At 60.9% G+C, this 113,510-nt stretch carries 113 protein-coding genes (1 of these 113 running past the window's edge); 49 read left to right on the forward strand and 64 right to left on the reverse strand.

Features of this window, described 5'->3' with window-relative positions:
• A partial coding sequence (locus tag CCR96_RS10685; RefSeq protein ID WP_201220119.1) for a hypothetical protein occupies positions 1-264 on the reverse strand: 264 nt, incomplete at its 3' end.
• Between the two features lie 79 nt (positions 265-343).
• On the opposite strand from CCR96_RS10685, the gene CCR96_RS25540 reads away from it, so the two are divergent.
• The 8 genes from CCR96_RS25540 (at position 344) to CCR96_RS10725 (ending at position 10,641) form a co-directional block, all read left to right on the forward strand.
• Positions 344-580 (forward strand): diguanylate cyclase, encoded by a 237-nt coding sequence (locus CCR96_RS25540; protein ID WP_201220120.1) that lies wholly within the window; start codon positions 344-346, stop codon positions 578-580.
• 112 nt (positions 581-692) lie between these two features.
• Positions 693-1,562, forward strand: coding sequence for a bifunctional hydroxymethylpyrimidine kinase/phosphomethylpyrimidine kinase (thiD, locus tag CCR96_RS10695; RefSeq protein WP_274601104.1), 870 nt, complete (start codon positions 693-695; stop codon positions 1,560-1,562).
• Between the two features lie 18 nt (positions 1,563-1,580).
• Positions 1,581-2,528 (forward strand): DMT family transporter, encoded by a 948-nt coding sequence (locus CCR96_RS10700; protein ID WP_201220121.1) that lies wholly within the window; start codon positions 1,581-1,583, stop codon positions 2,526-2,528.
• 121 nt (positions 2,529-2,649) lie between these two features.
• Positions 2,650-6,201: a chromosome segregation protein SMC gene (gene smc, locus CCR96_RS10705; RefSeq protein ID WP_201220122.1), complete on the forward strand. Its 3,552-nt coding sequence runs from the start codon at positions 2,650-2,652 to the stop codon at positions 6,199-6,201.
• A gap of 90 nt (positions 6,202-6,291) precedes the next feature.
• Complete coding sequence (locus CCR96_RS10710) at positions 6,292-7,212, forward strand: cell division protein ZipA (protein WP_201220123.1); 921 nt, start codon at positions 6,292-6,294, stop codon at positions 7,210-7,212.
• Positions 7,209-9,287 (forward strand): NAD-dependent DNA ligase LigA, encoded by a 2,079-nt coding sequence (gene ligA, locus CCR96_RS10715; RefSeq protein ID WP_201220124.1) that lies wholly within the window; start codon positions 7,209-7,211, stop codon positions 9,285-9,287. The genes CCR96_RS10710 and ligA overlap by 4 nt, the downstream gene beginning before the upstream one ends.
• A gap of 159 nt (positions 9,288-9,446) precedes the next feature.
• Positions 9,447-9,731, forward strand: a complete 285-nt coding sequence (locus tag CCR96_RS10720) for a segregation and condensation protein A (protein WP_201220125.1) — start codon at positions 9,447-9,449, stop codon at positions 9,729-9,731.
• A 40-nt stretch (positions 9,732-9,771) separates the two neighbouring features.
• Positions 9,772-10,641 (forward strand): carbonic anhydrase, encoded by an 870-nt coding sequence (locus tag CCR96_RS10725; RefSeq protein WP_201220126.1) that lies wholly within the window; start codon positions 9,772-9,774, stop codon positions 10,639-10,641.
• Positions 10,642-10,722: 81 nt separating this feature from the next.
• On the opposite strand, the gene CCR96_RS10730 is transcribed toward CCR96_RS10725, so the two are convergent.
• From CCR96_RS10730 to CCR96_RS10740, 3 genes are all read right to left on the reverse strand, one after another.
• Entirely contained in the window at positions 10,723-11,580 is an 858-nt protein-coding gene (locus CCR96_RS10730) for a peptidylprolyl isomerase (RefSeq protein ID WP_201220127.1), read from the reverse strand.
• A gap of 98 nt (positions 11,581-11,678) precedes the next feature.
• Entirely contained in the window at positions 11,679-11,981 is a 303-nt protein-coding gene (locus CCR96_RS10735) for a YciI family protein (RefSeq protein WP_201220128.1), read from the reverse strand.
• Positions 11,981-12,709 carry a septation protein A gene (locus tag CCR96_RS10740; protein ID WP_201220129.1) on the reverse strand — a complete coding sequence of 243 codons (729 nt, stop codon included), beginning with the start codon at positions 12,707-12,709 and terminating at the stop codon, positions 11,981-11,983. The genes CCR96_RS10735 and CCR96_RS10740 overlap by 1 nt, the downstream gene beginning before the upstream one ends.
• A gap of 259 nt (positions 12,710-12,968) precedes the next feature.
• Here CCR96_RS10740 and CCR96_RS10745 point away from each other — a divergent pair, with 259 nt between their 5' ends.
• The 7 genes from CCR96_RS10745 (at position 12,969) to rluB (ending at position 19,352) form a co-directional block, all read left to right on the forward strand.
• A complete protein-coding gene (locus CCR96_RS10745) occupies positions 12,969-13,868 on the forward strand; it encodes a PHP domain-containing protein (RefSeq protein ID WP_201220130.1) in 900 nt (299 codons plus the stop codon).
• Between the two features lie 83 nt (positions 13,869-13,951).
• Positions 13,952-14,584, forward strand: a complete 633-nt coding sequence (locus CCR96_RS10750; protein ID WP_201220131.1) for an L-threonylcarbamoyladenylate synthase — start codon at positions 13,952-13,954, stop codon at positions 14,582-14,584.
• 81 nt (positions 14,585-14,665) lie between these two features.
• Complete coding sequence (locus tag CCR96_RS10755) at positions 14,666-15,358, forward strand: site-2 protease family protein (RefSeq protein WP_201220132.1); 693 nt, start codon at positions 14,666-14,668, stop codon at positions 15,356-15,358.
• A gap of 62 nt (positions 15,359-15,420) precedes the next feature.
• Complete coding sequence (locus CCR96_RS10760; RefSeq protein WP_201220133.1) at positions 15,421-16,638, forward strand: tryptophan--tRNA ligase; 1,218 nt, start codon at positions 15,421-15,423, stop codon at positions 16,636-16,638.
• Between the two features lie 32 nt (positions 16,639-16,670).
• Positions 16,671-17,546, forward strand: a complete 876-nt coding sequence (locus CCR96_RS10765) for a segregation and condensation protein A (RefSeq protein ID WP_201220134.1) — start codon at positions 16,671-16,673, stop codon at positions 17,544-17,546.
• The gene (scpB, locus tag CCR96_RS25545; RefSeq protein WP_201220135.1) at positions 17,543-18,448 is read left to right on the forward strand and encodes an SMC-Scp complex subunit ScpB; all 906 of its coding nucleotides are present in this window, start codon (positions 17,543-17,545) and stop codon (positions 18,446-18,448) included. The genes CCR96_RS10765 and scpB overlap by 4 nt, the downstream gene beginning before the upstream one ends.
• Positions 18,435-19,352, forward strand: coding sequence for a 23S rRNA pseudouridine(2605) synthase RluB (rluB, locus tag CCR96_RS10775; protein WP_201220136.1), 918 nt, complete (start codon positions 18,435-18,437; stop codon positions 19,350-19,352). Before scpB ends, rluB begins: the two co-directional genes overlap by 14 nt.
• A gap of 15 nt (positions 19,353-19,367) precedes the next feature.
• On the opposite strand, the gene CCR96_RS10780 is transcribed toward rluB, so the two are convergent.
• The 3 genes from CCR96_RS10780 to CCR96_RS10790 form a co-directional block, all read right to left on the reverse strand.
• Positions 19,368-20,669 carry a PQQ-dependent sugar dehydrogenase gene (locus CCR96_RS10780; RefSeq protein WP_201220137.1) on the reverse strand — a complete coding sequence of 434 codons (1,302 nt, stop codon included), beginning with the start codon at positions 20,667-20,669 and terminating at the stop codon, positions 19,368-19,370.
• 81 nt (positions 20,670-20,750) lie between these two features.
• The gene (locus CCR96_RS10785) at positions 20,751-21,221 is read right to left on the reverse strand and encodes a DUF29 domain-containing protein (protein WP_201220138.1); all 471 of its coding nucleotides are present in this window, start codon (positions 21,219-21,221) and stop codon (positions 20,751-20,753) included.
• An 81-nt stretch (positions 21,222-21,302) separates the two neighbouring features.
• The gene (locus CCR96_RS10790; RefSeq protein ID WP_201220139.1) at positions 21,303-22,739 is read right to left on the reverse strand and encodes a dihydrolipoyl dehydrogenase; all 1,437 of its coding nucleotides are present in this window, start codon (positions 22,737-22,739) and stop codon (positions 21,303-21,305) included.
• A gap of 405 nt (positions 22,740-23,144) precedes the next feature.
• Here CCR96_RS10790 and aroA point away from each other — a divergent pair, with 405 nt between their 5' ends.
• From aroA to ihfB, 4 genes are all read left to right on the forward strand, one after another.
• Positions 23,145-24,530 (forward strand): 3-phosphoshikimate 1-carboxyvinyltransferase, encoded by a 1,386-nt coding sequence (aroA, locus tag CCR96_RS10795; RefSeq protein ID WP_201220140.1) that lies wholly within the window; start codon positions 23,145-23,147, stop codon positions 24,528-24,530.
• A complete protein-coding gene (gene cmk, locus CCR96_RS10800) occupies positions 24,527-25,237 on the forward strand; it encodes a (d)CMP kinase (RefSeq protein WP_201220141.1) in 711 nt (236 codons plus the stop codon). The genes aroA and cmk overlap by 4 nt, the downstream gene beginning before the upstream one ends.
• A gap of 165 nt (positions 25,238-25,402) precedes the next feature.
• Positions 25,403-27,112, forward strand: coding sequence for a 30S ribosomal protein S1 (gene rpsA, locus CCR96_RS10805; RefSeq protein WP_201220142.1), 1,710 nt, complete (start codon positions 25,403-25,405; stop codon positions 27,110-27,112).
• Positions 27,113-27,202: 90 nt separating this feature from the next.
• Positions 27,203-27,571, forward strand: a complete 369-nt coding sequence (gene ihfB, locus CCR96_RS10810; RefSeq protein WP_201220143.1) for an integration host factor subunit beta — start codon at positions 27,203-27,205, stop codon at positions 27,569-27,571.
• A 205-nt stretch (positions 27,572-27,776) separates the two neighbouring features.
• Here ihfB and CCR96_RS10815 read toward each other — a convergent pair whose 3' ends face one another.
• Positions 27,777-29,036: a glucose-1-phosphate adenylyltransferase gene (locus CCR96_RS10815; RefSeq protein ID WP_201220144.1), complete on the reverse strand. Its 1,260-nt coding sequence runs from the start codon at positions 29,034-29,036 to the stop codon at positions 27,777-27,779.
• A gap of 357 nt (positions 29,037-29,393) precedes the next feature.
• Between CCR96_RS10815 and gpmI the strand changes: the two genes are divergently transcribed.
• From gpmI to CCR96_RS10835, 4 genes are all read left to right on the forward strand, one after another.
• Positions 29,394-30,938, forward strand: a complete 1,545-nt coding sequence (gene gpmI, locus CCR96_RS10820; RefSeq protein ID WP_201220145.1) for a 2,3-bisphosphoglycerate-independent phosphoglycerate mutase — start codon at positions 29,394-29,396, stop codon at positions 30,936-30,938.
• A 76-nt stretch (positions 30,939-31,014) separates the two neighbouring features.
• Positions 31,015-31,854, forward strand: a complete 840-nt coding sequence (locus CCR96_RS10825; protein WP_201220146.1) for a thymidylate synthase — start codon at positions 31,015-31,017, stop codon at positions 31,852-31,854.
• A 101-nt stretch (positions 31,855-31,955) separates the two neighbouring features.
• A complete protein-coding gene (gene sohB / locus CCR96_RS10830; RefSeq protein WP_201220147.1) occupies positions 31,956-33,035 on the forward strand; it encodes a protease SohB in 1,080 nt (359 codons plus the stop codon).
• 10 nt (positions 33,036-33,045) lie between these two features.
• Complete coding sequence (locus tag CCR96_RS10835) at positions 33,046-34,074, forward strand: LysM peptidoglycan-binding domain-containing protein (protein ID WP_201220148.1); 1,029 nt, start codon at positions 33,046-33,048, stop codon at positions 34,072-34,074.
• Positions 34,075-34,155: 81 nt separating this feature from the next.
• Here the strand turns inward: CCR96_RS10835 and CCR96_RS10840 are convergent, their stop codons facing one another.
• From CCR96_RS10840 to CCR96_RS10850, 3 genes are read right to left on the reverse strand one after another with little or no spacing between them, the layout of a single operon-like run.
• A complete protein-coding gene (locus tag CCR96_RS10840; protein ID WP_201220149.1) occupies positions 34,156-34,872 on the reverse strand; it encodes a TIGR04211 family SH3 domain-containing protein in 717 nt (238 codons plus the stop codon).
• 34 nt (positions 34,873-34,906) lie between these two features.
• The gene (gene argF / locus CCR96_RS10845; RefSeq protein WP_201220150.1) at positions 34,907-35,860 is read right to left on the reverse strand and encodes an ornithine carbamoyltransferase; all 954 of its coding nucleotides are present in this window, start codon (positions 35,858-35,860) and stop codon (positions 34,907-34,909) included.
• Positions 35,857-37,047, reverse strand: coding sequence for an aspartate aminotransferase family protein (locus CCR96_RS10850; RefSeq protein ID WP_201220224.1), 1,191 nt, complete (start codon positions 37,045-37,047; stop codon positions 35,857-35,859). The genes argF and CCR96_RS10850 overlap by 4 nt, the downstream gene beginning before the upstream one ends.
• A gap of 452 nt (positions 37,048-37,499) precedes the next feature.
• Between CCR96_RS10850 and CCR96_RS10855 the strand changes: the two genes are divergently transcribed.
• Positions 37,500-38,309: a retropepsin-like aspartic protease family protein gene (locus CCR96_RS10855; RefSeq protein ID WP_201220151.1), complete on the forward strand. Its 810-nt coding sequence runs from the start codon at positions 37,500-37,502 to the stop codon at positions 38,307-38,309.
• A gap of 151 nt (positions 38,310-38,460) precedes the next feature.
• On the opposite strand, the gene CCR96_RS10860 is transcribed toward CCR96_RS10855, so the two are convergent.
• From CCR96_RS10860 to CCR96_RS10900, 9 genes are all read right to left on the reverse strand, one after another.
• Positions 38,461-39,276 carry an HvfC family RiPP maturation protein gene (locus tag CCR96_RS10860; protein WP_338035865.1) on the reverse strand — a complete coding sequence of 272 codons (816 nt, stop codon included), beginning with the start codon at positions 39,274-39,276 and terminating at the stop codon, positions 38,461-38,463.
• A 19-nt stretch (positions 39,277-39,295) separates the two neighbouring features.
• Positions 39,296-40,180 (reverse strand): HvfB family MNIO-type RiPP peptide maturase, encoded by an 885-nt coding sequence (locus CCR96_RS10865; protein ID WP_201220153.1) that lies wholly within the window; start codon positions 40,178-40,180, stop codon positions 39,296-39,298.
• A gap of 29 nt (positions 40,181-40,209) precedes the next feature.
• The gene (locus tag CCR96_RS10870; RefSeq protein WP_201220154.1) at positions 40,210-40,482 is read right to left on the reverse strand and encodes an HvfA family oxazolone/thioamide-modified RiPP metallophore; all 273 of its coding nucleotides are present in this window, start codon (positions 40,480-40,482) and stop codon (positions 40,210-40,212) included.
• 248 nt (positions 40,483-40,730) lie between these two features.
• On the reverse strand, positions 40,731-41,180 hold the full coding sequence (locus CCR96_RS10875; RefSeq protein WP_201220155.1) for a DUF1841 family protein: 450 nt from the start codon (positions 41,178-41,180) through the stop codon (positions 40,731-40,733).
• A gap of 98 nt (positions 41,181-41,278) precedes the next feature.
• Positions 41,279-41,983: an endonuclease III gene (gene nth, locus CCR96_RS10880; RefSeq protein WP_201220156.1), complete on the reverse strand. Its 705-nt coding sequence runs from the start codon at positions 41,981-41,983 to the stop codon at positions 41,279-41,281.
• Positions 41,984-42,063: 80 nt separating this feature from the next.
• Positions 42,064-42,687 carry a V-type ATP synthase subunit D gene (locus tag CCR96_RS10885; RefSeq protein ID WP_201220157.1) on the reverse strand — a complete coding sequence of 208 codons (624 nt, stop codon included), beginning with the start codon at positions 42,685-42,687 and terminating at the stop codon, positions 42,064-42,066.
• 115 nt (positions 42,688-42,802) lie between these two features.
• A complete protein-coding gene (locus CCR96_RS10890) occupies positions 42,803-44,200 on the reverse strand; it encodes an FGGY-family carbohydrate kinase (protein ID WP_242518929.1) in 1,398 nt (465 codons plus the stop codon).
• On the reverse strand, positions 44,197-44,586 hold the full coding sequence (queF, locus tag CCR96_RS10895) for a preQ(1) synthase (RefSeq protein WP_201220158.1): 390 nt from the start codon (positions 44,584-44,586) through the stop codon (positions 44,197-44,199). Before queF ends, CCR96_RS10890 begins: the two co-directional genes overlap by 4 nt.
• Before the next feature lie 113 nt (positions 44,587-44,699).
• Positions 44,700-45,692: a GNAT family N-acetyltransferase gene (locus CCR96_RS10900; protein ID WP_201220159.1), complete on the reverse strand. Its 993-nt coding sequence runs from the start codon at positions 45,690-45,692 to the stop codon at positions 44,700-44,702.
• 336 nt (positions 45,693-46,028) lie between these two features.
• On the opposite strand from CCR96_RS10900, the gene CCR96_RS10905 reads away from it, so the two are divergent.
• Positions 46,029-46,697 (forward strand): cell division protein ZipA C-terminal FtsZ-binding domain-containing protein, encoded by a 669-nt coding sequence (locus CCR96_RS10905; protein ID WP_201220160.1) that lies wholly within the window; start codon positions 46,029-46,031, stop codon positions 46,695-46,697.
• Between the two features lie 73 nt (positions 46,698-46,770).
• On the opposite strand, the gene CCR96_RS10910 is transcribed toward CCR96_RS10905, so the two are convergent.
• Positions 46,771-47,502 (reverse strand): putative metalloprotease CJM1_0395 family protein, encoded by a 732-nt coding sequence (locus tag CCR96_RS10910; RefSeq protein ID WP_201220161.1) that lies wholly within the window; start codon positions 47,500-47,502, stop codon positions 46,771-46,773.
• A 49-nt stretch (positions 47,503-47,551) separates the two neighbouring features.
• Entirely contained in the window at positions 47,552-49,282 is a 1,731-nt protein-coding gene (locus tag CCR96_RS10915; protein ID WP_242518930.1) for a methyl-accepting chemotaxis protein, read from the reverse strand.
• Positions 49,283-49,490: 208 nt separating this feature from the next.
• On the opposite strand from CCR96_RS10915, the gene CCR96_RS10920 reads away from it, so the two are divergent.
• From CCR96_RS10920 to CCR96_RS10950, 7 genes are all read left to right on the forward strand, one after another.
• Complete coding sequence (locus CCR96_RS10920; protein ID WP_200246581.1) at positions 49,491-49,712, forward strand: DUF2835 family protein; 222 nt, start codon at positions 49,491-49,493, stop codon at positions 49,710-49,712.
• Between the two features lie 43 nt (positions 49,713-49,755).
• Positions 49,756-51,438 (forward strand): HD domain-containing phosphohydrolase, encoded by a 1,683-nt coding sequence (locus tag CCR96_RS10925; protein ID WP_201220162.1) that lies wholly within the window; start codon positions 49,756-49,758, stop codon positions 51,436-51,438.
• Positions 51,439-51,657: 219 nt separating this feature from the next.
• Positions 51,658-53,088 carry a flagellar filament capping protein FliD gene (gene fliD, locus CCR96_RS10930; RefSeq protein ID WP_201220163.1) on the forward strand — a complete coding sequence of 477 codons (1,431 nt, stop codon included), beginning with the start codon at positions 51,658-51,660 and terminating at the stop codon, positions 53,086-53,088.
• A gap of 46 nt (positions 53,089-53,134) precedes the next feature.
• A complete protein-coding gene (fliS, locus tag CCR96_RS10935; protein ID WP_200250977.1) occupies positions 53,135-53,563 on the forward strand; it encodes a flagellar export chaperone FliS in 429 nt (142 codons plus the stop codon).
• A 6-nt stretch (positions 53,564-53,569) separates the two neighbouring features.
• A complete protein-coding gene (locus CCR96_RS10940) occupies positions 53,570-53,995 on the forward strand; it encodes a flagellar protein FliT (RefSeq protein ID WP_476702835.1) in 426 nt (141 codons plus the stop codon).
• Between the two features lie 29 nt (positions 53,996-54,024).
• Entirely contained in the window at positions 54,025-55,260 is a 1,236-nt protein-coding gene (fliK, locus tag CCR96_RS10945) for a flagellar hook-length control protein FliK (RefSeq protein ID WP_201220165.1), read from the forward strand.
• Positions 55,257-55,532: an EscU/YscU/HrcU family type III secretion system export apparatus switch protein gene (locus CCR96_RS10950; protein WP_201220166.1), complete on the forward strand. Its 276-nt coding sequence runs from the start codon at positions 55,257-55,259 to the stop codon at positions 55,530-55,532. The genes fliK and CCR96_RS10950 overlap by 4 nt, the downstream gene beginning before the upstream one ends.
• A gap of 39 nt (positions 55,533-55,571) precedes the next feature.
• Here the strand turns inward: CCR96_RS10950 and CCR96_RS10955 are convergent, their stop codons facing one another.
• The 20 genes from CCR96_RS10955 to flgA all read right to left on the reverse strand — a co-directional run bounded on the left by CCR96_RS10955 (position 55,572) and on the right by flgA (position 75,513).
• Positions 55,572-56,852 (reverse strand): methyl-accepting chemotaxis protein, encoded by a 1,281-nt coding sequence (locus CCR96_RS10955; protein ID WP_201220167.1) that lies wholly within the window; start codon positions 56,850-56,852, stop codon positions 55,572-55,574.
• 88 nt (positions 56,853-56,940) lie between these two features.
• Complete coding sequence (locus tag CCR96_RS10960) at positions 56,941-57,453, reverse strand: chemotaxis protein CheW (RefSeq protein ID WP_201220168.1); 513 nt, start codon at positions 57,451-57,453, stop codon at positions 56,941-56,943.
• A complete protein-coding gene (gene cheA / locus CCR96_RS10965) occupies positions 57,450-59,606 on the reverse strand; it encodes a chemotaxis protein CheA (RefSeq protein WP_201220169.1) in 2,157 nt (718 codons plus the stop codon). The genes CCR96_RS10960 and cheA overlap by 4 nt, the downstream gene beginning before the upstream one ends.
• Before the next feature lie 155 nt (positions 59,607-59,761).
• The gene (gene flhC / locus CCR96_RS10970; protein WP_201220170.1) at positions 59,762-60,307 is read right to left on the reverse strand and encodes a flagellar transcriptional regulator FlhC; all 546 of its coding nucleotides are present in this window, start codon (positions 60,305-60,307) and stop codon (positions 59,762-59,764) included.
• A 3-nt stretch (positions 60,308-60,310) separates the two neighbouring features.
• The gene (gene flhD, locus CCR96_RS10975) at positions 60,311-60,640 is read right to left on the reverse strand and encodes a flagellar transcriptional regulator FlhD (protein WP_201220171.1); all 330 of its coding nucleotides are present in this window, start codon (positions 60,638-60,640) and stop codon (positions 60,311-60,313) included.
• A gap of 3 nt (positions 60,641-60,643) precedes the next feature.
• Positions 60,644-62,542: a methyl-accepting chemotaxis protein gene (locus tag CCR96_RS10980; RefSeq protein WP_201220172.1), complete on the reverse strand. Its 1,899-nt coding sequence runs from the start codon at positions 62,540-62,542 to the stop codon at positions 60,644-60,646.
• A 50-nt stretch (positions 62,543-62,592) separates the two neighbouring features.
• On the reverse strand, positions 62,593-63,276 hold the full coding sequence (locus tag CCR96_RS10985) for an OmpA/MotB family protein (protein ID WP_201220227.1): 684 nt from the start codon (positions 63,274-63,276) through the stop codon (positions 62,593-62,595).
• A 19-nt stretch (positions 63,277-63,295) separates the two neighbouring features.
• Positions 63,296-64,114, reverse strand: coding sequence for a motility protein A (locus CCR96_RS10990; RefSeq protein WP_201220173.1), 819 nt, complete (start codon positions 64,112-64,114; stop codon positions 63,296-63,298).
• A gap of 34 nt (positions 64,115-64,148) precedes the next feature.
• Positions 64,149-64,862, reverse strand: a complete 714-nt coding sequence (locus tag CCR96_RS10995) for an RNA polymerase sigma factor FliA (RefSeq protein ID WP_200241792.1) — start codon at positions 64,860-64,862, stop codon at positions 64,149-64,151.
• 30 nt (positions 64,863-64,892) lie between these two features.
• On the reverse strand, positions 64,893-65,381 hold the full coding sequence (locus tag CCR96_RS11000) for a flagellar protein FlhE (protein ID WP_201220174.1): 489 nt from the start codon (positions 65,379-65,381) through the stop codon (positions 64,893-64,895).
• A gap of 4 nt (positions 65,382-65,385) precedes the next feature.
• Positions 65,386-67,413, reverse strand: coding sequence for a flagellar biosynthesis protein FlhA (gene flhA, locus CCR96_RS11005; protein WP_242518938.1), 2,028 nt, complete (start codon positions 67,411-67,413; stop codon positions 65,386-65,388).
• Positions 67,414-67,463: 50 nt separating this feature from the next.
• Positions 67,464-68,630 carry a flagellar biosynthesis protein FlhB gene (gene flhB / locus CCR96_RS11010; protein ID WP_201220176.1) on the reverse strand — a complete coding sequence of 389 codons (1,167 nt, stop codon included), beginning with the start codon at positions 68,628-68,630 and terminating at the stop codon, positions 67,464-67,466.
• Between the two features lie 107 nt (positions 68,631-68,737).
• A complete protein-coding gene (gene cheZ, locus CCR96_RS11015) occupies positions 68,738-69,403 on the reverse strand; it encodes a protein phosphatase CheZ (protein WP_201220177.1) in 666 nt (221 codons plus the stop codon).
• Positions 69,404-69,443: 40 nt separating this feature from the next.
• The gene (gene cheY / locus CCR96_RS11020) at positions 69,444-69,833 is read right to left on the reverse strand and encodes a chemotaxis response regulator CheY (RefSeq protein ID WP_200241781.1); all 390 of its coding nucleotides are present in this window, start codon (positions 69,831-69,833) and stop codon (positions 69,444-69,446) included.
• Positions 69,834-69,882: 49 nt separating this feature from the next.
• A complete protein-coding gene (locus CCR96_RS25080) occupies positions 69,883-71,604 on the reverse strand; it encodes a methyl-accepting chemotaxis protein (protein ID WP_274601105.1) in 1,722 nt (573 codons plus the stop codon).
• Positions 71,605-71,666: 62 nt separating this feature from the next.
• Positions 71,667-72,728: a protein-glutamate methylesterase/protein-glutamine glutaminase gene (locus CCR96_RS11030; RefSeq protein WP_201220178.1), complete on the reverse strand. Its 1,062-nt coding sequence runs from the start codon at positions 72,726-72,728 to the stop codon at positions 71,667-71,669.
• A 100-nt stretch (positions 72,729-72,828) separates the two neighbouring features.
• Positions 72,829-73,698: a CheR family methyltransferase gene (locus CCR96_RS11035; RefSeq protein WP_420827264.1), complete on the reverse strand. Its 870-nt coding sequence runs from the start codon at positions 73,696-73,698 to the stop codon at positions 72,829-72,831.
• Positions 73,699-73,993: 295 nt separating this feature from the next.
• Complete coding sequence (locus CCR96_RS11040; protein ID WP_201220180.1) at positions 73,994-74,443, reverse strand: flagella synthesis protein FlgN; 450 nt, start codon at positions 74,441-74,443, stop codon at positions 73,994-73,996.
• 5 nt (positions 74,444-74,448) lie between these two features.
• Positions 74,449-74,727 (reverse strand): flagellar biosynthesis anti-sigma factor FlgM, encoded by a 279-nt coding sequence (flgM, locus tag CCR96_RS11045; protein ID WP_201220181.1) that lies wholly within the window; start codon positions 74,725-74,727, stop codon positions 74,449-74,451.
• Positions 74,728-74,862: 135 nt separating this feature from the next.
• Entirely contained in the window at positions 74,863-75,513 is a 651-nt protein-coding gene (gene flgA / locus CCR96_RS11050) for a flagellar basal body P-ring formation chaperone FlgA (protein ID WP_201220182.1), read from the reverse strand.
• Between the two features lie 373 nt (positions 75,514-75,886).
• On the opposite strand from flgA, the gene flgB reads away from it, so the two are divergent.
• From flgB to flgL, 11 genes are all read left to right on the forward strand, one after another.
• The gene (gene flgB, locus CCR96_RS11055) at positions 75,887-76,315 is read left to right on the forward strand and encodes a flagellar basal body rod protein FlgB (RefSeq protein ID WP_201220183.1); all 429 of its coding nucleotides are present in this window, start codon (positions 75,887-75,889) and stop codon (positions 76,313-76,315) included.
• 76 nt (positions 76,316-76,391) lie between these two features.
• Complete coding sequence (gene flgC / locus CCR96_RS11060) at positions 76,392-76,799, forward strand: flagellar basal body rod protein FlgC (protein ID WP_201220184.1); 408 nt, start codon at positions 76,392-76,394, stop codon at positions 76,797-76,799.
• 53 nt (positions 76,800-76,852) lie between these two features.
• Complete coding sequence (locus CCR96_RS11065; RefSeq protein WP_242518940.1) at positions 76,853-77,494, forward strand: flagellar hook assembly protein FlgD; 642 nt, start codon at positions 76,853-76,855, stop codon at positions 77,492-77,494.
• Between the two features lie 52 nt (positions 77,495-77,546).
• Positions 77,547-79,025, forward strand: coding sequence for a flagellar hook protein FlgE (gene flgE / locus CCR96_RS11070; protein WP_201220186.1), 1,479 nt, complete (start codon positions 77,547-77,549; stop codon positions 79,023-79,025).
• A 106-nt stretch (positions 79,026-79,131) separates the two neighbouring features.
• A complete protein-coding gene (locus CCR96_RS11075; RefSeq protein WP_201220187.1) occupies positions 79,132-79,890 on the forward strand; it encodes a flagellar basal body rod protein FlgF in 759 nt (252 codons plus the stop codon).
• A 145-nt stretch (positions 79,891-80,035) separates the two neighbouring features.
• On the forward strand, positions 80,036-80,815 hold the full coding sequence (gene flgG / locus CCR96_RS11080; protein WP_201220229.1) for a flagellar basal-body rod protein FlgG: 780 nt from the start codon (positions 80,036-80,038) through the stop codon (positions 80,813-80,815).
• 16 nt (positions 80,816-80,831) lie between these two features.
• Positions 80,832-81,506 carry a flagellar basal body L-ring protein FlgH gene (locus tag CCR96_RS11085; RefSeq protein WP_201220188.1) on the forward strand — a complete coding sequence of 225 codons (675 nt, stop codon included), beginning with the start codon at positions 80,832-80,834 and terminating at the stop codon, positions 81,504-81,506.
• Between the two features lie 154 nt (positions 81,507-81,660).
• On the forward strand, positions 81,661-82,719 hold the full coding sequence (locus CCR96_RS11090; protein ID WP_242518931.1) for a flagellar basal body P-ring protein FlgI: 1,059 nt from the start codon (positions 81,661-81,663) through the stop codon (positions 82,717-82,719).
• Complete coding sequence (gene flgJ / locus CCR96_RS11095) at positions 82,719-84,065, forward strand: flagellar assembly peptidoglycan hydrolase FlgJ (protein ID WP_201220189.1); 1,347 nt, start codon at positions 82,719-82,721, stop codon at positions 84,063-84,065. Before CCR96_RS11090 ends, flgJ begins: the two co-directional genes overlap by 1 nt.
• Before the next feature lie 283 nt (positions 84,066-84,348).
• Positions 84,349-86,022: a flagellar hook-associated protein FlgK gene (gene flgK / locus CCR96_RS11100; protein ID WP_201220190.1), complete on the forward strand. Its 1,674-nt coding sequence runs from the start codon at positions 84,349-84,351 to the stop codon at positions 86,020-86,022.
• Between the two features lie 18 nt (positions 86,023-86,040).
• On the forward strand, positions 86,041-87,390 hold the full coding sequence (gene flgL / locus CCR96_RS11105) for a flagellar hook-associated protein FlgL (RefSeq protein WP_201220191.1): 1,350 nt from the start codon (positions 86,041-86,043) through the stop codon (positions 87,388-87,390).
• Positions 87,391-87,397: 7 nt separating this feature from the next.
• Here the strand turns inward: flgL and fliR are convergent, their stop codons facing one another.
• The 13 genes from fliR to fliF all read right to left on the reverse strand — a co-directional run bounded on the left by fliR (position 87,398) and on the right by fliF (position 100,639).
• On the reverse strand, positions 87,398-88,186 hold the full coding sequence (gene fliR, locus CCR96_RS11110) for a flagellar biosynthetic protein FliR (protein ID WP_201220192.1): 789 nt from the start codon (positions 88,184-88,186) through the stop codon (positions 87,398-87,400).
• A gap of 41 nt (positions 88,187-88,227) precedes the next feature.
• Positions 88,228-88,497: a flagellar biosynthesis protein FliQ gene (fliQ, locus tag CCR96_RS11115; RefSeq protein WP_201220193.1), complete on the reverse strand. Its 270-nt coding sequence runs from the start codon at positions 88,495-88,497 to the stop codon at positions 88,228-88,230.
• Between the two features lie 66 nt (positions 88,498-88,563).
• Positions 88,564-89,292: a flagellar type III secretion system pore protein FliP gene (gene fliP, locus CCR96_RS11120; RefSeq protein ID WP_420827265.1), complete on the reverse strand. Its 729-nt coding sequence runs from the start codon at positions 89,290-89,292 to the stop codon at positions 88,564-88,566.
• A gap of 47 nt (positions 89,293-89,339) precedes the next feature.
• Positions 89,340-89,756 (reverse strand): flagellar biosynthetic protein FliO, encoded by a 417-nt coding sequence (gene fliO / locus CCR96_RS11125; protein ID WP_201220195.1) that lies wholly within the window; start codon positions 89,754-89,756, stop codon positions 89,340-89,342.
• A complete protein-coding gene (fliN, locus tag CCR96_RS25735; protein ID WP_201220196.1) occupies positions 89,753-90,424 on the reverse strand; it encodes a flagellar motor switch protein FliN in 672 nt (223 codons plus the stop codon). Before fliN ends, fliO begins: the two co-directional genes overlap by 4 nt.
• Positions 90,417-91,490 (reverse strand): flagellar motor switch protein FliM, encoded by a 1,074-nt coding sequence (gene fliM / locus CCR96_RS11135; protein WP_201220197.1) that lies wholly within the window; start codon positions 91,488-91,490, stop codon positions 90,417-90,419. The genes fliN and fliM overlap by 8 nt, the downstream gene beginning before the upstream one ends.
• Positions 91,491-91,506: 16 nt before the next feature.
• A complete protein-coding gene (gene fliL, locus CCR96_RS11140; protein ID WP_201220198.1) occupies positions 91,507-91,980 on the reverse strand; it encodes a flagellar basal body-associated protein FliL in 474 nt (157 codons plus the stop codon).
• A 144-nt stretch (positions 91,981-92,124) separates the two neighbouring features.
• Positions 92,125-94,812, reverse strand: coding sequence for a flagellar hook-length control protein FliK (locus CCR96_RS11145; RefSeq protein ID WP_201220199.1), 2,688 nt, complete (start codon positions 94,810-94,812; stop codon positions 92,125-92,127).
• A 236-nt stretch (positions 94,813-95,048) separates the two neighbouring features.
• Positions 95,049-95,507: a flagellar export protein FliJ gene (gene fliJ / locus CCR96_RS11150; protein WP_201220200.1), complete on the reverse strand. Its 459-nt coding sequence runs from the start codon at positions 95,505-95,507 to the stop codon at positions 95,049-95,051.
• A gap of 12 nt (positions 95,508-95,519) precedes the next feature.
• Positions 95,520-96,905, reverse strand: coding sequence for a flagellar protein export ATPase FliI (fliI, locus tag CCR96_RS11155; protein ID WP_201220201.1), 1,386 nt, complete (start codon positions 96,903-96,905; stop codon positions 95,520-95,522).
• Positions 96,902-97,912 (reverse strand): flagellar assembly protein FliH, encoded by a 1,011-nt coding sequence (locus CCR96_RS11160; protein WP_201220202.1) that lies wholly within the window; start codon positions 97,910-97,912, stop codon positions 96,902-96,904. The genes fliI and CCR96_RS11160 overlap by 4 nt, the downstream gene beginning before the upstream one ends.
• Positions 97,905-98,936 carry a flagellar motor switch protein FliG gene (fliG, locus tag CCR96_RS11165; RefSeq protein WP_242518933.1) on the reverse strand — a complete coding sequence of 344 codons (1,032 nt, stop codon included), beginning with the start codon at positions 98,934-98,936 and terminating at the stop codon, positions 97,905-97,907. The genes CCR96_RS11160 and fliG overlap by 8 nt, the downstream gene beginning before the upstream one ends.
• On the reverse strand, positions 98,933-100,639 hold the full coding sequence (gene fliF, locus CCR96_RS11170) for a flagellar basal-body MS-ring/collar protein FliF (RefSeq protein WP_201220203.1): 1,707 nt from the start codon (positions 100,637-100,639) through the stop codon (positions 98,933-98,935). Before fliF ends, fliG begins: the two co-directional genes overlap by 4 nt.
• A gap of 340 nt (positions 100,640-100,979) precedes the next feature.
• On the opposite strand from fliF, the gene fliE reads away from it, so the two are divergent.
• Positions 100,980-101,372: a flagellar hook-basal body complex protein FliE gene (gene fliE, locus CCR96_RS11175; protein ID WP_201220204.1), complete on the forward strand. Its 393-nt coding sequence runs from the start codon at positions 100,980-100,982 to the stop codon at positions 101,370-101,372.
• On the opposite strand, the gene CCR96_RS11180 is transcribed toward fliE, so the two are convergent.
• Both CCR96_RS11180 and CCR96_RS11185 read right to left on the reverse strand, forming a co-directional pair.
• Complete coding sequence (locus CCR96_RS11180; RefSeq protein WP_201220205.1) at positions 101,353-101,637, reverse strand: hypothetical protein; 285 nt, start codon at positions 101,635-101,637, stop codon at positions 101,353-101,355. The two genes, fliE and CCR96_RS11180, sit on opposite strands and share 20 nt — an antisense overlap.
• 86 nt (positions 101,638-101,723) lie before the next feature.
• Positions 101,724-101,879, reverse strand: coding sequence for a hypothetical protein (locus CCR96_RS11185; protein ID WP_201220206.1), 156 nt, complete (start codon positions 101,877-101,879; stop codon positions 101,724-101,726).
• A gap of 21 nt (positions 101,880-101,900) precedes the next feature.
• Here CCR96_RS11185 and CCR96_RS11190 point away from each other — a divergent pair, with 21 nt between their 5' ends.
• Complete coding sequence (locus CCR96_RS11190) at positions 101,901-102,092, forward strand: hypothetical protein (RefSeq protein ID WP_201220207.1); 192 nt, start codon at positions 101,901-101,903, stop codon at positions 102,090-102,092.
• 85 nt (positions 102,093-102,177) lie between these two features.
• On the forward strand, positions 102,178-103,371 hold the full coding sequence (locus CCR96_RS11195; RefSeq protein ID WP_207191945.1) for an IS630 family transposase: 1,194 nt from the start codon (positions 102,178-102,180) through the stop codon (positions 103,369-103,371).
• A 149-nt stretch (positions 103,372-103,520) separates the two neighbouring features.
• On the opposite strand, the gene CCR96_RS11200 is transcribed toward CCR96_RS11195, so the two are convergent.
• The 6 genes from CCR96_RS11200 to CCR96_RS11225 form a co-directional block, all read right to left on the reverse strand.
• Positions 103,521-105,371 (reverse strand): ATP-binding protein, encoded by a 1,851-nt coding sequence (locus CCR96_RS11200; RefSeq protein ID WP_201220208.1) that lies wholly within the window; start codon positions 105,369-105,371, stop codon positions 103,521-103,523.
• A 168-nt stretch (positions 105,372-105,539) separates the two neighbouring features.
• Positions 105,540-106,886 (reverse strand): MFS transporter, encoded by a 1,347-nt coding sequence (locus CCR96_RS11205; RefSeq protein ID WP_201220209.1) that lies wholly within the window; start codon positions 106,884-106,886, stop codon positions 105,540-105,542.
• A 190-nt stretch (positions 106,887-107,076) separates the two neighbouring features.
• Positions 107,077-107,523, reverse strand: coding sequence for a DsrE family protein (locus CCR96_RS11210; RefSeq protein WP_201220210.1), 447 nt, complete (start codon positions 107,521-107,523; stop codon positions 107,077-107,079).
• 59 nt (positions 107,524-107,582) lie between these two features.
• On the reverse strand, positions 107,583-109,004 hold the full coding sequence (locus CCR96_RS11215; RefSeq protein ID WP_201220211.1) for a PhoH family protein: 1,422 nt from the start codon (positions 109,002-109,004) through the stop codon (positions 107,583-107,585).
• A 138-nt stretch (positions 109,005-109,142) separates the two neighbouring features.
• Complete coding sequence (locus CCR96_RS11220; RefSeq protein WP_201220212.1) at positions 109,143-109,610, reverse strand: peroxiredoxin; 468 nt, start codon at positions 109,608-109,610, stop codon at positions 109,143-109,145.
• A gap of 175 nt (positions 109,611-109,785) precedes the next feature.
• The gene (locus CCR96_RS11225; protein ID WP_201220213.1) at positions 109,786-110,325 is read right to left on the reverse strand and encodes a glycine cleavage system transcriptional repressor; all 540 of its coding nucleotides are present in this window, start codon (positions 110,323-110,325) and stop codon (positions 109,786-109,788) included.
• Between the two features lie 163 nt (positions 110,326-110,488).
• On the opposite strand from CCR96_RS11225, the gene dapA reads away from it, so the two are divergent.
• From dapA to CCR96_RS11240, 3 genes are read left to right on the forward strand one after another with little or no spacing between them, the layout of a single operon-like run.
• Positions 110,489-111,364, forward strand: coding sequence for a 4-hydroxy-tetrahydrodipicolinate synthase (gene dapA, locus CCR96_RS11230; protein ID WP_201220214.1), 876 nt, complete (start codon positions 110,489-110,491; stop codon positions 111,362-111,364).
• Between the two features lie 38 nt (positions 111,365-111,402).
• Complete coding sequence (bamC, locus tag CCR96_RS11235) at positions 111,403-112,575, forward strand: outer membrane protein assembly factor BamC (protein ID WP_201220215.1); 1,173 nt, start codon at positions 111,403-111,405, stop codon at positions 112,573-112,575.
• Positions 112,576-113,337: an MBL fold metallo-hydrolase gene (locus tag CCR96_RS11240; RefSeq protein WP_201220216.1), complete on the forward strand. Its 762-nt coding sequence runs from the start codon at positions 112,576-112,578 to the stop codon at positions 113,335-113,337.
• 48 nt (positions 113,338-113,385) lie between these two features.
• Here the strand turns inward: CCR96_RS11240 and CCR96_RS11245 are convergent, their stop codons facing one another.
• Positions 113,386-113,510 carry the end of an amino acid ABC transporter ATP-binding/permease protein gene (locus CCR96_RS11245; protein ID WP_201220217.1) on the reverse strand. It continues 1,681 nt past the right edge of the window, so only the last 125 of its 1,806 coding nucleotides appear in the window; its start codon lies off the right edge, out of view; the stop codon is at positions 113,386-113,388.

Below are 113,510 nucleotides of genomic sequence, written 5' to 3' on the forward strand. Positions count from 1 at the left end.
ACCAAGAATATCGAAGGTTGGGTAGTTCTTTAAGTAAAAAAAAACAAAGAAAAGTTTTAGCTCAGGAGTAGATAAAACACCTAAACGTCCACCACCCGGACGTCTTTGACGGCTTGCTCGATTTTTTTGGTAATTTTTTCGCCTATCTTGATCGAGAGCGCGAGTGAACTCAATCAGCAATTTATCAAAATCCTCTTCAGAAACCCCTGTGAAAGCAAGAAATTGCCGCTTGTTTCTGATATTGATCGATTTGAATTTTCTCATTTTGAGTTTTATTAAAAAATGGTTGCCATTCAATTATTATTAGGGTCGAATTATAACTTTTCAAGGTTAAGCTGTTGTTTTGAAAAAACTTACTGAAAGAATGCTCGTCAGGTTACTGAAAAATAAAAAAATATTATTTAGTCACAAGTCTAACACAGCTTCTCTGGTTGCAAAGCATATCACCATCAGTATTGGCACGGCTTCAATGGTACCTTCACGTGAAATAGACCTTAAAAAACTGATTGAGAAGGCCGACGAAGCACTCTATTTGGCAAAAGAACAGGGGCGAAACAGACATCTACATTCGGTTAACTGATGAATCAAATGAGTCGGGATGAATTTCTAAGCGCTGAATCAACGTGCAATCAATCGCCTAATAAACGCTTCTAGTCCGCCGCTCGCTACGCTCGCGGCGGCTGAGGCTGGCGTTGGGCGATAAGATGTTTCTCCCTTATTACGTTATGAGTAAGACCCAGCATGTCCTCGCGATCGCCGGCTCCGACCCGTCCGGCGGGGCCGGTATCCAGGCTGATATCAAGGCGATCTCGGCCAATGGCGTCTATGCGATGGCGGCGATCACGGCGCTGACAGCGCAGAATACCCGTGGGGTCCGCGGGGTGCAGTTGATCGCGCCGGAGTTTGTCACAGCCCAGATCGACATGGTATTCGAGGATATCCGTGTCGATGCGGTGAAGATCGGCATGCTCGGCTCGCCCGGGATCACGCTGGCCGTAGCCGAGGCGCTTGCGCGCCATGATGCGCAGCGCATCGTGTTGGACCCGGTGATGGTGGCCAAGGGTGGCGATCGACTGCTTTCCGAAGCTGCCATCCGAACCCTCATTGAGCGCTTGCTGCCATTGGCGACTATCCTGACGCCGAACTTGCCGGAGGCGGCGGCGTTGCTCGAGGAGCCAGAGCTGACTGATCCAGCGGCGATGCCGGCACTCGCCGAGCGGTTGCTGGCTCTCGGGCCTTCCGCGGTGCTGCTGAAGGGTGGCCATCTGAGCGGGGCGGCAAGCCCGGATTATTTGGCCACGGCCTACGCAGGCGTTTGGCTGGAAGCCGAGCGTATCCCAACCAAGAACACCCACGGCACCGGTTGCACGCTCTCCTCGGCGCTCGCTGCGCAGCTTGCGATCGGCGCTGACTCGTCGCTCGACCTCGCCACGGCCGCTCGGCGCGCCAAGGCGTATGTCGCCGCTGCCATCGCGCATGCTGACGCGCTCGATGTCGGCCAAGGGCAGGGGCCGACGCATCATTTTCACGCGCTATGGCCGGCCGGGCATGCACCGAGCTAGTTGGCGGCGGCGGTCTTAATGAATCTTGCTGCGCCCCAGCATCATCGTCGCGAGATCGAGGTCGGCATGCTGTTGATGACCATCGCGATGCTGCTGTTCCCAATCAGCGACGCACTCGCGAAATTTCTCACCGCGGAGCTAACGCCGGTTCAGATCGGAGCCGCGCGCTTCCTTTTCCAATCCCTGCTGCTGTTGCCAGTGTTGTTGGTCTATAAGGCTGGTCGACTGCCGCCGCCTGGTATTCGCCACCTGGCGCTCGGGACGCTGATTGGTCTGGCGGTGATCTTCTTGTTTTCAGGACTGCAATATCTCCCGCTGGCCAACAACACTGCGCTGTTCTTCATCGAACCCTTGCTATTGACCTTGATCTCAGCGGTTGCCTTGCGCGAGCCGGTGTCCGGGCGACAGTGGCTGGCGGTGGTCGTCGGCCTCGTTGGGGCGCTGATCGTCTTGCGCCCGAATTGGGCTGCGTATGGGCCAGCCGCGATCTTCCCGGTTGCCGCGGGCGCCTTCTTCGCCGGTTTCTTGGCGCTGACGCGGGTCGTCGGTGGGCGCGATGATGCGTTGACACTGGCGTTCTGGACCGGAGCCGCCGCAGCGCTGGTGCTCCTCCTGATCATGGGCGTCGGACTGATGGGTCAGGCGCCGGTGTCGGCGCGCCCAATGGCTGGGCTGATGGTGCTTGCTTCGCTCGGCGTCTGGCCGCTGCTGCTGGGGGTTGGCGCCATTGCGGCGGCGACCAATGTGCTCACCGCACTGGCGCTGCAGCGGGCCGGCGCCGGGGTGCTGGCACCGTTTCAGTATCTCGAGATCCTGAGTGCAACGCTGCTCGGTTGGCTCGTCTTCAGCGAGATTCCGGACCTCGTCACCGGTCTCGGCGCCGCCATCATCGTTGGCTCGGGGCTGTATGTCTTCACTCACCAAGGACGCCGCTTGGAACCTCTCGGGGCGGCACAAAGGAACTAGCGCAGAGATCGATCCTGGGTTGGCGACGACCGGTTTATAGGGCTCTAGCGGATGGCCGATGTCGGAGGTGGGTCGATACTGACCGCTTGTCGGCCACTGAGGCCTCCAGTATCGTTCGCCGATGCGACTGGAAAAGATCAAGCTGGCTGGATTCAAGTCCTTCGTCGACCCGACGACCGTGCCCTTCCCAAGTAACCGGGTCGGCGTTGTGGGGCCGAATGGCTGTGGCAAGTCGAACGTCATCGATGCGGTGCGCTGGGTCATGGGCGAGAGCTCGGCGAAGATGCTGCGTGGTCAGTCGATGGCGGATGTCATCTTTAACGGCAGCAGCTCGCGTAAGCCGGTTGGCTTGGCCCATATCGAGCTAGTGTTCGATAACAGTGATGGGCGTGCTGGTGGCGAGTTTGCGCGTTTTGCTCAGATCGCGGTCAAGCGACAGGTCTCGCGCGACGGGCAGTCGAGCTATTTCCTGAACGGCGCTCGCTGTCGGCGGCGCGATATCCAAGATCTCTTCCTTGGTACTGGCCTCGGGCCGCGCAGCTACGCGATCATCGAGCAGGGCATGATCTCGCGCTTCATCGAAGCCAAGCCGGAGGAGCTGCGGCTGTTCATCGAGGAGGCGGCCGGTATCTCCAAATACAAGGAGCGGCGGCGTGAGACCGAGAACCGGATGCGCCATACGCGTGAGAACCTAGAACGGCTCCAGGATTTGCGCGATGAGGTCGGTAAGCAGCTGCAGCATCTGGAGCGTCAGGCCGCGACCGCAGCCAAGTATCGCGCCCTGAAAGAGGACGAGCGCCGCCTGAGCGATGAGTTGGCCGCGCTGCAGTGGCGTGAGCTGGATCAGGGCCTGGAGCGTCAGGACCGGGTCATCGGGGAGGCCGAGGTGCGGTTGGAGGCCGACCAGACAGCCTTGCGCCGGCTTGAGGCCGAGATCGAGGCGCAGCGAGCGCTGCATGCTGAGGTCTCAGAGGCTTTCAACGGCGTGCAAGGGCGCTGGTACGCGGCTGGCTCCGAGATCGCCCGGCTCGAGCAGGCGCTGCAGTTCGCGGCCGAGACTCGGCAGCGCCAGGAGCGCGAGCTGGGCTCGGTGCGACGTGAGCTGGATGAGGCCAGCGGCCAGCAGGAGCGGGATCAGTCGCGCCAGGCCGAGCTGGATGCGGAGCTCGAGCGTGACATGCCGTTGCTCGAGGAGGGGCGTGAACGCCTCGATGACCTGCGCGAGCGGCTGGCCGAGGCCGAAGATCAGCTCGAGACCTGGCAGCAGGCCTGGGATGCCATTCAGCTCGAGATCGCCGCACCCTCGGCCGAGGCGCAGCACGAGCGCTCAACCCTCAATCATCTCGAGCAGCGTCTGGCGCAAGATCGCGAGCGCAGCAACCGCATCGATGACGAAATGGGCCGGCTCGAGACCGGCGAGCTGGAAGACCGCTTGGCCGCGCTCGATGAGCGGTCTGATGGGCTCGATGAGCGGCTGCGTCTCGCCGCTGATGCACAAGAGCGCGCGGCCGCGGCGCTGCGCGAGGCGGAGTCGACGCGGGGCGAGCTGAGTGGGCGTCTCGATGCCGCTCGCACCGAGTTGCAGACCACCCGCGGTCGTCTGGCCTCGCTCGAGGCGCTACAGGATGCGGCCTTGGAGAACCCGGATGAGGCGGTCGCGGCCTGGATCGATCGCTGCGATCTGACCCAGGCACCGCGCTTGCTGGATCAGATCGAGGTCACCGCTGGCTGGGAGACCGCGGTTGAGGTGGTCCTGAGCAGCGCGCTTGCGGCCGTTTCGGTCGCCGAGCTGGACGTTCTGGTGCGCTCGCTCGAGAGCGAGGCCCTGATGCTGTTCGAGAACGATGCCTCCCAGGTCGACTGGGTTGGCTCGGCGCCGGCTGGCACAGCGGGGCTGGCGGCCCTGGTGCGCGGCCCTTCGGTCTTGGCGCAGCTGCTCGCGGGCATCGATGTGGCTGAGAGTCGCGAGCAGGCGCTGGCTCGGCGTCCGGAGCTGAGCGGCGGGCAGCGTATCGTCACCCGCGATGGATTCTTGGTTGGGCCGGGCTGGGTCAAGGCGCCGGGGCAAGGCGCTCAGGATGCGACCGATGTCGGTGGCAGTATCGCGCGCGCCGAGGAGATGAAGGCCCTTGTGGTCGCCGCTGATGAGCTCGAAGAGGTGATCGCAGGGCTGGCGGACGAGCAGGAGGTCTTGGCGCTGCGCCGCGTCGAGTTGGAGCAGGCGCGCAACGATGCGCATGAGGATCTTGCCCGCTTGAGCCGTGATCGGGCGTCACTGGATGCCGAGCAAGGCGCGGCGCGGGCGCGCTTGACCCATCTGCGCGAGCGCCGCGCCGCGCTGGCCGATGAGCAACTGGCGCTGCAGGAAGGCTGCGCCGAGATGGAGGAGGCGATGGAGCTTGGCCGCGAGCGTCTGCATGCGGCCCTCGAGCGCAGCGAGCAGCTGACCGAGCGCCGCGATGGCCTAGCCGCTGAGCGCGAGCCGCGGCGTGCTGCCGTGACCGAGCTGCGACGCGAAGAGACAGCGTTGCGCGATGAGGTGCAACGCTTGGAGGTTGCCACCGAGACGCGGCGTGCATCGCAGGCCGGGCTGGCGGCGAATCTCGAGCGTGCCAGCGAGCGTGTCGCCAATCTCGAGGCACGCCGCGATGAGCTGGCGGAAGCGCTGACCGAGGCCGCGGAGCCCGCGCTGGAGCAGCAGGAGCGCCTGGATGAGCAGCTCGAGCAACGTCTGCTGGTCGAGCAGGAGCTGAACGCGACGCGCCAGCGCATGGAGGAGGTCGACGCCCAGATTCGCGCCTCCGAGCAGCGCCGCCACGGGCTCGAGCAATCGCTCAATGCGGAGCGACAGGAACTCGATGCCGCGCGCCTGCAGCGGCAAGAGCTGCTGGTGCGTCGGCAGACGGTTGAAGAACAGCTGCGCGCGCGCGAGGCTTCACCGCAGGCGGTGCTCGAGGCGATGCAGCCGGAGCTGCTCGCGGAGCAGCTCGCCGACAATGGGCTTGTCGAGCGCTGGGAACTGGAGCTAGAAGCGGTCAAAACGCGCATTGGCCGGCTCGGCAACATCAACCTAGCCGCCATCGATGAGTTTCAAGAGCAGTCTGAGCGCATGCGCTATCTCGAAGAGCAGCATGCCGATATCAGCACCGCGCTGGAGACGCTGGAGTCGGCGATCCGCAAGATCGATCGTGAGACTCGGAGTCGGTTCAAGGAGACCTTCGATCGCATCAACAGTGGTCTGCAGGAGCTGTTCCCGCGCGTCTTCGGCGGTGGCAATGCCTACCTGGAGCTGACTGGCGAGGATCTGCTCGACACCGGCGTCTCGATCATGGCGCGTCCGCCCGGCAAGCGCAATGCCACCATCCACATGCTCTCGGGCGGTGAGAAGGCGCTGACGGCGGTGGCCTTGGTGTTTGCTATCTTCCAGCTCAATCCGGCACCCTTCTGTATGCTCGACGAGGTCGATGCGCCGCTGGATGATGCCAATGTCGGGCGCTTCTGCGAGTTGGTGCGCTCGATGTCGGATCAGATCCAGTTCATCTTTATCACCCATAATAAGGTGACGATGGAATTGGCGGATCAGCTACTTGGGATTACGATGCACGAGCCCGGCTGCTCGCGCCTGGTCTCAGTTGATGTGGAGCAGGCCGCGCGCATGGTGGCCGCCTCTTGACCCCCGGGCTCGACCTTCCGCAGAAGGGCTGCAGAAGTGCGACCAATGCGCTGATATACTGACTCATCACTCTGCATCGAATGTGAACCCATGGATGCTGGCACTCTAAGAATCATTCTGATCGTCCTCGGCACCTTGCTGCTGGTCGCCCTGTACTATTGGGAGCGGCGGCGGATCGAGAGAGAGACGCAGTCCGACGATCTCGACAAGCGCAAGCGGCAGCCGTCGGCGGCTGCATGGCGCCGTGAGCCGAGCTTTGGCCGGCATGTTGCCGATGGGGTGGTGCTTGACGAGGTTGCCTCTGATACCGCTGGTGCTTCTGGGACGCGCCCTGGCGCCAGTGTTGCTGGTGCGTCGGCGGCGACGGATGATGATTCCAACGCCGATGATGCTGCGCCTGCGCGAGCCGGTGATGGCGGCTTAGACGCGCCAGAGCGGGTCAAGGCAGCGGCATCCAGGATGCAAGAGCAACGCCCGTCGTCGCGCTCGGCGACGACTGAAGAGGGTCTGCTGGTGCAACTGTTCTTGGTCGCTCGCGATCAACATTTCGACGGCTCGGCCGTGCAGGCGGCCGCTGAGCGACAGCACCTGACCCCGGGGGAGATGGATATCTATCATCGCCGCAACCTCGATCGTAGCAGCGAGCGCACACGCTTCAGTATGGCCAATCTGGTCAACCCCGGAACCTTTCCGTTCGATGCGATGGCGCGCTTCAGCACGCCAGGGGTGGCGCTCTTCGCCGAGCTCAAGGGGATGCCGAGTGACCTGATGGTCTACGACGAGCTTGTGCAAAGCGCCCGGACGATGGCCGATGAGCTGGGCGGCGATCTGTTGCTGCCGAACCGCCGCCCGTTCGACGAGGAGGCCTGGGAGGGCTATCGGATCGAGCTGCTCAGCTTGATCAACGACCGTGCGGATGCCTTGATCAGCGGTGATGGATCGAGCCAAAGCGAGGGTTCCAGACCGGTCGACGCTGAGAGCGGGGATGATCCGCCTGCGGTTCGCCGATGACGGTGCCGACCTCTGATCGGGATCGGGCTGAGGTCCTGCGTCGCGAACTCGAGCATCATAATTATCGCTACTACGTCCTCGATGATCCGGAGATTCCAGACGCCGAGTACGACCGTCTGCTGCGCGAGCTACAGGCGCTAGAGGCGCGTTACCCGGAGCTGATCACGCCAGACTCGCCGACGCAGCGGGTCGGTGCCGCGCCGCTGGAGCGCTTCGCCGAGGTTGAACATCGGCTGCCGATGCTGTCGTTGAACAATGCGCTCGACGCGCAGGAGTTGCGCGAGTTCGATCGACGGGTGCGTGAGGGGCTTGGCCTTGAGCGGGTGCGCTACTCAGCGGAGCCGAAGCTGGATGGGCTTGCGGTCAGCCTGCTGTACGAGGATGGGGTCTTGGTCCAAGGCGCGACCCGCGGCGATGGTCATCGTGGCGAGGACGTGACCGCCCAGGTGCGGACCATCCAATCGGTCCCGCTGCGGTTGCGTTCTTCCGAGGGTGATCGCCAGTGGCCGGCCCTGTTGGAGGTGCGTGGCGAGGTCTTCCTGACCTACGAGCGCTTCGCCGCCATCAATGCCCATACCCAGCGCGAGGGCGGCAAGACCTTTGCTAATCCACGCAACGCGGCTGCCGGAAGTCTTCGCCAGCTCGATCCACGGGTCACCGCCGCGCGCGGGTTGAGCATGTTGTGTTATGGCTTGGGCGCGGTCGAGGGGGCGCCTTGGTCCGATAGCCACAGCGATAGCCTGGCGCGCATCGCCGGCTGGGGGCTGCCGGTCTCGCCGGAGCAGCGCGTCGTCGAGGGGCTTGATGGCTGCATGGCCTATCATGCGGCGATGGCTGAGCGCCGAGAGCGGCTGGCCTACGCGATCGATGGCGTGGTGTTCAAGGTCGATCGGCGTGAGGATCAGGAGCAGCTTGGCTTCGTGTCGCGTGCGCCACGCTGGGCGATCGCTTACAAATTTCCGGCCCAGGAGGAGCTGACCACCGTCGAGGCGATCGAGTTTCAGGTTGGCCGCACCGGGGCGCTGACGCCGGTCGCGCGGCTGGCGCCGGTGGATGTGGCTGGCGTCACCGTCTCCAATGCCACGTTGCACAACATCGATGAGGTGCATCGCAAGGACGTTCGCGTGGGAGACACCGTCTATATCCGCCGCGCCGGTGATGTGATTCCGGAGGTGGTGCGGGTGCTGCCGGAGCGCCGTCCGTCGGGTACAGCGCCGGTGCAGTTGCCGGCGCAGTGTCCTGTCTGTGAATCCGATGTTCTGCGAGCGGAGGGGGAGGCGGTGGCGCGCTGCACCGGTGGGCTGTTCTGCGCGGCGCAGCGCAAGGAGGCGATCAAGCATTTTGCCTCACGGCGGGCGATGGATATCGAGGGCCTTGGCGATAAACTGGTCGACCAGTTGGTTGAGCGCGGTCTGGTGCAGGACCCGGCGGATCTCTACCAGCTCAGTCAGGAGCAGCTGAGCGGACTCGAGCGCATGGCTGAGAAATCGGCTGCGAATCTGCTCGCCGCGCTCGACAAGCGTCGCCACACGCGCTTGGCGCGCTTCATCTATGCGCTCGGCATTCGTGAGGTGGGTGAGGCGACGGCGCGTGCGCTGGCGGCGCACTTTCGCGATCTCGATGCGCTGATGGATGCCCCCGTTGCGGCACTGCTGCCGGTCGAGGGCATTGGCCCAGTGGTTGCCGCGCACATCCAGGCGTTCTTTTCGCAGCCGCATAATCGCGAGGTCATCGCCAAGCTGCGCTCGCCGGAGATCGGTGCGATCACCTGGGAGCGACCGAACTCTGGGGCTGAGGCCGAAGCGCTCGATGAGACCAGCCCGGTGTTTGGCAAGACGGTCGTGATCACCGGCACCCTGAGCCAGCCCCGTGAGCAGATCAAGGCGCGGCTCGAAGCACTCGGGGCCAAGGTGACCAGCAGCCTCTCGAAGAAGACCGATCTGCTCATCGCTGGGGCTGATCCGGGCAGTAAGCTGGCTCGGGCCGAAGCGCTTGGGGTCGAGATGATCGATGATGATCGACTGCGCGCGCTGCTCGAACCCGCATCGATCGACGACGCGAATGAAGCGGATTGAGTGGCATCTGGCAGCGACGATCGGGACGAAACCAAAAAGCACCTCGGTGACTGCTGAATTTGGCGGTTTGCGTCCCGATCTCTGACTAGGCAGATGTCGGCGGATGACGGAAGAACCCGGCCGAGTCCATACCACTCCACCCCTGATGAGATTATGATGATGTCTGAGTTGAGCAAAGAGCAACAGATCCTCGTGGCGATGCGCAAGACGCTTGGCGCGATCGTCAAGGATGTAACCCCACCGCCTGGGATGAAACATCCGCTGTCCGAGAACACCATCGGTGATGTTCGTGCCTGCTTGTCATTGATTGCAGCGCGCGAGAAAGAACTCGCGGACAGTGAGGGGCGGGGGGGAGATCGGCCTTACTATGTAGATCAACCGCAATCAGCCCAGGTGGTGCCGATTGCAGGCATTCGACGCACTGAGAAGCCGAGCGGTAACTGAGGCGCGCGCGAGCTGCCACTTGCAGGAGGTTGAGATGGCGATGAGTCGGTTTGCCCCTGTTTTTCTGCCTGTGCCGTTGGTGACCGTGAAACAAACGCTTCATCGCCTGGGCTGGCGGCGCGCCCTCTATGTGAGCGGTGCTGCGTTTCTGCTGTTGGCGGCAAACGCTCATGCTTGGCAGGCGCGAAGCTCCAATCTGTCGGGATCGGTTCCGGATTGGTCCTACAGTGGTGCGCAAGGACCCGGCCATTGGGCCGATTTGAACACCGCCTATGACCGCTGCGCCTCTGGGCGGCTCCAGTCACCGATCCCTATTGAGACCGCAGCAACGCTGCTTCAACCCTGCACCCCGCTGCGGTTCCGGTATCGGAGCAGCTCCCTGCACCTGGTGAACGACGGCAACGCGCTCAGACTCGGCTACGACCGGGGCAGCTATTTGGTGATCGACGGGCTCAGCTATGAACTGGTCGAACTCCGCTTTCATGTGCCCGGCGAGCACGCGATCGATGGTCGTCTCTCCGACGGCGAGATCGAGCTGATCCATGGCAACAACCGGGGCGACATTGCGGTTGTTTCGGTGTCGATCGAGGCTGGTAACCGCTCTAACCAGACCCTGCGGCGCATCCTCGACAATGCGCCCTTGGTGGCGGGGAAGAACGCTTATGGACGCAACATCGGTGTCAATGCCCTGTTCCTGCTGCCGGCTCGGCGCGCCTATTTTCGCTACGAGGGGTCGATGACGCGTCCGCCTTGTCAGGAGGGTGTGCATCGTTATGTGATCGAGACGCCGCTCGAGATTGCCGCATCAGACCTGGCCCGGCTCGCCCAGATCGTCGGCTCCAATGCCCGTCCGCTGCAGGAGGTTGGCTCGCGCCAAGTCGAACGGCGCTGTGCGGCTGTTGGCGATTAACGTAACGCCGCAAGGTCAGCGGCGATACGCTAAGACCGACTCAGGACCGGCGCGAGGCCGGTCCGTTGCGCTTTTCGCTGATTATTCCTCGGTAGGCGCTTCCTTCACCGTGACCACCTCTTCGTTGAGCTGAACATCGGCGTTGTTGCGCAGCTCGGCGAGCGCCTCGGCCACCTTGCGCTGCCGCAGAAGGGCCTCAAGCTGAGGCTTGGCTTGTTCCAACGATGGCGGCTCGGCGGCCCGCGTCTCTTCAAGCAGGATCACGTGCCAGCCGAACTGGGTCTGCACGGGTTGCTTCGAGTAGCTGCCAGGCTCCATCTCAGCGACGGCGTCGGCAAACGGCTTGACCATGCGCCGAGAGTCGAACCAGCCGAGATCGCCTCCCTTCTCAGCGGTTGGGCCGAGCGAATTTTCTTCGGCTAGGGTCGCAAAGCCCTCGCCATTGGCGGCGTCGAGCTGTTCGATCAAGGCCTGTGCCTTGTCTTTGTCGTCGAGCAGGATGTGGCGCGCCTTGTACTCGGTGCGTTGCGATTGCGCGACGAGTTCATCGTAGGCCTGCTTGAGCTCGGCTTCGCTCGGGTTGGTTTCGGCGCCAATACTCTGCAGGGCGGCTGCAGAGAGCACCATCATGCGCTGCAGTGCGAGCGCCGCCTGCACCTCGGCATTGTTGGTGACGTCGCGTTTTTCGCCCTCTTGCGAGGCGACGATCATGTTCATGAACTCGTTAAAGGCTTGCTCTTGGAGTTGCGGGCTATCTTGTCCGTTTCGCTGAGCAAGGATCTCGCCGTAATAGGCGCGAAATAGGTCCAGCCGATAGGGCTGGCCGTTGACGGTCGCGATCAGGGTCTCGTCGTTACTGGCCTCTTGGGCCTCCTGGGCGCAGGCGGGCACGGAGATGACGGCGGCTAAGAGTGAAGCGGTGATGAAGCGGTGTTTCATAACACGATGATCCTTCTTGGTTGTTTTGCGTTGAGTGTTTAGCGTTGCGTGTTTGGCGTTGAGCGTTTAGCGTTGAGTGTTTCAGGGTCGTGTCCTGCTCAAGCTGGCAGGACCTTGAGGAATGGCTTGACCTGCACCTCGGCGTAGACACCAGCCAGTGCATACGGGTCGGCATCTGCCCAGGCTTGAGCGGTCTGCAGGTCGCTGAACTCAGCCACCACCAATGAGCCGGTAAAGCCCGCCTCGCCGGGGTCTGATGCATCGATGGCGGGATGTGGTCCGGCTAGGATCAGCCGCCCAGCTTGTTGCAGTGCGTGCAGTCGTTCGAGATGCGCCGGGCGCGTGGCGCGGCGTTGTGACAGGCTGTCGGGCCGGTCGCGGCTGATGATGGCATAGAGCATCAGCGGATGTCTCCGGAGGTCGCTGGTGATGGGGTGGGCGCCGGTCCAGAATCGGATGGCTCGGAATCTGATGACTCGGAATCCTGGATGTAGCGCGCGAGGTAGAATGCCTGTCCGATGATGAACAGGATCGTCATGCCCATCATACCGAACAGTTTGAAGTTGACCCAGACCGACTCGCTCGCATGCGCCGTCTCGCAGAGCGCGCGTTGCGGGCCGATGAACTGATCGGCGCAGGCGCTCAAGTCGATGGCGGTGACCCCGGTCGCGGCGATCAGCGCCTGCTCGGCGGCATAGAAGCCACTCCCGATATAGACCACAAACAGGTTGGCGAGGCCAGAGACCAAGAAGAACAGAACCCAGGCCCAGTTGAGCCGACGCCAGATCGGCGCTGGCACGCTGACGGCGTGTCCCATCATGCGTTCGATCAAGGGTCGCTTGCCGATGAGGCTGCCGCCGAGAAAGGCGCCGGCAAAAAGCCAGTTGACGATGGTTGGCTTCCACATCACGAAGATCGGATCGCGAAGCAGCAGCGTGAGACCGCCAAAGACCACGATCAGCCCAAGCGTGATCAAGGGCATCTTCTCGAAACGGCCATGCCGCCAGCGCAGCCAGGCGACCTGCGCCAGCGCTGCGATGATGGCAGTGATGGTTGCCGCATAGAGGCCATAGAGCTTGTAAGCGACGAAAAAGAGGAGGATCGGAAAGAAGTCGATGAGCAGCTTCATCGCGGGGGTCCAGACAGATTGCAGGGCAGGTTTCAGGGCAGATTTCCGGGCGAGCTTACCGGCAGATGTTCAGTCAGCATGGGCGCGAGGCGGGCCGCGCAATGACCAGCCACGCCGACGAGGAGGCGGCATCCTAGCATCCTTGCCGCCTGCCGTGATCTGGTTGCGTGATCTGGCTGCGGCTCTACGCAACACCATCATTGCCGATGTATTGCCGATGCAGGCACGGCGGCTGTGGCGTATCAGGTAGAATGACCGAATGATGAAGACGCCTGACCTACATACGCATTCCACCGCCTCTGACGGAACCTTGGCCCCGCGCGACCTGATGGCCCGCGCCGCTCAGCAGGGTGTCGAGATGCTGGCGCTGACCGATCACGATACCCTGGCAGGCCTCGACGAGGCTGCTGAGGCAGCAACCGAGCATGGGCTGAAACTGGTTTCCGGTGTCGAGGTTTCGGTGACCTGGGGTGGGCGCACCGTTCATATCGTTGGTCTGGACGTCGATCCCGCCTGCGCGAAGCTGCGCGCAGGCCTCGCCGGTTTGCAGGCCTACCGCGAACAGCGGGCCGCCGAGATCGCCGCTCGTCTGGACCGTGCCGGTTGGCCAGGTGCGCTCGAGGGTGCCCGCGCGCAGGCTTCGGGCGAGCTGGTTGGTCGCACTCATTTCGCGCGTTTCCTGGTTCAGCGTGGCGCAGCCAAAGACCTTCGTTCTGTGTTCAAGCATTTTCTGGTCAATGGCAAACCGGGCCACGTCGCCGGTCAGTGGACCACGCTAGAAGAGGCGGTCGGCTGGATTCGGGCTGCGGGTGGACAGGCCGTGATCGCCCATCCAGCGCGTTATGGGCTGACGCGCTCAAAGATGAAGCGCCTGCTCGATGACTTTCGTGCCTGCGGTGGTCGCGGGATCGAGGTGGTCTCAGGCAGTCATAGCCGAGATGATTACTTCACCTTTGCGCGCTGGGCGCGTGAGCAAGGGCTATTGGCTTCGGCCGGCTCCGACTATCATGGCCCTGAGAGCCCGTGGCTTGAGCTTGGACGCCTGCCGGCGTTGCCCGAGGGCTGCCAGCCGATCTGGGAGCAGCCTGGCTTCGCCGGACTCGATCGGCATGGGCGAGTGATGGCGCGGGCGTCGCAGTGCGATCGGCCAGTTGCCTAGGCCGCCGGTCGGCGCTCGCAGATGCTCTCAACAGCTGTCTTATCCCCAACACTCGGCATCGCCTGAAGACTAAACCGCTGCTCATGGCCAGCTCGCCACAGTTTCTCGAGATCCATCCACAAGATCCGCAGTCGCGGCTGATTCGGCGTGCGGCAGAGACGTTCGCGTCTGGCGGCGTCGTTGTCTATCCGACCGACTCCTCCTATGCGCTCGGCTGCCAGCTTGGCGACAAGGCGGCGTTGGATCGTATTCGGATGATCCGACGGGTGGATGACAAGCATCACTTCACGCTGGTCTGCCGTGATCTTTCCGAGATTGCGACCTATGCTCGCCTCGATAACCAGGCCTATCGTCAGATCAAGTCGTTGACGCCCGGACCCTATACCTTCATCTTTGAGGCGACCAAGCAGGTGCCGCGACGGTTATTACACCCGAAGCGTCGAGCCATCGGCATCCGTGTTCCGGGGACACCGATCACCCAGGCGCTGCTCACGGAGCTGGATCAGCCGATCTTGAGCACCACGCTGATCCTGCCGGGCGACAGGGAGCCGATGGACGATGTCTTGGAGATGCGTGAGATGATCGGGCACTGTGTCGACCTGATCATCGACGGTGGTCCTTGCGGCAATCAGCCGACGACGGTTGTGGATATGACCCAAGAACCACCGGTCGTGGTGCGTGAGGGCAAGGGTGATACGGCGGTCTTCGAGCACTAGCGCCGTTGCCTCGGGTCGGTTACGTCGGTTTCTTCTACGAGGGCTTTAACCGCTTTGGCTGCGATTGCGGAAACGTTGTTGATGGTGGCACTGATCGCGATACCCGTGCTGTTCGCGATCACCGTGCATGAGGCCGCCCATGGTTGGGTGGCGAATCGGCTCGGTGATCCGACCGCGGCCCTGCTTGGGCGCGTGACCTTCAACCCCATCAAGCACATCGACCCGGTTGGCACTGTCGCGGTGCCTCTGGTCATCTACCTCAGCTCCAAGTCCCTGCTCGGCGTGCCCTTCCTGTTCGGCTGGGCCAAGCCGGTACCGGTGGACTGGCGCCGGTTGCGGAATCCACGCTGGGATATGGCGCTGGTGGCGATCGCCGGGCCTGGCGTGAACCTGCTGATGGCGATCGGTTGGGGGTTGGTCTTGTACTCGATGGGGCAGATGCTGGGCCTCATCGAGGTGCCGGCCGCGGTGCTGGGTGCCGTTGTGCAGATGTGCCTGATCGGTGTGCTGATCAACCTCTTCTTGATGGCCCTCAACATGATCCCGCTGCTGCCGCTCGATGGCGGCCGGGTGCTCAGCGCCTTGCTGCCGCGTCCCTTGGCGCGTGGCTTTGCACGACTCGAGCCCTATGGGCTAATCATTTTGATCGCGCTGTTGTTGTTGCCGAATGGACAGCCGCCAGGGCTGCTTGGCATCGTGTTGCGCCCGATTGTGCAGGCGGCGTTTGCGGTGATTCCCGCATCCGACCTGATCCGAGCGAATTTCCCGCTTTGATCTTCTCTAATTTCCCATTTTGATCTTCTCTGACCTGATCTAACAGTAAAGGCCCTAAGCCGTTGAATTCTGCTCCGAATCAAACCCATCGCGTCCTCTCCGGCATGCGCCCGACCGGCAAGCTGCATCTTGGCCACTATCACGGCGTGCTCAAGAACTGGATCGAGCTGCAGCATGAGTATGAGTGCTTCTTCTTCGTTGCCGACTGGCATGCGCTGACCACCGACTATGAAGATCCCTCGCAGATCCCACAGGCGAGCTTTGACATGGTCGTCGACTGGCTTGCCTGCGGCATCAGCGCTGGCGCCGCGACCCTATTCATCCAGTCGCGGGTGCCCGAGCATGCCGAACTGCACTTGCTGCTGTCGATGATCACGCCGCTGGGCTGGCTCGAGCGGGTGCCGAGCTACAAAGACCAACAGGAGAAGCTGAAGGAGAAGGATCTGGCGACCTATGGCTTCCTCGGTTATCCACTGCTGCAGAGCGCGGATATCCTGATCTACAAGGCTGGTGCGGTGCCGGTGGGTGAGGATCAGGTCGCGCATGTCGAGATGACGCGCGAGATCGCCCGCCGCTTCAATCACATCTATGGCCGCGAGCCGGGCTTCGAGGAACAGGCCGAGCAGGCCAAGCGCAAGATGGGCAAGAAGAACGCGAAGATGTTCGATCAGCTCAAGCGCCGCTACCAGGAGCAGGGTGATCAGGAGGCGCTCGACGTCGCGCGTGCTTTGCTCGAAAGCCAGGCGAATATCACCATCGCCGATCGCGAGCGGCTGCTCGGTTATCTTGAAGGCGGTGGCCGTGTGATCCTGCCGGAGCCCTCGCCGCTGCTGACCAAGGCGGCGAAGATGCCAGGACTGGATGGGCAGAAGATGTCGAAGTCCTACGGCAATACCATCGCCTTGCGGGATGATCCCGATGCGGTCGAGCAAAAGCTGCGCACCATGCCCACCGATCCGGCGCGTGTGCGCCGCACCGATCCGGGTAATCCGGATATCTGTCCGGTCTGGCAGTTCCACGAGGTCTACTCGGACACCGAGATCAAAGACTGGGTGCAACAGGGCTGCCGCAGTGCCGGTATTGGCTGTATCGAGTGCAAGCAGCCGATCATCGATGCCGTGCGCAATGAGCTGGAGCCGATTCAGGCTGAGGTCAAACGGCTCGAAGCCGATCCCGACCTGGTGCGCTCGTTCATCAACGAGGGTTGCGAGCGTGCACGCGACCGGGCGCGCGAGACCATGGACGATGTGCGCCACGTGATGTCGTTGCGGCAGGGCTGAGTCGCTGCGGGTCACGGCGGCTGAGCAAGGCCATGCAGAACCCAAGATCCGAGGCCGACGAGACCGAGGCGGCGACGGCAGACGCGCCGGCGAGTCCCGGTGCAGAGACCTTGGCGCCGATCGGAAAGGGCCGTTTCGCGCTGGTGCACGGCGAGCCGTTGCTGAAGCTGCCGGAAGATCTCTACATCCCGCCGGATGCGCTCGAGGTCTTTCTCGATACCTTCGAGGGGCCGCTGGACCTGCTGCTCTATCTGATCCGACGGCAGAATCTCGACATCCTCGATATTCCCATCATCGACATCACCAATCAGTACATGGAGTACGTGGAGCTGATGAAGGAGGTGCGGCTTGAGCTGGCCGCCGAGTATTTGGTGATGGCCGCGATGCTGTGTGAGATCAAGTCGCGGATGCTGCTGCCGCGGGCCGACGAAGACGCTGAAGATGACGAAGACCCGCGTGCTGAGCTGGTCCGACGGTTGGCCGAATACGAGCAGTTCAAGCGCGCAGCGCAGGATCTTGATGCATTGCCGAGGCTGGAGCGCGATTGTTTTCTGGTGCAGGCTCGGGTGCCGCCGGGCCATATTCGGCGCACCCCGCCAACCGTCGAGCTGGATGAGCTACTCGCCGCTTTGCGGGGCGTCTTGGCCAGGGCTGACCTGTTTACGAACCATCAGATCGAACGCGAGTCGCTGTCATTGCGTGAACGGATGTCGGCGGTGTTGGAGCGGATCAGCGGTGCGGAGCTGGTGCCTTTTACCGATCTCTTCGATGTGACCGAGGGCCGCGCTGGCGTGGTCGTCAGCTTCCTTGCAGTACTCGAGCTCTTGAAAGCGGCGACGCTCGAGCTGATCCAGGTCGAGCCGTTCGCGCCGATTCGCCTGCGCCGGCGCGGGATGGATGCGGCATGAGCGATAGGAGGCGAGACCAAGGCGGCGACGATGAGCTTGCTGAAGGCAGCGCCGCAGACAGCACCGAAGACAGCGCGCCGCGGCAGCATGCCCTGTCGCTGCTGGTGCCTGAACTCAAACAGGTGGTGGAAGCGGCCTTGCTGGCCTCTGGGGAGGCGCTCCAGGTAGAGCGTATTCAAGGCCTGTTCGACGACCGCGAGCGTCCATCCCGTGACCAGGTGCTGGCAACCTTCGAGGCGCTGCGCGAGGATTTCGAGGGGCATGGCATCGAGCTGGTCGAGGTCGCGGGTGGCTGGCGGGTTCAGGTGCGCGCATCGGTGGCGCCCTGGGTCGGTCAGCTCTGGCAAGAAAAGCCATCGCGTTATTCGCGCGCCCTGCTCGAGACCCTGGCCCTGATCGCCTATCGGCAGCCAATCACGCGTGGCGAGATCGAGCAGATCCGTGGCGTTGCGGTGAGCACGCCGATCATCAAGACCCTCAGCGAGCGCGAATGGGTGCGGGTGGTTGGGCATCGCGATGTCCCGGGTCGTCCCGCACTCTATGCGACGACGCGCCGTTTTCTGGATTACTTCGGCCTGCGCTCACTGAATGAGCTGCCACCACTCGCCGAGATCCGCGATGCCAGCTTTTTCGAGCAGGCCTTGGCCGAGGCGACGGATGGCGCTCGTCCCGGATCTGCCGTAGCGTCAACGTCCAGGGCATCGGCAGAGGACGCGGTCGATGATAGCTTGGCTACACCGCAGCCCTTGGTGAGGAAGTCAATAGGTCGTCCGCACTTGGTCCTTGCGGTGAGTAATCCTGAGACCGAGACCACTCGCGAGCCTGCGCCAAGCACTCGGCCAGCTGCGCCGTTTGCTGACACCAACGAACGTACTGGAGATGGCGAGGATGAAGGACGCTGATCGACGCGGAACACCACTGGAGCCACAGGAGCCGGTCCGGCTGCAGAAAACACTGGCCGAGGCCGGCCTCGGCTCTCGGCGCGAGATCGAAGGTTGGATTCGCGAGGGCCGAGTGCGGGTGAATGGTGAACTTGCGAAGCTCGGCGATCGGGTCATGCCGAGCGACCGTATCCGAGTCGATGGTCAGGAGGTGCGGCGCCGAGCCGCAAAGCGCCATAGCGTGCGGGTGCTTGCCTATCACAAGCCCGAGGGCGAGGTGGTGACGCGCAAAGATCCCGAGGGTCGCCCTACCATCTTTCGCCGCTTGCCGGGGATTCGCGATGGTCGCTGGATCGCCGTCGGTCGACTCGATCTGAACACCGCTGGGCTGCTGTTGGTGACGAATCATGGTGAGCTGGCGAATCGGCTGATGCATCCGTCGCGCGCACTGGAGCGCGAGTACGCGGTGCGGGTGCGTGGTTCTGTTTCCGACGACTTGTTGGCGCAGTTGGTCAACGGCGTTGAGCTCGAGGATGGCCCAGCCCGCTTCGAGGAGATCGTGCCGTCGGGCGGCTCAGAGAGCCATCAATGGTTCCATGTGCTGATCGTCGAGGGGCGCAATCGCGAGGTCCGCCGGCTCTGGGAGGCGGTTGGCTGCAGCGTGAGCCGGCTCAAGCGGGTGCGCTATGGCAATGTGATCCTGGGTGCGCGGCCAACGCCAGGGCAGTGGCGTGAGGTGGTTGGTGAAGAGTTGGATGAACTCATGGCCTTGGCCGAGCTTGGGCCGCCGGTGGCGGGTCGCAGCGGTTTGAGCACCGGTTCAGACAAAGGCTCAGGTGCACGCGGTTCGGCGAAGCCGCGGGCAGTGGGTTCGCCGCGGCTCGCGGGGCGCGGCTTGAAGCCACGCCCGTCGGGCCGACGCTGAGTCGATACGCCAGCATCACTCAGCCTCTGGCACGATACGGATGAGGGCGCCATCAGGCTCGTCGGTGAGGATGTAGAGGCCGCCGTCTGGACCTTGGCGGACATCGCGCACGCGCTGGCCGATGCTGAGCTTGTCTTCGCTGACCACGCGGGTGCCGTCGAGTTTGGTGCGGCGCAGTTGTTGGAACCTGAGCGCGCCGCTGATCAGATCGCCTTGCCAGTCAGGAAAGTCGCCGCCGGTGTAGAAGGCCATGCCGCTGGGGGCGATTGACGGAGTCCAGACGACGAGGGGCTGGGTGACGCCCGGGGCTTGGGTCTTGTCTGAGACGCGCGGTCCCCAGTATTCCATGCTGTAGGTAACCTCGGGCCAGCCATAGTTGTTGCCGGGATCGATCAGGTTGATCTCATCGCCGCCGCGTGAGCCATGCTCGTTGGCCCAGATGCGACCGCTGTTGGGGTCGCGGGTCAGGCCTTGAATATTGCGATGGCCGATGCTGTAGAGTTCTGGCTTCGCGCCTGGCTGGTCGACGAAGGGGTTATCGGCGGGCGCTGAGCCGTCGGCATTCAGGCGCAGCAGCGAGCCGAAATGGGTACCGGGGTTCTGCGCCTGGTTGCGGATGTTCTCGCCGTCGAACGCGGTTGGTGGATTGCCACCATCGCCGATGCTCATCAGCAGGGTGCCATCGGGCAGCCACTGCAACCGCGAGCCGAAGTGCTGGCCGCCGGATTTGCTGTCGGCGTTGCCGAAGAGGATCTCGAGGTCCCGCAGGCGCTTGTTCTCGAGATCGAGCCGGCCGCGCGCCAGCGCGGTGCGGTTGGCCTCTTCGGTGCCTTCGGCGAAGGTTAGGTAGACCAGTTGGTTGTCGGCGAAGTCAGGGTGCAGGCTGATGTCCAGCAGCCCGCCTTGGCCGCAGGCGCAGACCTCGGGCGTGCCGCGGATGGGAGTCGGGTCGAGCTTGGCTGTGCGGAGGGGCTGGCTTGCGGCCTGGCCGCTTGTTTTGCTGTCTGCTGTGGTATTGGCAGTGTCATCAGCGTCCGCTCCCGCCGTCGCGTTGTGGATCAGACGCAGCCGGCCGGGTCGTTCGGTAACCAGCGCGGAGCCATCAGGCAGCCAGGCGATGCTCCAGGGATGGCGCAGCCCCTCAACAATGGTTTCCATGCGCCAGCCTTCGGCTTCGGGCACATCGGCAGTTGGGTCGACGGGGCCTGTGGGTTGGCTGCAGCCGAGTGCCGGGATCAGGGCGAGCAGCCAGAGTGCGATCCCGAGCGCAGGCTTGCGAATTTGACTCGGATTTTGAGTGAGATACTGTCGCTGCATGGGATATTCCCTCCTGTCTCGATGGGCGTTAACCTGAATCTCTCGCGATGCATGTTCCAGGATGACGCCGCGCTATGAGCGTTAGGCGCGCTCGGGATAAAACTCGTCATCAAAGATCTGTTCGCGGCTATAGGGACATGATTCAGGAAACGTCTTGCGCGGTAAGCGCGTCTCCTTGTAAGCGAGACGCACGGCCGCTGGGTAGGCCGTGGCGATGCTGTCTTCGATGACGGTCTTGAGCCCCGGCGATTGGCTGAAGAGATCAGCCAATTGTTCGCGCTGCTCAATGATGGTCGTACGCCAACTACGTCCATCGAATTCACGCCAGCGTTCCGCCAGGGTGTGATATTGGAACTCCCATTTCAGCAGATGAGCAAGGAGTACCAGCAGGCGGCTGTGAAGTTCGCGCCGATCACTCTTGCTCATGTCGCTGAGTTCCTCGAGCAGATGCGTGATGTCGAGTTCTTCAAAGCGTCCCGCGCGGAGCAGATCGGCGTTACGCTGCGCCCATTGGCTGTAGTCGGTGTCGTAGAGCGTGCTGAGATCCGTCATTCGGGTATCCCCAGGCTGGGCGGTCAAACAGTTGGATCTAACGGCTGGATTTAACGGTTTGATAGAGACGGTTAGGGTTTTTTATGACAGCAGCGCCAGCTCGGTCAGCGGACCATCGCGCTCGACCTCGAGCTTGCGATTCAGGTCGTTGAGTGCGGCCTGCAGCGCCTCTTCGATCACTGGATGGTAGAACGGCATGCGCAGCATCTGTTCGACCGTCATTCCTTGTTGAATGCTCCAGCTGAGCAGATGGGCCAGATTTTCGCCACGCGGTGCGATTAGCTCGGCGCCGAGCAGGCGGCCGTTGGTCTTGTCGGCATAGACCCGGATCAGGCCGCGGTTGTTGCCCATGATCAGGGCGCGGCCGACCGGGGCCATCTTGATCTCGCCGATCGCGATCTGGTCAGGATCAAGCGCGTCGAAGCGCTCGCCGATGGCGCAGATATTCGGGTCACAGAAGTTGATGTACAGCGGCGTGCGGCGACGGAAGCGGAGCGGCTGTTGGGGTTCGCCAGCGGCTTGGCTGGTGATGCGCACGGCATTGAAGCCGGCGATGCGGCCCTCGTCGCCGGCCTCGTGCAGCACTGGGCGCTCGGCGGTGACGTCACCGGCGATGAACATCGGCAGCCCGCCGACTTGCATGCTGTGGCGATCGAACGGCGGTAGGCCGCGGGCATCGAGCTCCACACCAAGGTTTTCGAGCCCGAGCCCCTCCAGATTGGGCACTCGACCGATGCTGCACAGGACGGCGTCGACGCTGATCTGATGATCCCCGGCTTGGATGCGTAGCTGTTCGCCGTCCTCGCTGATCTGTGCCGGCTGCCCGAGGTGGAGCGGGAATTCCTTGCCGATGACCTGGATGGCGGTCTTGGCGACCTCGGGATCGCGCAGGCCAGCGATGGTCTCGAGCTGATCGAAGCCCTCCACCTGGATACCGAGCCGATGCAGGCTCTGGCCGAGCTCGAGGCCGATGGTGCCGAGGCCGATGACGGCGATCGAGCGTGGCAGATCCTCCAGCTCGAACAGGCTGTCGGTAGTCAGCAGCTTGTCGCCAAAGGCGCGCCAGGGCTCCGGCACCAGCGGCCTGGAGCCGGTGGCGATGATCACGGCGCCGGCGCGGATGCGTTGCTCGCCGACCGCGAGCAGGGTCGGTTCGAGGAAGCGGGCGTAATCCTGCAGGAACATGTCCTCTGGCAGATCGTCCGTGCTGCTGCCAAGCACCCGGTCGACGAAGGTGTCGCGGATATCCTGTACATGCTCGAGGGCCTCGGGTAGATCGAGGCTGAGCCCTTCATGGCCGTCGATGCCGTAGCGCCCGAGATGGGTGCGCCGGTGGTAGTCCTCGGCGACCTGGATCATCGCCTTAGAGGGCATGCAGCCGACCCGGGCGCAGGTGGTGCCGGGCTCGCCGCCGTTGATGAGCACGAAGCTTTTGCCGGCCTTGCGCGCCTGGCTCATCGCATTGAGCCCGGAGGTTCCGGCGCCGATGATGGCGATATCGACGAATCGTTCTTGCATGGATGGCTCGCTGTTAAGGAAGTGACGGGGTCAGTGGTGACCCGCTAAACCGCAGATGGTGCAGGTTGCTCAGGTTTCTCAACTTGCTCGGATAGATCAGATGGCTCAGATTAAATTCTTTCGAATCAAAGCGATGAAAAGGTCATTAGGGCCATCGGCCCGATCGGGAAGGGTTCGGTCGGCACGTCTTCAAGCCCCCGCACTCACCTGTTGAACCCTGTGACTCAACAGCGCCCTGCGAGGGGGACGCGAGCTGGAGCGGCCTCAGCGCCTTGACCCGAACCTGATGAGCGCCGCATTCTACGCGGTTATGGTCGCGACTTTTTCTGGTCTGTGGCCTTCATCCTGCGTGTTCTGATTGCCCGTTGTCCACCCATTATCTAGCCGTTATCCACCGAGAGGTCTATGACTGCGTCTGCCCATTCTCTGAGCTTCGAGCTTGCGCCCGGTGGCGCCTTGCGCGGTGAGCTGCGCGTCCCAGGTGATAAGTCGATCTCTCATCGCGCGGTGATGCTCGCCGCCTTGGCTGAGGGGGAGACTGAGATCGAGGGCTTTCTCGAAGGTGCCGACAGTCTGGCAACCCTAGCCGCGTTTCGTGCCATGGGGGTTGAGGCCGATGGACCAATCGCTGGCCGGCTGCGAGTCAGCGGGGTTGGGCTACAAGGCTTGCAAGCGCCACAACAGGCGCTCGATCTTGGCAATTCCGGCACCTCGATGCGCCTGCTCTCAGGGCTGCTTGCAGGCCAACGCTTTGCCAGCACACTGATCGGCGATGCGTCCCTGTCGCGGCGGCCGATGGGGCGGGTGATCGATCCGCTGACACAGATGGGTGCGCGGATCGAGGCAACGCCTGAAGGACGCTCACCGCTGCGCCTGCTGCCGGCTGAGGCGCTGGTCGGCATCGACTATGCGCTGCCAGTCGCGAGCGCCCAGGTCAAATCGAGTCTGCTCTTGGCCGGGCTCTATGCGCAGGGCGAGACCTGTGTCACCGAGCCAGCGCCGACCCGTGATCATACCGAGCGCATGCTCGCTGCCTTCGGCTATCCGGTTCGACGCCAGGGCAATCGCGTCTGTTTAAGCGGCGGCGGACGCCTGATCGCGACGCCGATCAGGATTCCCGCTGATATCTCATCAGCGGCCTTTTTTCTGGTCGGTGCCAGCATTGCCCCGGGCTCAGATCTCACCTTGACTGAGGTCGGCATGAATCCGACGCGGATCGGCGTGGTGAATATCCTGCGCCAGATGGGTGCCGACATCGCCATCGAGCGGCCGCGTGAGCTGGGTGGTGAGCCAGTTGCGGATCTGCGAGTGCGCGCAGCAGCACTGCATGGCATCGCGATCCCGGAGGAACAAGTGCCGTTGGCGATCGATGAATTCCCGGCGCTGTTCATCGCCGCCGCCTGCGCCGATGGCGAGACCTTATTGACTGGCGCGGCCGAACTGCGGGTGAAAGAGAGTGATCGTATTCAGGTCATGGCCGGCGGCTTGAGCGCCTTGGGGGTTGAGGCCGAGCCGCGCCCGGATGGGATACTGATCCGCGGTATTGGCGCCGCTGGGCTGCTCGGGGGTGGTCGAGTTGCCGGCCATGGTGATCATCGGATCGCGATGGCTTTTGCGATCAGCGCGTTGCGGGCGATAGCCCCGATCCAGATCGACGACTGTGCCAATGTTGAGACCTCGTTCCCGGGATTTGCCGGCCTAGCTGCGGGCGTTGGCCTGCAGATTACCGAGCGACGCGCTGAGAAGCACGCCGAGGAACATGCCAAAGAACACGCCGAGGAGAGGGCATGAAGCAATCGACACCTTTTGCCGATGCGTCTGACGCTGGTGCCGCGCCGGTCATCACCATCGATGGGCCGTCGGGGACCGGCAAGGGCACCATCGCTGGTCTGCTCGCTGCGCATCTTGGCTGGCACCTGTTGGATAGCGGTGCGCTCTATCGCACACTGGCCTTGGCGGCCCGTCGATGGAATGTCGATCTCGACGCCGGGCCTGAGCTGGGCCGTTTGGCTGCGCAGGTCCGAGTGCGGCTCGAGGGCGAGCGGGTGCGTTTGAACGGCGAGGATGTCTCGGAAGCGATCCGCACCGCCGAAGCCGGGGCCGATGCCTCGCGGGTGGCCGTGCATGCTGACGTTCGTGCGGCGCTGCTCGGCTGGCAGCGGGATGCCGCCGCGGCGCCGGGCTTGGTCGCCGATGGCCGAGATATGGGTTCCAGGGTTTTCCCTGATGCGCTGCTCAAGATCTACCTGGATGCAAGCCCGGAGGAACGCGCTCAGCGTCGATATAAACAGTTGAAGGACAAGGGGATGGATGCTAACCTCCGCGATCTTGTCCAAGCGCTTCGTGCGCGCGACCAGCGTGACCGTGAGCGATCCGAGAGTCCGCTTCAGGTTCCGAGCGCAGGCATTGTCGTCGATTCGACCTCGAAATCGATCGATGAGGTGTTCACACAGGTCCGTGACCTGGCTGAGGCTGCGCTTGACTCAGCTGGCCTTTGACAAGATGTCGGTTTGGAACTGGCCCCGCGCTAACGCGCGATAGGGCTACCTCTGATCCATGTTTGATGACCTCGACCGATCGGCAACCGCCGCGGTCGTTTTGTTTTAACTCAACCCTCCTGCTGCTTGCAGCCCGTTGATGCGGCTGCGGCTCAACCTCAGGAGATGGCGTGGGACGCCAGGAACATTCACAGCATGACCGAAAGCTTCGCCGAGCTCTTCGAAGAGAGCCTCTCTAATACTCAGCTTCAGCCGGGCACCATCGTTACCGGCCAAGTCGTCGCCATCACCTCTGACTCTGTCATCGTGAATGCCGGCCTCAAGTCGGAAGGGATCATTCCGCGTAACCAGTTCCTCAGCCCCGAGGGCCAGCTGGAAGTCGCCGTCGGCGATGACGTCGAGGTCGCGCTGGACGCGGTCGAAGACGGCTTTGGCGCGACCCGACTCTCGCGCGAGAAGGCCAAGCGCTTCGCCGCTTGGGACAAGCTCGAACGCGCATTTGACGATGGCGAGACGGTGACCGGCCAGATCAACGGCAAGGTCAAGGGTGGCTTTACTGTCGAACTCGGGAGCGTGCGCGCGTTCTTGCCGGGATCGCTGGTCGATATCCGTCCGGTGCGTGATACCACCTATCTCGAAGGCAAGGACCTCGAGTTCAAGGTCATCAAGCTCGATCGGCGTCGCAATAATGTCGTCGTCTCTCGCCGCGCGGTGGTCGAGGAAGAATACAGCGCCGAGCGCGAGCAGCTGCTCGAGAAGCTGGAAGAGGGGCTGGAGCTCAACGGCGTGGTCAAGAACCTCACCGACTATGGCGCCTTCTTGGATCTGGGCGGTATCGATGGCCTGCTGCACATCACCGATATGGCCTGGCGCCGGGTCAAACACCCGTCTGAGGTGGTCGAGATCGGCCAAGAGGTCATGGTTAAGGTGCTCAAGTTCGACCGCGAGCGTCAGCGCGTCTCGCTCGGGCTGAAGCAGATGGGTGAAGATCCTTGGGTCAATATCTCGCGCCGCTATCCCGAGGGTACCCGTGTCTTCGGTAAGGTCACCAACATTGCCGATTACGGTTGCTTCGTCGAGATCGAAGAGGGCGTTGAGGGTCTGGTTCACGTCTCCGAGATGGACTGGACCAACAAGAACGTGCACCCGAGCAAGATCGTCAACATGGGCGATGATGTCGAGGTCATGGTGTTGGATATCGACGAGGAACGTCGCCGCATCTCGCTTGGTGTGAAGCAGTGTCAGTCCAACCCCTGGGACGAGTTCTCGGCCATCCATAAGAAGGGCGACCACGTCGCTGGCCAGATCAAGTCGATCACCGATTTCGGTATCTTTATCGGCCTGGATGGCGGCATCGATGGCCTCGTGCATCTCTCCGACATCTCTTGGGATGAGTCTGGCGAGGACGCGCTGCGCAGCTTCAAGAAAGGCGATGAGGTCGAGACCGTGGTGCTCTCGGTCGATCCGGAGCGCGAGCGCATCTCGCTTGGCATCAAGCAGCTGGATAAAGACCCGTTCTCGAGCTTCGTCGCTGTGCATGAGAAGGGCAGCATCGTCACCGGAACCATTACCGAGGTGGACGCCAAGGGCGCCAATATCGACCTCGGCGATGGCGTCGAGGGCTATCTGCGTGCCTCGGAGATCTCGCGCGATCGGGTCGAGGATGCGCGTGCGGTCCTGAAGGTCGGTGAAGAGGTTGAGGCCAAGTTCCTTGGCGTCGATCGCAAGAACCGCAGCATCTCGCTGTCGATCAAGGCCAAGGACATGGCCGATGAGCAAGCGGCAATCAAGGGCTACGCGCGCGAGGCGCAGGCCGGCACCGCAACGCTCGGTGACATCCTCAAGCAGCAGATGGAAGAGGCCGCGAAGGACTGATTTGGCTGCGTTTTCAGCAGACGTCAATCCTTGTGATTACACGCCCGGCGCAGGGTGCCGGGCTTGCATCGCTAGTGCAGGCTATCCGTTATGATGAAATCCGAGCTCATCGATATTCTTGCGAGGGAGCAAAGTCACCTCGCCTACAAGGACGTCGAGCTCGCTGTCCGCTGTATCCTGGAGCAGATGAGTGGTGCGCTCGCTTCGGGTGAGCGAATCGAGATTCGCGGGTTTGGCAGTTTTTCGCTCCATTTTCGCCCACCCCGGGTGGGGCGCAATCCGAAGACGGGTGATGCGGTTGCGCTGTCGGGAAAGCATGTGCCGCACTTCAAACCAGGTAAAGAGCTTCGCGATCGGGTTAACCAGGCCTATCAGGACGAGTTGGCCCAGATCACAGAGGACGACGAGAACGACAACAGCGCTGGCGCACGGCGGGCTGTTCCTGCCAGTGTCGACTGAGGGGCTGAGGTTCAGTCAGTCGGCTGAGGCCCAGGTAGCCACCAGAGGCGGTCTCGGACAACGCGCTGACCCGAGAAAGTCCGTTTTTGCGACGGTCTTCGTATTCTAGCCAGCCCTAGAGCGTCTGGTCATCGACGCTGCTGGGGCTGGTTTATCAGGCTAAAGGGGAATGCTGGGCGACCAGTGTTCCCCCTTTTTTTGGCTGCTATTCCGAGTAACCTCGACCCTGTCGTCCGATGACGGCGCGCGCAAAGGTGTTCGAGTGGCCGGCTGGGACCACGGTGACACCGCCGGAAGACACCTTGTAGCGCTTGGAATCCGTCTCACGGTCGTAACCAATGACCGCACCGGGCTCGATGGCATTGTGTCGATCCACGATCACCTTCTTCAGGCGGGCGCCTTTGCCGACATGGACATAGTCCATGATGATGCAGTCCTCAAGTTCTGCTCCCTCGTCGATCACCGCCTCGCGCCGAATGATGGAGTTCCTGATCCGGGTGTTGTCGTGGATCATGGTCGCGGCGCCGAGCAGGGTGTTCTCGATCTGCCCGCCCAGTACACGTGCGACCGGCCCCTGGTAGTTGCTCGAGTAGATCGGCCAGTCTGGGTTGAAGGCATCGAAGACCGGCTCAGCACCGAGCACATCCTTGTGCGCATTGAAATAGGCATCGATGCTGCCGACGTCGCGCCAGTAGACGCGATCTTCATAGGCATTGATGCCAGGGATCTCGTTGGTCGCGAAGTCGTAAGCAAACAACCGATGCTTGCTGGCGAGCAGCCGTGGCAGCACATGCTGGCCAAAATCGGTCTCGCCGGCCTGCTGCGCGTCTTGCAGCGCTCGGATCAGCACCTCGGTACTGAAGATGTAGTTGCCCATCGATGCATAGGCCTTGTTAGGATCGTCCGGCATCGGCGAGGGGTTGGCCGGTTTCTCCTGAAAGGCTTCGACCCGCCCCTCGGTGTCGGCGGCAATGACGCCGAAGCTCTTTGCATCCTCGAGGGGTACCGGCAGCGCGGAGATGGTGACATCGGCCTCGCGCTCCTTGTGGAAAGCGACCATCTGCGAGATGTCCATCCGGTAGATATGGTCGGCACCGAACACCGCGACCAGGTCGGGGCCATGTTCTTCGATCAGATTAATGTTTTGGTTGACCGCGTCTGCGGTGCCCTGAAACCAGGATTCACCAAGCAGCATCTGCGGCGGCACGACGGTGACGAACTGGTCCTTCAGCAAGGGTGAGATGGTCCAGGCCTTGCGCACATGCTCGATCAGCGACTGCGACTTGTACTGCACCAGCAGGTAGATGGTCCGGATCTGCGAATTGATCAGGTTGCTGAGCACGAAGTCGACGATGCGGTAGCGCGAGCCGAAGGGCACCGATGGCTTTGAGCGGGCAGCGGTCAGCGGTTGCAGGCGCGAGCCTTGTCCACCGGCCATAACGAAAGCGATGATTCGATCGGGCATGTCTCCTCCAGACGCTGTGAGTCGGAAACTGAGCGTCGATAACGGATCACGGCTCCTTGGTCAGCGTTGGCCAGGTAGTCGTTGGTTCGTTCGTAGCAACGCGCCTACCGCGTTACAATGGCCGCTCAGTTTGGTTGTGTTCGATGTCGTCGCCGGCGAGACGTTGACGCTCGTCGAGCCCGACATTGGCCCATGATAAACCCGGAGGCGGTTTCGTTGTTGCGATCCGACAGTTCAAGCACGATTGGCTGCGCTCTGCTCTTGGTTGGCGGGCTTTGGCTTGTCCCTGTCGAACGACGATTTCCTTACACCCCAGATTGACATCGGGGCCGATTTGACCTGATTCACGGAGAGACAATGGGACAGAGTTTCGAGCTACCGCGGCGCCCGGTGGTCCTGATCATCCTCGATGGTTTCGGCACCAATCCGAGCAAAGCAAACAATGCCGTCGTTCTCGCGCAGACGCCGAATCTCGATCGGCTGTTCGCGAGCAACGCGCACACCGTTTTGCAGGCCTCAGCGCGCGCCGTCGGTCTTCCCGAGGGCCAGATGGGGAACTCCGAAGTCGGACACATGACGCTCGGCTCGGGCTGCACCGTGCGCCAGGATCTGGTCCTGATCGACGATGCGATCGCCGATCGGAGCTTCTTCGACAACAAGGTGTTGCAGGCTGCGGCGCGGCGCGCGGTTGAGCTTGGCCGTCCGTTGCATCTGATGGGGCTGGTGTCCGATGGCGGCGTGCATAGCCATGTTCGGCATCTCAATGCGTTGATCAAGCTCAGCAAGTACCAGGGTGCGCGTCCGGTGGTGCACATGATCACCGACGGCCGCGATACCGCGCCGCGCTCAGCGCTGAGCTATCTGGCGGCGCTCGACGAGGCCCTCGCGGCAGCCGGCGGTCTGATTGGCAGCCTGTCTGGGCGCTATTACGCGATGGACCGCGACAAGCGTTGGGATCGCACCAAGCTGGCCTTTGATGCGCTGGTGCATGGTCAGGGGCGTCGAGCGGATTCCGCGCGCGCTGCCATCGAGCAGGCCTATGCGGCCGATGAGGACGATGAGTTCATCCGCCCGACGCTGATCACGGATGCTGAGCTGATCCAGGACGGCGACCCGGTGATCTTCTTCAACTTCCGCAAGGATCGCCCGCGACAGATCGTCTCGGCGCTCTACAACCGCGATTTCGATCAGTTCGATCGGGGTGACTTCAAGGCTGCTGATCTGACCTGCATGATGGAGTATGACCCCTGGTACGGGCTGCCGACGGCCTTCAGCCACGAGATGCCTCCGGTGGTGCTGGGCGAGATCCTGAGTGATGCCGAGCTGCCGCAGTTCCACTGCGCAGAGACCGAGAAGTATGCGCATGTGACCTTCTTCTTCAACGGCGGTCGCAGTGATCCGTTTCCCGGCGAAGCGCGTTGTTTGATCCCCTCGCCCCAGGTCGCGACCTATGACCTTCAGCCCGAGATGTCGGCCGCCGAGGTGGCGGATGCGGTGATCGCGGCCCTTGAGAGTCGCGCCTATGCGTTCATTGTGGTGAATTTTGCCAATGGCGATATGGTCGGGCATACCGCGGTGAGATCGGCCGTCATCCAGGCGGTTGAGACCCTTGATCGCGAGGTCGGACGCGTGATCGAGAGCGCCGCCGCTGAGGGCTATTCGGTGCTGCTGACCGCTGATCACGGCAACTGCGATGAGATGGTCGATCCCCTGACCGGTGAGCCACACACTCGCCATACCGTCTATCCGGTGCCTTGTTTGGTCATCGATGAGGTTGCTTGGCGGCTGCGGATTGGTGCCGGCATTGAGGACGTAGCCCCAACCGTGCTGCAACTCATGGGGCTGCCACAGCCTGAGGCCATGCAGGGCAAATCGATCCTGCTGAAACCGGCACAGAAATAGCCCAGGTTGGCGGGCGGCGCTGCAGTCAGTCGCTCGGCCCGGCGCTGCTTGACTTGTCTCAGCCACGGCTTTGCTCATGCAACAGTATCTCGAACTGCTCCGCGATGTGGTCGACAACGGTCGCGATCGATCCGATCGCACCGGAGTGGGTACGCGCTCCGTGTTCGGACGCCAGATCCGCTTCGATCTCGACGCCGGCTTTCCGCTGGTGACCACCAAACGGATTCATCTCAAGAGCGTCATTGCCGAGTTGCTCTGGTTTCTCTCCGGCTCCACCAATAATCGCGACCTGAATGCACAGGGCGTCAGGATCTGGGACGAATGGGCGGCTGATGATGGTGCGCTCGGCCCCATCTATGGGGCCCAGTGGCGCAGTTGGCCGACGCCCGACGGAGGCTCGATCGATCAGATCAGCCAAGTGTTGGAGGCGATCAAACGGGAACCCGACTCACGTCGGTTGCTGGTGACGGCCTGGAACCCAGCCGATCTTCCGGCATCAAACTGCTCGCCGCGGCAGAATGCGGCCGCGGGGCGCATGGCGCTCGCGCCCTGTCACTGCCTGTTCCAGTTTTATGTGCAGGATGGGGCCTTGTCCTGCCAGCTCTATCAACGCAGTGCCGACCTATTCCTGGGGGTGCCCTTTAACATTGCGAGTTATGCGCTGTTGACGCAGATGATAGCGCAGCAAGCGGACTTGGCCGCCGGCGAATTGGTGCATACATTCGGCGATCTGCACCTCTACCAGAACCATCTAACCGACGAGATCGTCTATGAGCAGCTGCGCCGTGAGCCCCGCCCCTTGCCGCGCCTGCGCATGCTTCGCAGACCGTCGAGCCTGTTCGACTATCGGCTTGACGACTTCCACATCGAGGGCTACGACCCGCATCCGCTGATCCGAGCGCCGATTGCGGTCTGATGCAGCTTGGGTTACTGCGATCGATTCGGTACCCCCAACGCGCTTCAGGTCTGAAGACACCTTTCAGCGATGCCTTGCCTTAACAGAGACCCAGTAACCGCATGACCCTGATGCAAGCGTTAATCGAATACGGCCTGTTCGCGGCCAAAGCCCTGACCCTGGTGCTAGCCATCGGACTTTTGGCGGTGATGATTCTGCGGGTTCGGCAGAGCAGTTCGTCCGATGAGGATGATGACGGCAGTCGTCTCGAGGTCGTCGATCTGAACCATCGCTATGCGCAGATGGCAGACCGGATCAAGGCGGCGACATTGCCGCCAAAGGTTGTTAAGAAAGACTTTAAGGCTGAGCGTAAGGCGGAGAAGGCGAAGGCAAAGCTCGAGCAGCCGGATCAGCGGCGTCTTTTTGTGATCGATTTCCACGGCGATCTGATGGCCACCGAGGTTGGCGCTTTGCGCGAGGTGATCTCAGGGTTGTTGATGACCGCAAGCAGCGAAGATGAGGTGCTGGTGCGTCTCGACAATGCAGGCGGTGCCGTGCACGAGCATGGTCTTGCTGCTTCGCAGTTGTTGCGACTGCGGACCGCCGGAATCCCGTTGACCATTGCCGTCGATAAGGTTGCGGCAAGTGGCGGCTATTTGATGGCTTGTGTCGCCAATCGCATCATTGCGGCGCCGTTTGCGGTGGTTGGCTCGATCGGCGTGCTCGCCGAGATGCCGAATTTCCATCGCTTGCTGCAACAGAAGGGCGTCGACTTCGAGCTGCATACCGCCGGCGAGCACAAGCGCACCTTGACGCTGTTCGGGGAGAACACCGACGAGGGGCGGGCTAAGCTGCGCGAGCAGCTCGAGGAGACCCATGGCCAGTTCAAGTCGTTCATCGCTGCATACCGCCCGGATCTGGATCTGAGCAAGGTTGCGACTGGCGAGTATTGGCATGGCGAGCAGGCGCTCAGCCTGGGGTTGGTTGACGGTGTGCAGACCAGTGATGACTACCTGCTGTCGGCGCGGCAGGAGGCGAGCCTCTACAAGGTTCGTTATCGCGCTCACAAGCGGCCGCTGGAGCGCCTGCTCGGATCGGTTGGTCTCGAAGATTCGCGCGCGGGAGTGCTGTCGCTTGGCTCTCTTGCTGCACTGATTGGGCGGCGGATTGGACGCTGGATGCTGGCTCGAGACAACGTCTGAGGCGATGAGCATGATGCATCTCCAACCAGGGCGGAGTGATGACGGCATGGTTGCTCGTGCTCAGCCCCCTCGACAGCGCCCTCGGTTAGTGCGGGTCAGCAGCATGGGCTGGTTCTTGCGAGTCGGTTGCCTGGCGATGCCGATACTGCTGGGCGTGACGGTGACCAAGGCAGCGGCCCAACCCGGGCTAGAGCAGCCGGCATCGGGGTCTGGGGAGCAGGCCGGGATAGCCAGCGAAGCCGCTGCTGTAGGCCGCATCCACGAGCGACTCGACCTGCTTGCCGATGAGACCGGCCAGCTGCGGGCCGAAGTTGCTGCTCAATCCGATCTCTTGCGTCGCCTGATGCCGGATCTCGATGGGCTGTTGCCGGTCTCTTCGCAGCCGGAGCAAGACGCTTCCGGAGTTGATCTGGAAGCGCTGACGACCTGCCAAAGCGATATGGCGGAGCTCAGTGCGCGCTTGCATCAGCAACAGCTCATGCTAGACGAGGCACGGCGTCGCGCCGAGAAGGCAGAGAAGGGGGCGGCGGCCATGAATGAAGCTCAGGCTCATGCCGCGACTGAGATTGAGCGGCTGAGCACTGAGTTGGCGATGGCTAAGGCGCGCCAGAACGAGGCATTGCAGCAGGCGGTGGAGCTCGAACGCCGACTTGCGACCGCTGAGGCCCGGCTTGCCCGCTTGGCAACAAACACAAAGGTTCAAAGGGAGCAGGCAATCGCGGGGCCTGACTCAAAACCGTTTGAGCCGGCCGTTGCGCTGATCAGCGAAGGGCCAGGGCCAGAGGCTGAAGCGACGGCTGTCGATGCCTCTGACCGATCGAGCGTCTTGGGCCTCACCGCATCGGATGCGGCGTCAGCATCGCTCGCGCAGCCCTCAGCGCCCGTGTTCTACGAGGTGCGGGCTGCGGATACGCTGTCGCGGATCAGTGCCCGCGTCTATGGTGATGCCAGTGCCTGGGAGCGGATCTATGACGCCAATCGTGACCTGTTGACGGCGCCAGATGCGTTATCACCTGGGATGTCGCTGGTCATTCCCTAACTGAGACCCGTTTCTCATGGTCGATCGGCCGAGGCTGACCGCGACGGTCTTTAACGGCTGGCTATCGGCTCGCCTGCGCGATTAGAGCGATGAGCTGTGCCATGCGCTGCGTCGCCGGCGCAGCCGCAGGTGCGGCAGGATAAGACCGATGAGGATGCCGCCGACGACCACGGCGGCGCCAATCAGGAACCAATGTTGCCGGGTCTTGTTGCTGAGTTCGAGATTGCGGTGCTCGAGCTGGTCGACCTGGAGCAGTAGGGCCGACACCTGCTGTTGTAACTCGTGGCGCTCACGGTCGATCTGGATCGCGTTGGTCGCGGCATGCCGAATCTCGGCCAGCTCCGCCTCGAGATCCTGCTTGTCGCGTTTCAGCGTCTCCGCGTCAGCCATGAGTGCATCATAGTCGTTTTGCAGCGTGCTCAGTTGTGCCGCTAGCTTATCGGGCTCCTGCTGCAGCGCGGCGAGTTTTGCGCGCATCGACTCGAGTTCGCTGCGGGCGGCGGGTTCATTCTGTAGATAGTTCAGTAAGATGTATCCAGTCAGCCCTTCGTCGGTCCGCACCCTTGCGTAGCCGCTCTCCTTGTTGACGCTGAGTATCGTCAGCGGCGTGCCGCTCGGCAGCTGACGCAGAATCTTGTAACGCGTGCTCTCGCCACTGCGCAGATTGAAGTCGTATTGATCAGTGACGTACCGCGTCTCGCCTTCGGCGAGTGCGCCGATCGACGTGGCAGCCAGTGCCGCTGCCAGGCACAGGCCGGTCAGAAAACGGGCGCGGTGGTGATCATGTGAGGACTGCATGAGGCCGGTTCTGAGGCAACTTCCAGGGCTTGTCTTAGGGCGCTGGCGTGGTGCCGGATTGCTGATCAAGCAGTAACCACTCGAGTAGGGCCTTCTGCGCATGCAATCGATTCTCCGCTTCGTCCCAGACCACAGATTGAGGGCCGTCGATGACATCCGCGCTGACCTCTTCGCCTCGATGTGCCGGCAGACAATGCATGAAGAGGGCGTTTGGGCGGGCCTTCGCCATGATTGCTGAGGTGACGCTGAAATCGGCGAATACCGCCTTGCGCTGAGCTTCTTCACTTTCCTGGCCCATGCTGGCCCAGACGTCGGTCACCACAAGATCGGCGTTCTCGACTGCCTCTGCTGGATCATGCATGAGGCTGCAATGGTCTGCGCCAGCGGCCAGGATCTCGGGTTCGGGCTCAAAACCAGGCGGGCAGGCGATGTGCAGCTCAAAGCCGAAGAGACGGGCGGCATTGATGTAGGAATGACACATATTATTGCCATCCCCGACAAAGGCCACACGCCGCCCCCGAATCGAACCGCGATGTTCGACATAGGTCTGCATGTCGGCCAGTAACTGGCAGGGATGAAAGCGGTCGGTCAGCCCATTGATCACTGGTACCCGCGAATGGTCGGCAAACCGTGTTAGGGTCTCGTGCTCGAAGGTGCGGATCATCACGATGTCGACCATTCGCGAGAGCACCCGAGCGCTATCCTCAATCGGCTCGCCACGGCCGAGCTGGGTATCTCTTGGAGACAGGAACAGCGCCGTGCCACCCAGTTGCGACATGCCGGCCTCGAACGAGACGCGGGTTCGGGTCGATGATTTTTCAAACACCATTGCGAGTGTGTAGCCGACCAGCGGTTGGTAGCTCTCGCCGCGGTGTCGTTGCTGCTTTAGTGCTGTCGCGCGCGTAATGAGTCGCGCCGCTTCTTGCTCGTTGAGGTCGAGCAGGCTCAGGAAGTGCTTAGGCGGAGTCTGGCTGTTATCGAACGTCACGAGGAGCTTCCGGCGTCAGGGTCTGCGTGGGTGCTTAAGAACATCAGTATGAGTTCGGATACCGTCTCAACGATCTCCGTCGCTTGGTCGTCGTCGATGATCAGCGGTGGTAGCAATCGCACCACCGAGCCCGCCGTCACGTTGATGAGCAGGCCTCGATGCAGCGCCTCAGTGACCAATTCGGGGCAGGGCCGGTCCAGCTCAATCCCGATCATCAGTCCGCAGCCGCGAATGTCTTGCACGCCAGCGACGCCATTGAGTCGGGTGCGGAAGCCATCGATCAGCCGGTCGCCGAGCACGGCTGCGCGCGATGGCAGACCCTCATGCTCGAGGGTGTCGAGCACGCTGGCCGCCGCGCGGCAGGCGAGTGGGTTACCGCCAAAGGTTGAGCCGTGGCTGCCTGGGCCGAGAACCTCAGCCGCCGCGCCGCTGGCGAGGCAGGCGCCGATGGGGATGCCGTTTGCGAGTCCTTTGGCGAGGGTCATCACGTCGGGTTTGATGCCGCTCCACTGATGCGCGAACAGGCGTCCGGTCCGACCCATGCCGGTTTGGATCTCGTCGACCATCAAGAGCCACTGATGGTGGTCGCAGAGCGCGCGCAGGCGAGGCAGATAATCCTCGTCTGGAATCATGATGCCACCCTCACCTTGGATCGGCTCGACGAGGACCGCGACGATATTGGGCCGGTTTGCGGCGGCGGTCTCGATCGCGTCGATGTCGTTGTAAGGCACGCGCACGAAGCCTTGGACCAAGGGCTCGAAACCGGCCTGCGCCTTGCGGTTGCCGGTTGCAGTGAGCGTGGCCAGGGTGCGGCCGTGGAAGGCGTTCTCCATCACCAAGATCGCGGGGTTCGCGATGCCGCGCTGATGGGCGTGCAGGCGCGCCAGCTTGATCGCGGCCTCGTTTGCCTCAGCGCCGGAGTTGCCGAAAAACACGCGGTCCATCCCGGCCGCTCCGCATAGGCGCGCGCCGAGTTCAGCTTGCTGTGGAACCTGGTAGAGGTTGGAAGTGTGGATGAGGGTGCCGGCTTGATCGCACACCGCCGCACGTACGGCCGCATGGGCATGCCCAAGGCCGCAGACGGCAATGCCGCTGAGCGCGTCGAGATAGCGCCGTCCGTCGACATCCCAGAGCCAGGCGCCTTCACCATGCTCGAAGGCAACCGGCAGGCGTTTGTAGGTCGCCATCAGCGGTGCACCGCTGTTGCTCGCTTGAGGCTCGGCGCCCGATAGTGCGCCGGCGTCTTCAGGCCCATTCACGATGGTCTCTCCAAGTCTTCGATCGACGCAATGTGCCACCCAGTGATTTGCGATGACAGCAGCTTAAATGATCGAGTAAACCGAGAAGCATAGCAGGATAAGCCTAGAGCAGGCTAATCATGTCGACACGCGATTTTCTCGAACCGGATCTCGGCTGCTTGCGGTCGGCGACGGTCTGGCGATGGTCTGGCTGGGCTCACCGACTAAGCACACTTGGCATGCCGAGCGTGCTTAGTGTGTTAAGTATGCAGGAGGTGTCTAATCTAGCATGCTGTTTTTTGCTCCTGCGTACTCGAGGTTTGGGTACTCGCCTCGTCGCCTGCTAAGCTGGCGATTGTCTTCAACGTCGGTTGTCTTCGTGGAGCAACGCGGTTGATCTCATGAGCGCTAAGTATCTGAATTGGAATCTCAACCAGAATCGCTTGGGCTTTGCGCTCGCCTTGCTGTTGCTGGTTTCAGCAGGCGGGCAGGTCGCTGCTGCTCAAGTCGAGATAGGTCCTGAGTTGAGTCGGCTGTCGACCGCGCACGGGTTTGCAGTGAGCGGCATCGAGGTGCTTGAGGACGAGCGTGGGCGTTCGGAAGATGTCGACCTCTACCGCCGGTTGCGCGTGCTTCTCGAGCGCTTCGACCACATCCTGGTGCACGGTGCGAGCGGGGAGGTGGCGCGGGTCATCATCATGGGCCGCACCAATACAGCGCCGCCGCCAAAGCTGCAGATCGATCCTGAGCCGGACTCAGGCGCAACGGCCGGGCAGATCGAGCTCGAGACGATCCGTCAAGGCGCTCAGCATTCGGTTCGCGTCACGCTCGAGGGGGCGGCTGGTCGCCGCGTCGATCGCACGCTGTTGATCGATACCGGTGCGGATGCCGTGGTGCTGCCGGCATCGATGATCGCGCCGCTCGGAATCGATCAGGCGACGCTGTCCGAGCGCGAGGTGCAGACCGCTAACGGCCGAACCCAGGCCCTGATGGGGACCCTGGAAGCGGTTTGGCTGGACGGTGAGCGCTTGCCGGGGGTCGCCGTTGCGTTCATTGATGAGGATAAGCTCGGGACCCCTGGCCTACTTGGGATGAGTGTATTGGGTCGCTATCAAATGACCATTGACGACGACAACAGCCGCCTTAGGTTGACGCCGAACCGCGGTAGCGCCACGGCTACGAGTGGCGACGCCCAGGCGCCAGACCAATAGCGAGCCTGACAGTCGATCTCGCCGCGAACGCAGCGGTAGTCATACTGGGCCGGAAGGCAGTTGATTGATTTGTCCTGTCCTGCACGCTATCCCGCGCGCTATCCCGCGCCCCCTATCGCTCATCTTTATCCAGCATCCCTATCCCGCATCCCTATCCCGCCAAGCGTCGTGTGCCGACGAGGATCTGTCGCTGCCTGAGGTCCTTGAGCAATCCGGTGCCAAACTGGACGACGCGCGCTGGCTCTGGATGCCGCAGCTCAGCGGCGATCGTCTCCAAGCACTCGAGTCCTGATCGCTGCGACTGTTGTTCTTTAATAAGCTGCAGCAAGCGCTGAGTGACCAGGTTGATCTTCAGGAACTCGACCTCGTCGTTTCGGTTGCGATAGACCACCAGGTGGGTGGCTTCAGGGCCTGGCTCTTGTGGCTGGAAGTCAGGTCCGATCTGGTGCACTGGGAAACGGTAACTGAGATTCCAAGCAAGCGGCGAGAGCAGGGGGATGCCGGTGAGCAGATCGCCGTTCGGGTCGGCGAGATCGGTGGCCGCTTCATCATCGCTGAACAGCAGCGCGGCCTCGACCCATTCGTAGTGCGCAAGCTCGAGCATGAAGGGCAGGTCATCGGGCTGCGCCTCTCGCTCTTCGCTGAGGAAGGCGATGAGTTCTTGGCCGAGCTGCGGGAAGAGCGGCGTGGTCGCTCGGTGCTTGATCATGAACTGGCGGATCAGCGCATCCCAGCGTGCCTGACCCAGGCATTGATACAATACCGGAAAGCCCTGGCTTAACAGCGACGAGAGGTTGTTGAAGAACAGATCGCGATAGATTGCCATCCGCCTCGGTTCGACCTCGGCGGGTAGCGCTCTCTCTGCCGGGTTACGGATGTGGGCAGTGAAAGCGCGCTGGACCTCTGCGAAATGCTTGGCCCCGGGCTTCGGAGTCATGCCTGCCGGAGTCATGCCTGCCGGAGTCATCCCTGACTGCAGGTTATGGTCATGAGGCATAGGCCAGCTGCTCCTGCCTCAGTTGGGCGGTTGCAAGCCTATGAGACGCTTGAAGAGAGGCTTGAATGCTGCTGATTCGCTGAACCTCGTTGGTGAGTTGATCGAGCGGCGGAATGTTGAAGTCGCGTTCGAGTAGTGTTGGAAACACGCCGAAGCGCTGATAGGCATGCTCAAGCAAGTCCCAGACCGGCTCGATCACATCCGCCCCATGGGTGTCGACACGGAGGTCTGGCGCCTCTTCAAAGTGCCCGGCGATGTGTCCGTAGACGATACGATCACCTGGGAGGCCATTGAGAAACGTATTCGCATCGTAGCGGTGGTTGATGCTATTGACCTGGATGTTGTTGACGTCGAGGAGCAGATTGCAGTCGGCCTCGTGCAAGACCGCGTTGATGAACGCCAGCTCGCTCATTTCTTGGCCGGGTGCGGCGTAGTAGGACACATTCTCGAGTGCAATTCGCCGTTCTAAGATGTCCTGAACCTGGCGGATGCGCTCGACCACATGGTCAACGGCCTCGCTGGTAAACGGAATCGGCATCAAGTCGTAGAGATGGCCTTCGTCCGAGCAAAAACTCAGATGCTCGGTGTAGGCGCGAATCTGATGCCGATCGAGAAATCCCTTGATGCGGCGAACCAGGTCGAGATCCAGCGGGGCCGGCGAGCCGATCGAGAGGGAGAGCCCGTGGCAAACGAACGGGTAGCGCTCAGTCAGGCTGCGCAGGACCTTGCCCCAGCGGCCGCCGACACCGATCCAATTCTCCGGCGCGATCTCCCAGAAATCGACCTCGGCGGGGCGCTGTTCGGCTGCGACCGCCGCAAAGGCGCGTCGCAGGCCGAGGCCCGCGCCATGAACAGGGAAAGCATGTGCGCTCATGGCGAGACCCTCAGATCGATCGAGCGGGATCAGCTGGCGCCGCCGCACTTACCTTCGCCGCACTTACCCTCGCCACCCTCTTTGTTGCCACATTTGCCTTCGCCGCACTTGCCTTCGCCGTCACTCTTGCCGCCACACTTGCCTTCGCCACAGCTGCCTTCAGCGAGCATCAGATAGCCGCCGTCGAGCTGCTCGGCAGCAAAAGGATTCTCTGCGGCATGGGCCAGATTAGCCATCGACAGGCTGCCGACGAGGGCAGCGCCGATCACCGCAGCAGCTGGGGTTGTGGTGTTCTTGGACATGGGTTCCACTCCGAAAATGATAGAGTTATCGTTTCTCTTGGTGCCTGCCGACGCCGAAACTGGGTCTCGGATGCGCCGACAACGACTCATTCATAGCACAGTGTTTTGCTGGGGTAAAACCGGGCGGCTCGTCCAGCTACTGTCTGCTATCGCTGGTAGAGACCCAGTAAACTGGTCAAATGTTTCATCGCAGAGGCTCTGAGTTTCGATCTCGATCGATCTCGATCTTGGCAAGCTCAATCTCAAGCTCAAGCGCGCGTGCGGTTCCCGGCTCCGCGTCGCTTGATGCACTTTAGGTAAGATTTGGGTTGGAAATCGCGCCCATCGTGCTGAATCTTCCAGATCGCTTCGGCCAGACATTCAAGCATGCGATGTTCGGCCTCGTGCACATCGCCGAGGCAGTGCCTGATCATGCCTTGGTAGAGGCGTTGAATACCGGCCGGGCGGTCGGTGCTGACCTGCTCCTGCAGCGCGATGTGCAGGGCCATGTGTAAAAACGGGTTGCTTTCGCCACCTTCGGGCCGCCATTCGCGGCCGATGACCGCTTCGCCCTGCTCGAGCAAGGCGTGATATTCAGGGTGCTGGCTGGCAACTTCGACGATCTGCCGCTCGACGGGTTCGAGTGGCTCGCCGGCCTGCGCTTTGCGCCAGGCGGTAAGATAGGCCTGGCGGAGCTGGTCGCGATCTTGGCTGAACATGGGCGTTTGCTTGGACTGTCAGGAAGGCTTGTAGGGACCAATCAAGGCGATCGGTCAACCCTGATCCAGGGCGTGACGGCGAGTGTGAACCTATCGATCTATCGATCGATCGCTTTTTTGTTCAGCTCAGGGACTGACTGCGGCATCTGCTCAGGTATCGTTTTCGGGTCAGCCGGTGTCTTCTGTCGGTACTCACAGAGATCGGAGATCGGGCAGTGCGGGCAGTTCGGCTTGCGTGCCTTGCAGAGATACCGACCGTGGAGGATGAGCCAGTGATGGGCATCCTGCAGGAACGGCGCTGGCACCAAGCGGAGCAGACCTTGCTCGACCGCCAATGGCGTTTTCCCGGGTGCGAGTCCAGTGCGATTCGCGACTCGGAAGATATGTGTGTCGACGGCGATGGTCGGTTCACCAAAGGCCGTATTCAAGACCACGTTGGCGGTCTTTCGGCCAACACCCGGCAAGGCTTCGAGCGCGGCGCGCTCGCGAGGGACCTCGCCACCATGCTCGTCGACCAGCTTGCGGCAGGTCGCGATGATGTTCTTGGCCTTGGCATTGAACAGCCCGATGGTGCGGATCTGTGTCTTAAGCCCATCCTCGCCCAATGCCAGGATCGCAGCCGGCGTGTTGGCTACCGCAAATAGGCGCTCGGTGGCCTTGTTGACGCCCTTGTCAGTCGCCTGTGCCGAGAGGATGACGGCGATCAGCAGCTCAAAGGCTGAGCTGTAACGGAGTTCGGTTGTTGGGGTGGGATTGGCCTGGCGCAGCCGTTCGAAGATTGCCGTGCGTTTGGTCTTGTTCAAAGATGGTCTCTATCTGAACTCGAGCTGAACTCGAGCTGAACTCGAGCTGAATTCGAGGCGAGCAAGCTTCAGGTCGATGCCTAGACGATTGCTCGCTCGCGCAGCACCTTGACCTGGAACAGGGTGTTGCGCTCTTCTTCCTCCAGCGCCGATTGAATGAAATGGATGCTGCGCTGGTACAGCGGGATGATGTTGTACTTGAGCGCATTGACCCGTTTTTGCGCCTTGCGCTGCTCTTCCATCAGCCGATAAAGCGCAATCTCGACCTCGCCGAGCCGCGCCAAGAGCACGGCGGCTTCAGCCAGGTGCTCGCGGGTGTTGTCGAAACTGGCGTCGGTGCCGAGCAGCCCCGTCGGTTTGATTGGCAAGCGCTCGGCGGATACCGATGGGTACTCAACACCCAGCGAGCGCCGTGGCAGGATGTCGATCTGCAGTCCTGGTGCGGCACCCAGCGCCGCCTGATTCAGTCCGCGACTGCCCATGCGCAGATGCGTTATGCCAAGGCAGCGATAGGCCTCGGCGAGTCCGCGTTCGGCATCCTCTCGCAGTCGCCGATATTCGCCGATGCGCTCGTACACCAAACGCGTCAGCAGTTCCCGCTTGCGCTCAAGTAGGTCGTGCCCCTCCTCAAGGAATTTGGCCTGCTTCTTCAATGATAGCAGGGTGTTTTTGGTCGGCGGGACCTTGAGTACTTGCTGGGCCATGGCGTTGATAACTCCGCGGGACGGGTCAGGACCGATGTCGGGCCCTAGAGATTACCGGCAAAACGGTGCATTGTGCCAAAGAGGCGGTGGGTGGATGCTGGTGTTGGTCAAGCGGTCAGCGCGTCAGGCGTCCTCGCAGTTGGTCGTTATCGTCTGGTCTGGCGGCTGCGCCCCAGTCGCCGCGCGCGAGTAGTGCTGCCCCGTAAGCGGCCTCTTGCTGCCGCGCGCATTCCACGGGCAAACCGAGGATGCGACTGCGGATGGCGCTCCAGACCGGGTTTTGGGCGCCACCGCCGCTGCTTAGGATGCGCCTTGGTGTCGGTGCCCCGAGCGCACCTAGCCGCTGATAGCCGGTGCGCTCGATCTGGGCGATGCCTTCGAAGAGGCCGGCCAGGAATAGGCTGTCGTCGACGGGTCTTGGTGTGATTCTCGGCGCGAGGTCGGGGTTGGCGATCGGAAAGCGCTCGCCGCGATGCGGCAGTGGGTAGTAATCGAGTCCGGTCGACCAGGTCGGGTCGATGCGCTCGCTCAGCCGGCTGAGCTGGGTATCGTCGAAAAACCGCCTCAGCACGGCACCGCCACTGTTGGATGCGCCGCCGACGAGCCAGAGGTCGCCGACCCGATGGCTATACACCCCGCTGGCGGCGTCTGTGACCGCGCGCGTGGAGACCAGTTTGAGCACCAGCGTGGAGCCGAGACTGGTCACCGCATCACCTGGTGCTCGGGCCCCGGCCGCCAGCGTCGCCGCGGTACTATCGGTGGTCCCGGCGGCGATACGCAGTGTCGGCGCTAGCCCCGTTGCCGTTGCGACCGCCACGCTCACCGGTCCAAGATTGACCCCAGGTGGATGGCAGCGCGGTAGCTCGACGGGTTTTAGGTCCAGCGCCAGAAGCCAGGGCGGGTAGGCGCGTCGGTGTGGGTCGAAGCCGAGTTTGAGTGCGTTGTTCCAATCGCTGTCGCCGAACTGGCCGCGCAGGCGTCCGCTGATCCAATCCGCCTGATGCAGCGCGAGCGCGGGCTGGTCCGGATCGAGCTGTCGTCGCAGAGACAGCAGCTTAGCGAGGGAGGCGCTGGGGCCTTGAGCAGGCGAATCGTTGGGCGCGCGCTCGGCGACGATCTTTGCCTCGTCGACAGCACGTGCGTCGTTGTACATCAGCGCGGGGGTCAGTGGCTTGCCCTGGAGCGTGCACAGCAGGAGGGTCGCCGAGGTGGCGTCGACGCAAAGCCTTTGCGGACGATAGCGGCCGAGATCGCAGCACAGCTGGCTCAGCACCTCAATGACGGCCTGCCACCAGTGCTCCGGGTCCTGTTCGGTGGCACAGCTAATCCGGCCGCGGCTGTTCGTTTGGTTGCCGCCACCGTTCGCCTGGCTCGCCTGGTTCGCGTGGAGTGCAAGGAACTCCGCCTTGGCGATGGCGATCGGCTCGCCAGCGCGGTCGATGGCCATCGCGCGGCAGCCGGAGGTGCCGAGATCAAGCCCGATCCAACAGGGACGGCCAGCAACGTCGGTCAAGGCAGTGCGACGGCCGCGGGTGCCTGCCAGTGGGGTGCGCGGTGTTCGGCGACGACCGTCGTGTAGATGCCGCCGCGGACATTGAACTCGGCGGTCAGCCGCATGAAGCGCGGCTCGGTGGCCTGCACCAGGTCGGTCAGGATGCGGTTGGTGACGGCTTCATGGAATCCGCCCTCGTCACGATAGGACCAAACGTACAGCTTCAATGATTTCAGCTCGACGCAGGTCGTTTCTGGCACGTATTCCAGGGTTAGCTCGGCAAAATCTGGCTGTCCGGTTTTCGGGCACAGGCAGGTGAACTCGGGAACACGGATGCGGATCGTGTAGTCGCGCTCGGGCTGTGGGTTGGGGAAGGTCTCCAGGGCTTGGCTGGGGCTGGTCGCCATGATGATGCAGTCTCTTTGATTGTGGTTAGCCTAGGGTGGCTGAGTATAGGGCGAATTCTGGTTGTGATGAGTTCACGCGATTCATCTGCCAGGGTGGCGTGGCGCCATGAGTGTTAAGTAGACTTTGGAGCGGTTCCTGGGCCACCCGGTGTCCCTGAGCTGCCTGGTGTCCAGGCATAGAGGCTGCGCTTGGCGTAGACACGGAAGCCGGTGTCTTCGTAGATGCTGCATGCCGGCTGGTTGCGGACATCCACGGACAAGAGTACGAACTCAGCACTATTCTTGCCGGCGCGGCTCAGTGCCTCGGCAACCAGCAGTCGGCCCAACCCATGGCCGCGCCATGCCGGAACGATGCCCATGTAAATGAGTTCCCAGCAGGCCGTCTGCGGATGCGGCGCCAGCAGCAGCAGGCCTGCGTCCTCTCCCTTGAAGCGCAGAACACACCAATGCTCAGGTGTGAATTGTCCCTGTCGCTGAAAGCCCTCGATGGCCTGCAGGGGGGAGAGGACACCATGCAGACCTGGGCAATCGAGAGAGCCGTCTTCGATGCGTGTCATGAGCGACAGCAGCCGCGCTGAGGGCAGCTGACCGATGGATTCGATCGAGGCCTCTGGTCTTGTGCGTGGCCTGGGGTCGCCCTGGCTGCTGTGTCGCCTTGTCTTGGCTTGCATGTAAAGTAGGTCGACCAAGAGCGGGAAGCCATTCTCTCGCAGTAACACGGCTGCCTCTTCATCCGCGCTGTCGACCACCGCTTGGACGATGTCGAGACCCTGGCTGTCAGCCCAGTGTTGGGCCCCACGCAACAGGATCGCAGCCCACTGGGAGCGGTCGGCAGGCAGCCAGAGCCGAGCGGTGTTGCCCGGCTGCGGCTGCACCCAGACCGCCGCAGCCGGGCCATCGCTTGTGGGGATGATCAGTAGGCTGCTCCAGTCTGCCTCCGGCTGCTGCGCGACCGTGTCGATGGCCTCTGCGAGTTCCGCGAGGCTGCTCGGTTCATCCGCCGCGGCGAGAAGCCTGAGTGCATTGACCCGCCAGGGTGCGGGACATCGGATCAGTGTTGCGCCATCTCGGGCTTGGTCGCAGAGCGCGGGCCGCCTAATAGACATAGGGCGTCGCCACTCGCAAGGGTGAAGCGTCTGTTTTAGGGTAAAGTGTAAAGTACGTTGCCATCCTGAACGATGAATCGCCTGTTTTGCGGTAAAATATGAAGTGTGTCGCTATCGCGAACGATAAAGCACTGGTTTTAACGTGAATCTCACGTGATTCATCTTCATCTGCCGGTGTGGCGCGGCGCCATTGAGAGTCAGGGGTAACACTGGGCATCGACACCATTGTTGTGTTGTCATTGTCTAGGCTGTTGCTGATTAGCCTGGCTCGCCCCTGGTCAGAATGGATGGTTAAGTACCCGTGCAAGCTCAAGTGCCGGTTTCGCAGTAACCTTGATGGAACAGTGGGCGTGTTTCTGCGACACTACCTCAGCCGTCGAGGAACAGCCGATGAATAACTCTAGCCTTGCCATTTTGCTGGCTGCCGCAGCCTTAATTCTAGGGTTGGGTGCACTGGCGATCTTCTACATTTCGGTCGTCAGACAAAGAGACGACAGCGATGCGACGGAGTTGGATGCGCCGCCTGAACGACCGGCGGATGCGGCTTTGACCGAATCCGATCCTCCAGCCCAGTCCCCTCCTGGGCGGCACAAAAAGAAGCTGGCAGACAAGACTCAGCGCTATCTTTTCGTCGTATTCGATGAGCCGGGACCCGAGACGAATCGGGAGCTGGGTCAGCTGCTTAAGGAGACCAAGGCCTTCTACGAGGCGGCGCTCGGCATCTACCATATTCCCCCGGGACCTGAGGGCTATCCGCTGACCGTTGCAAACGCCTCATCCCCTGGAACCTTGCCGCCACTGCACCTTGATGACGGTGAGCATGCACCGGTGCAGGGCGTCTCTATCTTGATTAAGTTTATCAATTCGCGCAGCCTATCGCGTAGTCCCGACACGATGATCGCCTTCACGCGGCGGGTTGCAGAGATTGGTGGGCGCATCTTGGACGTCGAGCGCAATCCTGTGACGGAGGAGACCCTGGCGGGGCTCCACCCGGATGCCGATTGATCTGCGAAAGACGCTGCCCGGGCGTCTGAGGACTCGACCCGGGCGTTGATGGATGCGGCGAGATCAGTCTGCCTCAGGCGACGCTGCGTAAGCTCGCCTGCGCAGTCCCGGCGCCGGTGCTCGTGGTCGCCGCTATGCGGCTGTATTCCTCGACCCGTCGGTCTCGGCCCAGCTCGGCACTGGCGGTCTCGTCATCATTAGCCGCAGCATCCTCGGCGATTAGGCTAGTGGCTCCCGTTTGCTGTTGGCTGAGTTCGAGCTGGGCCATGAGCAGGTATTGCCGCGCGCGCGCGGCCACCTTGTAATCGGTCGGTGACGGCTCCGCGGGCGCGAGTGCTGCACTGATCACGACGTTCATTTTTTCGATGGTGGCCCGAGGGTCGCCGGTGACGGGTCCGTAGTCGACCGATACTTCGCCGGCCACGGCATAGCGCTGCCCATCAGGGCCGATCTCATACTGGAACTGGGCGCTTCCGGTATAAGCTCCGCCTGCAATTTGATGAGCGAGTTCGTGCTGCCGGACTTCGCGATCGGTCTGCTTGAGCTGGTCGACAATGCGCAGCTCTTGTGGCGTGAGTTCCTCCGCGAGGGCGTTGTTTTGCGTATTTCTGCTGGCGTCGCCTTCAGCGACCCGAGTGCGCGTACCTTCTCCGCTGATCTGTTCGGGCTGACCCGGCCCAGCCTCGGTTTTGGCGGCCTCGACGCTTGGGCGCCAGGTGGCCGGCGAACTGGCTGCGCTGCCGTTAGCCGCTTTACCTCCATAGGCAATAGGGGTGATGGGGCTGGCAGCGGTCGTGGTGATCACGGTTTGATCCTCAATGTAGATTGAGAACCTGAGGGTGGGTCAGGTTACATCAAAAGCTTTCCCAGTCATCTTCGCTGTGGGTGACGGGCTCAGGCTGCTTCTTGGGCGCAGGCTGAGCCTTGGGTGGAGGCGCGAGCGCTGCGGGTTTGGCTGTTTCTCGTTTCGGGACGGTTTTGGTCGCTGCGGGAAGGGCCATCTTTGGCGCGGCCACCGCCGTCTTGCCGACGTTGAAGAAGGATACCGCATCCGCAAGCTCACGAGACTGTTCTTCGAGTGACGCTGAGGCGGTTGCCGTCTGCTCGACCAAGGCGGCATTCTGTTGGGTCACCTCGTCCATTTGGCTGATCGCGACGCTGACTTGGTCGATCGCCATCGTTTGTTCATTGGACGCCCGGTTGACCTCGTCCATCAGCTCTGAGACCTTCGTGCTATGGGTGACGATCTCATTCATTGACTCGCCAACCGCCTCGACCAGCACGCGTCCCTCCTGGACGACCTCGCCATTGAGCTCGATCAGCTCTTGAATCTGCTTGGCAGCATCGGCTGAGCGCTGCGCAAGGTTGCGCACCTCTTGGGCAACGACGGCAAAGCCGCGGCCTTGCTCACCGGCCCGCGCCGCCTCTACCGAGGCATTCAGTGCCAGGATATTGGTCTGGAACGCGATGCCGTCAATCAGCGAAATGATGCCGCTGATCTTTTCAGAACTCTCTGACAGTTCGTGCATTTTGCCAACGGCCTGCTTGGCCTTTTCGCCACCGGTGCCCGCCGAGGTGCTGGCCTGGCTCGCAAGCTGGTTTGCTTGTGCCGTATTGTCCGTATTGTGCTTCACCGTTGACGCCACTTCCTCCATGCTGCTCGCGGTTTGCTGGAGGCTGGAGGCCTGCTCTTCGGTGCGCTGTGAAAGGTCGGTATTGCCAGTTGAGATCTGGGTCGCAGCGGTCGATATCGACTCAACCGATCCTTGAATGTTGATGATCAGGTCGCGCAGCTTGTCCTGGGTATCAGCGAGCGATAACATCATCTCTCCGACCTCATCTCTGCCACGGACATCGATGTGGTTTGTGAGGTTACCGCGAGACATCTCCACGAACACCTGCCGCGCGTTCGTCAGCGGCCGGGTGATGCGCAAAATGATCTGCCAGCCGAGTAGGGCGCCTACAAGTATCGCGACCACCACAGCGCTGATCATGAGGTTGCGCATGAACAGCGCATTGGCCTCGGCACGCTGAAATGCGGCCTGGGCTGTCTGATGCTCAAGCTCGACCATCTCCTCAAGGGTCGTGCTCAATTCCGCATAGACGGGCAACCCTTCGATGAAGACGATGAAATCCGCTGCCGGGTACTCGCCGATCAGATAGAGTTCTACGGCTGGGTCGATGGCGTTATAGACAAGCTTTTGGTAGAGGGTGTCGAACTGTTCGGCCAGGCCTTCGCCGTCTGGGCTGTTGACAGCCTCCTGGTAGCTGTTCCAGATGTCGGTCAGTTCGGTCCGATTGTCCTCGATGATATCCGAATGCATCGAAACGGGATGATCGTGGAGCGCGCTGACAGCGATGGTGGGGGCATGCTGCGAGGCCAGGAAGAGGTGCATCATGATGTTTCGGACCAGCGCGTCGATACGGGCCAGATCCTGTGAGCGCTTGAGATTTTGCTCATACACGCCCTCGAGGGCACGATTAGACGCTTGCATGCCGTTGAAGCCAAGGCTGCCGACGACGAGCAGCAACGCGAGCAGGATGATAATCAGCAAGGCCAAGCGGCTCTTGATCGTCAGTTTCATAGCGCGGAGTACTCCCGGACAAGGCGGCGTGCAGTCCCCTCCTAGGGGTGGAGGTTTCCCCTTACAATCATCGTTCATACGGGGGCGGGCTTGAACACGGCTGCCTGATGTAGATCAAGCGCTCGATGTATTTCGCCCCGGTCGCTCAGGCTGTCTATTATCTATGCTCTGTTGAGCGAGCTTTCTCAGGTACAACCGTATAACGACCATGCCAAGTGTCGATGTTGTCATCGAGCTTTCCGCCGAGGCATGCCTGAGCCACTATGAGGGCCGGGCCGAGCAGGTCTATACCTGGAGCCTCGACGGTCGGCGCGTCGTGTTTCCGGCGACGGCGCTGCGACAGGTCGTTACACGTGATGGCGTTCACGGTATCTTCCGATTGCGCTTTTCGCCGACGGGACAATTCGAGACGATACAGCGCTTAAGCTGAATTGACGCGCGTGCTACACGTCTGTAGCAAGCTGGGGGATTGGATGAAAGAACCGCAGGATGGCTACACGCGTGTACAGAAGCCGTCCGAGATCGAGACCTTGCTAGGCCAGCTGAGCGAGCCTGGAGGGGCGTCGTTGGTGATGGAGGATTCCGACGGCAAGGCGTTGCCGGTTTTGGTCGCCGAGCAGGTGTTCGGCGATCATCTGCTGCTTGATATCAGCGCGATCCGGGAATTGGCGGGTCCTTTGAAGCGTGGTCAGCCGTTTCGGTTGGTCGGCGAGTCTAAGGGCATGATGCTGCGGACCCCGGTGCTGGTCATCACCGTCTGCGAGCAGCAGCAAGGTCGATTGCGATGTCGTTGCGATTACCCGCTCTACTTAGAGGTGTTGCAGCGGCGCCAATACTTCCGTGCAAAGCTGCGGCTGGGGATGGAGGTTGGCGCCATCCTCAGAGACCAGGAAGACGCGACAACCTCTCAGGGCGACCTGAAGAACCTCTCACTGGATGGGTGCATGGTCGAAATGCCCATCTCGAGCGCGAACATGTTGGTGGCGTCCGAGCCGCTTGAGATCGAACTCTGCTTCCCTGACGGCACGCGTTTTGCCATCAAAGGTGTTGCAAAGCACTACAGCACCAACATCGAGCGGCAAGTCATGAGTGTTGGCTTCCAGTTCAACACGCCCAATGTCGAGGAAGAACGCCAACTGTGGCTGCTTGTCCGCGAGATCGAGCGCGAATCGGCTCGCCAGTCAGCGAGTGGCGGCGATGGGTTACTGCGCTCGTTGCTGTTCCAGACCGACCCCAAAGCGCCGCCGCTGGTCGCGCGACGCAATGCCCAACGCTATGCCACGCCGATGACGAAGCGACTTGCGCGTGTGGCAGGCTACTTGGATGCGCAGCTGCTCGAGCTCTCCTGCGACCATCGGTTGGACCCAGTCCAGCTGTCGCGACATGCAGACCGGCTGCTCCTGCTCCATGACGAGGATCGCGAGGCCGTCTTGTTTGCGGTCCGGTGTCTGTCTCAAGAGGCCACGTTGGTGCGTCACTGCCTTGCGGTGGCCGTTCATCTGCTCGACCTGGCGACCTTGAGCAAGATGCCGCGGGATGCCTGCAAGGCCGTGGCTGCGTGCGCGATGGTGCACGATTTTGGCAAGGCGTTTCTGCCAGACAGCGTCGTCAATTCGCCAGAGCTGGATCAAGAGCAGCGTGCCCTGTTGACGACCCATGTCGCCCTGCTCGAGCCAAGCTTTGAGCGTTGCCAATGGTTAGCGAGCAGCGTGTTAAAGAGTGTGGTGTTCGAGATCAACGAGCGACTTGACGGCAGTGGCTATCCGCTGGGCCTGAGTGGCGATCAGCTCGGTGAGCTGTCGCGCGTGGCGATGGTCGTCGACGCGGTCGATGCGATGCGCCGAGAGCGGCCCGATCGCCCGGCACGGAGTATGGCGCACATCTATGCTCGACTCGCACATCAGTCAGAACGTTTCGACCAGCGCTGGCTCAAGCGTTATATCAGCGCCTTCGGGTCTCTGCCGATTGGCTCGTTGGTCCGCTTCGAGGCCGGGCAGCTGGCTTGGATTCAGCGGCTTGATGCCAAGGGCCGGCCGCTGCAGGTGCAGCTGACGGATGCGGTAAAGCCACCCGATGACTCGCTCGGCGAGGTGTTGCGTGACGAGGCCGTGCTGAAGCTCGGCAAGCCGTTGGAGGAGATGGTGGTTTCGCTCTGACCCTTATCTCATGGCTGACTGTCTCATGGCCCACTGTCTCATGGCCCACTGTCTCATGTCCCACTTGGCCGCGGCGGCACGGTTTTCGCCTAAAGTCCGGATGGCAGCTGCCGATAATCCTACTAACCTTAGGAGGGAGTTGCTCGCAGGGGCGGGCGTTTTGGCCAGCCTTCGATCGCTAGCCAGGCATACTCCCAGAACACGACACGAGGAGCCGTCATGTCAACTATCACTTCGCTCGGCATCGGTTCAGGGCTTGATCTCAACGGATTACTCGATCAGCTACGCGACGCCGAGCGCGGTCGGCTTCAGCCGATCGCTCAGCAGAAAGAGGCTCAACAGGCGAAGCTTTCGGCCTATGGCAAGCTGCAAGGGGCGCTTTCGTCCTTGCAGTCGGCGGCTGATACACTCAATGGCAGCGCGCTGTTTGGAAGCCTTTCCAGTAGCGTTACCGGTACCAGCGTGACCTCGGCAGCGGATTCTAACGCTGTGCCGGGTCGCTATGATGTCAGTGTGACCACACTGGCGCGCGCCCAAAGTATTGCAACCGGCGGTTTTGCTGAGGGCAAAACATTCGCGGAAGGAACTCTCAGCATCCAGGCCGGCGGCAGCGATTCTCTGGATGTGTCAGTTGCTGAGGGGGCGAGCCTTGAAGACATCCGCGACAGCATCAATGCCGCAGGCTCATCGATCACCGCAAGCATTGTCAACGATGGCGCGGATAATCCGTACCGCTTAGTGCTCAGCACCAACGAGACCGGTGAGGATGCGGAGATCTCGTCGGTCAGCTTTACGATAGATGATGGTTTGGATCCTGACGGTGACCAAGACAAGCTGTCTTTCGATATCGCTGACGTTCCTGCGGATCCTGCTGACCCTTATCCTAACCTTAATAAAATGACGCAAACCGTCGCTGCCCAGAACGCGACCTTGACCGTCAACGGCATCGGCATCACCAGCCAGAGCAACCAGGTCGAAGGCGCCATTCAAGGTGTGACCCTGAGCTTGGCCGAAGAGGGCGAGTCAGCTAATTCAACGGTCATCGTCGAGCGCGACAATTTTGCCGTGCGCGATGCGATCAGCGGATTCGTTGATGCTTTCAACTCCTTGAAAGAGACCACTGCTGATCTCACCAGCTTCAATGCTGAGACGGGTGCCGCTGGCGAGTTGCTCGGGGACAGTGCGTTGCGCACCATCGATTCGCGGCTGCGCGGTGTGCTCGGTGGCATCGTCTCTGGCGGTGACTTCAGTACGCTCTCCGATATCGGGATCAGTCTGCAACGCGACGGGACGCTCGAGATTGATGCAGAAAAGCTCGACGATGCGGTTGTCAATCAGCGGCAGGCACTCACCACGTTTTTCGCTGGGGACACTGAAGCGGGAGGCTTTGCCGGCGCACTGAGCGAGATGCTCGATCAGGTGCTCGATGATCGCGGTTTGCTGGGGAGCGCTCGAAGCGGTGTGGAATCGCGGATCACCAGCCTCGATGAACGCTCAGCCCGCATGGAAATCTCGATTGAGCGTGAGATCGAGCGCTATCGGGTTCAGTTTGGGCAGCTCGACTCGATGATCGCGCAGATGAATCAGACCAGCACCTACCTGACGCAACAGTTTGACAATCTAAATTCAATGCTCGGCAGAGATAATTAATCGCGAGCGGTCTGCCGACAGCCTGATCAAGAGGGGAGCCAAAACGATGAATGTGATGCGTGGAGCAACAGCCTATGGCCGAGGGGCCGGCGCCTATGCCCGAGTGGGAGTGGAAAGTGGGGTCATGTCAGCCAGCCCACACCAGCTGATTACGATGCTGTTCGACGGCGCAATCGCCTCGATTCGCGCGGCCCGCATCCAAATGCAGGACGGCAATATTCCGGAAAAAGGCAAAGCGATCTCTAAGGCGATGGATATCGTCAACAATGGTTTGGCTGCCGCTCTGGATGCGGAGCGTGGTGGCGAGATTGCCGAGCGCTTGGCATCGTTGTACGACTACATCAGCCGCCTGTTGCTGGCCGCTAATTTGCACAATGATGAAAAAAGCCTGGATGAGGCAGAGGCGTTACTTGAGGATGTCTCGGCAGCTTGGCGTGAGATCGGCGAGCAGCAGACGCAGACCGCTGTTGCCTAAACGAACATGGTCGCCACGCTGACGCTTAAGACGCCAACCGGGTCCGGTGCCGCGACTCGTCAGCAGGAGCTGCTGGCTGTGTATGAAGGGCTGTTGGCATGCTCACGAAGGATGCTCAAATCGGCCCGTGAGGCTGACTGGGAGGCGCTGATCGATCTCCAGAGCAGTTACCTTGCCCAGGTCGAAACACTCCGCCATTTCGATGATGAACCGATGCTCCTCGGTCAAGAAGCCGACGGTCGCAAAGCCGAACTGCTCAAGCAGCTGCTCGAGTCGGATCAGGAGATTCGCCAGCGTTTGATGGACCGGCGGCACGAACTCACGCAGATGATTTCAGGCTCTAGGCAGCAGCTCGCTTTGTCTCGCACCTACAGCTTTTATCAGGAGACCTCGGAGGTCATCGAGGCCGCTCAGCGCTTTAAGTCGACGTGAGTGGCATCAACACCCTCATCGATACCCTGATGCATCAAGTGTTGGGGAAGCGGGTTGATACTCCAACCCCCCGCGACCTCAACCAGCCGGTCAAGCCGATCACGGCCGCGGGAGCGCTTGCCGCCGTCCGCAGTGATTCCCGACTCGATGCGCGCAATCATGCTCCGGTCAGCGAGGTGGGGCGAGCCCCACAGGACGGGCGCACCACGCAGGCCCGCCAGCCGGCTGGCGAGAAGCTGCCACCGCCTTCCACGCAGACGACCTTCACCTCTTCGGCACGCTCGATTGCCGATCTGATGCTGCGTTTTCCGGCCTCATCGTCAGCGTTACGTGTCGCGCAGCCCTTATTTCCGAGCAGTCAGAGTCCGGCGCCTGCTCAGGTCGCAGACCGATTACAGTCGTCGGTGCGTGATAGCGGTCTATTTTACGAGTCCCATCTGTCGCGCTGGTTTCGCGGCGAACTGCCGCGTGAGCAATTGCTGCGTGAGCCGCAGATGTTGCGGTCGTTGAGCTTCACCCAGGCCGCGTCAAGCTTGCCGCCGACGCCGCTGAAAACGAGCTTGCCAGCCTTCTTGCTCGGTTTCTCGAAGGGCGGGGAAGCCGCTCCGGGCTCCGCGCAAGCTGGCCTGAGTGGGCAGTCTGCATCGCCAGTGGCTCCTGCGGGTGCGGGAGCCCCCGGAGTCCCTCCGGCACCGGGCACGCTGCCAGCTCCCGCGCCGCCATCAGGGTCTTCAGGGGCCGTTGCTGGGCCTACAGGTGCAGAGGCGCGCGATAACAGCGCCGCGGCGCAGCAGCAGGCATTAAATGCGGAAATCGCGACCCAGTCGGCGCGGCTACAACGTAGCGAAGTCATTCATGAGAGCTTGCAGGGCGTGGTTCGCCATCAGCTCGAGCTATTAGCGGCACCGGTGCTGCGCTGGGAGGGGGATGTCTGGTCCGGTATCTTCATGGCGCTCATGATCCAGCCGCCGGCTAAGCGGGATGAGCGAGGGGGCTCGGACGAGGAGCAGGAGCAACAGGAGTCTGGCGCGAACGAGTGGCATTCAAACATGACCTTGCAGGTGGCCGGTCTTGGCGAGGTTGGTGTGAAGCTCTGGCTGCGTGATTCGCATCTGGATATCGAACTCATGGCGCGAGATCCCGATGTTCGTCTTGCGCTCGCCGAAGGTGTTGAGCGGTTGAAGTCACGGCTTGATGCGCTAGACCTCGCCGAGGTTCGAATCCGTCTCCATCATGACCCGCCTGAACCAGAGACGCTGCCATGAGCGAGGCGCTCCCCGACGAACGGCGTCGTGCCATTGCGCTTGCCTATCGTGATGGCGATGATGCGCCGCGTGTCGTTGCCAAAGGGTATGGTGAGATCGCCGAGCGGATCATCGAGGAGGCCGAGCGACACGGCATCTATGTCCACGATGCTCCCGAGCTCGTCGCACTCTTGATGAATCTGAATCTCGACGAACAGATTCCGCCGAGTCTCTACCAGGTGATTGCCGAACTCCTCGTTTGGGTTCGACAGATTGCCGATGAGCGGAAATAGGAGGTAGCCGATGTCTTGATGCGGCCTGCCAAGGATTGCCTAAGCGGCGCGACGACGCTTTGCTTTGCTGCGACTGGCCTGAGCAAGATCTTCTGGCGTGAGCGTTTGCATCCATTCGGCGGCTGCGTCATAACGATTGGCCGCAAAGCCTTGCTCGACCTCGGGTGCGAGCTTGAACACGGAGACGGCCTTTCTCAGCCGTCCTGCCTCGGCTTCGACCTGATCCGCGGCTTTTGCGTCCTGCCGCACCAAATCCGCGTTGCGCTGGGTGACCTGATCCATCTGCGCAATGGCGCGATTGAGCTGCTCGATACCCTGACTCTGATCCCTTGAGCCCGAAGTCATCCCATCCATCAGGGTATTGACCTGATTGACCGCCGAGACAATGGCATTGATGGATTGCATGGCCTGATCCGCTTGCGCGAGACCGGTGTTGACGCCCGTGACCGAGGCTTCGATCAGGGATCGAATCACTTGAGTCGCGTCGGCGCTGCGTTTCGATAGGTCTCTCATCTCGCGTGCGATCATGCCGAAGCCGTGACCGCTTTCACTTGTCTGGGCGGCCTCAACCGAGGCAAGCAGCGCGATGCGATTGGCCTGGGAAGCGACCCTGTCGATAAGCTCGACGACCTTGGTCATCTGCTGCACGCCTTGGTTGATCTCGCCCATGGTCGCGACGAGATCGCTAACGGTCTCGCGACCCGTGCAGGCGGTGCGTGCCGCGCTCTCCGTGACGTGGCGAGCTTGCCGCGCTTGATCTGCATGTTGCCTCACGGTTGCCGACAATGTGGCGATTTGTGAAGCTGTCTTCTTGAGCTTGGCGACTTGCTCTTGAGTGCGTGCTGAGAAATCATTGTTGCCGCTCGCGATGTGCTGGGCGCCGCGATGGACGGCGTCACTACTCATGCGAACCAGCGCCACGGTTCGGGACAAACGCTGCTGTAGGGCCCTGACCGCGGCACTGAGTTGGCCGAGCTCGTTACGGCCGAAGCGCTCGAGCGGCACCGAAAGGTCGCCATAAGCCATCGCGTCGAAGCCAGCAACGACCTTTTGCAGCGGCTCTAGGACGTTGGCGATCACGCCCCAAAACACCACTGCGGCGGTGAGCAGCGCCATCACAAGCACGCAGATGATGATCAAACGGGCATGATCGGCGAGTGCCGAGAAGGCCTGCAGCAGTTGCGCGCCGGCCTCGCCCGACTGGGGTGCCAGCAGGACGATTGTGCTCTCAGCCTGAGCGAGTACAAAGAAACCGAGTAGGCTGAGCACCGTGATCAGCAACAGGAAGGCGCCAAGCACCAGCGCCCAGCTCGTTCGCATGCTCATGTCCGACAAGCGATCGCTCAGCGCTTGTAGCGGGCGTGCTCCGCGACCGGCTTCGGCCGTGGGTCCTGTCTCCGGCAATGCTTCACCCGGCGACCTGTTCGATTTGTTCGACCTGTTCGACCAGGGCCATCTCCTTGCTGGTCAGGAGTCTGTCGATATCGACCAGGACCAGCATGCGATTCTCCAAGCTGCCGAGGCCTTTGAGGAAATCCGATGACATGCTCATACCGAGTTCGGGCGCGGGCTTGATCTGATTCGGTGTCAGCGTCATGACGTCTGAGACGCCATCGACGACGATGCCAACGATCCGGTCGAAGACATTGACTACGATCACTACGGTCTGACCGCCGTATTCAACCTTGTCCAGATGGAACTTGATCCGCAGGTCGACGATGGGCACGATGACCCCACGCAGATTGGTCACACCCTTGATGAAATCGGGGGCGTTGGCGATGCGTGTGACATTCTCGTAACCGAGAATCTCCTGAACCTTGAGGATGTCGATCGCATACTCCTCCTCGCCGAGTGAGAAGACTAAAAACTGCTGGTTCTCGCCCTCTGTTGCAGATAGGGCGTCGCTCGTTAGACGGCTCATGAGAGGGCAACCTCCGTTGATGTGGGAAGGGGTTTAGCGGACGTGTCGAGGCTTGTCTGACGGGCTTCCTTCTTCCTCTGGCTCAGTTGATGGAGTCCGGCAATGTCGAGGATCAGCGCCACACGGCCATCGCCGAGGATGGTTGCCGCTGATACGCCTGGCACTTTGCGGTAGTTGGTCTCAAGGTTCTTGACCACGACCTGCTGTTGGCCGATGAGGTCGTCGATGAGCAGGGCATAGCGTCGTCCCTCGCCTTGGACGATAACAGCAATGGAGCGCAATGGATCGGTTTGGGCGCCTGCCACGTCGAGTGCGTCATGCACCGCGATGACGGGCAGGTACTCGTCTCGAACCCGTAATACCAGGTCTTCACCGGCCATCTCGTAGAGATCGGCCTTTGTCGGCTGCAACGACTGTAGTACCGTCGATAGCGGCAGAATGAAGATCTCGTCGCCGACCTTGATCGACATGCCATCGAGAATCGCCAAGGTGAGCGGTAGAACAATGCGGATGGTCGTCCCTTGCCCCGCGGTCGACATGATCTGAACGCTGCCGCCCAGGCCCTGGATGTTGCGCTTGACCACGTCCATCCCGACGCCACGCCCGGAGACGTCGGTGACCTCCTTGGCAGTCGAGAAGCCAGCGGCGAAGATGAGCTGCCAGACCTCGTCATCGGTCATGCTATCGGAGACGCCAAGGCCATTCTCGCGAGCCTTTGCAAGCAGCTTGTCGCGATTCAGGCCAGCGCCATCGTCTTTCACCTCAATGATGATATTGCCGCCTTGATGCCGGGCGGAGAGGGTGAGATTGCCAACCCGCGGTTTGCCTAGGGCCTCGCGCTCTTCTGGCGTTTCAATGCCGTGATCGAGGCTGTTGCGCACCAGATGCGTCAGTGGGTCGATAATGCGTTCAGTCAGGCTCTTGTCGAGTTCGGTCGATTCGCCCTCGGTGTGCAGATCGATCTGCTTACCAAGTTTGCTCGAGGTCTCGCGGACCACGCGGGGAAATCGACTGAAGACGAAATCCATCGGGATCATGCGAATCGACATGACCGCTTCTTGCAAATCGCGGGCGTTGCGCTGCAGCAGACTCATGCCATTGACGAGTGAGCCATTGCTGACGCCGTCAAGCTGGCTGACGGTCTGATCAAGCATCGACTGGGTAATGATGAGTTCGCCGACCAGGTTGATGATCTGGTCGACCTTCTCAACCGAGACGCGGATCGACGAACTCTCTGCTCCCCCCTTGGGCTTGGCCGGTGGCTTACTCGCCGTCTTTTTTGGCTCCGTCGGCTTTTGCGGCGCTACCGGCTGCGCCAGTTCAGGTGCAGTGGTCTGCTGGCTCGGTGACGTTGGTTCGGAGACCTCGGCGGGCGCACTGGGCTCGGATGTGGCCTTTGGCGCATCTGGTTCCGATGCTGGCGAAGTGTCTTCGGCCGCGGCGGATGGCTTTGCGCTTCGCGTCTCGATCTGTTCTGGCTCGATGATGAAGCACATGACCGACTCGATGTCGGCTGCGCTGGTTGTCGTCTCGAGTTCGACCTCGTACCTTGTGGTATCCCCGGATTGGGCGATAATCGTGCCGAACTGCTCAAGCTCCTCGACCAGAAGCGCGCGATTTTCTTCGCTGATTCCGAGCAGGGCAATGAGCAAGGATTCCGCCGACTCGCCTTCGCTGGCGGTCTCAGTCTCCTCTTCGCGCGTCTGCGCTTGAGGTTGGCTGACCGGCTCGCCGGGGCTGCCATCGCCGCCATCGCCGCGGGCCTTGATCTCTTCTTCGGCGAGCTGTTGCAGGGTCTTGCAGATGCGCTCGAAGGCTTCTTGGTCCGGCTCTTCGCCATTGCGATAGGCCGTCAGCTGATCATTCAGCATATCCTTGGTTTCCAGAAAGATGTCGACAATGTCCCGACGCAGGTTCAGTTCGCCATGGCGAGCATGGTCGAGCAGATTCTCAAACAGGTGTGTGGTCTTCTGTAGTGCCTCGAAGCCAAAGGTCCCGGCACCGCCCTTGATCGAATGGGCGGTTCGGAAGATAGCGTTGAGCTGCTCCGCATCAGGCTCCTCGAGATTGAGTTCGAGCAGATAGCGCTCCATGTCAGTCAGCAGCTCTTCTGCTTCCTCGAAGAAGGTATCGTAGAAATCGGTGATGTCCATCCGCGTTTCCTGTTCCCGAACTAGCGACTGGAATCAGACCAGTCTGTCATACACGCCTGTCCGTCTTCTTTGCCATCCTGGTATAGACGCCCTAGGCCCGGCTCGCGAGCGCGTCATGCGCACGGGTTTGTTGCTTAGCCACGATGGCTGCTGGCTCAGTTCGCCTTGAGCACTGGTGCGGCGGCGCGCCGCATTGTCTTGCCGGCCCGAGAGGGTGGGTGGCAGATGCCACAGACATAGTCCTGAACGGGTGCATAGGCATGAACAATGAATTGACCACCGCAACGCGTACAACCCTTCAACTGTAGCAGATCATTCTCGAAGAATCGCATCAGCGTCCAGGCGCGGGTAAGGCCGAGCACTGTCTCTTGGCCACTGATCCGTACCTGCTCCTGATAGAGCCTGAACGCCCGCACAAAGGCATCGATGCGGTCACAGCCATAGTCCTCCCGCAAGCGTTGGTGAACATTGATGAACAGCGAGGCATGGATGTTGGGTAGCCAGGTGATGAACCAGTCGGTTGAGAACGGCAGCATCCCCTTCGGTGGTGACTTGCCGCGAAGCTCTTTGTAGAGCTTCGTCAGGCAGGTGCGGCTGAGATCGGTCTCGGTTTCCAAGACCTGCAGGCGGGCACCGAGTTCGATGAGCTCGATGGCGAGCTGCACTTGATGCATTTCGGTGACCGGACTCTTGGGTGACATGGCCTAATTCCCCGTTTCATCGGGCTCGTTGTGCTGGCGCGACGCCATCAGGAGCGATGCGTGCAAGCCACAGAGGTCCTGTTCACGCTGCTGATGCGTCACAATGCGCAGCTGCTCGGCATCTTCGTAGCCGAAGCGGCAAAGTAACTGATTCGTACGAGATAGTTTAGCGAGCTGACGCGCGCTCAGCGACAACAGTAGCTCCGCCATTTCGTCTTGGATCTTGAGCCGAAACATTGCGCTTGCCCGATCGCTCTTGAGCATGCGTTGTGCCAGCAAGAGATAGGTCAGATTAAGCTCTTGGATCTCGTTGATCAGGCTCTCGTCGTTCATCTGTCAGTGCATCATGCCTGGCGGCAAGGCGGCCTGAGCATACGGCTCGTTGTCATCGTCCCGAGCCGTGCTCCCCAGCTCGAAGGCGTCGATGAGCGCGTTCAGGTGCTCGGCCAGCGTGCGCATCTGGGCGGCCGAGGATGAGGTCTGGTTCACCATCGCCGCATTCTGTTGAGTGACGGTGTCCAGTTCGGTGACCGCGGTGTTGACCTCCGCGACGGCCGAACTCTGCTCCCGGGTGCTGGCGCTGATCTCTTCGAGGACATCATTGACGTTGCTGATACTCTCGAGGATCTGGTTCATCGACTCGCTCGCCTGCTCAACCTTATTCAGCCCGAGATGGGAGGTCTTGACGGACTCCTCGGTGACATCGCGGATCTCGCGCGCGGCCTGGCGCGAGCGTTCGGCCAGCGTGCGGACCTCTTGTGCGACCACCGCAAATCCCCGGCCATGCTCGCCGGCGCGCGCGGCCTCAACCGAGGCATTGAGTGCGAGGATGTTGGTCTGAAAGGCAATGCCATCGATCAGGGTGACGATATCGGTGATGCGCGACGACGCCTGGTCGATATCGTGCATGGTCGTGCGCAGTTCTTGCATCCCGGTTGAGCCTTGTGTAGCGGCCGTGCTGGCCGATGCCGAAAGCGCGGTTGCCTGATGGGCGGAATCAGCCCCGTGTGCCACCGTGGCCGCGATCTCCTCCATGGCCGCCGAGGTTTGTTGCAGATTGGCAGCGGCTTGGTCACTGCGGCTCGCCAGATCCTCGCTGCTGCGCGCAATAGAGCCCGCGGTTTCATACACGCTGCGCGCGCTATCGCGCACATCCTGCAGCGTCAACTGCATGCGCGAGACGAAGGCATTGAACTGGCGTGCAAGCTCACTCAGCTCGTCGCGGCCGTTGGCGTCGAGGCGCCGCGTGAGATCACCCTCGCCCTCGGCGATATCGCCCATGGCGGCGGCGGTGCGCTTGATTGGGCGGGTGATGGTCTGTGAGATCAAGAAGGCGAGGAGGATGCCGACGCCCAGCGTAACAGCGCTGATGAACAGTGCCGCGTTGCGCGCGGTGGTTGCGCGGGCAATATAGGAGGTTCGATCCAGCGTCACCTCAAGCACCCCCACGGGCTTACCCGAGAAGTCCCGGATGACGGCCCCCATCACCGCGAGTGGCGTATCGCCGTAGTCGTGGTCTTCCATCGGTTGCTCGCCCTTCATGGCCGCATCGAGAGCCGCCTTGCTCAGCAGCGGCTGATCACCAAAGGTTGAGGCGAAGGTCTTGAAGCCGCTCTCCTCGCGCAGCCGCAGGGCTGCACCAGCGCCGTAGAGTTCCTCAAAACGCTCGAAGAAATCCTGGCCGAAGCTCATGCCAAATTCGAGCGAACCGACGTGCTGTCCTTGCCACTGCACCGGTTGCAGGCTGCGGATACCGAGCCCGAACACGCCGTGCTCAAGCCCTGATATTGGCTGCTGTAAGCGGTTGGTCTCGATGACGGTCTGGCGGATGGCGCTGAGATCATCGCCAAACTTTTCCGGTCCATGAACGCGCAGAAATGAGGTCGCGGGTGGATTGTGAAACTGGAATTGGGCGATGCCGTACTGCTCACGCAAGGTCTTGAAGCCTGGAACAAAGAGCTCGGCAAGCCGGTCGCGGCGCTGCTCTGAAAAGGCCTGCTGTACATCGGGGATCAGTGCAATCAATGCGCTCATGGCATTGCCACGACGGCTTTCCGCGTCGAGGGCGGCGACGAGGTTGCCATGTAAGGTGCGCAGCTCTCGTTGCTCGGCTTCTTGAATGACGCCGTCGAGTCGGTTCAGCAGAAAGGGCACGATGATGGCGACGGCGAGCAACAGCATGACGACAAAGCCAGCGATGATCCGAACCCCAATCGGAAAGTTGTCAAGGCGCATGTGGCATTCTCACTCTAATAAACGGCCTGATGGTGTCATCGAGCTCGTCATCACAATCGTTGCTTCAACAACAGCTCGACACGGCGATTGACGGCACGCCCCTCTGCGGTGGTATTGCTCTCCACCGGCTGCGTATCAGCATAGCCGATAGCGCGTAATCTGCCTTCGGAAATTCCGGATTGAATGAGATGACGCAGTACCGCAATGGCGCGTGATGTCGATAGCTCCCAATTGGAGGGGAAGCGCGCCGTCGAGATTGGAATATTGTCGGTATGGCCCTCAACGGAGATCTGCCCGTCGAACGCGTCTAGGGTGGGTACCAGCGACTCGATGACCTCTTTGCCTGGTTCCGTCAGCTGCGCCTCACCACTAGCAAACAAGAGGTTATCGTCGATGCGCAGGGTAATGCCCTCTTGTCCTTCGGCGATACTCACCCCGTCAACGCCTTCCATGCCTTGAAACTCCTGCTGTTCGGGTGTCTGCAGCGCTTGATTTTGGTGCAGCAGTCTCGCGTTCTGCGGCTGCAAGCCTTGACCCCCAGGCAGTAGCCCCGTGCTGACTCCAGCTTGCTGATCCTGCTGCTGGCCACCGTCGTTACGGCTTTTGGCGCTATCAGCGCTGCCGGTTCCCAGCATGGATACGAGCAGTACGAACAAGGTGATGAGCAAGGTCAAGACATCGAGATAGCTCATCAGCCAGGCATCGCTATCGCCCCCCGTCTTGATCTCTGGCATCGATTGCCGACTGCCTCGATCAAGCATTTTTGGCCCTCTTTCTACGTGGGGTGATGCCAGGTTTGGTCGGGTCGCGAATCTCGTCGTGATAGGTGGCAACAAACGAGTGCAGGGTTTCCTCGATGAACGAGGGCAGACGGCGCTTGGTAATCAGCGAGATTCCCTCCAGCACCATATTCATCGCGATGAGTCGTTCCTCGGTCCGTCGCTCGAGCTTGACGGCAAAGGGCTTAAAGACCAGGTTGGCGAGCAAGATGCCGTAAAAGGTCGTGAGCAAGGCGACGGCCATGCGGGGGCCAATCACCTGCAGGTCGCCGGCCTCCATGACCTCGAGCATGTTCACCAGCCCGACCAAGGTGCCGATCATGCCGAAGGCCGGCGCATAGGTGGCCATGGTATGAAAGATCTGCGCCTCAGCATGCTCCCGCGCCTTGAGACGCGCGATACGCCAGCTGAGCAGGTCGAAGATCTCCTGCTCTTTGGTGTTGGCAATGACCAACTGGATGCCGCTGCGGAGGAAGGGATTGCGCGTTTGCTCGAGCGCGGCTTCGACCGCGCGGACGTCACCTTTGAACCAGAGACGCGAGACATCCACGAGTTCTTGAATGTCATCGCGGGTATAGGTGTTCTCACGCCGGAAAACGACGGCGACGAGACCAACAACCCGCAGCACTTCACGCAATGGGTAGCTAATAAAGGTGGCCGCCATGGTTCCTGTCAGCACGATGGCGAGGCCGGGCAAGTTGAGAAAGCTGTCAGGAGACTCAGCGGTGAAGAAGAGGACGGTGCCGAGCAGTAAAATGCTGGCCAAGATGCCGATGACAGTTGACGGATTCATGGGTGCTTAAGGCTACAACAAAAACAACAGGGTGTTACTGACCGGCCTCGGCCTCATGCAGCCGCGCTCTGATCCGGCTGAGCGCTTGGCTGTGGAGCTGGCAGACGCGCGACTCGCTGACCCCCAGAACGGCCCCGATCTCCTTCAGGTTGAGTTCTTCCTGGTAGTAGAGCGCCATCATCAGTTTTTCGCGTTCGGGCAAGGCATCGATGCTCTCGATGAGGCGCTGGCGCTGTTCGCTATCCAGCAGGTTGTTGAGCGAGGGGTCGCTGGGGCGGTTCGCCGCTCCCGGCTCGATTCCTTCCTGGATGAGTTCTTCGAAGGGCAAGAACTGACCATTGTTGGTGTCGCTCAGGAGTTGTCGGTAGTCCGAGAGCTCGATCTCCATTTCCGCCGCGATCTCGTGCTCCTCTGGAGCGCGACCCAGGCGCTGCTCCAGCCGATGGATGGCCTCATCCATCGCCCGGGCATTGCGACGAACGCTGCGTGGCAGCCAATCACGGCTGCGCAGCTCATCGAGCATCGCGCCACGAATGCGCTGGTTGGCAAAGGTCGCAAAACTGGCGCCCTGGCTGGCGTCGAAACGCCCCAAGGCCTCGAGCAGTCCAAGCGTTCCGGCCTGGATCAGATCATCAAGCTCGATACTTGAAGGCAGTTTGACCTGGAGCGCGAGCGCCTGCCGGCGCACCTGTGGCAAATACTGTGTCACCAGCTCGTGCTGGTCGATCTTGCCTTTGGCAGTATACATCCCGTTTGCCTTGCTCTCTTAGCTCATCGGTCACAGGTAATTGACGATGAGCTGGATGCCGCGCACGACCACGGCCTGCTGTTGCGGTTGGTCGAGGGAGAAATGAAATCGTAATGGCCGCGTTGCGGGCAGTCCTGCAAGCGCGCGGCTCCTGCCACGCATCGTTGCAACCGGCACACAGCTATCGGCCTGACACAGCCGCCCCTTTAGGGTGGCGCCGGGAGGTGCCTCGAAGCGCCAAATCACGCTGTGGATCTCGCCTGCGCGCACCGAAGCCGGTGGTAGTAAGGGTGCCGAAAGACTTTCCCGCTCGGCCATGCTGACCCGCAGCGCAGGTGCGCTCGCGACCCAGCTGCCAGCGGCAAAGGCGCTCAATCCGCTGAATCCTGCGACCAAGCAGATCGTCAACAGGGCAGTGCGGGCAGCGCCGGCCGTGGTCGCCGCGAGCAGGTTCTGTGCCAGCCTTTGCCATCTTTCGGCGGCGGCGATGAGGTCGACGATGAGCGGGCGGAGTTGCATCAGGCTACTTGCCTCCAATCAACTGTGTCACGCGCAGGGTGCGATCATCCGGTATCTCGGCCTGGGACATGACCACCAAGTGGCGCAAGCGCCGGCGTAGGAAGCGTGCGAGCACAGCGCGCAGACTGTGTTGGACGACCAGTACCGGCGGATCGCCTCCGGCCTCCTGGCGCGTGAGCGCCTTTTCCGCCTGTTGCATCAGTGTTTCAGCCAATCCTGGCTCGAGTGCTCCGTTACCGCTCATGGCCTGCAGTAAGACCTGCTCGAGCTGTGTGTCCAGACCGATCACACGCAGCACCTTCTCGCCGGGGAACCACTGCTGGACAATGGCACGCCCGAGCGCGATACGGACCGCGGCTGTCAGTTCGGCAAGGTCCTGCTGTTGTGGTGCATGTTCGGCCAGGGTGTCGAGGATGCTGCGAAGGTCGCGGATGGGCACCTCTTCGACGAGCAGATTCTGCAAGAGGCGTTGGAATGCCGTCAGCGAGATCAGCTTCGGTACCACCTCTTCGACGAGACTTTTCTGCTCGTCGCCGAGTTTATCGAGCAGATTCTGGACTTCAGCGCGGCCAAGCATCTCAGCGGCATGTCGGTGTAACAGGTGATTCAGGTGGGTGGCGACGACGGTGCTGGCATCCACCACCGTGTAGCCGTAAACCTGGGCATGCTCGCGCTGCCCACTGCCGATCCAAACCGCGGCCAGGCCAAAGGCCGGGTCCTGTGTTGGCGTTCCCTCCAGCTTGCCGGTGACCTGCCCAGGATCGATCGCGAGCCATTTGCCGGGGAAGACCTCGGAACGACCGATCTCGGCGTCTTTGAGCGAGACCAGATAGGTGTTCGGCCCCAGCTCCAAATTATCTCGGATATGCACCACCGGCGGTAGGAAGCCGACGTCCTGCGCAAACTTCTTACGCACGCTCTTGATGCGACCAAGCAGCTCGCCTTGTTGGCGTTGATCGACCAGAGGGATCAAGCGGTGTCCGACCTCGAGGCCGAGGGTGTCGACCAGTTGCACATCATCCCAGCTTGCCTCGGGTGCCTCCTGTTTAGTTGTCGTTGGCTGCGCAACCGCCTCTTCGACGAGCAGTTTTTTCCGGTCATGCAGGAGATACCAGGCAAGACCGCCGAGGAGGGTAGTAAAGATCAGAAACACCAGGTTGGGCATGCCCGGGACCAGGCCCAACAGACCCATCACGATCGCGGCCAGGATCAACACCTGCGGGTTGATGAATAGCTGGCCGATCATCTGCTGGCCGACATCCTGCTCGGTATTGACCCGAGAGACCGTCACACCGGCTGCAGTCGAGATCACCAGGGCCGGGATCTGTGCGACCAGGCCGTCGCCGATGGTCATCAGCGTGTAGGTGCGCCCGGCCTCAGCGAAGCTCATGTCATGCTGCATCATGCCGATCAGCAGGCCACCGATGATATTGATCACCATGATCACCAGTCCGGCGGTAGCGTCGCCGCGCACGAACTTACTGGCACCATCCATTGAGCCGTAAAAATCCGCCTCTTGTGAGACCTCGCCGCGGCGTTTGCGCGCTTCATCCTCGCCGATCAGTCCCGCGTTGAGGTCCGCGTCGATCGCCATCTGCTTGCCTGGCATGGCATCGAGCATGAAGCGCGCGCCGACCTCGGCGATGCGTCCGGCGCCTTTGGTGATGACCATGAAATTGATGATCACCAAGATCAGAAAGACCACCAAGCCGACGGCGAAATTACCGCCGATCAGAAACTCGCCAAAGGCTTGGATGACCTTGCCGGCGCTATCGCCACCCTGATGGCCTTCCATCAGGATGACACGGGTGGAAGCGACGTTGAGCGAGAGTCGCAGCAATGTCGTAAACAGCAGGACCGCCGGAAAGGCCGCGAAATCCAGCGGCTTTTGCGTGAACATGCTCACCAGCAATACAAGGATGGCGAGGGCGATGTTGAAGGTGAACAGGAGGTCGAGGATGAACGGCGGCAGCGGCAAGATCATCATGCTGAGAATCAGCAAGATGAGCAATGGCCCAGCCAGCACCTTCATCTGCACATTGCCAAGCCAGGCCTGTTTCTCGAGCAGTGCGCTCAAGGCGGTCATGTCCGCGCCTCAGGGTTGGTCTGGTCTGCCGGAACCTGCAGTTCCTTTGGTATCGGTAGCTGTTGTGGCTGCGGCGGAGGCAAGCCGCCTTTGCGATGAAAATGCCGCAGCTGGAAGGCCCAAGCCATCACCTCAGCGACCGCGGTATAGAGTGCCATCGGAATTTCAGCATCGAGATCGACATAGCGGTAGAGCGCACGGGCGAGCGGTGGCGCCTCCAACCGAGGCACGCCGTGCGTGTCGCCAAGCTCGCAGATGCGAGCGGCGACCTGATCAACACCCTTCGCGATCAGTCGTGGCGCTGACATACCTTGCTCATCGTACCGCAGTGCAACGGCGTAGCGACGTGGATTCGTGATGATGACGTCTGCTTCGGGGACTTTGGTCATCATGCGACCGCGCGCCATCGCCTGCTGTTGCTGGCGAATACGAGCCTTGATCTGCGGATCTCCGTCGGATTCCTTGTGCTCACGCTTGACCTCTTCCTTGGTCATTCTCAACTTCTTGGAATGGCTCCAGAGCTGATAAGGGATATCGATGAGGATGACCACGAGCAAGGCCAGGACCATGAGGCCGCTCGCCATCACGGCCAGTTCTAGGGTATTCGCCAGCGCCTGCTGAATCGGTTGATCCATCAAGTCCATGTAATGCCCACGGTGCGCCATCAGGAAGGCGACCGCGACGCTGCCGACGAGGACCGATTTCGCAATCGCCTTGGCCAATTCAACCAGCGCCTGGACACCGAGAACCCGCTTGATCCCTTTCACCGGGTTGAGCTTGGAAAGTTGTGGCTGAAGCGACTTGGCCGAGACCAGCCAGCCACCCAGCAAGACGGGTGCGACCAGGGCTGCGAGCGTGAGCAAGAGGAAGACGGGCAGCATGACGTAGAGGCTGCGCTCGACAAGGTCGGTTGCCTTAACGAGCATCGGCATCACCTCAAGTGCCTCGCGTCGTTCGAACAGGAACGCCTGCTCCATGATCAGCCCGAGCTGATCGTAGATCATCGCGCCTCCAGCCCAGAAGCTGCCGACGCCGACCAACAGCAACATGAAGGTGCTCAACTCACGGGAACGCGCAACCTGGCCCTCTTCACGCGCCTTCTCTAAGCGTCGCGGTGTGGCTTCTTCGGTTTTTTCTTGGTCGTTGCCTTGGTCTTCAGCCATCGCAAATCATCAAGCAGGCGGTTAGATCGCCAGCGATCCTCGCGGGAGTCGGGATGCGCGACAGCAATAGTGCCTTTGGCAGAGAGACTGGACAAGCGGCCGTTTGTTCAGAATCCGAGCTCGTCGAGAAGCGAGTCGACCTGATCCTGACTTCCCATCACGTCGTTGGCCTCGGGATTGATCTGCGGCCCGTTGAGTAGGCTATCGGAGCGGCTGCTATCGGCACGGCGCTGCATCTCATCACGCGCCTGGCCTTCCGGCACGCTATCGATCAGCACCTGCACGAGTTGGTTCTCGATCTCTCTGATCACCTCCATCATCCGCTTGATCACTTGGCCGGTCAGGTCTTGGAAGTCCTGCGCCATCATGATGTCGAGCAGTTCCTTATTGGTGGCCTGGGTTTTCTCTGGCACCTCGGCGAGGAAGGTGCGCGTGTCTTCGACGATGGCGCGCGCGGCATCCAGTTCTCGAGGCTCTGAAAACCACTCGGCCCAACGCTGATCGAGTGCTTCGGCGCGGCTCTCAAGCGCTTCCTGCAGCGGCTGCGCCCGATCAATGGCGTTGAGCGCACGATGCGCTGCCTGCTCGGTCATGTTGGCGATGTAGTTGAGCCGATCGCGGGCATCGGGGATGGCCTCTGCCGCCTTCTCGATCTCCTTATCGAGACCAAGCTCGCGCATGCTGTCGCGCAGCAGGCGCGTTAGGTTCCCGATTCGGGAGATCAGCACATCCATGCCCTGCTGATCATCCTGCGGCTTTTGTGTCGTGGTCATTGTCTGTCTCCAGCAATCCTGGACTGTCGTCGATCTGCTGTTACCAGCCCAGTTTCTCGAAGATCTTGTTCAATTTTTCATCGAGCGTGGCGGCGGTGAAAGGCTTGACCACATAGCCGCTCGCACCTGCTTGGGCGGCAGCAATGATATTTTCCTTCTTGGCCTCGGCCGTGACCATCAGAACGGGTAAGTCTTTGAGGTCTGGATCAGCGCGGATCTGCTTGAGCATTTCCATGCCATCCAGGTTGGGCATGTTCCAGTCTGCGACCACGAAATTGAACCCGCCGGCCTTGAGCTTGTTCAGCGCGTCCTGGCCATCCTCGGCCTCATCGACGTTGGTGAAGCCAAGCTCTTTCAGCAGGCTGCGCACAATGCGCCGCATGGTCGGAAAATCGTCGACGACCAATATGCCAATGTTTTTGTCTACCATCGCGAATCCTCTAACTATTCATCTCTAGTCATCTCTAGACTAGTCATCTCTAGAAGGCTTCCCACTCGTCTTCAGCGGGCGCTGTATGGCGCTGCTCCGGTTTGCCCGGGGGGGTGGCCCGGTCACCAGAAGAAGGCAGCGCAGCAGGCGGCCTCACGTGAGGCTTTGTGCTGTGTTCCTGTCGGCTGCTAGGCGCGGGCAACTGCTTAGAGGTGCTCGCCGTCTTGGTCAGGCGGAACTTGGCGATGGCCTGTTCCATGCGGCTCGCCTGTTCTTCCAAGGACGCCGCTGCCGCTGATGCCTCCTGTACCAAGGCGGCATTTTGTTGCGTCACCTCATCCATCTGTCCCACCGCCTGGCTGACCTGATCAATGCCCTGACTCTGTTCTTGGGAAGCGGCCGATATCTCGTCCATGATATCAGTGACTCGACGCACAGCCCCAACCACTTCTTCCATGGTGGTGCCTGCATTTTCCGCCAAGGATGAACCCGCCTGGATCTGCGCAACAGCCCCTTCGATCAATTCCTTGATCTCTTTTGCGGCGTCCGCGCTGCGACTGGCGAGGTTACGCACCTCACCGGCAACCACGGCAAACCCACGTCCCTGCTCACCGGCGCGGGCTGCTTCAACCGACGCATTCAGCGCCAGGATGTTGGTTTGGAAGGCGATTGAATCGATGACATTGGTGATCTCGGCAATCTGCTGAGAGCTGTTTGAGATGCCATGCATGGTCTTGACGACCTGCCCAACCACATCGCCTCCGCGCTCGGCGGTGGCAGAGGCCTCGAGAGCGAGGCCGCTGGCCTGGCGCGCATTATCCGCATTCTGTTTGACGGTGGCCGTCAGTTCTTCCATGCTTGAGGCGGTTTCCTCAAGGGCCGAGGCCTGCTGCTCGGTGCGTGAAGACAGATCAGCATTGCCGGCAGCGATCTCGCTGGCCCCTAAGTGAATGGCTTCACTGCTCTGGCGCACCTCGGCGATGACCCCGGCGAGGTGCGTGACCATGCGCTTCATGGCGACGAGCACGCTGCTGTTGTCATTGGCCTTGGTCTGGATCTCGAGGCTCAGGTCTTGATCGGCGACTCGCTCGGCGATCTCGGCCACCCGATAGGGTTCGGCCCCGAGCTGACGGTTGATGCCGGCGATGATCAGCCAGGCCAGCAGCACGCCACCAGTCAGGACTACCACTAGCGCGGTGATGATCATGTTCCGGTTGCTCAGATACTGTGCTGAGGCCTGTTCATAGGTCGTCTCAGCAACCTCGATCTGGACCTCCATCAAGGCATGAAAGCCCTCAACGATCGGGTCAATGACCGGATAGAGCTTGTCGCTCACAAAGGCCTCGAGCGCGGCTTGATCCTGTCGCTGCAGGATCTGTTGCAGCTCGCTGAGCGTAGCGTCGGCACTCGCCAAGAGCGGCCTGAGCGCGTTGACCAACCGCTCTTCCTGTGGCACCAACAGGGTGCCTAAGTAGGACTGCCAGGCCGATTCGATCTCGGCCAGCCCGGTCGAGATCGCGTTTTGCGCCTTGGTCCAGGTCAAGGCGCCGTCGTTGACCTTGTGTGACGCATCGACGATGTTGACAGCATAGTTGTCAACGATGGACTGAAGCTGGCCTAGTGGCAAGACCCGGTCTTGATAAACGGTGTCGAGTCCTTTGACGGCCTCGCTTTGCCCATAGAGCCCGAGCAAAGCCAGTGCAATCAGCGCGGCGGCGAGCAATCCGACGAGGAATGCGAGTTGAGTGGCGATCCTTATATTTTTGAACATGCTGGTCTTGCCTGTGTCGTGGAATCGAGCCGACGTGGAATCGAGCCGTGCCGGCGCATCATCTAGACCCGCTGCGCCCGACCGGATGCGGCCGCGAGCGCCATCATGCGTGCCGGGATCTCGTTGAGCGCCATGATTTCGCAGGCTCCACCGAGGGCAATCGCCTCGCGCGGCATGCCAAAGACCACGCAGCTTGCTTCGTCCTGGGCGATGGTGGGTGCCCCAGCGTTACGCATTTCGAGCAGACCGGCAGCGCCGTCTTTGCCCATGCCGGTGAGGATCACCCCAATCGCATTGCGACCAGCATACTCGGCCGCGGAGTGAAACAGCACGTCGACCGAGGGGCGATGGCGGTTGACCGGCGGTCCGTCGTCGAGCTTGACCACATAATTGGCGCCGCTGCGGGCCAGTTTCAGATGCTGGTCGCCGGGTGCGATGTAGGCATGGCCGGGCAGCACGCGCTCACCTTCTTCGGCCTCCTTGACGGAGACCTGGCTGAGCCGATCGAGGCGTTCGGCGAACGAGCGGGTAAAGCCGCCTGGCATATGTTGCGTGATCAGGATGCCTGGGCTGCTCGCGGGCAAGGGCTCGAGTACTTGGCGAATGGCCTCGGTACCACCGGTTGAGGCGCCAATGATCAGCAGCTTTTCGCTCGAGATCATCGGCGCCTTGAGGCGGGTTGGGGGCGGATCGCGCCGGTGGGGTGCGCGGCGCGGGCGCGAATGCGCGGCGGCTCGAAGCTTCTCGGCGATCTCCTCGGTATAGTCGATCATACCGCGGCGAATCCCAATCGAAGGCTTGGCGACGAAATCAAGTGCGCCGAGTTCAAGCGCGCGCAGGGTCACCTCGGAACCGGACTGGGTCAGCGAGGAGACCATCAATACTGGCATCGGGCGCAGCCGCATCAGTCGCTCGAGGAAGTCGAGGCCATCCATGCGCGGCATCTCGACATCGAGCGTTAGCACATCGGGGTTGTAACGCTTGATGAGATCCCGAGCCATAATCGGGTCCGATGCCACGGCAACCACCTGCATGTCCGGCTGGCTATTGATGATCTCGGTGAGCAAGTCCCGAATCAGCGCCGAGTCATCGACGCACAGCACCTTAATCTTAGTTGAGCTCAAAGTCGGCTCCTCCACCTCTCAATCGGTTGGTGAAAGACCAGGCCGCACCGGGCCTGTGCGCTGTCGCTAACGGGTCTCAGCGCCAACGGGTCTCAGGGCCTCAGGCGACGGTATAGACGGTCTGACCACGAAGTCGGAAGGCTTGACTGATGTAGGTGAAGTTCTCTGAGTGGCCAGCGAACAATAAGCCATCGGGCTTCATCATCGGAGCGAAGCGCTCAAGGATGCGCGCCTGGGTTTTTTTGTCGAAATAGATCATGATGTTACGACAGAAAATCGCGTCGAAAGGGCCTTTGACCGGCCATCCAGATGCGAGTAGGTTGAGCGCTTGGAAGTCGACCATCGCGCGCAGCTCGGGGCGCACGCGTGCCATCCCGGCTTGACCTCCGGTACCGCGCTGAAAGAAGCGCTTAATCCTCGCCTCGTCCATCTTGTGGACCTGTTCGATGGGATAGATCCCGGCCCGCGCCTTGGCCAGGGCCTCGGTATCGATGTCGGTTGCCGTCACTTTTGCATCCGCTGCGCGGGTGCCGAGGGTCTCAGCCAAGGTGATGGCGATGGAGTAGGGCTCCTCGCCCGTTGAAGCGGCTGCGCACCAGATCCTTATTGGGCCATGCCGGTCGCGGACATGATCGGCGAGCTGCGGGAAATGGTGGGATTCGCGGAAGAATGCGGTGAGGTTTGTGGTCAGCGCGTTGGTGAAGGCTTCCCATTCCTTGGCGTCGGGCCGACGTTCTAGGCGGGCTAAATATTCACTGAATTGCGTCAGTCCATAGTGCCTTAGGCGTCGGGCAAGGCGGCTGTAGACCATCTCGCGCTTGTGCTCGGCCAGCACAATACCCGCCCGTTTGTGGATCAGTTCGCGAATGCGGTGAAAATCCGTATCGGTGAGTTCGAGATCTCGATCTACCGTCCCATAGGATGACCAGCCATTGATCGTTGAGGCCGGCCGTTGCGCGAGCTCGTTCACACTCTCTCCCATCCGTACATCCCCCGGCTAATGCGTTCCTGTCCCGGGCGATCACGGTAGTTAGCGGCCCGCCCCGGGGCTCTTCACGCGGGCAATCCGGACAGCTTATCGCTACCACGGTTATCTGCATAGATAAAACAGTGGCGAGGGACATTCAATGAGTATAGGCAACCAGCGCATTTCCGCTGGCCTGACGAGTAGAAATTATCGTGATCGCGTATGCTGGATGAGGCTTGCGATGCAGGCTCGGTTGCCGCAGCAGGGTCGGCATGGTCAGCAAGGTGCGGGCTCGCGACTAGGCCGAGGCATTGATGCGGCCAGGCTGAGCCTTGGTTCGACCGCGGGTGTCGTAGAGGGTCTTCTCGGCGACGGCGTGAATCAGATTCAGCATCTTCTGATTGTGTTTGAGGCGCATCGTCAGCATGGCGCCAGCGAGTTCGTTGAGCCGAGCGGCGCGCTCGCTGGCGTCGCGAACGGCCTTCCAGTCGTCGAGGCAACCGGCATCACGCGCTGCCTCCTGTGCGCCGGCGTCACCGTCCGCATAGCCAAGCGCGGATTGGGTCTGCCGGCGCTGTTGCTCGGTCCGCTCGAGCTGCTCGAGCAGCGTTTGCTTATCAGCCGCAATCTGCTGCAGTAGCTCGCCATCGATGTTGCCCACCGCGAGCGCCTGGCGCTCTTGCTCCAACAGCGTCACTAGGGTGCCGAGAGCGTCGTATTGCGATCCGAGCAGGTGGGCAAGCGTCATCGCCGTTACACCTCGAGCAGATCACGAACGCTGGCGATCAGGCCATCAGCGATCCGGTCAGCGCGGACCTCTAAGCGGCCATCTCGAATCGCGTCACGAATGGCTTCGACATTGGCAACATTGATATCTTGATCGGTGGCCGCCGCCTCGCGATGCAGATGGGTCTGAACCGCGGGATCGGTGGTCTTGCTGGTGTCGCTCCGTACTGGCCCCTGTACCTTTGCGGATTGCTCCTGCGCGGGCTGGCTGGCGCGAAACAGCGGATGATGGGAGTCAATTTTCAAGGGTCTGGCCTCATTCCCGGTGCTTACTTCGATTATCGGCCCGCGGCGCGCGAACTTTAGCCGGATTAGCAACGGCGCCCGCTGCGGTTCATGCTCGCGAGGGTCGCGTTGCGAGTCTCCGCCTTCGGGCGCGGCTCAGAAATCGACGACCAGCTTTGCTTCCCCAACCACCCGCGCGTTGATCAAGTTGCGATTGCCGAACTGAACGCGAACCGAGTCTCCCAAGCCGCCGGTGTCCAGGGCTTTACCTTCACGGCTGACGCGGAAATTGGCACCGCGTGCTTCGACCGAGACCTGCTGACCCCGTCTCACCAGCGGTTTCGCTTCGAACTGGCGCTGTTGCAAGGGGACGCCTGCCGCTAGCGCGCGACGCGCCACCTGGCCGATGATCGACTCCGGCTCGAGCACCGCCTCGCGCGGCAGCTCGCTCAGGTTGCCCTCGCGCTGCGTCAGCATCGCGGCGGTGACTTGAGTGCCTGCTGCGATCTCCCGCTTGAGCACCGGATACTGTCCGTAGCGGTTGATCTCGGCCTGCAGGTAACGCACCTGCTGGCCCTGTTCGCCGCAACGCACGCCAACCGACACACGACCCTCGGCTTGCCGCGAGCGGTTCGGTAGAAACGGCTGCGGGGCCGAGCAGGGCGGCATCTGTGCGGCCGGCAGGTGGACCTCAATCACCACCTGGTCATCGTCGGCAAACTGCTGGTGCAGGAAGTCTTGCACCAGGTCGATCAGCGCCTCCTCTGCCCGCGCCTGGCCTGCCGTCGTAAGGCTTGACAGCGCCATCAGCGGGAGTATGCGCACAAGTGCGAGCCGGCTCTTCGCGCCTCGCCTCAGTGCCCGACTCCGCAGCCGAACTCGAACCCAGTCTTGGCAACGCGCAAGCAGTGAGACGACACGATGATGATGAGTCATGGTGACCATGGCGAACAAGTCATCGATGGCCTCGGCCTGATGGACAGGGCGCGTTGCCGCCTCAAACGCTGAAGCGTAGAGTTCACGGTAACAGCCTCGCAGGGACAGGGAAACGCGAATGTCGTCACAAAATGCACGCCTATTTATACCTTACATGTCGCTATTGCTCGGGTATGCTCTAAACTACCTAGGGTACTACCTAGCGTGGCTGGCGCTCGCCAGAGAGCACAAACCGAGGAAGCGGATGATCAATCAACTTGCGGCAGCGTTCAATTTTGTCCAAAAGGCCGCTGCGCTGCGCCAAGAGCGGCACGAAGTGCTCGCCAGCAACATTGCCAACGCGGATACGCCAAACTATTTGGCGCGCGACTTCGATTTTGCCAGTCAGCTCAAGAATGCGGTTGAGCGCGGGCGGTCGGCGGAGCAGGAGGGACTCAACTTGGCGCGGACATCCGCTCGTCACATCGAAGGCCAAGGTCCGCCGTTGAGTGGGTCCTCGCAGAGTGATGACCTCCTCTACCGTATCCCTGCCCAGCCTAGCCTCGACGGTAACACGGTCGAGATGGATCAAGAGCGCATGCAGTTTCTCGACAACGCGGTCCGCTACGAAACGGGATTGACCCTCATCAATCGCAGGGTTCAGGGCCTCAAGGGCGCGATGCAGCCCGAGTAGCCGACTGACAGCGCGAACCGAAGAACGCCGGACTGAACGAACGCCTAACCGAACAAACGCCTAAGAGCATGTCTCAATGACGATATTTTCCGTTTTCGAGGTCGCCGGCTCGGCCATGCAGGCCCAGTCACAGCGCATGAATGTGACCGCGAGCAACCTCGCGAACGCCGACAGCCTCGCTGGACCCGACAACCAACCTTACCGCGCCAAGCAGGTCATCTTCGAGAGCCTCGCGCAAAACGCGCGTGGCATCGGTGGTGTTCGCGTGCGCGAGGTCATTGATGATCCATCCCCGATGCGGTTGGAATATCAGCCAGGCAACCCGCTGGCTGACGAGCGAGGGTACGTGACCCTGCCCAACGTCGAGCCCGTCCACGAGATGGTGAACATGATCTCCGCCTCGCGGTCATACCAGGCGAATGTCGAGGTGGTGAATACCAGTAAACAGCTCATGATGAAGACACTGACCATTGGAGAGGGTTAACGATTATGATCAACGGTGTTGATAACGCCCTAGCGGCGAATGCTGGCAGCAGTATGCCGCTGAGCAAGAGTCAGTCTGATGAGCTGCGCGAGAGCTTCTTGCTGTTGCTCACCACCCAGCTGCAGAACCAAGACCCGCTCAACCCGCTCGAAAATGCCGAGATGACCACGCAGATCGCGCAGATCAACATGGTCAGCGGCATTGAAAAGCTGAACGAAACCCTTCAGGCCATCACCGGGCAGATCGATGCCAATCAGGCGTTGCAGGCCAGTGCGTTGATTGGAAAGGGGGTGATGGTGCCGGGAAACAAGGTCATGCTGCAACAAGATGAGGATGGTGAGCCCCAAACCACTCCATTCGGCATCGAGCTTGAAGCACCCGCTGAGAACATCCAGGTCACAGTGACTGGCGCAGATGGCGCGGTGGTCAGCCAGTTCAATACCGGGCCAGTCGAGGCGGGCGTCAGTTCCTTCTATTGGGATGGCATGACCAATGAAGGTGAAGCGGCTGCGTCAGGGGCCTATTCGGTGAGGCTTGAGGCCGTCGATGCTGATGATGAAGCCATTGCCGGTGAGGTCTTGAATTACGCGTCTGTTCTTGGTGTAACGCCGCAAGACCAAAATGGCCAGGTGAGCCTGGATCTTGGCGCCGTTTATGGTCGTGTTGGGATGGAGGCCATACGGCAGATTCTCTAGCCATCGCAGATTATATTTCTAGATTACCCTAGGTTCGAATGGAGAATACCTGATGAGCTTCTCACAAGCATTAAGCGGTCTGCGCGCCCAAGCCGAAAACATTAAGGTGATTAGTAACAACATTGCCAACTCTCAGACGGTCGGGTTCAAGTCTGGCAATGTACTATTCGCCGATGTGTTTGCTGGCGCCTCAAGTAAAGTGGGTCTGGGTGTCAATATCGCCGGAGTTATGCAGGATTTCCGCTCTGGCGATCTGGAGAACACTGGCAGGAACCTAGACTTGGCAATTGCAGGGCAGGGCTTTTATCGCTTAGAGAAGTCTAATGGTGAGGTCGTTTTTTCACGCAACGGTGAGATCAACCAAAACCAGAATGGTTTCTTGGTTAACGGGACAGGACAGTTCCTGACCGGGTACGGTCTGGCTGACGCGAATGACCCTTTCTCAAGGGTTATCCCGGGTGGAGTGCCGCAACGATTACAGATTCCTCAAGATGATATTCCCGCAAATGCCACAACAGAAGCAAACGCAGTTTACAACCTCAATGCTTCCACCATTGGCACGAATGTCTCGAACGATGATTTGCAGACAGCAGCAGTAGTCACAGATAACACAACTGATCCACCGACGACCGCGAATGTTGGATTTCATTTTTCATCGAGTTACTCAGTCTATGATTCTCTTGGAAATCAACGAAATGTTACAACCTATTATACGAAAATAGCAGACAACCAATGGGAAGTTAGGTTTGCTATGGATGGACAAAGACCAGGTGGATTTCCTCTCGATGCTGGAGGAGACAATAACGCACCTGATTTCGTGTTGAACTTTGATGCTGATGGGTCTTTAACCCAATACTTTGATAGTTCTACTCCTCCTGTTTTGATTTCACAAGGCATTGATCCTGGTCCTGCATTCGATTTTGCTGATTCATTCCCCGACGACGGCCCACCAGACAGTATTGCAAGCGTTGGTCAAGCGAGTGACGGCACGGCTGCAAACCCTACACAGGCCTCGTTCACATTGACATTTCCTTTAAATGCTGCAGCTGCTGGCGATCCTCCAGATGGATTTGACCTCGGCGGCGCTGCCGAATTGGCATTTAACCTCAGTCTTGAAGGAACTACTCAGTTCAATAACAATTCACTACTGAATACCCTCGACCAAAATGGCTATACATCAGGTACACTCATCGGTATTGAGGTTGAGGAAGATGGTACAGTTACACGAATCTACACCAACGAGGAGCGGCGCGCTGCGGGCCAGATCGTACTGACTAACTTTATTAACCCTGAAGGGCTGCAGCCCGATGGCGACAATGCCTGGCGGCAGACCAATGCCTCCGGAGAACCCGTCATTGGGGTGGCTGGCACGGGCATTTTTGGGACGATTGAGGGCGGGGTGCTCGAGAACTCAAATGTTGATCTGGCGCAGCAGCTCGTCGATATGATCGTTTCGCAGCGCGCTTATCAGGCCAACTCGTCATCAATCGGCACCCAGGATGAGATGCTACAGACGGTTATCAACCTGTAATTGGGTACTTGCTTGGCCAGAGTCTCTCCCAGGCTCTGACAAGCGTTCTCTTTCGCCCATTGCAGATTGCTCTGGGCGACACCAGACTGGTCGCTGACTTCTTCCTATGGATCGCATCCTCTACACCGCCATGAGTGGCGCCCAGCAAGGCCTGCAGCAGCAGGCGGTGGTCACCAACAATCTGGCCAATGCGACCACGACGGGCTTTCGCGCCCAGCTCTATGCAGCGCGCGCAGTGCCGGTGCAGGGCGAGGCTGCGAGTGCTACCCGAGTCTCGACGGTGGCATCAACTCCAGGAAGCGATTTCACCCCCGGGCCGATCAGCACCACGGGACACCCACTGGATGTGGCCATCGACGGTGAGGCTTGGATCGCGGTGCAGGCCGAGGATGGCACTGAGGCCTACACTCGCCGCGGTGAACTTCAGGTCAATAGTGACGGCGTGCTCGAGATTGCTGGTCGTCCGGTCATCGGCGATGGTGGCCCCGTCATTGTGCCCTTGGAGTCACAGCTCTCCATTGGTGACGATGGCACCCTCAGCGCCATTGGCGCAGGGCAAGGGCCGGATGCGATTGCCGACATCGGTCGCATTAAGTTGGTCGAGCCTGGTCAACAGATACTGCAGCGCGGTGATGATGGCTTGTTTCGCCCCCCGGAAAACGAGGAGGGTCTGGTGATTCCGCTGCCGAGGGATGAAGCGGCAACCCTGGTCAGCGGCAGTCTTGAGGGCAGCAATGTCAGTCCCGTTGAGGCGATGGTGTCGATGATCAGCGCCGCCCGCCATTTCGAGATGCAGATGTCAGTGATCTCGACGGCGGATGAGAACGACCAGCGTGCCAATAGCATCCTGGCGCTGCAAGGCTAGCGCAAACCATTTGCAACAACAGAGTTATTCAGGCTCGCAATCGTCACCGCGAGCGGTTTGGGATAGACCGCGGGCGTTTCTTTAATAGAGTCTTTACTGAATAATGCACTGACTTCGCTATTTCCAGGAGACCGCCGCCATGGCCATGATCCGATCGCTCTCGACCTCCAAGACCGGCCTTGAGGGCCAACAAACTAACCTTGATGTCATCTCCAACAACCTGGCCAATGTTAGTACAGCTGGCTTTAAGCGTTCGCGCGCGGTATTCGCTGACTTGCTTTACCAAAACCTGCGCCAGCCTGGTGCACTGAATAATGTCCAGGACCGCCTCCCATCGGGTCTGCAGATCGGCAGTGGAGTGCGACCCATTGCGGTTGCCCGACAGATGACGCAAGGCAGCCTTGAGGCTGCAAACTCGAATGATTTGGCGATTCAGGGTGAGGGCTTTTTTCAAGTATTGATGCCTGATGGCACCATCGCTTATACCCGCGATGGTACCTTTGAGTTTAATGAGAATGGCCAGATGGTGACCTCGAATGGCTTTCCGCTGGAGCCGGCGATCATCAAACCCGATAATACCCTGGATGTGACGGTTGGAAATGATGGTATTGTGTCGGTAACCCTGCCTGGTGATCCTTTGGGCCAGGAGATCGGTCAGATTACACTCGTCACCTTTATTAACCCCGTCGGCCTGCAGAGCATGGGTGATAACCTCTATCAGGAGACCGCTGCCTCGGGGCCACCGAATGAGAACCTCCCCGGCTTCAATGGGGCGGGCACCTTGCGACAAGGCTACATCGAGACCTCCAACGTCAATGTGGTGGAGGAGATGGTCAATATGATTACCACCCAGCGCGCCTATGAGATCAACAGCCGCGCGGTGCAGACCAGTGATGAGATGCTGGCCCGCCTGACGCAGCTGTAAGCACTCTGCTGACCCGATGATCACTCGGATTGCGACGCTGGTGCTATGCGCCTCATTACTTGGCCTCGGGGGCTGCGCGCAAGTCCCACGCCGATCCGTCGTGGGAGACTATCGGCCGGTGCAGATTGCCGAGCCACCGAGTCGAGTTGCCGACGGATCAATCTTTCAGCCACGCCGTGGGATTCGGCCGCTATTCGAGGATAGCCGACCACGGATGCCGGGTGATATCCTGACCATCGTGCTCAATGAGCAGGTGAGTGCGACCAAGAATTCTCGTTCGAATGCATCCCGGGATGGTGGCGTGTCCATCGGCGGGGAGCTTTTCAGACTGGCACGCGTCAACGAGCTTCAGGAGGGGGGCTTGGACATCGACGGGTCTAACGATTTTTCCGGCAGTGGGGGCTCGCAGGCCAGCAATAGCTTCACTGGAACTATCACCGTGACCGTCGTGGATGTGATGCCGAACGGCAATCTTAGGGTGCATGGCGAGAAGCAGATCGCGATCAATCAAGGTGTCGAGTACATCCGCTTTTCCGGTGTCATCGATCCACTTAGGATTACCGGCCAGAATACGGTGTCTTCAACAGCGGTTGCCGACGCCCGTATTGAATATGTAGGCGATGGCTACATCAATGAGGCCCAGCAAATGGGTTGGCTGCAGCGGTTCTTCCTAAATATCTCGCCGATCTGAACGATGAAGACGCGAGGTTCCTCTGTTTGACAATACATGTCATTTAGCGATACCGAACATGATGATGCAAGCCTCTAGCTTCTCGACATCGATGATGCACAAGGGGCCAAAATGGCTCGTTCAGCTTGTATCAGCTGTATTGATCACGGTGATAATGGTACTGCCGGCCTCCGCCGAGCGCATTCAAGAGCTTGCCGACTTTGCTGGCGTCCGCGATAACCCACTGGTTGGCTTCGGTCTAGTCGTTGGCCTAGACGGCACCGGTGACCAGACCATGCAGGCGCCTTTCACCGGGCAGAGCCTGAGCAATATGCTCAGGCAACTGGGGATCACCATCCCCGCTGGCACCAACATGCAGCTGCGCAATATCGCCGCGGTGATGGTCACCGCCGATCTGCCGCCTTTCTCGCGGCCCGGTCAGCGCCTGGATGTGAATGTCTCATCGGTCGGCAACGCACGCAGCCTCAAAGGCGGCACCTTGCTGATGACCCCGCTCAAAGGCGCCGATGGTGAGATCTACGCTATTGCCCAAGGTAACCTGCTAGTGCCGGGAGCAGGCGCAGCAGCCGGTGGCGCCGCGGTGCAGATCAATCAACTCGGGGCTGGGCGCATCCCGGGTGGCGCGATTGTCGAGGAGGGTGTTCCGGTTGATCTCAATGCTAGGGGCGGCCTGCTCGAACTGGTGCTGAAAGAGGCTGACTTCGGCACCGCCAAGCGCATTGTCGATGCCATCAACGAGGAATTCGGCTGCATCATGGCCAAGGGCGTCAATGGCCGGGTGATCGAGCTGAATGGCCCGCCGAGCGATGATCAACGCCTGGGCTTCATGGCGCGGGTCGAAAGTATCCAAGTCACCCCGACCGAGGCGCCGGCGCGGGTCGTCTTCAACGCCCGCACCGGCTCGGTGGTGATGAACAGCGCCGTGACGCTGCGACGCGCAGCGGTGGCGCACGGCAACCTATCGGTGGTCATCGAGACCCAATTCCAGGTCAGTCAGCCGCCACCGTTTAGCGGTGGCGAGACCGTGGTGGTGCCGGAGACCCAGATTACCATCGAAGAGCAAGATAGCTTCCTGCGCCTGGTGGGTGGCGCGGATCTGACCGAGGTGGTCAGCGCGCTCAATGCCCTTGGCGCTAGCCCGCAAGACCTGATGGCCATCCTCGAGGCGCTCAAGGCCTCGGGTTCGCTGCGCGCTGAGCTGGAGATCATCTGATGCAGGCCGAGAGCGCTGCCAGCCAATTCGCACTGGATGTGCAAGGGTTGCAACGCCTGAAGCAAGGCGCGCGTGAGCAGGACCCCGAGGCGCTGCGCGCGGCGGCCCAGCAGTTCGAGGCGCTGTTCCTGCATGCGATGATCAAGGGCATGCGCGCGACCGTGCCGACCAGCGATCTGACCAACAGCAAGCAGACCGAGTTCTACCAATCGCTGCTCGATCACCAATGGGCGCAAACCATGGCCGAGCGCGGCATCGGGCTGGCTGATCAGTTGGTCGAACAGCTCGAGTCCGGTCAGCGGCGTCCGTCTGCGGTGACGACTCCGCAAGCCGCGGCGGCCGCGACTGCAGCGCTTGATCAAAACGACCTGCTTGCCCACATCCCGCGCGGTGAGCCGCGGATGCTAAAGACCCCGTCCGATCAGCGGCAGTCGGCTGAGGCCGAGAAGGCGCCTGCCAGCCCGAATCCCGTTGCCGCGGCCGCAGCCAGCCCTGATCAGGATCGGCCAATCGCCGATACGCCAGCTTCATTGTTCGCTGCTCAGGCTGCGATCGCTGGCGGTGGTGGTCGCTATGCGCTGTTTGAGCCGGCGGCAACGGCTCCCCTGATCGAGCGGACGGGTGCTCAGTCATCATCTGGCTTGCTCGATCCCGAAAGCGAGGCAAGTCGCACACCGGCTAGCGATCGAGCCACTCTGACTGCTGGTCATCAGACCGCCCAGGTCACTGGTGACGCAGCCGATTATTGGGCGCCTTCACCGGGTGGTTTGCTCGATGCGTTGAGTGGCTCCCTCGATCCTCGACCGGCGAATCTGAGCGCGATGACCACCGCCGATCTGCGTGATCAGCCTGCGCATGTACAGGCCTTCTTGCAGCCATTGCTAGCACCTGCCCAGGCCGCAAGCCAGAAGACCGGCGTGCCTGCTGAGCTGATCCTGGCGCAAGCCGCGTTGGAGACCGGCTGGGGCCGCCACCAGATTCGGACCGACGATGGGCGCAACAGTCATAACCTGTTTGGCATCAAGGCGGGGAGCCATTGGCAAGGGCCGACCGCCGCGGTCACCACCCACGAGTACTACAACGGTCAACGCACCCGAATCAGGGACCAGTTTCGCGTCTACGACTCCTACGAGGCGGCCTTTACCGACTATGGCCGCCTGATCAGCCGCAGCCCGCGTTACGCAGCAGTCGGCACGGCTCCAACTGCCGAACAGGCAGCGCGCGCCTTACAGGCAGGGGGGTACGCGACGGACCCCGCCTATGCCGATAAACTGATCAAGATCATGGGGCATCTAGATGCTGTCGTCACCGAGGCCAAGCGCTCGCCGCTGATTCAGGGATTTTAGCCCTGTGGCGGCAGAGACTTGGCAGAAGCCGAGAGGCATCCTGGCTGGTCGTGACTGGCTGGTCGTGATGAGGCGCATGACCTCCAGGGGATACTCAAGAGGATGAGTACCTCTTGGCGAACGTTCAGGGCGCGTCACCACTGCAAGAGAAAGGGTCTGCTCGCCGCGAGGTTTTAGCGTTTAGGGGCTATCCGGGCGTCTCAAGCTTCTCGAGATTCTGCCGATATGTACTGTTATCAGGGTTAGTGACCGAGCTTGAAATAACACGGTCGGGAAGAAAAACATGAGTCTCTACTCCATCGGACTAAGTGGTCTAAATACTGCGCAAGTCGCCCTCAAGACGACCAGCAATAACATCAGCAATGTCTACACGCCCGGCCACAACCGAGAGATCACTCGGCTGTCCAACAACGGCGCGGAAGCCGGCGTTAAAGTTGTCGATGTCGAGCGTCAATTCAATCTATACGTCGCCAACCAACTTAATGCCTCGCTCAGCAATACCCGCGGGCTTGAGGCTTATCGCACTGAGGTTGAGCAGATCAACAACCTGCTTGCCGATCGCGAGGCGGGTTTATCGCCTTTGATGCAAAACTTTTTCTCTAGTCTGGAAGACCTGACAGCTAGCCCCTCCGATCCGGCTTCACGGCAAGGCGTGCTTGGCACCGCTGGGACCATGACCGCCCAGTTTCGTGCGTTCGATCGTTATCTGGAGGATATGCAGCAGGGTGTGAACAACCAGATCCGCGATGAAGTCACTCAGATCAACAACTTGACACAACAATTCGCGGTGCTGAACCGCGAGATCGCGCTCGCGCAAGCGAGCCGTGGCTCAGCGCCGAATGGACTGCTTGATCAACGTGACCAGCTCGTCAAAGACCTTAACCAGCGCATGGATATCCGCCTCAATATTCAGGATGGCGACAGCTACAACATTAGTTTACCCAATGGCCAGCAATTGGTTACCGGTACCAAGGCGACCAAGTTGGCTGCCATGGATGCACCTAATGATCCACGACGCACGCTAATCGGCTACCAGGATGGTCGAAGCGGAGGCGTTGTACCGTTGCAAGAGAACCTAATCACTGGCGGCAGCCTCGGTGGGCTGATGACCTTCCGCAACGAGACGCTGGATAAGACCCAAAACCAGATCGGCCAGCTAGCGGCCTCTCTAGTCATTGGTTTCAACGACCAACACCGGCTGGGTCGTGACCTCAATGGTGATCAAGGCACAGACTTTTTTAGCATCGCTGATCCTGTTGTCTATTCGGATGACCGCAACAGCGGGAGCGCCAGCATCACGAATGCAGCCTTCGATACCGCCAATGTCTCTCAGTTGCGTGCCACTGATTATGAGGTGCTGGTGACCGACGCCGCTGCTCCCGCGTTTAGTGTGATCCGCAAAGATACCGGCGAAACTCTGGATGCAGCCGAGGTGAGTTTTGCTGACCCGAACGGAGACGGAACCAACGCCATCCTCAGTTTCGGTGGCGTTACCCTGACCTTCGATGACGTCGGTGAACTCGCCGTCAACGACAGCTTCGAAGTGCAACCCGTTCGTCACGCAGCGGTGGGGATGGAAGTTCTGATCAGTGATACGGATAAGATTGCCGCCGGCCTGTTTGCGGACCCAGATAGCGGTCCCGGTGACAACCGCAATGCGCTCGCACTCCAAGAGCTCCAGAATGCGGATCTAGTGGCAGGGCAAGCAACCCTGACGCAGGCCTACGCCAGCATTGTCTCCGATGTCGGCAACCGCACTAATATCGTGCAGGTTAATCTGGACGCCAGCTTGGGCATCACCGAGCAGCTCGAAGCTTTACAGCAGTCTGAGTCGGGCGTCAACCTGGACGAAGAGGCGGCTAACCTGATTCGCTTTCAGCAATTCTATGCCGCTAACGCCCGGGTCATCGACACCGCTTCGACGATCTTCGATACCATCCTTGGCCTGCGCAACTAATTTTGGGGTGTATTCGCCATGATGCGCATCAGTACCGTCACCATGTTTCAGCAGAGTCTGTCGTCGATGAACCGGCAACAGAGCGATTTTTTAAAGGTTGGCCTCCAGATCGCCAGCGGTCGCCGTGTGATGACACCCGCGGACGACCCGCAAGATGCCTCGCGTGCCGTGCGAGTATCCCAAGCGCAGGCAGCGACGCAACAGAATACCGACTCTCGGGTCAGCGCCCGCAACGCGCTCTCCTTGACCGAGAGCACGTTAAATAGCGTCAGCGACACGGTTATCCGCGCCAAGACACTGCTGGTCCAGGCGGCGAGTGATACCTTGAGTGATTCTGATCGGAAAGCTGTTGCGGCTGAATTGACCGGCCTCTATGAGACGCTGGTTGGTCAAGGCAATGCGACGGATGGCAATGGCAATTATCTCTTCGGTGGCTATAAGGATGAGTCACCACCATTCGTGATGCAATCGGTTGGTGCTGGCATAAACTCTGTACAGTATGTCGGCGACAGCAACGTCCGTGAACAACGCATTGATTCCGCGCGTCTGATGGCGGTTAGCGACAACGGCCAAGAGCTATTCCAGAGCGTACCGAGTGGAGCCATTTATGTAGCGCGTGCGGAAAGAGACACCGATGGTCCAGTAGACTTCGGTACCGATGAGGTTGGGGTGCAACAAGGCTATTATCGCAATGAAGGGACGGTGACTTTCAGCGGTCCAAACCGTATCGATACTAACCATCCCGATTTCGGTAAGCCCTTCTCACTGACCTTTACTGTCGATGACACGGCGGATCCTCCGGTGGTTACCTTCAGCGTGACCACTCCGGACGACGCTACCGGAGCACCAACCCCAGTGTCAGATAGTGACGGCAATCCGGTCACTAATAAGCCGTATGTTTCAGGAGCAACCGTCGAGTTCGGCGGTATCAATATTACTCTAAGCGGTGATCCAGAGGATGGCGATCAGATCCAGATGCGCGAAGCTGATGACCCTGAAGCCAATCAAGATGTCTTCAAGACGCTCAAGGATGCTATTGATGTGCTGCAACTCGATCAAGAAGGCTCCCAGGCCACCCATATTCATGTGCGCAACACCATTAATACTACGATGCGCGAACTGGATAACAGCCTCGATAATATTCTTACTCAGCGTGCCTCGGTTGGTGCGCGCCTGAATGAGCTGGATTTGGTTGATACGGTAAGCAGCAATCGGATGCTTAACTATGACCAGGTGATGTCGGATCTAGTTGATCTTGATTACGGTGAGGCTGTGACTGAATACAGCCTACGCCAGGTCGGTCTACAAGCCGCCCAGCGCGCCTTTGTCGACGTTCAGGGCATGTCCTTATTCGATTTCATGCGCTGAATGATCGCTAGAGCGGCGCAAGCATATCTAACAGCCGCTGTTGCATGCTCAGCGCGTGGGTGAATATCCGCTCGAGAAACCCGCCGTAGTGCGCCATCATCACCATCAAAAGCACCAGTCCGAAGATCAGGGAGGTTGGGAAGCCAATTGAGAAGACGGTTAGCTGAGGTGATGCGCGATTGAGAATACCAAGACCGATGCTGACAATCACTAAGGGCGCAACGACGGGCAGCGCCAGCAGCATGCCGCTAGTGAAGACCACGCCGCTGTAACGCGCCAGGAGTTCAAAGGCATCCGGGTTAAAACCACCTAAGCCGATAGGTAGGGTCTGGAAGCTGGTAGCGAGGATCTCAAGCACGATTAAATGGCCATTGAGGGCCAGGAACATAATCAGCGCGATGGTGAAGAGGATGCGCGACAACACGGCAATATTGGTGCCGCTCCCGGGGTCAAAAAAGTTGGCGAAGGCTAGACCCATCTTGAGTCCAATAAAGGCGCCCGCGGCCTGCACAATGCCGAACGTGAATTGCATGACCATGCCGATCGAGACGCCGATGATGATCTGCTCGACGATGATACCTAGGCCACCCCAGGACATGATGGGAACGGGGGGCAGCGGCGGTAGCGCGGGAGAAATGACGATCGCGATCAGCGCCGCGAGACCGACTTTGGCCTCGTTGGGCACGCTGGAATGACCCCAGAGCGGCGATGCGGCAAAGAACGCGGTGATCCGCGTAAATGGCCAGAGAAACATCGCCAGCCAAGTCTGGAGTTGGTCAAAGGTGACCTCGATCACGGCGAATGGATCTTCACGCTAAAGTCATGATCAGGTCACGTTCAAGTCACGATCAATGGGATTTCAGTAAAGAGTTTACGCGTGAAGGTGGTGATCAGTTGCAGCAGCCAGGGGCCTGCAAGGATCAATACAAAAAAGATCACCAGCACCTTGGGAATAAAGGTCAGGGTCATCTCGTTGATCTGTGTCGCGGCCTGGAACAGGCTGATCAGCAAACCCGTGACGAGCGCGGAGAGCAGCACTGGACCCGCGAGAAAGAGCGCGATGCGCATCCCTTGAGAGGCCAGGCTCATCACTTCTTCGGGTGTCATGCGCGGATCTCCAGGTTACGGTGAAATGAGCGCTTTATCAGCCGGGATGGCTCCGCGCTAGCGACGTTAGACGTAAAAACTTTCCGCCAATGAGCCGATGATCAGTTGCCAACCGTCGACGAGGACGAACAGCATCAGCTTGAACGGCAGCGAAATCGTGATGGGCGGTACCATCATCATGCCCAACGCCATCAGTGTACTCGCGACCACCAGATCGATGATCAAAAATGGAATGAAGATCGTAAAGCCGATCTGAAAGGCAGTCTTCAGTTCGCTGGTGACGAAGGCGGGCACCAGGATGCGTAACGGGACGTCTTCCGGGCCTTGCATCGGGCCGATGGTCGCCAAGCGTGCGAAGAGGGCCAGATCGGGCTCTCTTGTCTGTGCCAGCATGAATTCGCGCATGGGCCCTTGAGCCTGATCGAGAAACTCGTCGAAACTGATCTCATCCTCGCGCAGCGGTACCCAGGCATCTTCATAGACCCGATCGAAGACCGGTGCCATGATGAAGAAGGTCAGGAACAGCGCTAAACCGAGTAACACCTGATTCGACGGTGTGGCCTGGGTTCCCATGGCCGTGCGCAACAGGCTGAGGACGATGATGATCCGGGTGAAGCTGGTCATCATCAACAGCAACGCAGGCAAGAACGCCAGCGAGCTGAGCAGCAACAGTGTCTGCAGTGACAGTGACCAGCGCTGACCGCCGTCTTCCAATGGCTGGCTCGTGAGCCCTGGCAACTGCTGAGCTGAGGCCGGCTCGGCAAGCAGCAGCCAAGCTGCTGCCAGTATGAGCATGATGGCTAACGCGAGAACCGTCTTCGCGGCACTGGCTGGCACGACGCTCATCGCATCCCGACATTGTGTTTCAGCGCCTTCGCAAAGCGTGCCGCAAACGAGTCGCCCTCGTCGAATACAGGCCCATCGGCCAGCGTCGGGTCGGTTTCGTTTGGTGGCGGGGCAGGGAGCTTGTGCAAGCGCGTGATTTGACCACCGCCAACCCCGAGAACAAGCCAGACTGAGGCAACCTCAACGACGATGATCCGCTCTTTGGGACCAACAGCCGCGCTGCCAACGACCTTGATTGTCGCTGCTGGATGGAAATATCCAAGTCGCATGCGTCGCACAACGACTGCCCCAAGTAGGATGATGACCACAATCACGACAAGCGCGAGGGTGAGCTTGCCAAGCGTGGCAAGCCCGATCAAGGTGTCCCCGCCGGCGATGACAGACGCTGTGTCGCTCGCGGCAGCCTGGTTCATCGATTGAGTTTTTGCACGCGTTCAGACGGCGTCACGATCTCTGTGATACGGATGCCGTACTTGTCCTCAACGACGACCACCTCGCCTTGAGCGATCAGATAGCCGTTGATCAAGATGTCCATCGGCTCGCCGGCCAGTCCGTCCAGTTCGACCACCGATCCCTGCGCCATCTCTAGGAGTTCTTTGATCGTTACCTTGGTTCGACCCAATTCCACCGAGAGGCGGACTGGGATATCCAGGATCATCGCAAGATCGCGCGTTTCCGTGACCTGGCTCGACTGCTCCAAAGGCCGGAACACGCGCTCGCCGGCGGCTTCCACCTCCGGTTGCTTTTCAGCTGCCGGGGGCGTTTGCGATCCGCGAGCCTCTGGCGGAGTAGCCGCCTTCGCTGTCGGTTGGTCAGTCTCGGTGTTTGATGCTTGGGTTTGTTCAGCCATGGCGGCCGCCCAAAGATCCTCATCATCATCCGATTCCTCAGTCTGGGCGCTGTCTGGCTCCGCGTTGGTGGCCTCATGGGCCTCTTGTTCAGCCATCGCTTCAGCCCAGAGATCGATTTCTTCTTCGGCCCCTTCCGCTTCAGCCTCTGTTGCTTTGTCCGAGGCAACCGAATCAGCGGCCGTGTCCTCATTCGGTTCGGCGTTTTCTTCGGCCTTATCTTGCTCAGTCATGGTTCAATTCGTTGCGGCTAGGGTTTGCCCGGTTGGGGCGACGCTTGAGAAAGGCGTCTTCAGCTTCGAGCGGTTCTTGCTGTGCGTTGTGGTCGATCATCCGAACGACCCGGAGCGCGCGTCGCTCGTTCTGGCTGCCATACGCACATTCGAGTACCGGTATTCCATCGACGCTGGTCAGTACCGTTTCTGGAAGCTCGATGGGCAGGATATCGCCGACCTTCAGCGACAAGACCTGGCTCAGTCGAGCCGGAATCTCGGTCAGATCGGCGACCAGCTCGATCTGCGACTCGCGAAGCTCGCCGGCCATGCGTCGACCCCAGATGTTATCTGGATCTTGTGCGCCGTCCTTGAGCGGATTGCTCAAGATATCGCGCAATGGCTCGATCATCGCAAATGGAATACAGATCTGGAAACTGGTCGCGAGGTTACCGATGTCGATGTTAAATGAGGTGTTGACCACGATCTCATTCGGAGAATTCGTGATGTTGGCGAACTTCGACTGCATCTCACTGCGCACATAGCTGATCTCAAGGGGATAAATCGACCTCCAAGACTCGCTGTACGCATCGATAGCGAGTTGCAACATACGTTGAATGATGCGCTGTTCGGTATTCGTGAATTCACGCCCTTCTGATCGCGTGAGAAAGCGTCCGTCTCCGCCAAACAGGTTATCGACAACCATGAACACGAGATTCGGCGGGAACACGATCAGCGCCGAGCCTTTGAGTGGCTTCATGGAGATGATATTAATGTTGGTCGGGACCGGGACATTACGTGCGAAGTTGCTATAGCTCTGATAACGAACGATATCGACGGTGATATCTGAGCTGCGGCGAATGAAATTGAAGATCGCCATTCGGAAGTAGCGCGCGAAACGTTCGTTGATGATGTCAAGTGCATGGAGACGTTCGCGTATGACTCGGTGCTGAGTCGTGGGGTCGTAGGGTTTTGCACGCGATGCCGCACTGCCAGTTGGCTTGCTGCTGGTGCTGTCATCATCCCCACTGACGCCCTTTAGTAGGGCATCGATCTCTTCTTGTGAGAGTAGGTCGTCTTGAGCCATAAAGCGAAAAAGCGACCTACTGTACGATAAACTCGGTAAATAAGACTTCTTCGATTGCGAGCTCGGGCTGCAATTCAGTGAGCGGTGGGTCTTGAAGGGAAGTGATCAGCCGGTTTGCGAGTTGTGTTTTACCTTCGATACTCGTTAGCTCGTCGACTTGCTCCGAAGAGAGTTGCATTAACAAGCGGCTTCGGACTTGGGGCATGTGATCTTCAAAAATAGCGCGCGTTTCCTCGGTACCAACCTTGAACGTCATGCCGATATAGAGCAAATGGCTGACGCCACGCGAACTTTTTATGTTGATCGTGAAGGGTTCGATTTTGACAAAGATCGGCGCATTCCGCTCGGAAACCATGTTTTTCTCATCAGGCGTGTCTTCTCCCGGCTGCCAAGTCAGATACACGGATATACCCGCGGCAATAATCGACAATATTACCAGGATGACCAGAACCCAAAACAATTTGCGTGAGCCGCCTTTTGATGCTGCCACTCTGTCCTACACCTCTATAGTCGTCGCTCCCAAGCGTTTAGGAGCAAAGCGATGCGCACAAAAAATTAGACGCGGCAAGAGCGCCTAGTTCAACGAATTGCGATGAGCTACCTTTCAGATCCCTTTCAGATCTCGTGAGCTTGCTCAGGCGTAGATATCCACTCTACCATCAAGACCCACGTCGATTCTTGTCGGCGAGCCTGTCAGCTCAGGCTCCCCTGCGCTTTGGAGTGCTCCGCTCGCAAGTGATTGTTGCTGCGTGCCGTCTCCCGTAAAGCCTTGCTCAGCTTCTTGGCGCTGCTCGCCCACGGAGGTTTCGCCAAGATTGATTCCCTGCTCAGCCAGAGCCTCGCGAAGTTGAGGAATCGCTTGCTCGACGGCGCTCCGTACCAGCGCATTTGCTGCGAGAAACTGGATTTGTGTTCCTTGTTCTCCGACCTTTAAAGAGACCGTCAACGGGCCAAGGTCCGGAGGATTGAGGCGAAGCTCCGCGTGCCGGTCGCCACCGCGCTGACTCAGTACCAACAGTTGTTGCCCCAATTGTTGAGGCCATGCCGCACTATACAGCGGTGCGCTCATGCCTGGTGCGGCGGATGCGGTACCCACTTGATTTCCGGCAATGGCGCCATAGGATGCAAGCCCGTTGCTCGCAATGCCCAAGCCTGAAAGACTATCGGCGCCAGCCGTACTGCTAGGTTGTTGTGGGATAAATCCTTGCCGATCCAGGAGGTTAAGCCCGAGAAGCTCACGCAGAGCAGGGGCTAAAGGCTCTCTCGCAGTTTGTGCCGTTGTGCTGATCTCGACGATGGCGCGCAGTGCTTCGGCTGAGGCGTTCGCTCGCTCCCAATTCGTTTGCGAAGCCATTCCTAGGCGTTCATCAACCCGGAGCCGGGTGCGCATCGAGTTGGGCTCTGACAGTGCTGCTCGCGCCGCTTGCTCGGCCCCTGGTTGCGCTGACGCTAAAATGGCTCCGTTTGCAAGCACTGACTCGCGCGTCTGTGCAGCGGTCTGGCCCTGGCCGGCCAGGGTGGTGACTTCTCTGATCAGTTGCAATCGTTCTGGCGATAACAGACGCTGTACCCAGTCGCTGAGGACTGTTGTGCGCTCCTCGGACGTAAGGCGTCCGCTCAAGTCGGTGAGCAGCGCCTCGCGTTGAGCAGCGGGTATTTGCGCGATCAGCTGAGCGAATAGTTGCTCGTTCGCTTCGGGAGCGCGCTGTGCGGTCAGCTGCGCCAAGAATGTTTGGCGCTCAGCGGTGGGCAGGTCTTGGAGCAACGCGTCGAGCATGGCCCCGCGCTCAGCGGCGGGTAGCTGTGCCCTAAGCTGTGCCAGGAGTTGCGCTTGCTCTTTGGATGAGAGCTGTTCGCTGAGTCGTGCGAATAGCTGCTCGCTCGCTGCGGGAGCGCGCTGTGCGGTCAGCTGCGCCAAGAACGCTTGGCGCTCAGCGGTGGGCAGGTCTTGGAGCAACGCATCGAGCATGGCTCCACGCTCAGCGGCGGTGAGCTGTGCCAGGAGTTGCGCTTGCTCTTCGGATGAGAGCTGTTCGCTGAGTCGCGCGAACAGCTGCTCGCTCGCCTCGGGTGGGAGCTGTGCCGTCAGCTGAGCGAAAAGCTGCTCGCTTGCTTCAGGAGAGGGCTGTGCGGTCAGCTGCGCGAAGAATGATTCGCGTTGCGCTAAGGGCAGGTCTCGGAGCAACCCATCGAGCATGGCTCCACGCTCAGCGGCGGGTAGCTGTGTCGTGAGCTGTGCCAGGAGCTGCGCTTGCTCTTCGGATGAGAGCTGTTCGCTGAGTCGCGCAAACAGCTGCTCGCTCGCCTCGGCTGGGAGCTGTGCCGTCAGCTGCGCGAATAGCTGCTCGCTTGCTTCAGGAGAGGGCTGTGCGGTCAGCTGCGCGAAGAATGATTCGCGTTGCGCTAAGGGCAGGTCTCGGAGCAACGCATCGAGCATGGCCCCACGCTCAGCGGCGGGTAGCTGTGTCGTGAGCTGTGCCAGGAGCTGCGCTTGCTCTTCGGATGAGAGCTGTTCGCTGAGTCGCGCGAATAGCTGCTCGCTCGCCTCGGGTGGGAGCTGTGCCGTCAGCTGCGCGAATAGCTGCTCGCTCGCCTCGGGTGGGAGCTGTGCCGTCAGCTGCGCGAATAGCTGCTCGCTTGCCCCAGGAGAGGGCTGTGCGGTCAGCTGCGCGAAGAATGATTCGCGTTGCGCTGCGGGCAGGTCTCGGAGCAACGCATCGAGCATGGCCCCACGCTCAGCGGCGGGTAGCTGTGTCGTGAGCTGTGCCAGGAGCTGCGCTTGTTCTTCGGATGAGAGCTGTTCGCTGAGTCGCGCGAACAGCTGCTCGCTCGCCTCGGCTGGGAGTTGTTCAGTGAGTTCAGCAATCAGCTGCGCGCTCTGCTCGGGCGAGAGGTGCTCGGTCAGTTGAGTGAACAGCGCCTCCATTTGAGCAACGAGCGCTTCTTGAGCAACGAGCGCCTCGCGTTGAGCAACAAACGCTTCGCGTACCTCAGCGGGCAGCTGCTGCATCAACTCGTCAATCTCGGACGCGAGTGTTTCGCCTTCAGCTGTTTGCTGCAAAACCTCTGTGATCGACGCTGTGAGCTGTGCTAGCTCAGTGCCCGCGCCCGCCGTGCCCGCGCCCTCTGTGTTCGCGCCTTGCCCCCAAGCGTCCCGCCATACTGCGGCGAAGCCTTTGGCCGCGTCTTCTGCCGCGACGGGACTTCCAAATGGATGGCCGCCGAGCACGCTAGAAAAAGCGCGCATGCCCTGGCCCTGGCCTTCGCTACCCGCAGCAGCATCCTTCAGGGCCGCATCTGATCGCAGCCCCGCCAGCGCCATGTGGTGCGCGAATATTCCAGGCTGCCCAGGACCCGACGTCGGTTTTGTCGTCGACGTCTGGTTGGTTGCAGTGGCAAGAAGCTGCTGAATATCCATCAGGGCATTCCCCGTGTGCACTCTGAATTCCGTCACGCTATGCGCGACAATGCGTGACGCTGAGCCTTCCGCCTTAACCTGAATCTCGCTCGATTCATCTGACAGGGTGGGTGGCGCGATTTGCGTTAGGTGGGTTGGGCTCAGGCATCCTGCTGTTGTAACCGACGCCGCACCTCGCGGTTTGTGACGAACTCGTCATTTAGGCGCTGCTCTCGGCGGTTCTCCGCAACCTGCTCCTGCATGGCACGTCGAGCGGTCAACGTATTATATGAGGATAGCCGACACTGCTCATTCTGCCATTGTTTTTGTGTCTTCAACACCCGCTGCTGCTGCGCCGCCAAGGCTTGTTTGGCGCGTGTTAGGGCGTCGTCGAGCGCGCTCAGAAATTGCTGATAATTCTGCATTGTAGCGGGGTCGATCCCTTCGCACATCGCCTTCTGCAGCCGCTGCGCATACTCGGCGCGATAGGTGCCGAGTGACTCCAACTGCTGCGCGACCATACGCTCATTGTTTCGCTCGCTAGCCAAGGCCTGCCCGGCCCGATCGCGTGCCTCGCGGGCGAGCTCCGTTAACATATCAAGCGGCGATTGCTCTGCCATCAATCTCCTCCATTATTGTCCTACTGCCGCTGCCAGCGCCTGTCGGGCGTCCGATACGCTGGCGGCCTCTTCGATGCCCTGTTGTAAAAAGCCCTCAAGCTGAGGATACCGCTGCACGGCTTCATCAAGCCCAGGGTCATGTCCCGGACTGTAGGCGCCGACACTGATTAGATCCCGATTGCGCTGGTAGCGCGAGAACAATTGTTTAAATCGTTGCGCCTGGCGTTGCTGTGGCTCGTCGACAATGGCCGTCATCGCGCGACTGATCGACGCCTCGATATCGATCGCCGGGTAGTGCCCCGCATCCGCGAGCGCACGCGAAAGCACGATATGCCCATCCAGGATCGCCCGCGCCGAGTCCGCAATCGGGTCCTGCTGATCGTCGCCCTCGGTCAGCACGGTATAGAAGGCCGTGATCGAGCCGCCACCTCGGGTCGCGTTCCCGGCGCGCTCGACCAGATGCGGCAGCTTTGCAAACACCGACGGCGGATAACCTTTGGTCGCCGGTGGCTCGCCCACCGCTAACGCAATCTCACGTTGCGCCATCGCGTAGCGCGTCAATGAATCCATGATCAACAACACCGCCAGGCCCTGGTCGCGGAACCACTCGGCCAGTCGCGTCGCGTAAGCCGCCCCCTGCAACCGCTGCAGCGGTGAGGTGTCGGCCGGCGCGGCGACCACCACCGCCCGGCGCCGGCCCTGCTCGCCGAGAATATTATCGATGAAGTCCTGCACCTCACGGCCGCGCTCGCCAATGAGCCCCACCACAATCACGTCAGCGCGGGTATAGCGGGCCATCATCCCCAGCAACACCGATTTGCCGACACCGGAGCCCGCGAAGAGTCCCATGCGTTGGCCGCGGCCGACGCTCAACAGCGCATTGATTGCGCGGATGCCTACATCAATCTGCTCATTGATGGGCGCTCGTAAGAGCGGGTTCAGCGGCGGAACCGTCAGATGTCCGTGTGGCGCGTCATCCAGTGCATCCAGCCCGTCCAGTGGTTCGCCGTTGCCATCGACCACCCGCCCCAGCAGCGTCTCGCCCAACGGAAACCGGCGCGCACTGCCGCGCGTCCCTTCGCCTAGCGCAAACACGCGCGCGCCAGGCTGCAGGCCCGTGATTCCTGCCAGCGGCATCAGGAACAGCTTCTCGTCGGAGAATCCAACCACCTCCGCCTCGGCAAAGCGCGGCTCATCCTCACCGAAAGGGGGGGGCAATTCGATCAAACAGCCGCCGCCCAGCGGTACCTGCAGCCCAACCGTCTCGATGATCATGCCGGTCGCGCGCATGACGCGCCCGCTGGTCCGCCATGGCGGGATGATCTCGATGCGCCCGCGCACCTGTTGCAGCGACTGATGCCAGCGCAGGGTGTGCGGATTCTCGACAACGGCACTCATTCGCTGGCCCGCGGCTGCGGCCTTTCAGCCGAGGGGGACTCTCCTTCAGCCGCCGCAGACCCGCTCGCCTCGTCCGGCCCGACGACTGTTGCCTCAGCGGCGTCGAGCAGCGCCTGCGCGGCGGCGGTCTGCTCGCTGGCCGAGCGGCGGCTTCGCACCTGCTGGCGAACGGTGTGCCAACGTGACTCCCAAGTCGCATCCAACTCACCCGTGCCACTGGTCACGCGGCAGCCGCCGCGGCTCACTTGGTCATCCGGCTGCAGTACCCAGCCGGCTGCAGCCAACTCCTGGCCCAGATACTCGTTCACCAAATCATGGTCCCGAGGATGCAGCCACAGCCGCGGCTTTCCATGCATGGCGGGTTCGCTATGCAACAGCCCCCGAACCAGATCAACGACCTGCGTCGGCTTCGCATCCAGCGCCTCGCCGGCCAGATGGCGGCCGGTGGTGAGCGCGAGCTCGACCAAGTCTTTCGCCATCTCGTCATTCAAGCGTGCCAGCGCGTCGCTAAACTGCAGCGCAAGATTGCGCACGGGCTTGAGCGTCGCGGTGATCTGCTGCTGCAACTCCTTGCGCGCCGCCTTGCGGCCTTCCTCCAAGCCCTTCGCATAGCCCTCGGTCTGGCCGGCCTTGAAGCCCGCGGCATGGCCTTCTTGACGCGCCGCCTCCTGAACTTGCTTGCGCTCGGCATCCAGCGCCTTCTTTTGCGCATCTGTCGGGCGTCCTCGTTTGGACGGCTCAGCTGCCTGCTGCGTCCCCTTTGGCGGCTGCTTCCGTTGCGCTTTTCGCGACACCGGCGCCGTTGGCGCCTCAGCCTTCGGTGGGCTCGCGCTTGCACCGCCATGCTTGCCATGTCCCGGCTGCGCCGCAGGCTCGGCGGAGCGCGTGGTCGCGGACTGCCGCGCGTTCGCCGTGGCCTTTTCACGCCGCGAATCTAGCTCCGTCATCCGCCAGCGTCGCCAGGGCACATCCTGCCCGCGCGTGATCTTGGCGTCCGCCTCAGACATAGTTGTCGTCGGCGCCGCCAATGATGATCTCGCCGCTCTCCGAGAGTCGGCGTGCGACCTGCAGAATCGCCTTTTGCTCGGCCTCCACCTGCGACACGCGCATCGGGCCGCGGGCCTCCATGTCTTCGCGGATCATCTCCGATGCACGCGACGACATGTTGCGCAAGAAGGCCTCGACCAGGTTCTCCGGCGCACCCTTCAAGGCCACCACCAGGCTGTCGGTATCGATCTCCTTCAGCAACAGCTGGATACTGCGATCGTCCAGATCGATGAGGTTTTCGAACAGGAACATCTCGTCGATGATCTTCTGCGCCAGATCCTCGCTGTGCGCGCGCACGGTCTCGATCGCCGACTCCTCCTGAGTCGTATTCATCATATTCAGGATCTCGGCCGCCGTGCGGACGCCACCCATCTTGCTGCGCTTCAATGTCTGACCATCTAGCATGCCAGTGAGTACCTCGGTGAGCTCTTGCAGCGCCGCCGGCTGCACACCGCTAAAGGTTGCGATCCGCAGCACCACATCGTTGCGCAGCTTATCATCGAACAGCTCCAACACCGCCGCCGCTTGGCGCCGCTCGAGATGCACGAGTACCGTGGCAATGATCTGCGGATGCTCATCACGGATCAGCTCCGAGACCATCGAGGCTTCCATCAGATTCAGCGAATCGATGCCAGAGCCGCCTTTGTGCTCGAAGATATCCTCAAGCAAGCTCGCGGCGCGCTCCTCGCCCAGCGCCATACTCAGTACTGAACGGATATGCTCACTCGAGTTCAGGTTGAGCGCGACGAACTCCTCCTGTTCGTTTTGGAACGCATCCAAGACCGCGTTCATCTCCGCATGCGAAACCTGGTCGAGTTTGGTCATCTCCGTGCTGACCTCTTGCACCTCCTGTGGCGCCATCCGCTTGAATACCTCAGCAGCGCTCTCGTCATCGAGCGCCAGCATCAGAATCGCGCTGCGCCGCGCACCGCTCATCTTGTCGAGGATGGCCTTGGAATTCGCGTCCAGCTGTTCAGTGTTCATTGCTTTAGCCAGTTGCGCACAATCAGCGCCACGATATGCGGATTCTCACGCGCCGTCTGTCGCAGCTCAGCGAGTTTTTGCTGATACCCCAAGGCCTTGTTACGACGCGGCTTTTGGTAAGGTTCTTCGTCGTCCTCGAACGCCCCCTCGGTGTCCTCATCATCGCCAACTTCCACATTCAGGCCGGTCGTGGTCGCTGCTGCCAGTTCCGGCGGGCGTGTATAGTGCTTAATAAACGGCCGCAGCACGAGCAGATAGCCAAACAGCAGCACGATAAACCACATCAGTGGCTCGCCAATGAGCGTCACAACCTTGATCAGCTCAGGATCTTGCCACCATGCCATGTCTGCTTCGGCGTCGAAGCGGCTGAATGGGCTGTTCACCACCTCGATGGTATCGCCGCGCTCCGCCGAGAAGCCGATCGCCTGGCGTGCCAGGCTTGCGACCTGCTCTAACTCTTCCGCGCTCAGTGCGACTGACTCGAGTTCGCCCGCGGCGTTGCGCTCGATCCGATAGTCCACCACCACCGCCGCCGAGACACGCTCAACCACGCCGCGCTCCTTGCGCACATGCGCCACGCTGCGGTCAACTTCGTAGTTGACGACATCATCGCGCTCCAGCGAGATGGGCTCCTTGGGTGCCGAGGCGTCTTCGTTGTTGGCTTGCTCCGCATCGGCCTCATCCGGCAGTGGCAGCTCGATTGGCGAACCCGCCACGCCGGGCGGTGAATTGCTGAGCGCACCCGGAATCCCGCCCGCGGACTCCTCATCACCATTATAGCTAAGGTTCGATTGGCGACTGCGGACCGCTGCTTCGTTCGGCGCCTGGTTCGGCGCGAAGCGCTCAGAGGTCTCCTCGCGCTGGGAAAAGTCGATCTGCGCCGAGACCTGGGCCCGCACCCGGTCGCGGCCAAAGATGGGCGCGAGAATGTTCTCGATCCGCCGCTGATAGGCGCGCTCCACCTCATCCCGATAGATCAGCTGCGTGGCGTCCAAGTCGTTTGGGTTCGGGTTCTGCGACAGCATCTGCCCGCGCTGATCGACGATGGTCACCTCATCCGCCGATAGTTCCGGCACGCTACTGGCGACCAGGTGCCGAATCGCGCTCACCTGGTTCTCGCTCAGCGTCCGCCCCCCAAACAGCGTCAGAACCACCGAGGCCTTGGCCGGCTCGCGCTCACGCACAAATACCGAGGGCCGCGCCATCGCCAGATGCACGCGCGCCTCTTCCACCGACCCCAGCGATTCGATCGAGCGCGATAGCTCGCCCTCTAGCGAGCGCTGAAAATTCACCTGCTCGGCAAACTGGCTGATGCCAAAGGCCTGCGTATCCATCAGCTCGAAGCCGACATTACCGCCGCGTGGCAGACCTTGCTCCGCCAGTTGCAGGCGCAGACTGTGGACCAGATCCGCCGGCACCAACAGCGCCTGGCCGCCCTGGCTGAACTGATACGGCACCTGCCGCGTATCCAGCTCGCTAATGATGCGCCCGCCGTCCGCCTCGCTCAGATTGCTGAACAGCACCCGGTAATCTGGCGCTCGCGTCCATAGAAAGACCGCCGTCACCACCGCCACCAAGGCGGCGCCAGCGATCAGCAGGGCAAGGGGTTGATTGGTGCGCAGCAGGGCAAGCAGACGCTGCAGCGGGCCGCCGGCATTGGCGCCGCCGCTGTTCTCCCCGTTCACGCGCGTCTCCTCGCTCACGCGCGCCTCCCGTTGCGAGCTTCAGCGGCCATCCTGGGCTTCGTGGTTAAGAGACATGGAGATGGTGAACGCAGTTGGCATCCGTTGGTCCAGGTTTGGCCGCCGGTTTACCAAGAAGTGTAAAGGACAACAGTGTCAGACTGAAGAAACTTTAGCAAAGGCTGGAAAAGCGATGATTATATCGGTTAAATGCCGCGATGCTAGATCTGCTGTCGCTGCTAAGCTTGCCTATGCACGTCGATACGCACTCCAGCCGCGTCATCCGTAACTCGTGCAGCGCCAGCAACACACGCAGACCAAAACGCTGACCGATCAAAGCCTTTAAGGAGCCGCCCTGACCATGAACGATCTGCCTAGCTTCGAGCCCGCACTCGCAACCATGCGCCTGCTGGCCAGCCAGGCCAGCGGCACCGGTACAGCCAATCCATCCGGCACCGGGGCCGCGGCAGTGAACGGGGCGGGCGCCATCGGCGGGTCGGCCGGGGGAGCAGGGACCGGCCCGGTTGCGGCGGGGGGGTTCGCCGCCGAGCTGCGGCTCTCGATCCAGCGCATCAATGCGCTCCAGATCGATGCTGTTGACAAGGGTAAGGCGTTTCAGGCCGGCGACCCCTCCGTCACCCTCAACGATCTGATGATCGACGTCCAAAAGGCCAGCGTCGCCTTCGAGTTCGGCAAGCAGGTGCGCAATCGCATCATCACCGCCTACAAAGAAGTCATGCGCATGCAGGTCTAGCCACGGACGAACAATGAGACAGCTGGGTCGAGCAGATCCTCACCGCCTGGGCGATGATGTCGAATTCATAGTTCCCACCATCGGCACCTTGGCCTTTGATGCGCGTCGTCGTATCCGTGATCGCGATGCCGCGCGCCCTGAGCAGAGCCACCAGATCGCCCTCCACCAGCGATTCCATCAGCTTGCCCCGCTGGGTCGTGAACAACGATTTCAGCTCGGCGATCTCGCGGAACAGCGTCAAAATCTCATCATAGGTCGTTGCCATCTTGAGGCGCCCTCGGGTCTCAGGTCTGGCAGACAGTATAGCGATCCGAGCGCCCGCTCAGCGGCATCATCCAGGTCGAGATCGCCTCAGGCGATCGCGCCTCCCTGCAAGCCGCCGTCGATCGGCTGGTACGCCTGATCCAGGCCAACCCCAACAAGGCCCGCCTTGATCGGCTCATTACCCGCTGGCTCAAGCGCCATCTCCAGCGGCTTGGCGCGAAGATCGACCTCACACAGGTTCATTCACTCATCGAGGACAACGCCATGTTGGCCGAAAATCGACAACACTGGGCAGAACGCGAGCGCGAAGAAGGCCGAAAAGAAGGCCGCCAAGAAGGTAAAAAAGAAGGCCAAAAAGTGGGCCGCAAAGCGGGCGTGGAGGGCACTCTCCGCAAGCTCATCACCCTCAAATTCGGCGAGATACCCGAGTCGGCATCCAAGCGCCTAGTGGTCTAGTATGGAAATCCTGATACAGTTTGGGATCTGTCAACGATATCATTATTATCTGGTTTGGTTTTCATGATTAGGCAAATCCTCGACGATGCCACGCTGTACTCCAGAACTTGTCTCCCTCACCGATCGCGAACGCACGCAACTGCAGGCGTTGGTTCGTCAGCACAAAACGCCGCAACAGCTCGCCACCCGGGCGCGGATCATTCTTGAAGCCGACGCCGGCCGTAACGTGAGCGAGACGGCTGCCGCATTGCAGGTGAGTCGCTCACTGGTTCAACGCTGGCGGCGACGTTGGCGCGAGCGTGCCGATCAACGGCTGGAGCAGCGCCTCAGCGATGAGCCGCGTCCGGGTACGCCACCGACCTTCACCCCCGAGCAGATCTGCGCGCTGATCGCCCTCGCCTGCGAGAAGCCCGTGCGCGAGGGGGTGACACTCACGCGCTGGACCTATCCGGACTTGGCCGCGGAGGCGATCGAGCGCGAGATCGTTGAAAGCATCTCCCCGCACTCGATCGGGCGCTTCCTGCGCGAGGTCGACCTCAAGCCCCATCGGGTGGAAGGGTGGATCAACACGCCACGCGACGGCGAGTTCACCGAGCGCTGCCGCGATGTCTGCGAGACCTATCGGCTCGCCCCGCAGCGGGCCGCCGAAGGCATCGAGACCTGCAGCATCGACGAGATGACCGGCGTGCAGGCCTTGGAGCGAGCGGCGCCGACCAAACCCGTGCGCCCCGGATGCGCCGAACGCCAGGAATTCGAATACATCCGCCACGGCACCCTGACCCTGATCGCCACCTTCTGCGTGGTCACCGGGAAGGTCTTCCACCACATCGGTCCGACCCGCACGGCGGAGGATTTCGCCGCCTACCTCGCCGCCTTGTTCGCCCAGCGCACGGCCGCAACCCAGTGGCATCTGGTCATGGACAACCTCAACATCCATTGCTCCGAGGAGGTTGTGCGCCTCATCGCTGAGTTGATCGGCTACACCGGCGATCTCGGCGTCAAGGGCCGCCGCGGCATCCTCGAATCGATGGCCACACGCACCGCGTTCCTGAGCGACCCGAGTCACCGTATCGTCTTCCACTTTACCCCCAAGCACGCCTCTTGGCTGAACCAGATCGAGATGTGGTTCTCGATCCTGGCGCGCAAAGTTCTGCGCCGAGGCAACTTCACGTCGGTGCAGGATCTGGAGAAGCGCATCAGCGATTTCATCGACTTCTTCAATCGCACGCTGGCCAAGCCGTTCCGCTGGACCTATGAGGGCAAACCGCTCGCAGCATGAATGACACCTGCCTCAAGATTTTCACTCTGGACCACTAGTGTCCATCGGTATCATGGCGGTCCTGGTCTTCTTTGTGGTACTGGTTTCTTCTGTCCTGGTTATTCGAGAGAAGATATCGAGATAGTCGTCCTTGGCAGTCTGCGCGGCAGCTACTGAGCGAGGCGGCTGTTGCCAAGCCCAAGCCCCTTGACGACCGCCTCATGCAACAGCGCTTGGCGAACCGGCTTGAGCAGGCTGATGACGATGCCGGCGCGCCGGGCGTCTTCACCGGGATAGCCCATTGAGCTGAGCATCAGCAAGGGGGTGTCAGCAAGCGCGACGTCGCCCTTGATCAGTTGCGCCAGCTCGACACCGTCGATATCGGGCATTTGCATATCGAGGATTGCGAGCTGGAACGGCTTGCCTTGTTCGACCCCCTGATGTAAAGCGGCTAACGCTGATGACGCCCCATCGGTGCTCGTCGCCTCAGCACCCCATCGAACCAGGTACTTCTCTAGGATCATTCGATTGGTTCGATTGTCATCGACGATCAATACCCGAATGCCGATCAAGTCGGCGTCAATGTCTTCCGCGCTGGTTTGTGCTACGGCGAGTCGTACCTTGAACCAGAAGGTTGAACCCTCACCGACCCGGCTGTCGAATCCGATCTCGCCGCCCATCATTTCGATCAGCCGCTTGGAGATGGCCAAACCGAGACCGGTGCCGCCGAAGCGCCGCGTGGTTGAGGCGTCGGCTTGAGTGAACGGTTGGAATAGGGTCTTGGCAACATCCGGCGCGATGCCGATTCCGGTGTCGCGGACCTGGACCTTGATCTCGATCCAATCGTCGCTGGCCTCTGTCAGACGTGCATCGACCGCTACTTCGCCTGCGTCGGTGAACTTGACAGCATTGCCGATGAGGTTGTTCAGCACCTGGCGCAGCCGGTACGGATCGCCACGCACGCGCTGTGGGATATCGCTCTCGACGAAGGTCAGGATCTCCAGATCCTTCTCGCGCGCACTGGATGCGACCAGCGCAGCGACCTCTTCGATGGTAGTCCCGAGGTCGAAGTCGAGCGCTTGCAGATCGATCTTGCCAGACTCGATCTTGGAGAGGTCGAGGATGTCGTTGATGATGCTGAGCAGGATGTTGCTGGATTTCTCCGCCGTCTCGATAAACGCGAGCTGCTGCTCGCTCAGGTTGCCATCGCGCAGCAGATCGAGCATGCCCATGATGCCGTTCATCGGCGTGCGGACCTCATGGCTCATGACGGCAAGGAACTGGCTCTTAGCGCGATCCGCGGCCATGGCCTTGTCGCGCGTCTCAGCAAGCTCTTGCATCTGGCGCTTGGTCTCGGTCAGGTCGCGCGCGATGGCGGTAAACACCGGATAATTGCCCATCACCACCTCGCTGATCGCGAGGTAGAGCGGGAAGCTTGTGCCATTGCTGCGCAGGCCATGGACCTCAAGCGCGGCATTCAGCGGTGGTTCTGAGCCGATGCGAGCTGTGGCTAGGTGGATCTTGGTTTCGATCTGCTGGCGATGCTCTGGTGCGAGCAGAATCGACAAGGATTGTCCTCGGGCCTCTTTGCTGGATTGGCCGAACATTCGCTCAGCGGCAGCATTGAGCGCGACAAGTCGGCCATTGCCGTCGATGTGGATGGCGCCGTCGACCATATTGTCGACGATGGCGCGGTTGCGCTCCCGGCTCTCGGCAAGATAGCCGATCTTCTGAAGACAGGAGCGCGCAAAGGCGAGCGCAATCAAGACCGCGAGGAGCAGGGCGCCGACCTTGGCCCCGAGCATCCAAGCGTTCGTCCGTGGCAGGCCCTGCTCCGCAAAGTCTTTGAGAGCGGAGGGATTGTTGGCATGCATCTGGACCTGTTCTTGCACATGTCCAATCAGCCAGACATCCACCAGGATGCTAGCGAAGGCGAACAAGAAGACGATGATCACGCCAAGACCGAGACTTCGGCGTGGTGCGCAAATTAGGTCGAAGTTCTTTGGCTGGACATTCGGCATCGCGTGATCTGCAGATCGGGTATCCGAAACGGGTTGGATGAATGACTGCTCGGCTGGACTGGGCTCATCATAACGCCCTCAGTCGATCGCCGTGTCGATTCGAGCCGTGCGCTTGTCAGTTCGCCTGTCAGTTGGTGGCTATCAGAGCGGTTGCGAGGATAAGGACGCTCAGGCCTCTGAGGATGCGCTGTTGTGAACCTCGGCTGCCGCGTGTTTTGCGACTGGAGGACGTGGGTAGCGCAGCCGCACGGCGAGACTGGCCAGGAATAAGAGAATATTGATCGTGCCGACGACGACAAAGGGGGCGCGGGGATCGACGGCGTCGAAGAGGCGCCCGCCGGCGAGGGTGATCAACAGGATGCCGAAGGCGCCCGAGATATTGAAGGCGCCTAAGACCGAGCCGCGCTTGGTGACCGGCGCCTCTTGGCCGATCAGCGATTGCCCAGCGAGGAACACACTGATCTGTCCGATGCCGAGCAGAATGAAGAAGATGATGCCATAGTTGGCGAGCGGGTCATCCAGAAGCAGGAGCGAAAGATTGCCAATGGCAGCCAGGACCATGCAGATCGCCAGCCCGGTGGCGCGGTCGAGGCGATCGAGGATCGGGCCGAGTATCGGTGCCCACACCAGCGCCGAGATCTGGGCGATGACGAAGATCAGCGTGCCGTTCATCACCGCTTCCGCGGAACTCATGCCAGCGGCCTTACCGGCCAGCGTGCCCCAGAGGATCAAGAAGGTGGCGTTGACGGATTGATCGCCGCGGGCGATGAAGGCGGCGGAGTAGGCAAGGGCAACGCGTGGATTGCGGGCCTCGGAGAAACCGCTGACGAACAATTGCCGCACACTCGGCCGCTGCTCGCGCGCGACCGGAACCCCGCCCTTGAGCCCGAACTGGACCACAACAGCCGCGAGCACACAAACTCCAGCGACCGCGAAGTGGGTGATGCGGCCGGCACTCTCGCCGTCGAATCCGGCCGCAACCAGCTGTTCGGGCAAGGCGCCAAAGCCCTGGTTGGTGAAGACGATGCCGAGTCCGCTGAGCACGCCAATCATCGCCACCAGCTTGCCGCGGGATTGCTCGGCTGGATAATCCACCAGCACCGTCGAGAGCGCCCCGGCAACCGCGACCACGCCAAGACCATAGAGGATGCGATAGTAGTAGAGCGCGTCGACGGTCTCTGTCGATGGATAGAGGACATAGGTCAACGCGAGGAATAAAAAGCCAATCGCATAGATCGAGCGTCGGCTGATACGATCGATCAGCACCCCCGCGGGAAGGAAGAACAGCAGGGTGACGATCTCGGTCCAAAACACCAGATCGCCGCTGATGGCGCCCTGCTCCGATTCTGGTACCCCGAGGTGCTCATTGAGCACATAGGTTTGGCCAATGGTGACGAAGGTCATCATGCCAATGGTGAGAAAGGCGGCGACCAAGAAGCTCCAAGCGTGCCGACGTGCGACGCCGGGGGCCAGGGTGATCGGGCCGAGCTTGATCTCGGAGGCGGGGTGCATCATGAGTCAGCTCGCTTGGCGGTTGCCCACATCAGAAGGCGGTCAGGGTTAAGGGGGTTAGCGGCCGAAGCCGCTGGGGTCTGCTGCCGATCAGATGATCGGCCTTCACGCATGTCAGGATGCAACTAATTTCTACTTCCCGATAATCGCCCAACACTGGCCCGCACATCGAGAAGAAGTTGATGGACAGTCTCTAAGGGCGCAGGTAGACGTAACCTTCAGACTGCAGTTCGGCGATCCGGGTGACGCCGCCCTTCTCTGCGATCACGAAGCCGGAGAGCAGCTCATCGCGTTCGAAGCCGAGGGCGGTCAGGGTATTGGCGCAGGCCTCGAAGGTGACGCCTTGCTCCTGCAGTTTGGCGACGTTCTCTCGCACCTTGTTCACGGCCTCGATGTCATGGAACCGCTTCACGGCAGGTCCGTGCGAGACCAGCACGATGTTGATCTTCTCGGGTCCGCCGATGCCCTCGATGTGGTTCTGGATGTTGTTCAGCACGAAGCCGACCTTGTCTTCCTCGCTGACGTGATAGACCACGTCGAGCTTGTCGTCAGCGGCCATGGCGGCGCTTGCCCCGAACAGCAGGATCAAGCCCAACAGGCTCAAGCCCAGCAGTGTGTTGCGCAGTTTTTGATTGATCATCGTTATTCCTCTCATCAAACCTAAGCTCATCAAACCTAAGCGGTCGTCGGAAGCAGTGTTTATAGGGCGCCCGAGGCGAAGTCCGCGAGCCTGGAGCGCTCGCCTCGCAGCAGGGTGATGTGGCCGCTGTGCTCCCAATCCTTGAAGCGATCCACAACATAGGTCAAGCCCGAGGTGGTCTCGGTCAGATAGGGGGTGTCGATCTGCGCGATATTGCCCAGGCAGACGATCTTGGTGCCGGGGCCGGCGCGTGTGATCAGGGTCTTCATCTGTTTGGCGGTTAGGTTCTGCGCCTCATCGAGGATGATGTATTTGTGCAGAAAGGTGCGCCCGCGCATGTAGTTCAGGGACGAGATGCGAATGCGGTTGCGCACCAGATCATTGGTGGCGGCGCGGCCCCAGTCGCCGCCCTCGGTTTGCGTGAGCACCTCGAGATTATCCATCAGGGCACCCATCCAGGGCGTCATCTTTTCTTCTTCGGTGCCGGGCAAGAAGCCGATGTCTTCACCAACCGGGACCGTTACCCGGGTCATGATGATCTCGCGGTAGTGCGCGCGGTCAAGCACCTGGGCCAAACCGGCGGCCAGGGCGAGCAGGGTCTTGCCGGTACCGGCGGTACCAAGCAGGGTGACGAAGTCGAGCTCCGGGTCCATGAGCATGTTGAGCGCAAAGTTCTGTTCTCTGTTGCGCGCCGTAATGCCCCAGACGTTGTTGCGATGGACCCGATAGTCTTCGGTCAGCTCGATGATGGCTTCGCTCTGGCTGCGCTTTTCTCGCACCACCGCTTCGAAGCTGTCGTCGCCTTCGAGACTCAGGCATTCATTGACATACCAGTCCGAGACATCCGGACCACTGATGCGGTAGAAGGTCCGCCCTTCTTCCTTCCAGGCATCGACCTCCTTGGCGTTGTGCTCCCAGAAGTCCTCCGGCAAGGTCGCCATGCCGGTATAGAGCAGGTCGGCGTCATCGAGGACCTGATCGTTCGAGTAGTCCTCGGCCGGAATACCCAGCACTGCGGCCTTGATGCGCAGGTTGATGTCCTTGGAGACAATGACGACCGAGCGCCCGCCAGGCTGTTCGCGTCGTTGCAGCCCCAACGCGGTGCCGAGGATGTCATTGTCCGCTGAGGTGCCGGGCAGCACGCTGGTCACATCAGATCCGAGCAGCTCGGTCTGGAAGATCAGTCGACCCGTTGGCGCCTCCGTGAAGCCGCGTCCATATTCGCTCAGCGGGTGGATCGGCAGGCCGGCCTCGATCTCGTCCCGATCCGCGTCGCACATCAGCTGGTCGAGGAAGCGGCTGACTTGGCGCACGTTACGCGCGACCTCCGAGAGTCCCTTTTTACCCGCGTCCAGCTCCTCGAGCACGATCATCGGTAGGTAGATGTCGTGTTCTTTGAAGCGAAACAGGGCGGTTGGATCATGCATCAACACGTTGGTGTCGAGCACAAAGAGACAGCGGTCGCTGTCGCGCTTGATCATCGATACCTCAGGCCTGGTTCAACCAGATGCCGCTGTTGACCGCGCAACAAGCGCTTCAGCGTGCATGGATAGAGGGCGCTGCGAATGTTGCCATGCAATAGATGCTTCATGGTTCGGAGTGGCGACGCGGGATGCACGTTAGCCGAGCGCGCGAACGGCGGCAAGCACCTCATCGACGTGGCCTGGAACCTTGACCCCACGCCACTCCTTGATCAGCGTCCCTTGCTCGTCGATCAGGAAGGTGCTGCGTTCGATGCCGAGCGATTCCTTGCCATACATCTTCTTTAGCTTTATGACATCGAAGGTCTTGCACAGAACCTCGTCCTTGTCCGACAGCAGATCGAAGCTGAAGTCTTGTTTGGTCTTGAAGTTCTCTTGAGCCTTGATGCCGTCGCGTGAGGCACCGAGGATCGCGGTGTTGGCAGCGGCGAACTCGGCCGCGGCGGCGGTGAAGTCGAGGCCTTCCTGGGTGCAGCCGGAGGTGCTGGCCTTCGGGTAAAAGAACAGTACCAGGCGCTGACCACGAAAATCACTGAGCTTCAGCGGCTTGTCGCCAGTGGCCGGCAGTTCGATGTCGGGGACCGGCTCGTTGATCGCAACGGACATAGGCATCACCTCATATGTGGCGTGGAATCGACCTGCTGCTCGACGTGATCCTGCACGCGTTACCGTGCAGCAGATGCTTCATGGTTTGGCAGCCGATGCAGAGCAAGCGCTCGGGTGCGGATCGCCAGAGCTTGCAGGAGATATCAGGTCTCACGGCCAAATTGGAAGCGTGCTCCTAGGCCTTTTGCGGTTCCAACACGGCATCCAGGTTGAGTCCGTCGCAGTAATCCATGAATTCTTCGCGGAGTGTTGCGATGTGCGTGTCTGCCGGGATGCCGACCGTCATGTGCACCGCGAACATTGGCGTTCCAGTGTGTGCGGCTGCATAGGTCGTAGTCGCCATATCCTCGATATTGATCCGCCGCTCGGCGAAGAAACCGGCGAGGTTGTTGACGATGCCGGGATGGTCCATGGCGATCACATCGACCGCGTAGGGGAGCTTACCCTCGCCTTGCGCACGGGCGCCGGTGCGCTTGCAGACGATGGTCAGGTCGAGCGAGCGCTGCAGCTCAGGCAGTGCGTTCTCGACCTTCGCTAGGGTGTTCCACTTCCCCTCGACCAGCAGAATAGCGGCGAACTCGCCGCCCAGTACCGTCATCCGGCTGTCTTCGATATTGCAGCCGTGCTCGAGGATACTGCGCGAGAGATCGTTGACCAGGCCGGGATGGTCGGCACCGATCGCAGAGATGACGAGGTAAGTCTTGTGCGTAGCCATTTCTCTGATGTTTCCTGAGCGCTCGCGGCAAGGAGTGCCAAAGTGTAGCAGTAAGCGGTGATCTCGAGCCAAGTGCCGCAATGGGCGCTGTGTGCGCGCTTGTAAAGCCTTAAGCCGCCAAGATACCATCACTGTCTGAATTTTTGCCCGGAGTCTAGACGGAATGATACGAGGCAGCATCGTCGCTCTGGTGACACCGATGAGCGTTGAAGGCGAAGTCGACGGCGAGGCGCTCGAGCGACTCGTTGATCTGCATGTGCAGTCTGGAACTGCTGCCATTGTCGCTGTTGGAACCACCGGAGAATCCGCCACGCTTGACGAGGCCGAGCACTGTAATGTGCTTTCGCGCACCGTCTCAGCCGCCGCCGGGCGTATTCCGGTGATCGCTGGAACCGGCGCGAACTCCACCACCGAGGCTATTCGGCTCACACAATGCGCGGCAGAGACCGGCGCGGATGCCGCACTGCTGGTCACCCCCTACTACAATAAGCCGACTCAAGCCGGCCTGATCGCGCACTACCGATGCATCGCCGATGCCGTCGATATTCCGCAGATCCTCTACAACGTACCTGGGCGAACCGCCTGCGATCTCTTACCAGCGACGGCCTGCGAGCTCGCCAGTCATCCGCGGATCATCGGCATCAAAGATGCCACGGGCGATCTCACCCGCGTCGCCGAGCTGCGCGCAGGCTGTGGCCCAGACTTCGCGATTTACAGCGGCGATGACGCCACCGGCTGCGAGCTGATGCTACAGGGCGGGGATGGCGTGATCTCGGTCACCAACAACGTCGCGCCTGCCCTGATGGCGCAGTTATGTCAGGCGGCACTGGCTGGCGAGCGCGACCAAGCGCTGGCGTTGAATGCGCGACTGGACCCTCTACATCGCAACCTGTTCGTCGAATCCAACCCGATACCGGTGAAATGGGCGCTACACGAGATGGGGCTCATCGGCACCGGGATTCGTCTACCGCTGACTTGGCTCTCCGAATCGCAGCATGCGGTGGTGCGCCAGGCCCTGATCGACGCCGGTGTCTTGTGATCGGCGCACTCAAAGGCACGAGGCATTTGACCATCAACATGAAGATTTTGCTGCTCCTGCTGGTTGCCTGGCCACTGCTGACGCTGACCGGTTGTGGCTCGATGAATGTGGAGAAATACCTGCCTGATCGGCAGGTCGAGTACAAGAAGGCGCGGGAGGCGGAAGAGAACCTGGCCCTGCCACCGGATCTCGCCGGCGCCAGCTTCAACGATGCGCTCGACATCCCTGGTGCGAGCGGAACGGCGACCTACTCCACCTATGCTGGCGGTCGAGAGGCGCGCCGGCGCGTTGCCGGAAGCGGCGAGGTCTTGCCGGAGGTCTCGGGCGTGACGCTGAAGCGCTCTGGAGATCAGCGCTGGCTTGAGGTCGATGCCTCGCCGCAGGTCGTCTGGCCGCAGGTCGTCGCCTTCTGGCGTCAACAGGGCATCCTGCTCGAGGAGCAGGACCCCGCCGTGGGGGTGATGAAGACCGACTGGCTCGAGAATCGTGCCGAGATCCGCAAAGACTTCGTCACCAACATGATGCGCAAGGTCGCCGGCGGGCTTTATGCCACCTCGACCCGTGACCAGTACCGGGTGCGTATCGATGCTGGACCGCGCTCGGGAACCTCCGAGGTCTATCTGACCCATCGCGGCATGGAAGAGCGCTTGGTGCGCAACACCGTTGGCGAGGGCTCGACCACGGTTTGGGAGCCAGCGCCGACCGATCCCGGCAAAGAGGCCGAGATGCTGCGGCGCCTGATGCTGTCGTTGGGTGTGTCGGATAGCAATGCTCAGCGGATGCTGGCGCAGGGTGGCGGTCGCGCTGCGGCCGGGTCACCAGCTAGGCGTGGGTCGTCGAGCACGGCACAGCTGGTCAGCGCCGGTGCCGGCAGCGAGCTGGTCATCGAAGAGGAGTTCCGCCGCGCCTGGCGGCAGGTGGGGCTGGCCTTGGATCGGAGCGGGTTCGCCGTCGAAGACCGAGATCGCAGTGCTGGTGTCTTCTTCGTCCGCTACGACGACCCCACCAAGCGGGAAAAGAAAAAGGGCCTGCTCTCCAGGATGGCATTCTGGGATGGTGGCGATCGGCCCGATCAGGCCAAGACCTATCAGATCCGGGTCCAGGGCGATGCGCAGGAGAGTCGCGTGACGGTCCATGATGAGGCCGGCGGGCGCGATACCTCGGCCACCGCTGAGCAGATTCTCAAGCTGCTGAAAGAACAGCTCGGCTGAATGCGATTTGCCGCGCTCGGCAGCGGCAGTCGCGGCAATGCGACCCTGGTCGAGTCTGGCTCGACCAGGGTCTTGATCGACTGCGGGCTTTCAGCCAAGGTGTTGACCCAACGGCTGCTATCGATCGATGTTGAGCCGAGCTCGATCACTGGGATTCTGTTGACCCATGAGCACGGCGATCACATTGGCGGTGTCGCCACCTTTGCCGGGCGCTATGGGATTCCAGTCTGGTCCACACCTGGCACCTGGCGTGCTGCGAGTATCACTGCCAAGATCGATCTGCGGTTATTTCTCGGCCACGGCGGTGCCTTGCAGATTGGCGATCTCAGCATCGCCCCCTATCCGATCCCACACGATGCGCGTGAGCCCTGCCAGTTTGTGATCGACGGCGATGGCTGTCGGCTCGGCGTGCTCACCGATGCGGGGAGCATCACGCCACACATCCGTGAGCGCCTGAGCGACTGCGATGCGCTGATGCTCGAGGCCAACCATGACCCAGCGCTGCTGCGCGCTGGCCCCTATCCGCCGAGCGTGCAAGCGCGTGTCGGCGGCGCCTTCGGCCACCTGAGCAATCAGCAGGCGGCGGAGCTGCTCGACCGGCTCGAGCATCGCGCGCTTCGTCAGCTATTGATCGCCCACGTCAGCGCCAATAACAACCGTGAAGACCTGGTCCGCTCGGCCATGGCGGCGGTCTCCTCGGAGCTGGAGCAGCGTCTGGTCATCGCCCCCCAGTCCCGTAATACCAGTTGGTTGCAGATCTGACGGCAGCACAGCAGATGCAGATCTCAATTCCGAGCTGGCAATGAGCGCTTAGGCGTCGAGATCCAAGTCTAGCCCTAGCAGGCGCGGGTAGATCGGCGCTTTGAGCAGTTCGCCGTGGGTGCCGCGCTCGACGACGCGGCCCTGATCGAGCACCAGGATCTCATCCATCTGCG

Source organism: Halochromatium roseum, from assembly GCF_016653315.1.
Taxonomy (GTDB): domain Bacteria; phylum Pseudomonadota; class Gammaproteobacteria; order Chromatiales; family Chromatiaceae; genus Lamprobacter; species Lamprobacter roseus.

Coding starts and splice junctions, on each gene's coding strand:
- CCR96_RS10745 (WP_201220130.1), top strand. CDS start 12,969: ATGATGAAGACGCCTGACCTACATACGCATTCCACCGCCTCTGACGGA.
- CCR96_RS10735 (WP_201220128.1), bottom strand. CDS start 11,981: ATGCTCTATGCCATCATCAGCCGCGACCGGCCCGACAGCCTGTCACAA.
- CCR96_RS11090 (WP_242518931.1), top strand. CDS start 81,661: ATGGTACTGCCGGCCTCCGCCGAGCGCATTCAAGAGCTTGCCGACTTT.
- CCR96_RS10740 (WP_201220129.1), bottom strand. CDS start 12,709: ATGAAGCTGCTCATCGACTTCTTTCCGATCCTCCTCTTTTTCGTCGCT.
- CCR96_RS10860 (WP_338035865.1), bottom strand. CDS start 39,276: ATGACTCCGGCAGGCATGACTCCGGCAGGCATGACTCCGAAGCCCGGG.
- fliN (WP_201220196.1), bottom strand. CDS start 90,424: ATGACTGAGCAAGATAAGGCCGAAGAAAACGCCGAACCGAATGAGGAC.
- CCR96_RS11205 (WP_201220209.1), bottom strand. CDS start 106,886: ATGATGCACCCCGCCTCCGAGATCAAGCTCGGCCCGATCACCCTGGCC.
- CCR96_RS10710 (WP_201220123.1), top strand. CDS start 6,292: ATGGATGCTGGCACTCTAAGAATCATTCTGATCGTCCTCGGCACCTTG.
- CCR96_RS10950 (WP_201220166.1), top strand. CDS start 55,257: ATGAGCGAGGCGCTCCCCGACGAACGGCGTCGTGCCATTGCGCTTGCC.
- CCR96_RS11180 (WP_201220205.1), bottom strand. CDS start 101,637: ATGGCAACGACCTATGATGAGATTTTGACGCTGTTCCGCGAGATCGCC.
- ihfB (WP_201220143.1), top strand. CDS start 27,203: ATGATGAAATCCGAGCTCATCGATATTCTTGCGAGGGAGCAAAGTCAC.
- CCR96_RS11185 (WP_201220206.1), bottom strand. CDS start 101,879: ATGAACCTGTGTGAGGTCGATCTTCGCGCCAAGCCGCTGGAGATGGCG.
- fliI (WP_201220201.1), bottom strand. CDS start 96,905: ATGAGTGCCGTTGTCGAGAATCCGCACACCCTGCGCTGGCATCAGTCG.
- dapA (WP_201220214.1), top strand. CDS start 110,489: ATGATACGAGGCAGCATCGTCGCTCTGGTGACACCGATGAGCGTTGAA.
- CCR96_RS10870 (WP_201220154.1), bottom strand. CDS start 40,482: ATGTCCAAGAACACCACAACCCCAGCTGCTGCGGTGATCGGCGCTGCC.
- fliE (WP_201220204.1), top strand. CDS start 100,980: ATGAACGATCTGCCTAGCTTCGAGCCCGCACTCGCAACCATGCGCCTG.
- fliP (WP_420827265.1), bottom strand. CDS start 89,292: ATGCTCATACTGGCAGCAGCTTGGCTGCTGCTTGCCGAGCCGGCCTCA.
- flhA (WP_242518938.1), bottom strand. CDS start 67,413: ATGAAGGTGCTGGCTGGGCCATTGCTCATCTTGCTGATTCTCAGCATG.
- CCR96_RS10900 (WP_201220159.1), bottom strand. CDS start 45,692: ATGTCTATTAGGCGGCCCGCGCTCTGCGACCAAGCCCGAGATGGCGCA.
- cheZ (WP_201220177.1), bottom strand. CDS start 69,403: ATGACCACGACACAAAAGCCGCAGGATGATCAGCAGGGCATGGATGTG.
- flhC (WP_201220170.1), bottom strand. CDS start 60,307: ATGTCACCCAAGAGTCCGGTCACCGAAATGCATCAAGTGCAGCTCGCC.
- fliM (WP_201220197.1), bottom strand. CDS start 91,490: ATGGCTCAAGACGACCTACTCTCACAAGAAGAGATCGATGCCCTACTA.
- CCR96_RS10825 (WP_201220146.1), top strand. CDS start 31,015: ATGCAACAGTATCTCGAACTGCTCCGCGATGTGGTCGACAACGGTCGC.
- CCR96_RS11240 (WP_201220216.1), top strand. CDS start 112,576: ATGCGATTTGCCGCGCTCGGCAGCGGCAGTCGCGGCAATGCGACCCTG.
- CCR96_RS10855 (WP_201220151.1), top strand. CDS start 37,500: ATGAGCGCTAAGTATCTGAATTGGAATCTCAACCAGAATCGCTTGGGC.
- CCR96_RS11075 (WP_201220187.1), top strand. CDS start 79,132: ATGGATCGCATCCTCTACACCGCCATGAGTGGCGCCCAGCAAGGCCTG.
- CCR96_RS10985 (WP_201220227.1), bottom strand. CDS start 63,276: ATGCCAGAGATCAAGACGGGGGGCGATAGCGATGCCTGGCTGATGAGC.
- flgA (WP_201220182.1), bottom strand. CDS start 75,513: ATGGCGCTGTCAAGCCTTACGACGGCAGGCCAGGCGCGGGCAGAGGAG.
- CCR96_RS10785 (WP_201220138.1), bottom strand. CDS start 21,221: ATGACGGATCTCAGCACGCTCTACGACACCGACTACAGCCAATGGGCG.
- CCR96_RS11000 (WP_201220174.1), bottom strand. CDS start 65,381: ATGCAACTCCGCCCGCTCATCGTCGACCTCATCGCCGCCGCCGAAAGA.
- flgL (WP_201220191.1), top strand. CDS start 86,041: ATGATGCGCATCAGTACCGTCACCATGTTTCAGCAGAGTCTGTCGTCG.
- bamC (WP_201220215.1), top strand. CDS start 111,403: ATGAAGATTTTGCTGCTCCTGCTGGTTGCCTGGCCACTGCTGACGCTG.
- CCR96_RS11065 (WP_242518940.1), top strand. CDS start 76,853: ATGCCGCTGAGCAAGAGTCAGTCTGATGAGCTGCGCGAGAGCTTCTTG.
- CCR96_RS25080 (WP_274601105.1), bottom strand. CDS start 71,604: ATGTTCAAAAATATAAGGATCGCCACTCAACTCGCATTCCTCGTCGGA.
- flgE (WP_201220186.1), top strand. CDS start 77,547: ATGAGCTTCTCACAAGCATTAAGCGGTCTGCGCGCCCAAGCCGAAAAC.
- CCR96_RS10755 (WP_201220132.1), top strand. CDS start 14,666: ATGGTGGCACTGATCGCGATACCCGTGCTGTTCGCGATCACCGTGCAT.
- smc (WP_201220122.1), top strand. CDS start 2,650: ATGCGACTGGAAAAGATCAAGCTGGCTGGATTCAAGTCCTTCGTCGAC.
- CCR96_RS11220 (WP_201220212.1), bottom strand. CDS start 109,610: ATGTCCGTTGCGATCAACGAGCCGGTCCCCGACATCGAACTGCCGGCC.
- flgK (WP_201220190.1), top strand. CDS start 84,349: ATGAGTCTCTACTCCATCGGACTAAGTGGTCTAAATACTGCGCAAGTC.
- cheA (WP_201220169.1), bottom strand. CDS start 59,606: ATGGACATCACCGATTTCTACGATACCTTCTTCGAGGAAGCAGAAGAG.
- CCR96_RS10840 (WP_201220149.1), bottom strand. CDS start 34,872: ATGCAGTCCTCACATGATCACCACCGCGCCCGTTTTCTGACCGGCCTG.
- CCR96_RS11085 (WP_201220188.1), top strand. CDS start 80,832: ATGATCACTCGGATTGCGACGCTGGTGCTATGCGCCTCATTACTTGGC.
- flhD (WP_201220171.1), bottom strand. CDS start 60,640: ATGAACGACGAGAGCCTGATCAACGAGATCCAAGAGCTTAATCTGACC.
- CCR96_RS10730 (WP_201220127.1), bottom strand. CDS start 11,580: ATGAAACACCGCTTCATCACCGCTTCACTCTTAGCCGCCGTCATCTCC.
- ligA (WP_201220124.1), top strand. CDS start 7,209: ATGACGGTGCCGACCTCTGATCGGGATCGGGCTGAGGTCCTGCGTCGC.
- CCR96_RS10790 (WP_201220139.1), bottom strand. CDS start 22,739: ATGCAAGAACGATTCGTCGATATCGCCATCATCGGCGCCGGAACCTCC.
- CCR96_RS10920 (WP_200246581.1), top strand. CDS start 49,491: ATGCCAAGTGTCGATGTTGTCATCGAGCTTTCCGCCGAGGCATGCCTG.
- CCR96_RS10835 (WP_201220148.1), top strand. CDS start 33,046: ATGATGCATCTCCAACCAGGGCGGAGTGATGACGGCATGGTTGCTCGT.
- CCR96_RS11040 (WP_201220180.1), bottom strand. CDS start 74,443: ATGACGCTTGCCCACCTGCTCGGATCGCAATACGACGCTCTCGGCACC.
- sohB (WP_201220147.1), top strand. CDS start 31,956: ATGACCCTGATGCAAGCGTTAATCGAATACGGCCTGTTCGCGGCCAAA.
- CCR96_RS10960 (WP_201220168.1), bottom strand. CDS start 57,453: ATGAGCCGTCTAACGAGCGACGCCCTATCTGCAACAGAGGGCGAGAAC.
- fliG (WP_242518933.1), bottom strand. CDS start 98,936: ATGAACACTGAACAGCTGGACGCGAATTCCAAGGCCATCCTCGACAAG.
- CCR96_RS10990 (WP_201220173.1), bottom strand. CDS start 64,114: ATGAATCCGTCAACTGTCATCGGCATCTTGGCCAGCATTTTACTGCTC.
- CCR96_RS10765 (WP_201220134.1), top strand. CDS start 16,671: ATGCAGAACCCAAGATCCGAGGCCGACGAGACCGAGGCGGCGACGGCA.
- CCR96_RS11210 (WP_201220210.1), bottom strand. CDS start 107,523: ATGATCAATCAAAAACTGCGCAACACACTGCTGGGCTTGAGCCTGTTG.
- CCR96_RS11195 (WP_207191945.1), top strand. CDS start 102,178: ATGCCACGCTGTACTCCAGAACTTGTCTCCCTCACCGATCGCGAACGC.
- CCR96_RS10780 (WP_201220137.1), bottom strand. CDS start 20,669: ATGCAGCGACAGTATCTCACTCAAAATCCGAGTCAAATTCGCAAGCCT.
- flgG (WP_201220229.1), top strand. CDS start 80,036: ATGATCCGATCGCTCTCGACCTCCAAGACCGGCCTTGAGGGCCAACAA.
- cmk (WP_201220141.1), top strand. CDS start 24,527: ATGAAGCAATCGACACCTTTTGCCGATGCGTCTGACGCTGGTGCCGCG.
- CCR96_RS10925 (WP_201220162.1), top strand. CDS start 49,756: ATGAAAGAACCGCAGGATGGCTACACGCGTGTACAGAAGCCGTCCGAG.
- rluB (WP_201220136.1), top strand. CDS start 18,435: ATGAAGGACGCTGATCGACGCGGAACACCACTGGAGCCACAGGAGCCG.
- CCR96_RS10940 (WP_476702835.1), top strand. CDS start 53,570: ATGGTCGCCACGCTGACGCTTAAGACGCCAACCGGGTCCGGTGCCGCG.
- CCR96_RS10885 (WP_201220157.1), bottom strand. CDS start 42,687: ATGGCCCAGCAAGTACTCAAGGTCCCGCCGACCAAAAACACCCTGCTA.
- rpsA (WP_201220142.1), top strand. CDS start 25,403: ATGGCGTGGGACGCCAGGAACATTCACAGCATGACCGAAAGCTTCGCC.
- CCR96_RS10700 (WP_201220121.1), top strand. CDS start 1,581: ATGAATCTTGCTGCGCCCCAGCATCATCGTCGCGAGATCGAGGTCGGC.
- CCR96_RS10905 (WP_201220160.1), top strand. CDS start 46,029: ATGGAACAGTGGGCGTGTTTCTGCGACACTACCTCAGCCGTCGAGGAA.
- gpmI (WP_201220145.1), top strand. CDS start 29,394: ATGGGACAGAGTTTCGAGCTACCGCGGCGCCCGGTGGTCCTGATCATC.
- flgB (WP_201220183.1), top strand. CDS start 75,887: ATGATCAATCAACTTGCGGCAGCGTTCAATTTTGTCCAAAAGGCCGCT.
- fliK (WP_201220165.1), top strand. CDS start 54,025: ATGCATCAAGTGTTGGGGAAGCGGGTTGATACTCCAACCCCCCGCGAC.
- CCR96_RS11160 (WP_201220202.1), bottom strand. CDS start 97,912: ATGTCTGAGGCGGACGCCAAGATCACGCGCGGGCAGGATGTGCCCTGG.
- aroA (WP_201220140.1), top strand. CDS start 23,145: ATGACTGCGTCTGCCCATTCTCTGAGCTTCGAGCTTGCGCCCGGTGGC.
- queF (WP_201220158.1), bottom strand. CDS start 44,586: ATGGCGACCAGCCCCAGCCAAGCCCTGGAGACCTTCCCCAACCCACAG.
- flgC (WP_201220184.1), top strand. CDS start 76,392: ATGACGATATTTTCCGTTTTCGAGGTCGCCGGCTCGGCCATGCAGGCC.
- CCR96_RS10980 (WP_201220172.1), bottom strand. CDS start 62,542: ATGCGCCTTGACAACTTTCCGATTGGGGTTCGGATCATCGCTGGCTTT.
- CCR96_RS11215 (WP_201220211.1), bottom strand. CDS start 109,004: ATGATCAAGCGCGACAGCGACCGCTGTCTCTTTGTGCTCGACACCAAC.
- CCR96_RS11225 (WP_201220213.1), bottom strand. CDS start 110,325: ATGGCTACGCACAAGACTTACCTCGTCATCTCTGCGATCGGTGCCGAC.
- CCR96_RS10875 (WP_201220155.1), bottom strand. CDS start 41,180: ATGTTCAGCCAAGATCGCGACCAGCTCCGCCAGGCCTATCTTACCGCC.
- CCR96_RS10725 (WP_201220126.1), top strand. CDS start 9,772: ATGAGTCGGTTTGCCCCTGTTTTTCTGCCTGTGCCGTTGGTGACCGTG.
- fliD (WP_201220163.1), top strand. CDS start 51,658: ATGTCAACTATCACTTCGCTCGGCATCGGTTCAGGGCTTGATCTCAAC.
- CCR96_RS10915 (WP_242518930.1), bottom strand. CDS start 49,282: ATGAAACTGACGATCAAGAGCCGCTTGGCCTTGCTGATTATCATCCTG.
- fliQ (WP_201220193.1), bottom strand. CDS start 88,497: ATGACACCCGAAGAAGTGATGAGCCTGGCCTCTCAAGGGATGCGCATC.
- CCR96_RS11190 (WP_201220207.1), top strand. CDS start 101,901: ATGTTGGCCGAAAATCGACAACACTGGGCAGAACGCGAGCGCGAAGAA.
- CCR96_RS10720 (WP_201220125.1), top strand. CDS start 9,447: ATGTCTGAGTTGAGCAAAGAGCAACAGATCCTCGTGGCGATGCGCAAG.
- flhB (WP_201220176.1), bottom strand. CDS start 68,630: ATGGCTGAAGACCAAGGCAACGACCAAGAAAAAACCGAAGAAGCCACA.
- flgJ (WP_201220189.1), top strand. CDS start 82,719: ATGCAGGCCGAGAGCGCTGCCAGCCAATTCGCACTGGATGTGCAAGGG.
- fliO (WP_201220195.1), bottom strand. CDS start 89,756: ATGAACCAGGCTGCCGCGAGCGACACAGCGTCTGTCATCGCCGGCGGG.
- scpB (WP_201220135.1), top strand. CDS start 17,543: ATGAGCGATAGGAGGCGAGACCAAGGCGGCGACGATGAGCTTGCTGAA.
- CCR96_RS11200 (WP_201220208.1), bottom strand. CDS start 105,371: ATGCCGAATGTCCAGCCAAAGAACTTCGACCTAATTTGCGCACCACGC.
- CCR96_RS10850 (WP_201220224.1), bottom strand. CDS start 37,047: ATGGCGACCTACAAACGCCTGCCGGTTGCCTTCGAGCATGGTGAAGGC.
- CCR96_RS11145 (WP_201220199.1), bottom strand. CDS start 94,812: ATGGCGCTGGCGGGGCTGCGATCAGATGCGGCCCTGAAGGATGCTGCT.
- CCR96_RS10955 (WP_201220167.1), bottom strand. CDS start 56,852: ATGCGAACGAGCTGGGCGCTGGTGCTTGGCGCCTTCCTGTTGCTGATC.
- CCR96_RS10815 (WP_201220144.1), bottom strand. CDS start 29,036: ATGCCCGATCGAATCATCGCTTTCGTTATGGCCGGTGGACAAGGCTCG.
- CCR96_RS10865 (WP_201220153.1), bottom strand. CDS start 40,180: ATGAGCGCACATGCTTTCCCTGTTCATGGCGCGGGCCTCGGCCTGCGA.
- fliS (WP_200250977.1), top strand. CDS start 53,135: ATGAATGTGATGCGTGGAGCAACAGCCTATGGCCGAGGGGCCGGCGCC.
- CCR96_RS10750 (WP_201220131.1), top strand. CDS start 13,952: ATGGCCAGCTCGCCACAGTTTCTCGAGATCCATCCACAAGATCCGCAG.
- fliJ (WP_201220200.1), bottom strand. CDS start 95,507: ATGGCAGAGCAATCGCCGCTTGATATGTTAACGGAGCTCGCCCGCGAG.
- cheY (WP_200241781.1), bottom strand. CDS start 69,833: ATGGTAGACAAAAACATTGGCATATTGGTCGTCGACGATTTTCCGACC.
- CCR96_RS10995 (WP_200241792.1), bottom strand. CDS start 64,862: ATGTATACTGCCAAAGGCAAGATCGACCAGCACGAGCTGGTGACACAG.